The sequence below is a fragment of the Roseivirga echinicomitans genome (genome assembly GCF_001592935.1).
GTDB classification, from domain to species: Bacteria; Bacteroidota; Bacteroidia; order Cytophagales; family Cyclobacteriaceae; genus Roseivirga; species Roseivirga echinicomitans.
Window position 1 is genome coordinate 57,672 of record NZ_LRDB01000001.1, and the last position, 115,343, is coordinate 173,014.

At 40.6% G+C, this 115,343-nt stretch carries 110 protein-coding genes, 2 tRNA genes and 1 riboswitch (2 of these 113 cut by a window edge); of the genes, 49 read left to right on the top strand and 63 right to left on the bottom strand.

Annotated elements, in window-relative coordinates; genetic code table 11:
- The 3 genes from AWN68_RS00280 to AWN68_RS00290 form a co-directional block, all read left to right on the top strand.
- Window positions 1-224, top strand: the final stretch of a protein-coding gene (locus AWN68_RS00280) for a DUF4934 domain-containing protein (protein WP_068409892.1). 1,009 nt of this gene lie to the left of the window's left edge; 224 of the gene's 1,233 nt are visible here — the last part of the coding sequence; its start codon lies off the left edge, out of view; it ends in the stop codon at window positions 222-224.
- A gap of 75 nt (window positions 225-299) precedes the next feature.
- Complete coding sequence (locus AWN68_RS00285) at window positions 300-668, top strand: BlaI/MecI/CopY family transcriptional regulator (protein WP_068409895.1); 369 nt, start codon at window positions 300-302, stop codon at window positions 666-668.
- The gene (locus AWN68_RS00290) at window positions 665-2,461 is read left to right on the top strand and encodes a M56 family metallopeptidase (RefSeq protein WP_084362701.1); all 1,797 of its coding nucleotides are present in this window, start codon (window positions 665-667) and stop codon (window positions 2,459-2,461) included. Before AWN68_RS00285 ends, AWN68_RS00290 begins: the two co-directional genes overlap by 4 nt.
- A gap of 83 nt (window positions 2,462-2,544) precedes the next feature.
- Here AWN68_RS00290 and AWN68_RS00295 read toward each other — a convergent pair whose 3' ends face one another.
- The 4 genes from AWN68_RS00295 to pnuC all read right to left on the bottom strand — a co-directional run bounded on the left by AWN68_RS00295 (window position 2,545) and on the right by pnuC (window position 7,273).
- Window positions 2,545-3,192, bottom strand: coding sequence for a hypothetical protein (locus AWN68_RS00295; protein ID WP_068409900.1), 648 nt, complete (start codon window positions 3,190-3,192; stop codon window positions 2,545-2,547).
- A 237-nt stretch (window positions 3,193-3,429) separates the two neighbouring features.
- Entirely contained in the window at window positions 3,430-5,886 is a 2,457-nt protein-coding gene (locus AWN68_RS00300) for a TonB-dependent receptor (protein ID WP_068409902.1), read from the bottom strand.
- Between the two features lie 53 nt (window positions 5,887-5,939).
- Window positions 5,940-6,036, bottom strand: a riboswitch (TPP riboswitch).
- 21 nt (window positions 6,037-6,057) lie between these two features.
- Window positions 6,058-6,567 (bottom strand): AAA family ATPase, encoded by a 510-nt coding sequence (locus AWN68_RS00305; protein ID WP_068409903.1) that lies wholly within the window; start codon window positions 6,565-6,567, stop codon window positions 6,058-6,060.
- On the bottom strand, window positions 6,560-7,273 hold the full coding sequence (pnuC, locus tag AWN68_RS00310; RefSeq protein WP_084362702.1) for a nicotinamide riboside transporter PnuC: 714 nt from the start codon (window positions 7,271-7,273) through the stop codon (window positions 6,560-6,562). Before pnuC ends, AWN68_RS00305 begins: the two co-directional genes overlap by 8 nt.
- Between pnuC and AWN68_RS00315 the strand changes: the two genes are divergently transcribed.
- The 3 genes from AWN68_RS00315 to guaB all read left to right on the top strand — a co-directional run bounded on the left by AWN68_RS00315 (window position 7,272) and on the right by guaB (window position 10,515).
- Window positions 7,272-7,790, top strand: a complete 519-nt coding sequence (locus tag AWN68_RS00315) for a thioredoxin family protein (RefSeq protein ID WP_157716009.1) — start codon at window positions 7,272-7,274, stop codon at window positions 7,788-7,790. The two genes, pnuC and AWN68_RS00315, sit on opposite strands and share 2 nt — an antisense overlap.
- Before the next feature lie 2 nt (window positions 7,791-7,792).
- On the top strand, window positions 7,793-8,944 hold the full coding sequence (locus AWN68_RS00320; RefSeq protein WP_068409909.1) for an aminotransferase class V-fold PLP-dependent enzyme: 1,152 nt from the start codon (window positions 7,793-7,795) through the stop codon (window positions 8,942-8,944).
- Window positions 8,945-9,045: 101 nt separating this feature from the next.
- Window positions 9,046-10,515, top strand: a complete 1,470-nt coding sequence (guaB, locus tag AWN68_RS00325; protein ID WP_068409911.1) for an IMP dehydrogenase — start codon at window positions 9,046-9,048, stop codon at window positions 10,513-10,515.
- A gap of 123 nt (window positions 10,516-10,638) precedes the next feature.
- On the opposite strand, the gene AWN68_RS00330 is transcribed toward guaB, so the two are convergent.
- The gene (locus tag AWN68_RS00330) at window positions 10,639-11,322 is read right to left on the bottom strand and encodes a hypothetical protein (protein ID WP_068409916.1); all 684 of its coding nucleotides are present in this window, start codon (window positions 11,320-11,322) and stop codon (window positions 10,639-10,641) included.
- Window positions 11,323-11,509: 187 nt separating this feature from the next.
- Here AWN68_RS00330 and AWN68_RS18910 point away from each other — a divergent pair, with 187 nt between their 5' ends.
- Window positions 11,510-11,719: a hypothetical protein gene (locus tag AWN68_RS18910; RefSeq protein WP_157716010.1), complete on the top strand. Its 210-nt coding sequence runs from the start codon at window positions 11,510-11,512 to the stop codon at window positions 11,717-11,719.
- Here the strand turns inward: AWN68_RS18910 and AWN68_RS00335 are convergent.
- Complete coding sequence (locus tag AWN68_RS00335) at window positions 11,716-12,732, bottom strand: DUF4407 domain-containing protein (RefSeq protein ID WP_084362703.1); 1,017 nt, start codon at window positions 12,730-12,732, stop codon at window positions 11,716-11,718. The two genes, AWN68_RS18910 and AWN68_RS00335, sit on opposite strands and share 4 nt — an antisense overlap.
- A gap of 262 nt (window positions 12,733-12,994) precedes the next feature.
- On the opposite strand from AWN68_RS00335, the gene AWN68_RS18915 reads away from it, so the two are divergent.
- Entirely contained in the window at window positions 12,995-13,147 is a 153-nt protein-coding gene (locus tag AWN68_RS18915) for a hypothetical protein (RefSeq protein WP_157716011.1), read from the top strand.
- Between the two features lie 300 nt (window positions 13,148-13,447).
- Here the strand turns inward: AWN68_RS18915 and AWN68_RS00340 are convergent, their stop codons facing one another.
- From AWN68_RS00340 to lepB, 3 genes are read right to left on the bottom strand one after another with little or no spacing between them, the layout of a single operon-like run.
- Window positions 13,448-14,701 carry a M14 family metallopeptidase gene (locus AWN68_RS00340; RefSeq protein ID WP_068409919.1) on the bottom strand — a complete coding sequence of 418 codons (1,254 nt, stop codon included), beginning with the start codon at window positions 14,699-14,701 and terminating at the stop codon, window positions 13,448-13,450.
- Between the two features lie 57 nt (window positions 14,702-14,758).
- Window positions 14,759-15,205, bottom strand: a complete 447-nt coding sequence (locus AWN68_RS00345; RefSeq protein WP_068409922.1) for a hypothetical protein — start codon at window positions 15,203-15,205, stop codon at window positions 14,759-14,761.
- Window positions 15,205-16,398: a signal peptidase I gene (lepB, locus tag AWN68_RS00350; protein WP_068409924.1), complete on the bottom strand. Its 1,194-nt coding sequence runs from the start codon at window positions 16,396-16,398 to the stop codon at window positions 15,205-15,207. Before lepB ends, AWN68_RS00345 begins: the two co-directional genes overlap by 1 nt.
- Before the next feature lie 188 nt (window positions 16,399-16,586).
- Between lepB and AWN68_RS00355 the strand changes: the two genes are divergently transcribed.
- The 4 genes from AWN68_RS00355 (at window position 16,587) to AWN68_RS00370 (ending at window position 19,404) form a co-directional block, all read left to right on the top strand.
- On the top strand, window positions 16,587-17,222 hold the full coding sequence (locus AWN68_RS00355) for an ABC transporter ATP-binding protein (RefSeq protein ID WP_068409926.1): 636 nt from the start codon (window positions 16,587-16,589) through the stop codon (window positions 17,220-17,222).
- Window positions 17,219-18,466 (top strand): ABC transporter permease, encoded by a 1,248-nt coding sequence (locus AWN68_RS00360; RefSeq protein WP_068409927.1) that lies wholly within the window; start codon window positions 17,219-17,221, stop codon window positions 18,464-18,466. Before AWN68_RS00355 ends, AWN68_RS00360 begins: the two co-directional genes overlap by 4 nt.
- A 1-nt stretch (window position 18,467) precedes the next feature.
- On the top strand, window positions 18,468-18,929 hold the full coding sequence (locus AWN68_RS00365) for a hypothetical protein (protein ID WP_068409930.1): 462 nt from the start codon (window positions 18,468-18,470) through the stop codon (window positions 18,927-18,929).
- Between the two features lie 70 nt (window positions 18,930-18,999).
- Window positions 19,000-19,404: a hypothetical protein gene (locus tag AWN68_RS00370; RefSeq protein ID WP_068409933.1), complete on the top strand. Its 405-nt coding sequence runs from the start codon at window positions 19,000-19,002 to the stop codon at window positions 19,402-19,404.
- 3 nt (window positions 19,405-19,407) lie between these two features.
- Here the strand turns inward: AWN68_RS00370 and AWN68_RS00375 are convergent, their stop codons facing one another.
- Genes AWN68_RS00375 through AWN68_RS00385 form a run of 3 tightly spaced genes read right to left on the bottom strand, consistent with a single transcriptional unit; the run spans window position 19,408 to window position 21,055 of the window.
- Window positions 19,408-19,863: a c-type cytochrome gene (locus AWN68_RS00375; RefSeq protein WP_068409934.1), complete on the bottom strand. Its 456-nt coding sequence runs from the start codon at window positions 19,861-19,863 to the stop codon at window positions 19,408-19,410.
- Window positions 19,860-20,504, bottom strand: a complete 645-nt coding sequence (locus AWN68_RS00380; RefSeq protein ID WP_068409935.1) for an SCO family protein — start codon at window positions 20,502-20,504, stop codon at window positions 19,860-19,862. Before AWN68_RS00380 ends, AWN68_RS00375 begins: the two co-directional genes overlap by 4 nt.
- A gap of 5 nt (window positions 20,505-20,509) precedes the next feature.
- A complete protein-coding gene (locus AWN68_RS00385; protein ID WP_068409936.1) occupies window positions 20,510-21,055 on the bottom strand; it encodes a CopD family protein in 546 nt (181 codons plus the stop codon).
- 131 nt (window positions 21,056-21,186) lie between these two features.
- Between AWN68_RS00385 and AWN68_RS00390 the strand changes: the two genes are divergently transcribed.
- Window positions 21,187-21,657, top strand: a complete 471-nt coding sequence (locus tag AWN68_RS00390; protein WP_068409937.1) for a nuclear transport factor 2 family protein — start codon at window positions 21,187-21,189, stop codon at window positions 21,655-21,657.
- Window positions 21,658-21,661: 4 nt separating this feature from the next.
- Here the strand turns inward: AWN68_RS00390 and AWN68_RS18920 are convergent, their stop codons facing one another.
- From AWN68_RS18920 to pgi, 7 genes are all read right to left on the bottom strand, one after another.
- The gene (locus AWN68_RS18920; protein WP_157716012.1) at window positions 21,662-21,823 is read right to left on the bottom strand and encodes a hypothetical protein; all 162 of its coding nucleotides are present in this window, start codon (window positions 21,821-21,823) and stop codon (window positions 21,662-21,664) included.
- A gap of 205 nt (window positions 21,824-22,028) precedes the next feature.
- The gene (locus AWN68_RS00395; protein ID WP_068409942.1) at window positions 22,029-22,427 is read right to left on the bottom strand and encodes a hypothetical protein; all 399 of its coding nucleotides are present in this window, start codon (window positions 22,425-22,427) and stop codon (window positions 22,029-22,031) included.
- Window positions 22,428-22,494: 67 nt separating this feature from the next.
- The gene (locus AWN68_RS00400) at window positions 22,495-23,604 is read right to left on the bottom strand and encodes a glycoside hydrolase family 113 (protein WP_068409944.1); all 1,110 of its coding nucleotides are present in this window, start codon (window positions 23,602-23,604) and stop codon (window positions 22,495-22,497) included.
- Entirely contained in the window at window positions 23,601-24,323 is a 723-nt protein-coding gene (lipB, locus tag AWN68_RS00405; RefSeq protein WP_068409946.1) for a lipoyl(octanoyl) transferase LipB, read from the bottom strand. Before lipB ends, AWN68_RS00400 begins: the two co-directional genes overlap by 4 nt.
- A 34-nt stretch (window positions 24,324-24,357) precedes the next feature.
- Complete coding sequence (locus AWN68_RS00410; protein WP_068409948.1) at window positions 24,358-24,549, bottom strand: hypothetical protein; 192 nt, start codon at window positions 24,547-24,549, stop codon at window positions 24,358-24,360.
- A 13-nt stretch (window positions 24,550-24,562) separates the two neighbouring features.
- Entirely contained in the window at window positions 24,563-25,552 is a 990-nt protein-coding gene (locus AWN68_RS00415) for a type I phosphomannose isomerase catalytic subunit (RefSeq protein ID WP_068409949.1), read from the bottom strand.
- On the bottom strand, window positions 25,545-27,206 hold the full coding sequence (gene pgi, locus AWN68_RS00420; protein WP_068411408.1) for a glucose-6-phosphate isomerase: 1,662 nt from the start codon (window positions 27,204-27,206) through the stop codon (window positions 25,545-25,547). The genes AWN68_RS00415 and pgi overlap by 8 nt, the downstream gene beginning before the upstream one ends.
- A gap of 32 nt (window positions 27,207-27,238) precedes the next feature.
- On the opposite strand from pgi, the gene AWN68_RS00425 reads away from it, so the two are divergent.
- Complete coding sequence (locus AWN68_RS00425) at window positions 27,239-27,616, top strand: YraN family protein (RefSeq protein ID WP_245657909.1); 378 nt, start codon at window positions 27,239-27,241, stop codon at window positions 27,614-27,616.
- Between the two features lie 10 nt (window positions 27,617-27,626).
- Here the strand turns inward: AWN68_RS00425 and AWN68_RS00430 are convergent, their stop codons facing one another.
- From AWN68_RS00430 to AWN68_RS00440, 3 genes are all read right to left on the bottom strand, one after another.
- Window positions 27,627-28,451 (bottom strand): toxin-antitoxin system YwqK family antitoxin, encoded by an 825-nt coding sequence (locus tag AWN68_RS00430; protein ID WP_068409954.1) that lies wholly within the window; start codon window positions 28,449-28,451, stop codon window positions 27,627-27,629.
- Window positions 28,452-28,542: 91 nt separating this feature from the next.
- Window positions 28,543-28,616 (bottom strand) — tRNA-Asn (locus AWN68_RS00435).
- Between the two features lie 95 nt (window positions 28,617-28,711).
- Window positions 28,712-29,962 carry an NRAMP family divalent metal transporter gene (locus AWN68_RS00440; protein WP_068409956.1) on the bottom strand — a complete coding sequence of 417 codons (1,251 nt, stop codon included), beginning with the start codon at window positions 29,960-29,962 and terminating at the stop codon, window positions 28,712-28,714.
- Between the two features lie 204 nt (window positions 29,963-30,166).
- On the opposite strand from AWN68_RS00440, the gene AWN68_RS00445 reads away from it, so the two are divergent.
- From AWN68_RS00445 to AWN68_RS00465, 5 genes are all read left to right on the top strand, one after another.
- Window positions 30,167-30,592 (top strand): Hsp20/alpha crystallin family protein, encoded by a 426-nt coding sequence (locus tag AWN68_RS00445; protein ID WP_068411411.1) that lies wholly within the window; start codon window positions 30,167-30,169, stop codon window positions 30,590-30,592.
- 157 nt (window positions 30,593-30,749) lie between these two features.
- Window positions 30,750-32,240 carry a trypsin-like peptidase domain-containing protein gene (locus tag AWN68_RS00450; protein WP_068409959.1) on the top strand — a complete coding sequence of 497 codons (1,491 nt, stop codon included), beginning with the start codon at window positions 30,750-30,752 and terminating at the stop codon, window positions 32,238-32,240.
- A gap of 139 nt (window positions 32,241-32,379) precedes the next feature.
- Entirely contained in the window at window positions 32,380-33,930 is a 1,551-nt protein-coding gene (gene amaB, locus AWN68_RS00455) for an L-piperidine-6-carboxylate dehydrogenase (RefSeq protein WP_068409960.1), read from the top strand.
- Between the two features lie 168 nt (window positions 33,931-34,098).
- Entirely contained in the window at window positions 34,099-34,749 is a 651-nt protein-coding gene (locus tag AWN68_RS00460; RefSeq protein ID WP_068409961.1) for an FKBP-type peptidyl-prolyl cis-trans isomerase, read from the top strand.
- Window positions 34,750-34,898: 149 nt separating this feature from the next.
- Window positions 34,899-36,182 (top strand): DUF3472 domain-containing protein, encoded by a 1,284-nt coding sequence (locus AWN68_RS00465; RefSeq protein WP_068409962.1) that lies wholly within the window; start codon window positions 34,899-34,901, stop codon window positions 36,180-36,182.
- A 23-nt stretch (window positions 36,183-36,205) separates the two neighbouring features.
- Here the strand turns inward: AWN68_RS00465 and AWN68_RS00470 are convergent, their stop codons facing one another.
- The 12 genes from AWN68_RS00470 to AWN68_RS00525 form a co-directional block, all read right to left on the bottom strand.
- A complete protein-coding gene (locus AWN68_RS00470) occupies window positions 36,206-38,098 on the bottom strand; it encodes an amidophosphoribosyltransferase (protein ID WP_068409964.1) in 1,893 nt (630 codons plus the stop codon).
- Window positions 38,099-38,107: 9 nt separating this feature from the next.
- Window positions 38,108-39,619, bottom strand: coding sequence for an NADH-quinone oxidoreductase subunit N (locus tag AWN68_RS00475; RefSeq protein WP_068409968.1), 1,512 nt, complete (start codon window positions 39,617-39,619; stop codon window positions 38,108-38,110).
- Window positions 39,616-41,331: a complex I subunit 4 family protein gene (locus AWN68_RS00480; RefSeq protein WP_068409971.1), complete on the bottom strand. Its 1,716-nt coding sequence runs from the start codon at window positions 41,329-41,331 to the stop codon at window positions 39,616-39,618. Before AWN68_RS00480 ends, AWN68_RS00475 begins: the two co-directional genes overlap by 4 nt.
- 4 nt (window positions 41,332-41,335) lie before the next feature.
- Window positions 41,336-43,474: an NADH-quinone oxidoreductase subunit L gene (gene nuoL, locus AWN68_RS00485; protein ID WP_068409973.1), complete on the bottom strand. Its 2,139-nt coding sequence runs from the start codon at window positions 43,472-43,474 to the stop codon at window positions 41,336-41,338.
- Window positions 43,471-43,773 (bottom strand): NADH-quinone oxidoreductase subunit NuoK, encoded by a 303-nt coding sequence (nuoK, locus tag AWN68_RS00490; protein ID WP_172796015.1) that lies wholly within the window; start codon window positions 43,771-43,773, stop codon window positions 43,471-43,473. The genes nuoL and nuoK overlap by 4 nt, the downstream gene beginning before the upstream one ends.
- Entirely contained in the window at window positions 43,763-44,290 is a 528-nt protein-coding gene (locus AWN68_RS00495; RefSeq protein WP_084362705.1) for an NADH-quinone oxidoreductase subunit J family protein, read from the bottom strand. Before AWN68_RS00495 ends, nuoK begins: the two co-directional genes overlap by 11 nt.
- Before the next feature lie 3 nt (window positions 44,291-44,293).
- Window positions 44,294-45,325, bottom strand: coding sequence for a 4Fe-4S dicluster domain-containing protein (locus tag AWN68_RS18690; RefSeq protein WP_084362706.1), 1,032 nt, complete (start codon window positions 45,323-45,325; stop codon window positions 44,294-44,296).
- Window positions 45,322-46,419, bottom strand: coding sequence for a complex I subunit 1/NuoH family protein (locus tag AWN68_RS00505; RefSeq protein WP_068409976.1), 1,098 nt, complete (start codon window positions 46,417-46,419; stop codon window positions 45,322-45,324). The genes AWN68_RS18690 and AWN68_RS00505 overlap by 4 nt, the downstream gene beginning before the upstream one ends.
- Window positions 46,420-46,527: 108 nt before the next feature.
- A complete protein-coding gene (locus AWN68_RS00510) occupies window positions 46,528-47,517 on the bottom strand; it encodes a hypothetical protein (protein ID WP_068409977.1) in 990 nt (329 codons plus the stop codon).
- On the bottom strand, window positions 47,498-48,697 hold the full coding sequence (locus AWN68_RS00515) for a DUF4221 family protein (RefSeq protein ID WP_157716013.1): 1,200 nt from the start codon (window positions 48,695-48,697) through the stop codon (window positions 47,498-47,500). The genes AWN68_RS00510 and AWN68_RS00515 overlap by 20 nt, the downstream gene beginning before the upstream one ends.
- A 181-nt stretch (window positions 48,698-48,878) precedes the next feature.
- Window positions 48,879-49,688 carry a glutamate racemase gene (gene murI, locus AWN68_RS00520; protein ID WP_068409979.1) on the bottom strand — a complete coding sequence of 270 codons (810 nt, stop codon included), beginning with the start codon at window positions 49,686-49,688 and terminating at the stop codon, window positions 48,879-48,881.
- 248 nt (window positions 49,689-49,936) lie between these two features.
- Window positions 49,937-50,009 (bottom strand) — tRNA-Lys (locus AWN68_RS00525).
- A 71-nt stretch (window positions 50,010-50,080) separates the two neighbouring features.
- On the opposite strand from AWN68_RS00525, the gene AWN68_RS00530 reads away from it, so the two are divergent.
- On the top strand, window positions 50,081-50,818 hold the full coding sequence (locus AWN68_RS00530) for an SH3 domain-containing protein (protein ID WP_068409980.1): 738 nt from the start codon (window positions 50,081-50,083) through the stop codon (window positions 50,816-50,818).
- Window positions 50,819-50,873: 55 nt separating this feature from the next.
- Here AWN68_RS00530 and AWN68_RS00535 read toward each other — a convergent pair whose 3' ends face one another.
- From AWN68_RS00535 to AWN68_RS00585, 11 genes are all read right to left on the bottom strand, one after another.
- Window positions 50,874-52,091 carry an NADH-quinone oxidoreductase subunit D gene (locus tag AWN68_RS00535; RefSeq protein WP_068409981.1) on the bottom strand — a complete coding sequence of 406 codons (1,218 nt, stop codon included), beginning with the start codon at window positions 52,089-52,091 and terminating at the stop codon, window positions 50,874-50,876.
- Window positions 52,092-52,577, bottom strand: a complete 486-nt coding sequence (locus AWN68_RS00540) for an NADH-quinone oxidoreductase subunit C (RefSeq protein WP_068409982.1) — start codon at window positions 52,575-52,577, stop codon at window positions 52,092-52,094.
- Window positions 52,574-53,101, bottom strand: a complete 528-nt coding sequence (nuoB, locus tag AWN68_RS00545) for an NADH-quinone oxidoreductase subunit NuoB (RefSeq protein ID WP_068409983.1) — start codon at window positions 53,099-53,101, stop codon at window positions 52,574-52,576. Before nuoB ends, AWN68_RS00540 begins: the two co-directional genes overlap by 4 nt.
- Entirely contained in the window at window positions 53,101-53,568 is a 468-nt protein-coding gene (locus AWN68_RS00550; protein ID WP_068409984.1) for an NADH-quinone oxidoreductase subunit A, read from the bottom strand. The genes nuoB and AWN68_RS00550 overlap by 1 nt, the downstream gene beginning before the upstream one ends.
- Before the next feature lie 6 nt (window positions 53,569-53,574).
- Window positions 53,575-54,204 carry an LON peptidase substrate-binding domain-containing protein gene (locus AWN68_RS00555; RefSeq protein WP_157716014.1) on the bottom strand — a complete coding sequence of 210 codons (630 nt, stop codon included), beginning with the start codon at window positions 54,202-54,204 and terminating at the stop codon, window positions 53,575-53,577.
- Between the two features lie 50 nt (window positions 54,205-54,254).
- Window positions 54,255-55,481 (bottom strand): NADP-dependent isocitrate dehydrogenase, encoded by a 1,227-nt coding sequence (gene icd / locus AWN68_RS00560; protein ID WP_068409988.1) that lies wholly within the window; start codon window positions 55,479-55,481, stop codon window positions 54,255-54,257.
- Between the two features lie 123 nt (window positions 55,482-55,604).
- Entirely contained in the window at window positions 55,605-56,423 is an 819-nt protein-coding gene (gene panB, locus AWN68_RS00565; protein WP_068409989.1) for a 3-methyl-2-oxobutanoate hydroxymethyltransferase, read from the bottom strand.
- A 76-nt stretch (window positions 56,424-56,499) separates the two neighbouring features.
- Window positions 56,500-57,333, bottom strand: coding sequence for a mechanosensitive ion channel family protein (locus AWN68_RS00570; protein WP_068409994.1), 834 nt, complete (start codon window positions 57,331-57,333; stop codon window positions 56,500-56,502).
- 57 nt (window positions 57,334-57,390) lie between these two features.
- Window positions 57,391-57,894: a phosphoribosyltransferase family protein gene (locus tag AWN68_RS00575; RefSeq protein ID WP_068410000.1), complete on the bottom strand. Its 504-nt coding sequence runs from the start codon at window positions 57,892-57,894 to the stop codon at window positions 57,391-57,393.
- Between the two features lie 11 nt (window positions 57,895-57,905).
- Window positions 57,906-58,388, bottom strand: a complete 483-nt coding sequence (locus AWN68_RS00580; RefSeq protein WP_068410002.1) for an Lrp/AsnC family transcriptional regulator — start codon at window positions 58,386-58,388, stop codon at window positions 57,906-57,908.
- A gap of 85 nt (window positions 58,389-58,473) precedes the next feature.
- Entirely contained in the window at window positions 58,474-59,676 is a 1,203-nt protein-coding gene (locus AWN68_RS00585) for a tetratricopeptide repeat protein (RefSeq protein WP_157716015.1), read from the bottom strand.
- Window positions 59,677-59,804: 128 nt separating this feature from the next.
- Between AWN68_RS00585 and AWN68_RS00590 the strand changes: the two genes are divergently transcribed.
- A complete protein-coding gene (locus AWN68_RS00590; RefSeq protein WP_068410008.1) occupies window positions 59,805-60,449 on the top strand; it encodes a hypothetical protein in 645 nt (214 codons plus the stop codon).
- Between the two features lie 194 nt (window positions 60,450-60,643).
- Window positions 60,644-63,613 (top strand): glycosyltransferase family 117 protein, encoded by a 2,970-nt coding sequence (locus AWN68_RS00595; protein ID WP_068410010.1) that lies wholly within the window; start codon window positions 60,644-60,646, stop codon window positions 63,611-63,613.
- 31 nt (window positions 63,614-63,644) lie between these two features.
- On the opposite strand, the gene AWN68_RS00600 is transcribed toward AWN68_RS00595, so the two are convergent.
- Complete coding sequence (locus tag AWN68_RS00600) at window positions 63,645-64,418, bottom strand: class I SAM-dependent methyltransferase (RefSeq protein WP_068410013.1); 774 nt, start codon at window positions 64,416-64,418, stop codon at window positions 63,645-63,647.
- Window positions 64,419-64,519: 101 nt separating this feature from the next.
- On the opposite strand from AWN68_RS00600, the gene AWN68_RS00605 reads away from it, so the two are divergent.
- Both AWN68_RS00605 and rlmB read left to right on the top strand, forming a co-directional pair.
- The gene (locus AWN68_RS00605) at window positions 64,520-65,740 is read left to right on the top strand and encodes a GWxTD domain-containing protein (protein ID WP_084362707.1); all 1,221 of its coding nucleotides are present in this window, start codon (window positions 64,520-64,522) and stop codon (window positions 65,738-65,740) included.
- Window positions 65,737-66,483, top strand: a complete 747-nt coding sequence (rlmB, locus tag AWN68_RS00610) for a 23S rRNA (guanosine(2251)-2'-O)-methyltransferase RlmB (RefSeq protein ID WP_394330267.1) — start codon at window positions 65,737-65,739, stop codon at window positions 66,481-66,483. Before AWN68_RS00605 ends, rlmB begins: the two co-directional genes overlap by 4 nt.
- Window positions 66,484-66,559: 76 nt before the next feature.
- On the opposite strand, the gene AWN68_RS00615 is transcribed toward rlmB, so the two are convergent.
- Both AWN68_RS00615 and AWN68_RS00620 read right to left on the bottom strand, forming a co-directional pair.
- On the bottom strand, window positions 66,560-67,630 hold the full coding sequence (locus tag AWN68_RS00615; protein WP_068410021.1) for a mannose-1-phosphate guanylyltransferase: 1,071 nt from the start codon (window positions 67,628-67,630) through the stop codon (window positions 66,560-66,562).
- A gap of 1 nt (window position 67,631) precedes the next feature.
- Entirely contained in the window at window positions 67,632-68,603 is a 972-nt protein-coding gene (locus AWN68_RS00620) for a KpsF/GutQ family sugar-phosphate isomerase (RefSeq protein ID WP_068410023.1), read from the bottom strand.
- 81 nt (window positions 68,604-68,684) lie between these two features.
- Here AWN68_RS00620 and recQ point away from each other — a divergent pair, with 81 nt between their 5' ends.
- From recQ to AWN68_RS00640, 4 genes are read left to right on the top strand one after another with little or no spacing between them, the layout of a single operon-like run.
- Window positions 68,685-70,874, top strand: a complete 2,190-nt coding sequence (gene recQ / locus AWN68_RS00625; protein ID WP_068410026.1) for a DNA helicase RecQ — start codon at window positions 68,685-68,687, stop codon at window positions 70,872-70,874.
- Between the two features lie 33 nt (window positions 70,875-70,907).
- The gene (purD, locus tag AWN68_RS00630; RefSeq protein ID WP_068410029.1) at window positions 70,908-72,197 is read left to right on the top strand and encodes a phosphoribosylamine--glycine ligase; all 1,290 of its coding nucleotides are present in this window, start codon (window positions 70,908-70,910) and stop codon (window positions 72,195-72,197) included.
- A gap of 34 nt (window positions 72,198-72,231) precedes the next feature.
- Complete coding sequence (locus tag AWN68_RS00635) at window positions 72,232-73,425, top strand: PSP1 domain-containing protein (RefSeq protein ID WP_068410031.1); 1,194 nt, start codon at window positions 72,232-72,234, stop codon at window positions 73,423-73,425.
- The gene (locus AWN68_RS00640; RefSeq protein WP_068410034.1) at window positions 73,422-73,892 is read left to right on the top strand and encodes a gliding motility lipoprotein GldH; all 471 of its coding nucleotides are present in this window, start codon (window positions 73,422-73,424) and stop codon (window positions 73,890-73,892) included. Before AWN68_RS00635 ends, AWN68_RS00640 begins: the two co-directional genes overlap by 4 nt.
- On the opposite strand, the gene AWN68_RS00645 is transcribed toward AWN68_RS00640, so the two are convergent.
- From AWN68_RS00645 to AWN68_RS00655, 3 genes are all read right to left on the bottom strand, one after another.
- Window positions 73,889-77,893 (bottom strand): AAA domain-containing protein, encoded by a 4,005-nt coding sequence (locus AWN68_RS00645; protein WP_068410035.1) that lies wholly within the window; start codon window positions 77,891-77,893, stop codon window positions 73,889-73,891. The genes AWN68_RS00640 and AWN68_RS00645 overlap by 4 nt on opposite strands.
- Window positions 77,894-78,004: 111 nt before the next feature.
- Window positions 78,005-79,294 carry an amidohydrolase family protein gene (locus AWN68_RS00650; protein ID WP_068410038.1) on the bottom strand — a complete coding sequence of 430 codons (1,290 nt, stop codon included), beginning with the start codon at window positions 79,292-79,294 and terminating at the stop codon, window positions 78,005-78,007.
- Between the two features lie 65 nt (window positions 79,295-79,359).
- Window positions 79,360-80,151, bottom strand: a complete 792-nt coding sequence (locus AWN68_RS00655) for a class I SAM-dependent methyltransferase (protein WP_221405689.1) — start codon at window positions 80,149-80,151, stop codon at window positions 79,360-79,362.
- 199 nt (window positions 80,152-80,350) lie between these two features.
- On the opposite strand from AWN68_RS00655, the gene AWN68_RS00660 reads away from it, so the two are divergent.
- From AWN68_RS00660 to crcB, 4 genes are read left to right on the top strand one after another with little or no spacing between them, the layout of a single operon-like run.
- Window positions 80,351-82,828 carry a DUF5916 domain-containing protein gene (locus AWN68_RS00660; protein ID WP_068410041.1) on the top strand — a complete coding sequence of 826 codons (2,478 nt, stop codon included), beginning with the start codon at window positions 80,351-80,353 and terminating at the stop codon, window positions 82,826-82,828.
- A gap of 51 nt (window positions 82,829-82,879) precedes the next feature.
- Window positions 82,880-83,473: an ACP phosphodiesterase gene (locus tag AWN68_RS00665; RefSeq protein WP_084362709.1), complete on the top strand. Its 594-nt coding sequence runs from the start codon at window positions 82,880-82,882 to the stop codon at window positions 83,471-83,473.
- Between the two features lie 3 nt (window positions 83,474-83,476).
- Window positions 83,477-83,920, top strand: coding sequence for a hypothetical protein (locus AWN68_RS00670; RefSeq protein ID WP_068410048.1), 444 nt, complete (start codon window positions 83,477-83,479; stop codon window positions 83,918-83,920).
- Window positions 83,917-84,291 carry a fluoride efflux transporter CrcB gene (gene crcB / locus AWN68_RS00675; RefSeq protein ID WP_221405690.1) on the top strand — a complete coding sequence of 125 codons (375 nt, stop codon included), beginning with the start codon at window positions 83,917-83,919 and terminating at the stop codon, window positions 84,289-84,291. The genes AWN68_RS00670 and crcB overlap by 4 nt, the downstream gene beginning before the upstream one ends.
- 177 nt (window positions 84,292-84,468) lie before the next feature.
- Here the strand turns inward: crcB and AWN68_RS00680 are convergent, their stop codons facing one another.
- Both AWN68_RS00680 and AWN68_RS00685 read right to left on the bottom strand, forming a co-directional pair.
- Window positions 84,469-85,521, bottom strand: a complete 1,053-nt coding sequence (locus tag AWN68_RS00680) for a M42 family metallopeptidase (protein ID WP_068410051.1) — start codon at window positions 85,519-85,521, stop codon at window positions 84,469-84,471.
- Window positions 85,522-85,709: 188 nt separating this feature from the next.
- Window positions 85,710-87,077 (bottom strand): Gfo/Idh/MocA family protein, encoded by a 1,368-nt coding sequence (locus AWN68_RS00685; protein WP_068410054.1) that lies wholly within the window; start codon window positions 87,075-87,077, stop codon window positions 85,710-85,712.
- Window positions 87,078-87,270: 193 nt separating this feature from the next.
- Between AWN68_RS00685 and AWN68_RS00690 the strand changes: the two genes are divergently transcribed.
- Together AWN68_RS00690 and AWN68_RS00695 are read left to right on the top strand one after the other, a co-directional pair.
- On the top strand, window positions 87,271-88,623 hold the full coding sequence (locus tag AWN68_RS00690; protein ID WP_068410057.1) for a PhoH family protein: 1,353 nt from the start codon (window positions 87,271-87,273) through the stop codon (window positions 88,621-88,623).
- Window positions 88,624-88,640: 17 nt separating this feature from the next.
- Complete coding sequence (locus tag AWN68_RS00695; RefSeq protein WP_068410060.1) at window positions 88,641-88,931, top strand: hypothetical protein; 291 nt, start codon at window positions 88,641-88,643, stop codon at window positions 88,929-88,931.
- A gap of 59 nt (window positions 88,932-88,990) precedes the next feature.
- Here AWN68_RS00695 and AWN68_RS00700 read toward each other — a convergent pair whose 3' ends face one another.
- Genes AWN68_RS00700 through polX form a run of 3 tightly spaced genes read right to left on the bottom strand, consistent with a single transcriptional unit; the run spans window position 88,991 to window position 91,978 of the window.
- Window positions 88,991-89,260: a hypothetical protein gene (locus tag AWN68_RS00700; protein ID WP_068410063.1), complete on the bottom strand. Its 270-nt coding sequence runs from the start codon at window positions 89,258-89,260 to the stop codon at window positions 88,991-88,993.
- Window positions 89,257-90,273 carry a glycosyltransferase family 9 protein gene (locus AWN68_RS00705; protein WP_068410066.1) on the bottom strand — a complete coding sequence of 339 codons (1,017 nt, stop codon included), beginning with the start codon at window positions 90,271-90,273 and terminating at the stop codon, window positions 89,257-89,259. Before AWN68_RS00705 ends, AWN68_RS00700 begins: the two co-directional genes overlap by 4 nt.
- Window positions 90,266-91,978 (bottom strand): DNA polymerase/3'-5' exonuclease PolX, encoded by a 1,713-nt coding sequence (gene polX / locus AWN68_RS00710; protein ID WP_068410069.1) that lies wholly within the window; start codon window positions 91,976-91,978, stop codon window positions 90,266-90,268. Before polX ends, AWN68_RS00705 begins: the two co-directional genes overlap by 8 nt.
- A gap of 104 nt (window positions 91,979-92,082) precedes the next feature.
- Here polX and AWN68_RS00715 point away from each other — a divergent pair, with 104 nt between their 5' ends.
- Genes AWN68_RS00715 through AWN68_RS00735 form a run of 5 tightly spaced genes read left to right on the top strand, consistent with a single transcriptional unit; the run spans window position 92,083 to window position 96,546 of the window.
- Entirely contained in the window at window positions 92,083-92,490 is a 408-nt protein-coding gene (locus tag AWN68_RS00715; protein WP_068410072.1) for an EVE domain-containing protein, read from the top strand.
- Window positions 92,490-94,037 carry a hypothetical protein gene (locus tag AWN68_RS00720; RefSeq protein ID WP_068410075.1) on the top strand — a complete coding sequence of 516 codons (1,548 nt, stop codon included), beginning with the start codon at window positions 92,490-92,492 and terminating at the stop codon, window positions 94,035-94,037. The genes AWN68_RS00715 and AWN68_RS00720 overlap by 1 nt, the downstream gene beginning before the upstream one ends.
- A gap of 52 nt (window positions 94,038-94,089) precedes the next feature.
- Window positions 94,090-94,638, top strand: coding sequence for a bifunctional pyr operon transcriptional regulator/uracil phosphoribosyltransferase PyrR (gene pyrR / locus AWN68_RS00725; RefSeq protein ID WP_068410077.1), 549 nt, complete (start codon window positions 94,090-94,092; stop codon window positions 94,636-94,638).
- Window positions 94,638-95,570, top strand: a complete 933-nt coding sequence (locus AWN68_RS00730; protein WP_068410080.1) for an aspartate carbamoyltransferase catalytic subunit — start codon at window positions 94,638-94,640, stop codon at window positions 95,568-95,570. The genes pyrR and AWN68_RS00730 overlap by 1 nt, the downstream gene beginning before the upstream one ends.
- 4 nt (window positions 95,571-95,574) lie before the next feature.
- Window positions 95,575-96,546: an alpha/beta hydrolase gene (locus AWN68_RS00735; protein ID WP_068410083.1), complete on the top strand. Its 972-nt coding sequence runs from the start codon at window positions 95,575-95,577 to the stop codon at window positions 96,544-96,546.
- 118 nt (window positions 96,547-96,664) lie between these two features.
- Here AWN68_RS00735 and AWN68_RS00740 read toward each other — a convergent pair whose 3' ends face one another.
- A complete protein-coding gene (locus tag AWN68_RS00740; protein ID WP_068410086.1) occupies window positions 96,665-97,369 on the bottom strand; it encodes an RluA family pseudouridine synthase in 705 nt (234 codons plus the stop codon).
- 187 nt (window positions 97,370-97,556) lie between these two features.
- Here AWN68_RS00740 and AWN68_RS00745 point away from each other — a divergent pair, with 187 nt between their 5' ends.
- The 5 genes from AWN68_RS00745 to AWN68_RS00765 all read left to right on the top strand — a co-directional run bounded on the left by AWN68_RS00745 (window position 97,557) and on the right by AWN68_RS00765 (window position 102,906).
- Window positions 97,557-98,933, top strand: coding sequence for a pyridoxal-phosphate dependent enzyme (locus AWN68_RS00745; protein ID WP_068410089.1), 1,377 nt, complete (start codon window positions 97,557-97,559; stop codon window positions 98,931-98,933).
- 197 nt (window positions 98,934-99,130) lie between these two features.
- On the top strand, window positions 99,131-99,685 hold the full coding sequence (locus AWN68_RS00750) for an RNA polymerase sigma factor (RefSeq protein WP_068411419.1): 555 nt from the start codon (window positions 99,131-99,133) through the stop codon (window positions 99,683-99,685).
- Window positions 99,686-99,689: 4 nt separating this feature from the next.
- The gene (locus tag AWN68_RS00755) at window positions 99,690-100,886 is read left to right on the top strand and encodes an outer membrane beta-barrel protein (protein ID WP_157716016.1); all 1,197 of its coding nucleotides are present in this window, start codon (window positions 99,690-99,692) and stop codon (window positions 100,884-100,886) included.
- 275 nt (window positions 100,887-101,161) lie between these two features.
- Window positions 101,162-102,118 carry a Gfo/Idh/MocA family protein gene (locus tag AWN68_RS00760; RefSeq protein ID WP_068410095.1) on the top strand — a complete coding sequence of 319 codons (957 nt, stop codon included), beginning with the start codon at window positions 101,162-101,164 and terminating at the stop codon, window positions 102,116-102,118.
- 11 nt (window positions 102,119-102,129) lie between these two features.
- On the top strand, window positions 102,130-102,906 hold the full coding sequence (locus tag AWN68_RS00765; RefSeq protein ID WP_068410097.1) for an HAD-IIA family hydrolase: 777 nt from the start codon (window positions 102,130-102,132) through the stop codon (window positions 102,904-102,906).
- A 12-nt stretch (window positions 102,907-102,918) separates the two neighbouring features.
- Here AWN68_RS00765 and AWN68_RS00770 read toward each other — a convergent pair whose 3' ends face one another.
- Window positions 102,919-103,740: a universal stress protein gene (locus AWN68_RS00770; protein WP_068410099.1), complete on the bottom strand. Its 822-nt coding sequence runs from the start codon at window positions 103,738-103,740 to the stop codon at window positions 102,919-102,921.
- A gap of 192 nt (window positions 103,741-103,932) precedes the next feature.
- Between AWN68_RS00770 and AWN68_RS00775 the strand changes: the two genes are divergently transcribed.
- Window positions 103,933-105,030 carry a DegT/DnrJ/EryC1/StrS family aminotransferase gene (locus AWN68_RS00775; protein WP_068410102.1) on the top strand — a complete coding sequence of 366 codons (1,098 nt, stop codon included), beginning with the start codon at window positions 103,933-103,935 and terminating at the stop codon, window positions 105,028-105,030.
- A gap of 37 nt (window positions 105,031-105,067) precedes the next feature.
- On the opposite strand, the gene AWN68_RS00780 is transcribed toward AWN68_RS00775, so the two are convergent.
- The gene (locus AWN68_RS00780) at window positions 105,068-105,778 is read right to left on the bottom strand and encodes a pirin family protein (protein WP_068410105.1); all 711 of its coding nucleotides are present in this window, start codon (window positions 105,776-105,778) and stop codon (window positions 105,068-105,070) included.
- Between the two features lie 168 nt (window positions 105,779-105,946).
- Here AWN68_RS00780 and AWN68_RS00785 point away from each other — a divergent pair, with 168 nt between their 5' ends.
- The 4 genes from AWN68_RS00785 to AWN68_RS00800 are packed head-to-tail and all read left to right on the top strand — an operon-like array spanning window position 105,947 to window position 110,353.
- Window positions 105,947-106,687, top strand: coding sequence for a glycosyltransferase family 2 protein (locus AWN68_RS00785; protein WP_068411420.1), 741 nt, complete (start codon window positions 105,947-105,949; stop codon window positions 106,685-106,687).
- Complete coding sequence (locus AWN68_RS00790; protein ID WP_089082084.1) at window positions 106,688-108,175, top strand: cellulose synthase family protein; 1,488 nt, start codon at window positions 106,688-106,690, stop codon at window positions 108,173-108,175.
- A complete protein-coding gene (locus tag AWN68_RS00795) occupies window positions 108,168-109,475 on the top strand; it encodes a hypothetical protein (protein ID WP_068410107.1) in 1,308 nt (435 codons plus the stop codon). Before AWN68_RS00790 ends, AWN68_RS00795 begins: the two co-directional genes overlap by 8 nt.
- Window positions 109,476-109,501: 26 nt before the next feature.
- On the top strand, window positions 109,502-110,353 hold the full coding sequence (locus tag AWN68_RS00800) for a hypothetical protein (RefSeq protein ID WP_068410110.1): 852 nt from the start codon (window positions 109,502-109,504) through the stop codon (window positions 110,351-110,353).
- A 545-nt stretch (window positions 110,354-110,898) separates the two neighbouring features.
- On the opposite strand, the gene AWN68_RS00805 is transcribed toward AWN68_RS00800, so the two are convergent.
- The 4 genes from AWN68_RS00805 to scpA form a co-directional block, all read right to left on the bottom strand.
- Window positions 110,899-111,816 (bottom strand): helix-turn-helix domain-containing protein, encoded by a 918-nt coding sequence (locus AWN68_RS00805; RefSeq protein ID WP_068410113.1) that lies wholly within the window; start codon window positions 111,814-111,816, stop codon window positions 110,899-110,901.
- A 60-nt stretch (window positions 111,817-111,876) separates the two neighbouring features.
- Window positions 111,877-112,743, bottom strand: a complete 867-nt coding sequence (locus AWN68_RS00810) for an oxidoreductase (protein WP_068410114.1) — start codon at window positions 112,741-112,743, stop codon at window positions 111,877-111,879.
- Between the two features lie 465 nt (window positions 112,744-113,208).
- Window positions 113,209-114,333, bottom strand: a complete 1,125-nt coding sequence (locus AWN68_RS00815; protein WP_068410116.1) for a hypothetical protein — start codon at window positions 114,331-114,333, stop codon at window positions 113,209-113,211.
- An 84-nt stretch (window positions 114,334-114,417) separates the two neighbouring features.
- Window positions 114,418-115,343 carry the end of a methylmalonyl-CoA mutase gene (gene scpA / locus AWN68_RS00820; protein ID WP_068410117.1) on the bottom strand. It continues 1,192 nt past the right edge of the window, so 926 of the gene's 2,118 nt are visible here — the last part of the coding sequence; its start codon lies off the right edge, out of view — the gene reads right to left on this strand; its stop codon occupies window positions 114,418-114,420.

Here is a 115,343-nt window from a genome sequence, read left to right on the forward strand (position 1 = left end):
ATAGCAAAACTGGTTACACAAACGACATTGATAATTTTGTGCCTTTCTACCCTACTTCAATCAATGAAAAGGGTGAGATGTTAGGCCTAATCACGGCCGAAGAAGTCTACGAATGGTTCCAGAACAACCCTGACAAAATCGCTTCTCTTCCTAAAAACCTTCAGGCACTGCAAAATATCGAACCCGAAGACAATCCAGTCATCATGATTGCCAAGCTAAAGTAGAACTCCCAAAAAGTTCTTACTACTATTTTTATAGAAGTATTACTATTTTCTTAGTTTATTTACTATGTTTATAGTATGAAAGTACTTACTAAGGCGGAAGAAAGGATAATGCAGTTGCTTTGGCAGCTAGAAAAGGCCTTTACTCGTGAAATTCTGGATCAATTTGAAGGCACGCCACCAAGCTATACTACCGTGGCTACCGTACTCACCGTGCTCGAACAAAAAGGCTTTGTCGATTTTGAGAAGCTCGGTAACAGCAAACGCTACTATCCCCTAGTCAGTAAAGAGGCCTACAGTGAATTTGCTTTGAGCAATGTGGTAGGGAAATATTTCGAAGGCTCTTTAAGCAAACTCGTTTCCTTCTTTACCGAAAAGAAGGACATCGACCTGAAAGAGCTCGATGAGATCATTGATGTAATTGAGAAAAATAAAGAGCAGAAATGATGTGGAACCCTATTCTTATCTGGAGCCTAAAAGCGGGCTTATTATTAAGCCTCTTGTATGGTGTTTATTTTTTCTTGTTCCGAAATAATACGCAGTTTCATCTGAAACGAGTCTTGCTCTTATCGGTTTTAGCTGCTGCACTACTTTGGCCCGTGATAAAATTCAGTGCAAGCGTAAAGCCTGTCTCCAATACTCAGGTATTCCAAAAGCTTGATGAATCATTGATCTCTCCGGCAGCCGAAGTTGCGCCTAAAACAGCCCAAGTTGGAGAAGTCCAAATGACCGAAACCTCCAAAACGACCAGTGCTCTTGATATTATTTGGTGGGTGTACTTAACAGGCGTGGCCATAAGTCTTTTAGTCTTCTTTAGTGAATTAGTAAAACTCACCTATTGGCGATTAACGGGCACGGAAATGCGAGATTTAGGCAAGAACGTGATCAGCCATCCCTCAGTAAAGTACCCTTTCTCCTTCTGGAAATGGATTTTCATTCCAGAGTCTGTCGATTATTCTGAATCCGAATGGATCGTTATTCAGGAACATGAAAACCTGCATTTAAAACAAAAGCATACGGTTGATATTCTTTGCGCTGCTTTGGCTCAATGTGCCCTTTGGTATCATCCGGCAATTTATCTTTTTCAAAAAGGAATGAAGTCCAACCACGAAGCTTTGGCAGATTCCTCAGTATTGAAATCCACCAATTTTGGACGCTATACAGAAATTCTATTGGCCCTGAGTTTAAGAACCAGCTCGGTTACGCTTGGGCATTCTTTCGCATTGATTTCCTCACTTTCTAAACGACTTAAAGTTATGAAACTCAAAAAAACATCTAAACGAAGCAGCTATACTTCGCTCATTTCCTTTGCTGTATTGGCTTTGGTTATTGCCAGCCAAACGGTGAGTTATGGGCAGAATGAAAAAGCAAATAATAATTTATATGATACGGATCTTGGAGTAACTATCCATAAAGGAAGGGATTATAGCTTAATCCCAATTTTTGAGAAGAGTTTGCTTCAACTAGATGATCTGCAACTCACTAGTTATGGTAGAATTAGCATTCCATTTATTCTATCAGATAAGTACCAAGAAAAGGTGGATAAAATTAAACAAACGTATTATTCGAATGAGGAAGACCGGACGTTTTGGATTGAGCTCGATGATAATAAAGACTCTTACTATTCATCCCTCTTAAAGCCTAAAGGTATTGTAGGAACTGAAATCGAATTTGTTGTGGAACTGGGTAATGATGATCTTAAGGAGTTTTATGAGCTGACAGTTGCATGGTTAAAAGAAAGAAAAATTGGTGATCCTACTCAAATTAGTAATTCCAAGTCGGTAGATTTTAAAATAATAAGTGAGGAAGACTTTTTTCAACATAAATATCTGTCAATTCATTCTTATGTAAAAAGTAACTACGAAAGGCAGTATAATAAGAGTGATGTGTTTTCTACAAGGCAGGTGGATAAAAGCCCAGAGCCAATAGGCGGTCTTAACCAATTTTTAAATAATGTCACACTAAAAACTGTACGAGAAAACGGATTAGATATTAGTGAACTACCCAAAACAATCGAGTTTGAGTTTGTAGTGAGTAATCAAGGGCATGTTACTCGGGTAGACCTGCTTAGTAAAGTAAAAGGCGATGAAGAAACTCAAGTCAAGGTATACCGTCTACTACGCCAGTTGAATGATAATATTCAAAGCGTGTCTAGAATTTATGGCTGGAAGCCCGCTTTGAAGGATAATGAATTTGTTTCGAGTAAGTATAAAATCGAAATACCAAAGTCACTTTTGTAGTTCTAGTTTTACTACACTTCACAAGATTCAGCCGACAACAGTCGGCTGTTTCTATTTGGAGGGTTAGGCAATTCATCAAGCTTCTATTTATAGCTGTCCGTGGAAACGGCCTCTACTAGCCAAAGGGGCTTTTCGTTGGTTTTGAGTTTGATTCTCCCAGTGATCTCGGCAGTAAGCTCAATCGGTTCCAAAAGCATTTCATTCTCCCAATCCCCATAAAATCCTTCGGAAGTAAAAAAGGTATTTTGGGCTATAGGGTGAATCCCAAAATGATGACTGACCATCACCCATTTTTCAAAATGTCCGCTCGAAACATAAGTCCACTTTTGGTGAATGGCAAAAACGATACTGTCGATTTGTTTTGAGAATTCTCTTACCGTATCGAGCACTGTGGATTGGTAAATGTCGGCCATCACATTCACCGCAGGGTATTTATGGTCGAGCAGGAAGATGTAAGCACAGGCCAGTAAATTATCGTCTTCAAAGCCTAATAACTGCACTGGAGATTGTTCGGCCAGCCTTGGCTTGAGTGTCTGTAGGTTGCCGATGTTGGCCACCACCACATCAATTTTAATTCCCCACTTTAGCACTTCGTTGAGTGCCTTTTCGGTAACAATAACGGTTGGACTCCATTCTAAAAGCTGGTCTACATCTTCAATCGTTAAGGCTTGCGGATCGTCAATGAGTAAAGCAGGCTCTTGTTCGTCTCTAACAATATGGTGTGATGACATGCGGCTGGTTTCCTTGGTTAAATACGGTGTTCAAAATTGCAGCATTTTTAAGGAATCAAAAACGATTGGTGAGAGAATTTTGATAAAGAAGTGTAGTGCTAACTATAGATCCTTCCTTCGTCAGGATACAAAACTATAAAACAGTCATTTTATGACATGTGATCAGTTGAGTCCTAAAATAAAAAACCCTCAGCAAATTAATGCCGAGGGCTCTTCGAAATACTAAAAAATCTATCTTTATAACTTCAAACCTAAGGATAACAAGAAGTTAGTGCCTGCTTGAGGATAAAGGTAATTCTCCCTTACCTCGTAATTAGCACCACCAAAATAACCAAATGTGTATCCATTCGATTCGTATTCAACATTGAAGATATTGTTCACCAATAAATTCAGCGTAAGCTCTTTTACGAAACTCGGCTTAATGCTGTAATTCACTCTGAAATCATTGATGAAGAAAGCATCAATCTTACGGTTTTCATTCGAAGTATTATCTAAATACTGATCACCTACATATTTAGAAAGAAGGCTCAACGACAAGCCAGAAGTTGGCTTATAAGTCAATTGACCACCTGCAATCACACTTGGAGAGTATGAAATATCGGCATCAGTATAGTTGTTTCTGACTTCGTTGTATTCGTCAAAGGCTGCACCGTAATCATAAAGCACTTCTTCAAAATTCTTGATCTTATTTTCGCTTAAAGTAAGATTGGCGTTTAGCTCCAAACCTCTGATCAACTCTACCCCAGCCTGAAGTTCAATCCCCATTCTGTAACTATCGGCCACATTCGTTCTAATGCTCGATCCTACATCGTTCACCTCGCCTGTCAATACCAACTGATCTTTGTAATCCATCAAATAGTAATTCGCTTCAAAAGCAAACTTTGACTTGTTCACTCTATAGCCCACTTCAAGGTTGTTCAATTGTTCCGATTTAGGATCAGCTCCAGTCGGTGCATCAATAATGTCTGAACGGTTCGGCTCTTTGTTCGCACGCGCAAAAGAAATGTAGGCGTTTGCATTAGCGTTGAGTTGGTAAGTCAAACCCAATTTTGGGTTGAAGAACGAATATTGGTTATCGAAATCGAAGGCCTTTAAATCGTTATCGTTGCCTCTACTGGCATAGTTTACTGTTCTCACCTGCAAGTCGCCATAAAGGTTAATCTTATCATTGGCTTGATAGTTTACCTTCACAAAATTGTTGAAATCCGTTTTTTCTGAAGTGCTTTCGTAATACCTGTCTCCAATGCGGCTGTTGCTTGCATATTCGGCCCAAATGATTTCACCAAAGTGATCGCCTTTGTACTCATTGTAGGCGCCACCAAAATTGGCTTGTAGGTTTTCGGTTTCATAGTTCAAGCCGTAAGTCACTCCGTAAAAATCATTGTCCAACCAACGTCTTCTGATCAAATCTGTCGACTCTATGGTGGTTGCGCCTACAGTTACATTGTTCAAACCATAGTCTGCAAAATCTTCATTGGCCTTATATTCCTCAAAGAAACCAGCACCCTTGGTGTAGTGTAATGAAGTGTTAAAGCTCAATGGCTCGTTAATCTGATGTGAAAAATGGGCTTGATAATGCGCTTGTTTGTAATCGTCTACTTGATTTCGATAGTCGTAGAAATTATAAGTTCTGCCAGAATTACGAAGGTTAGCGGCCTGCTCGGCTGACAAACCATTGTTGGCAATTACCGCATCAATTCCTGCCGCATCGTTCTTGATTTTTGCTTCTGGCGTTCCGTACCAACTTTGGTAGGTGCGCTCTTTACCCGCAAAGGTGATCAATTTCAGAATTGTTTTTTTTCCATAATAACCGCCAGATAGGTAGTAAGAACTAAGATCAGAAGATGCCCTGTCGATATAACCATCCGATGAAATGTTAGAGAGCCTACCTTCAAAAGCAAAGTTGTTTTCCAACAAACCCGTTTTGAACACTCCGTTGTATTTCTGAGTGTTGAATGAACCTACTGAAGTGTTGATACTCGCTTCCGCATCTTGGCTCAAATTGTTGGTGGCAATGTTAATTGAACCCCCAAAAGCACCTGCACCATTGGTGGATGTTCCAACACCACGCTGCACTTGCACATTGTCTGTGGAAGTGGCCAAATCAGGCATGTTCACCCAAAAAGTACCCTGTGATTCAGAGTCATTAACCGGAATACCGTTGATGGTCACGTTAATTCTGGCGCCATCGCTACCACGAATTCGAATACCTGTGTAACCTACACCAGCTCCCGCATCAGAAGTGACCACTACAGAAGGCGTCCAGTTCAGTAGAAAGGGCAGGTCTTGTCCTAAATTCTGCTGCTCGATTTCTTCCTTTGATACTTCAGAAAAGGTAGTGGGTGTCTTTTCGCTTGCGCGAGTTCCAGTCACCACCACTGATTCTAACTTGGTTAAATCCGATTTCAGCTTGAGGTCAAGGTTCATACTACCAACGACTTCTACTGTTCTGGTTAAGGCAGTATAGCTGATCATACTTACCTTGATATTGTAAGTGCCTGGAGGAATATTGTTCAACTCAAATTTACCTTCTGCATTGGTAGAAGTACCTTTTTGAATCGACTCAATAGTCACATTGGCACCAAAAACTGGTGATCCGGTAGCGTCATCCACAACCGTTCCTTTCAGGGAGTGTTGCGCAAACACACCCGTTGCTGTCAGCACTAAAGCCAACGTCAAAATTAATTTTTGCATTTTGTAATTTTAAATGGTTCACAAACGAAGCGCCAGGGGAAGCACTCCCTTTTTAAATGTTTACCATACCTCCCTTCGGCAGCATTATCTGCATCAGGTTCAATGGGTATAATCTCAGCCCGTTGTTATAGGGCACCCCTTAATTCGCGACAAAGGTAAAATAGTTTTTAACTATAGCAAGGCGCCAATGGCTTTCTTGGCTTGTTTGATACGCGTTTTTAAATCGCCCTGCGCCACAATGAAAGCTTTGTCATTGTCTTTCATCAAGTTGCGATAGATGTCAAAAAAATAAGATCTCATTTCTGGATGTTCACGCAACGGATCATCCTCATAGGGAATGTCAAAGTCAGTAATAATGTACAGATCGTAATATTGAACTTTAAGTTGGTTCAAGATCCATGGATCACAGCTTCCGTATTTGTGTTCGCTCCAAACTTTAATTACGTGAAGGTCTGTATCACAGAAAAGGAGTTCGCGGGCTTCCTTTTTCTTTAGCTTCTGGCTGTCAATCTGCCCTTTGGCTATTTCCAAAAGGTCGGATTGCACATAAGGCCTATCGAGTTCGTTTAAATAGTCTCTCGCATATTCTGGCACCCAAACGGTATTGTATTGACCTGCCAATGCCTTTGTTAAAGTAGTTTTCCCCGTACTCTCTGGGCCAATAATCGCTACTTTAATCATGCTGTTCTTGGGTTTGTTTCATCATGGTTTTTTTCCAAGCCAAGTATCCAGCAATGGCCATACCAATGTATAAGAAGTATAGAAAAGAGTAAAAATAAAGCTCTTTATAGAAGTAAACGCCAGTAGCAATTAGGTCCACCGCAAGCCAGTAATACCAGTTGTCAATTTTTTTTCTGGCCGTTAACCACATTCCAGTTACGCTTAAAATAGATGTGGTACTGTCCCAATAAGGCAATGCTGCTGGTTGCACACCTTCAAACATGGAAGGAATATTGATGAGAAATTGAGCGAAGGTAAAAATCCCAATAATAGTAAGCGATAGAAAGATAACACTCCGTTTTGTGCTAGTATGAGTAATGATTACTGCCGAATCTTCCTCGTCTTTCCCCTTCACCCAATAGTACCAACCATAAATATTAAGCACAAGGAAGAATACATGCAGAATGAAGTCGCCATACAATCGTGCTTCCCAAAAAACAAAAAAGGAAACAATGACATAAGCAATTCCCGAGGGCCAAGTCCAGATACTTTCTTTGATTAAAAAGAGGACAGCCAGAACCCCAAAGACCAGTCCTGAGAGCTCCCATACGCTAATTTCTTGCGCATAAGAAATGATGTCCTGCCAGATGTCGTTGAGTTGCATTACGTCAAAGATATAATTTTGTGGTATATTTCGTTTGTTGATTTTAAACAGAATGGAGATCATGAAAGCGATTATTATGTTAATGGTGATTCTCGTTGCCTTCCCTTTGGTGATGAACGGGCAAGAGACCGAATACAATGTTGAGACGGAAAGTGTATCGACTCGTGTAGATAAAATATTGAATGGGCCAATCACCAAGGAAGGGCTACAACAAATGCCTTATAAGCTCTGGTTCAACACCAATTATAAGACCTATAGGGTTAACACCGAATTACTTAAAGACGCTAAGAAAAAGAAGATCAAAGACCTGAAAATACTTGCCTTTATGGGGACTTGGTGTCATGACAGTAACCGTGAAATACCTCGTTTAATGCGCATTATGGATGATATGGGAATAGCAGACCAGTTAGAATTATATGCACTGGACGTAGATAAGACCAGTTTGAAAGGAAAAGAAAAGGGCTATGATATTAAGAACACGCCCACCATTATTTTTTACCTGAACGGGGAGGAAGTTAAGCGTGTAATTGAAGAGCCAGAAGGTACTTTTGAAGAAGAGTTAGTACGCATTCTAAAATAGCCATGCTCCAAAACCAAAGTCACCTTTTTAATTTACCGCAAGACATTACTTACCTCAACTGCGGTTATATGTCACCTATGCTCAAATCGGTGGCAGAAGTCGGAGTTAGGGCAGTGTACGGAAAGGAAGATCCGACCACAATTAAGCCGGAGGACTTTTTTAAAAATGGCGAACTGCTCAGGGCAGAGTTTGCCAAACTGATCAACGTAAAAAACGAAAACCTTTGTGCCATAACGCCCTCAGCTTCTTACGGCATGGCCAATGTGGCCAAAAACCTTCAGGTAGAAAAAGGCGATAATATTATCATTCCCGAAGGGCAATTTCCCAGCAATGTATATGCTTGGAAGGAACTGGAGAAGGAAAAGGGAGTGAAACTACGCATTGTGAATGCTCCTGAAACTGCTGAAAACCGTGGCAAGCTTTGGAACGAACGCATCCTAGAAGCCATCGACAGTAAAACCAAAATGGTCGCCATTGGCCATATTCACTGGGCGGATGGCACTAAATTCGACCTGAAGAAAATTAGAGAACGCAGCAGGGAAGTAGGCGCGCTTTTGGTAATTGATGGCACACAATCCATTGGTGCTTTGCCCTTTGATGTGCAAGAATTTCAACCCGATGCTGTAGTGGCTTCTGGCTACAAATGGCTGATGGGGCCTTACGCAACAGGCATGGCCTATTTTGGTGAATATTTTCAAAATGGAAAGCCCATTGAAAACAATTGGATGAACCGATTGGATAGTCAGAATTTTGCCAATTTGGTGAACTATCAGGATGAATATCAGCCGGGGGCTATCCGCTATGAAGTAGGCGAAAGTGCCAATTTTATCCTTACCCCAATGCTCACCGAATCGCTTCGCCAAGTAAATGCCTGGGGGCCAGCAAACATTCAGGCTTACTGTAAGTCGATTGCCCATGAAGCACAGCAAGCGTTGGCCAAAATGGGTTTTCAAGTTGAATCTGCTGATTATCGTAGCGAACACCTTTTTGGAATTCGATTGCCAAAAGGGCTAGATTTAGAAATGGTGAAAAACCGTCTGGCAGCCGATAAAGTTTTTGTTTCGGTACGCGGAAATTCCATCCGAGTGTCGCCTCATGTTTATAATACTAAAGAAGATTTTGGGTGTTTACTACATTCACTGAAGCAGGTATAAGCGCACTTAAAAACACGTCAAAATTAAAATTTGCCCATAGTTTTTTTAATCAGTCAATCTCCGTAATTTTGTCCGGCAAATAAACCCTGTTTTTATTTGCCATGCTCGACACAAACAAATTCCTTTTTGAAGCACTGACCTACGATGACGTCCTGCTTCTCCCTGCTTACTCTGATATTTTACCCAGAGATACCAACACAAAAACTTTACTTACCAGAAATATTCAATTGAACATTCCATTGGTTTCGGCCGCAATGGATACCGTTACTGAATATGAATTGGCCATTGCAATGGCGCTGGAAGGTGGCTTGGGCTTCATTCATAAAAACATGAATATCGCTGATCAAGCCCAGCAAGTGCGAAAAGTAAAACGTTCGCAAAGCGGAATGATTTTAGACCCAATTACCCTCGATGTAGAAAGTACGGCAAGGGATGCGGATAAAATCATGCGTGAGAATAAAATTGGTGGGATTCCCGTGGTGGACAAAGATCAAAACTTGGTCGGAATTATCACCAACCGCGACATGCGCTTTATCAAAGACATGACCAAGCCAGTGCGCGATATCATGACCGTTGAAAACCTAATTACCGCAAAAATGGGGATCAGTTTGGGTGAAGCGGAGAGCATTCTTCAGGAATTCAAAATCGAAAAACTTCCGATTATTGATGAGCATGGTAAGCTGAGTGGCTTGATTACTTATAAAGATATTCTAAAAAACAGAGACAGACCTAACGCTTGTAAAGACGAATACGGTCGTTTGAGAGTAGGCGCTGCTGTTGGGGTTACTCCAGATATTATCGAAAGAATTGATGCATTGAAAAATGCAGGCGTAGATGTCATCTCTATCGATACGGCCCATGGTCATTCAAAGGGCGTGATTGATATGGCAAAACGCGTGAAAGCTGCTTATCCTGACATGGAACTCATCATGGGAAATATTGCTACGGCTGCTGCAGCGAAAGCTTTGGTAGATGCCGGTGCCGATGGCATCAAAGTAGGCGTTGGCCCAGGCAGTATCTGTACAACGCGAGTGATTGCGGGTGTGGGCATGCCACAGCTCTCGGCTGTATATGAGTCGGCTAAAGCCATTCAAGGCTCAGGCGTCCCGATCATAGCCGATGGCGGTATCCGTTACTCTGGTGACTTGGTAAAGGCCATTGCTGGTGGTGCGAGTACCATTATGATTGGCTCTTTGCTTGCTGGAACTGAAGAAGCTCCGGGCGAAGTAATTCTTTACGAAGGAAGAAAATTCAAATCGTATAGAGGCATGGGATCTATAGAGGCCATGGAAGATGGATCGAAAGACCGTTACTTCCAAGATGCGGAAGATGACATTAAGAAGTTAGTACCGGAAGGAATTGTAGGCCGTGTACCTTACAAGGGAACGGTTCAGGAAATGCTTTACCAACTAACAGGTGGTTTGAAAGCAGGAATGGGCTACTGTGGTGCTGGTACTATTGAGGATTTGCAAAAAGCGCAATTCGTGAAAATCACCAATGCGGGGATGAGCGAAAGCCATCCGCATGATATTATGATTACCCGCGAAGCGCCTAACTACAGCAGAAGATAAATTTGATTTACTCAGACCGATAATATTAAGGCCGCTCATTTGAGTGGCTTTTTGTTTAAAATGAACCGTCACTCTGAGTGTCTTGTCATTAAGGCAAGGCCGAAAGAGTCTGTTTGATTAACATCAATATGTCTGAGCCAACCTTATTATTACACCAGTCGAGTCTCTCCATTTGACCCAGCCACTCTCTTTTTCTTTCGGGCAGTCATTATACTCTTTATCACATTCAAGGAAAAGCCAATCCCTCTGAAGCTTAGATGGCAGATAGTAAAACTCATCATAACCATCAACGATGGAAGCGGTATCATTTGGCTCACTTCTTAATGGAGTAACTTTACTTAAATCTGGCATTGATGAAAGCACAAAATCTTCTAGGTTTTCGAACTTAGCATACTTGTTTCTCATCGAAATAAGTTTGAAAACACCGTTCATTCTCACTCTATAAAAGTCATCAACTGCTCCCTCGCATTCTAAAATGAATATTTTATACTGTGGGTCAAAAGAATAGCTTGAAACGTGTTTTCTAAGCGTGTCCCTTCTATCCTCCATCAGGTTATACTTATTACCTGCAACTTTCAGCGTGTCCCCTTTTATTCCAGCGTATAATGATTTGTCCAAGTTGAAAATATTAATCGTATCAGAATACAGCATAACCTTATCCAAGTCAACCCTTAAGTAACCAAGGTAATCACTTTGACTTTTCGTATCATTTGAAATTGTTTCGGCTTTCTCCTCTGACTTCTTTGGTTGGGAGCAACTTGAACAAAACAACAATACCAGAAGTATGATATTTAATTTTTTAATCATTTCAGTATCACTTTTTATGTCTTTTCACACCGCAACGAAAAGATACACCCAATGTAAATCCGCAGTTGCTGTGCCTATTTCCAATTCCAATGCTGCCAAACGGTATCCTTTTCTATCAATACCAAACCACCATTTTTAAACTCATATTTCCCTATACTGATACGAAAATACACTTTAAGTAGATAAAATGGATAACTCTAGAGAGTTAAGCGCCAATAGCAGACGGATTCTTCCGAGGCTTCGGAACGGTCAATTCTCTACCGAGAAATATTCTCTCTCCACCTACGCTGAAGCTCCAGCGCAAGTGTACAGAATGACGATAAAACGGACCGTCACTCTGAGTGTCTTGCCATTAAGGCAAGACCGCGAGAGTCTGTTAAATGTACCTCCAAGTTAATTCCCCGGAAATGTAGAATACCCCTTCACTTTTTCATAAGTATTATGGTCCATTTCGGCTAGTTTTTCTATGTTATGGTTTTTGTAGAAGTGCTCTCTGATTTCCAGCATTTCATCGTAAGGCCCACGGCCAGAAATTAGTTTGGCTACAATGGGGGTACACTCTAGTAAAATGAAAAGCAGCATAATAAAAATATTGGCGAAATGAATGGCAGTGTTTTCTTCACCCAAAATTCTTAAGGCTTGTAATTGAGCCGCCATGCCATTCCATGGGTTACGTTTTAGGTTGGTGATTTCAGTTTGCTTGGCTGCGAAAAGGGCATCCCATTCCTGCTGTTTATCTGCAATGAGCGGTAAGTTGGTGGTCTGTAATTCAGCTAACTCCTTTTGTGCCTGATCGGCATCTGCTTTTTTGATTTGGTAAATAGGACCAGCATTTCTTTTTCCAGAACCACCAGTGCCATCAGCTTCTTGCTGAGCTGCTTTGGCTAGCTCATCACGCTTTTCAGTTTTGGCGACTATTTCATTTTTTAGACTACCAATTTGCCCGTCTATTGTAGCTAGTTGGGTGGTGTACCTTCGCTCTAAATCAATAATCTCTTTCTGATAAATTTCTTCTTCGAGCGTAATCAGTTTTCGATCTATTTCTTTCGAGAAAACTCGGAGTTCAAGAGGTTTAGAAATCACGATGGCCAGCATAATGGCCAATAATATTCGGGGAGAAGCAGTGAAGAATTCTCGACCAAAGCCCTTCTTGTTTTTCCGCATAGTGGAAACAATAAAGCGATCGAGGTTGAAAATAATCGTGCCCCAGAGTAGGCCAAAGGCCAGTGCCCACCAAACATTTTCGAAAACGGTATGAAAGGCATAACCGCCCGAAAGCGCGGCTAAAACGCCAGTGAAGAAAACGGCAGCCCCTATTCCGGTATATTTTGAAGCATCGGTCGGGCATCGGTTCAATAATGAGCGGTTGACCCCCGCACAGAACCAGAAAAATTCTTTGAGTTGTTGCATGTTGTTTGTGTTGGTGACCCTTGGGCAGTTTGACCGTCCATTTTTAGGTTGTTGGAAGAACAACGTAATGCCTATTGCATATGTTGTGTTAACCAGTACCTTTTTATACAAGGTAGTGATCTCAAATGTAAATCACTAGAAAACAGGAGTGTGAACTGGCTTAATACTCACTATCGGTAACCACTGTCTCCCTCACCTGAAAAAGATAGATTGGAGTAGCGAATTTTTTTGGAGGGGGTTAGGGGGAGGAATTCGGCCATGAATGAAAAACCAGCTACTCTTAACCCTCTACACTAGTTCACAATGGGCTTTCTCCCTAATAGATAGAAACAATGCGCTACAAGCGCATAAAAAGATAGTACTCGCCACAGGCTTGGAAGCACTAGTTTCGGCAGTGGGAGGGCTAAGATGGTAGAGTTTAAAGGGCATTTAACCACAATTGCGCTGAGTGACTGAACTTATCTATGAGCAAATGACTACGTAAAGCAATCTCAATCTTCTTTTAGGCTACGGTCTGACCTTCGGTACCGACCGACTACACAGGGGGCTATTCTATGGTCGGCACCGAAGGTCAGACCATGTATATCAACCTAAAAACTTACTCTACTATGGTTCTATGAGTCACTCGGCAAAGCCATGATATTATTGGAGGGGATGCTATAAATAGAAATGAAATTAGGCACTCATCGAAGATGGGTGCTAATTGAAGCTGTGGTTACCTTTGATCCTCACCATTGTATTCCTCCAAAAGCAATTTCATCATTTCTTGGGCGCTTACTTTGCCTTTCTCTTTGATCAAATCTCTAGGGGTGTCATCGCCAATTTCGTAAGTAATGCCTTCGGCTTTAAATTGGCTATAGAACCAGTTTTTAGAAACGGCAGATCCTACTGCTGCAGCACTAATTCTGCCTTGGTCTTGAGGCACACGTTCAAAGATGCTTTCAATCCATTCTTTAGCAAAGCCTTGAATTACGGACTCTACGGTATCGTCATATGTGTAATACACATCGGAAAAAGTAGAATGGAAATCGAGGCCGAGTTTTACGTCACCACCAGAGGTGTTTACTTTCTCAACAATATCGGAACAGACTTGTTCTATCTCCGGCTGTCTGTAGAAAGCCCAATCTCGGTTTAAATCTACCCCGCCTGTATTATGTCTCCAATGACCTAAATCTACACCATCGGGGTTAAGCATTGGATAAACGATCAGTCGGTATTGGTCCAAGAATTTATTACTGAGTTCGCTGTCGTTCACGATTTCTTCAAGAAAAGCCATCATGGCCAAGTTACCAGTTACCTCTGGTGGGTGTTGCCTGCTGAGCACCACCACAATGTCTTTGCCTTCTGTGCTACCATTGGTAATGTCCATATTGAGTAAGTCACGACCAAGTTTAGATTTTCCAATGACCTCGTGTTGAGTTTTGGCAGAAGTAAAAGTCTGTGTCCATTCCAGCATATCGGTAGAATTTATGATTTCTTGAGCTGCAATGTACAGCGTGTCTGCACTGAGGTTCACGGTCATGGTGGCACTTTGACGATCTTCTGCCACGGTAAACTTGGTGCTGTCTAAAGCGGTCCAATTTTCTCTATCGGTACTGGTTTTTGGCCAGTAACGATGTCTGCCAAACCCGTATTTCAGTGTAATGTCAACGGTCTTTTCATCTTCGGAATAAATTCTAAAAGCATACCAAGCGCTGGGGTTTATTGGCGTGTTTTCTGGACTAATTTCAACTTGATAATGGTTTTTACCTACAGAACTGAAGTTGTTCATTCGGGCACCGTCAAATAGATTATCGGCTGTTACGCCTTCCCCCATAAGGGTGTAACTGCGCTTTTCCTGTGGGGCTATTTCTTTATCGTTGGTGTCGTTTTTTTGTGCGTAATCAAATTCAGTAAGTACATACTGAGGTTTGCTTTCACAAGAAATGAGGAATAAGGCCAGAACGGCTATCGAAAAAAATGCTTTCATTCTTCAATATGACTATTGAAATGAAAGCATGCAATTAAGTTCGTATAAGTGGTGTGGCTAGTCTTTCGCTTCTTCAACCTCAACATCGTTGAGAATGTACATCAATCGCAAAGGATCGTCTGAATTTAGAGTAAGAACTCCCGTTACTTTAATTTTCTTTTCGGTGTACTTTACCTCCTTTTTACTGAAAACTTCGGCTACCGTCTCTGGGCCTGCGCCCCCACAAAAAAAGCAATTGGCAAATGGCAAAGAAGACAACACAAAGTAGTTCTCACCTCTCAGTTCGTCCAAAGGAATAATCCAGCCTTCTAAACTAATTTTCTTTCCATTAAGTGCTTTCACCTGACTGGCGAAATCGTAATGTTCAACATCAATACTTAAGATTTCATCGAAACTCTTTTCAACGGTTACATTGGAAAGCGTCTTCCACATGTTTTGCTCTTGAGCAATGCTTGCCGATGAAATGCTTAAAACGAATAGTATGAAAATCAGTCCTTTACGCATTATTTTATCAAATCAAATACTCTATTCCAACGAATGTTTTCGAAGAATCCAGCGTCTGGGTTGGTTCTATCCACAGACCAGAAAATGAACAAGGGCTTGCCTACAATATGATCTGCAGGTACAAAGCCCCATGAGCGTGAATCTTCAGAGTTGTGTCTGTTATCGCCCATCATATAGTAATACCCTTGCTTGAAGGTGTATTCAGTAATTTTCTGTCCCTCGATAAAAACTTCACTTCCTCTAATTTCTACATCGTCATTCCCTTCGTAATGCTCAATGGGAGTACGGTACAAATCTACGTTCTCGGGGGTTAACTGTATTGTTTGCCCTTCTTCAGGCATGGTCAAAGGGCCAAAGAAGTCGATTGTCCAATCAAAATCCGTTACTGGGGTGTAGGCAGTGTATTCCGCCCCTAAGTATTGCTGCGCTTCAGGGAAAGCATTGTATCCTTCTCCTTTTCTGTAAACTACTTTTTCAACACTGGTAACGAAATTCAATTTAGCCAACTCGTCCGCTTGTTCTTGGCTGGTGTTCATATAGAAACCTAATTTCCCATTGTACTGATAATTGGGAGAGGCCGTAGTTGCATAAGTGTCCATTGGGTTATCATCAGTATAGTCCGAGATGCCCAACTCCCGCATATATCTCGGGTGAATTCCATTTTGAGTTTCCACGAAATAACTGGTTTGCATGTGTGGAGGATTCTCCATTGGCTCACCATTGATGTATACTTGTTGGTCTCTTACTTCTAAAACATCACCAGGAATGGCTACGCAACGCTTTACATAAAACGTTTTAATGTCAGTTGGGTATTTTAAATCTGGTGGGTAGTTAAATACTACAGGCTCACCTCTTCTTACTTTTCTAAAACCAGGAAGTCTGTATTGTGGAAGTTGGATGCCGTCCCAGTAGGATGGAATGCCTGATCCCCAAAAGTCTTGGTGGGCCAAAGGAAATTTTATAGGTGTTTTAGGCGTTCGAGCGCCATAGTGCAATTTGCTTACAAAAAGGTGGTCGCCAATGAGCATGGAGTTCTCCATGGATCCCGTAGGAATAGCGTAGGCTTCGATAAATAGACCTCGGATAATAGTGACCGCTATTAGCGCGAAAAGCACGTCATTAAAGAGTTCTCTAAAGAAACCCTTCTTCTGTTTTGGTGCCTTGTCTTTTTTCTTTTTAAAGAAATCCAACATATAAATCTTCAATTTTGAGTAAGCTGTAAAGGTATTATTTATTCTTAAAAATTCGAGACATTCAAAAGGGGAATGACTTTCATTAAAACGAAGCAGTGCTATAATGGTTATTCTGGCCAGAAATCCACCATCGGTTACCGTTTTAAGTCACAAGTTGGTTACTTAGCATTTGAATTTTTGAAAGGGATATGATCACCATAGAAAACCTAAATTTCGGATATTCAGAAAAGCGAATTCTGTCCATTTCCCACATGGAAATCAAGGAAAAGCAGCATCTGATGATTCTCGGTAAGTCGGGAAGTGGAAAAACCACCTTGCTCCACATTCTTGGTGGACTCTTAAAACCTGCTCAGGGCAAGGTACTCATTGACGATACCGATTTATATCAGCTTTCGGGAAGTGCAATGGACAAATACAGAGGTCAGAACATTGGTCTCGTTTTTCAGAAGGCACATTTGATTTCGGCACTTACCGTAAAGGATAACCTTTTACTGGCGCAGTATTTTTCCGGAATCCCTCAAGATAAAGGACGCATCAAGGAAGTGTTGGACACCTTGAATTTGGGTGAAAAACTTAATTCTAAAGTACGGCAATTGAGCCAAGGAGAGCAACAACGTGTAACCATTGCTAGGGCTTTGCTGAATAAACCACGGGTGCTTTTGGCCGATGAACCTACTGCAAGTTTAGATGATGACAATGCGAACAGTGTAATTCAGTTGCTGAAAGAGCAGGCTGAAAATAACAATGCCTCATTGATTATCGCCACACATGATCAGCGTGTAAAAGATGCTTTTGATTTACAACTAAACCTGAACGAGCAATGAATCTGTTTTTACTTAGTTGGAAATACATAAAGGACAAACCCCTCAATACATTTCTAAATGTGTTGCTGATGGGCTTAGGGATTGCCATCATTTTGGTATTGTTGATTCTGAACTCTCAGTTGGAAGAAAATCTATCCAAGAACAAAAGAGGAATTGATTTGGTAGTAGGGGCGAAGGGCAGTCCCTTGCAGTTGATTTTGGCGAATGTATATCATATCGATTTCCCTACGGGCAATATAAAATTGGACGAAGCCAAAGCTTTAACTCGAAACCGTCAGGTGAAATCGGCCATTCCTTTGGCTTTGGGAGATAATTACCAAGGTTTTAGAATTGTGGGGACTAACCACGATTATACAAAGCTTTATGAGGCAACTTTATCGGAAGGTGCGCTTTGGAAATACAATTTAGAATGCACCATTGGGTCTAACGTAGCCATGCAATTGGGGCTGAAGGTGGGAGATGTGTTTTTTGGAGCTCATGGGCTAAGCGATACCGATCTTGACCACGATGAGGCCAGCTATAAAGTAGTGGGAATTCTCGAACCTAGTAACACCGCCTTGGACAACCTAATTTTAACCAATATTGAAAGTATTTGGCAGGTGCATGACCATAGTGCAGAAGAAGGAGAGGAGGCAGAACACAGCAACGAACCTGTTTTAGGTTCTGCCTATGAAACGGGTTTGCCGGAAGGTGGCCCCGATGCTGAAATTACCTCGATGCTGATTCAGTTCAGGTCGGCCATGGGGGCGGTTACCATGCCCCGAATGATTAACAGCAACACCAATATGCAAGCGGCTTCACCAGCTTTCGAAACCCAAAGGTTGTTTTCGCTTATGGGGATTGGTGTAAACATGATCAAAAGCTTTGCGTATATTATCATCGTAATCGCGGGATTGAGTATTTTCATTTCCCTTTATAATGCCCTGAAAGACAGGAAGTACGATTTGGCTATTATGCGATCTTTGGGCGCTTCAAAAAGCAAGTTGTTTGTACATGTTATTTTTGAAGGCATCATCATCACCACGATTGGTGGAGTTTTAGGCTTTATTCTCGGCCACGGTTTGGTAGAATTCTTAACTGGGCTTTATGAGAAATCCGATGCCATTGGTATTTCAGGAATGGTTTTGGTGAAGGGTGAATTCTACGTATTGTTAATTAGTGTTGGTGTAGGGGTTTTAGCTTCCATTTTACCAGCCTTTAGCGCGTATAGAACAGATATTTCAAAAGTATTAGCACAAGAGTGATATGAAAAAATTATTGACAGTACTATTAACCGCAGTTGTGTCTGTTGGGCTTAACGCTCAGGAGGTAAAGATCTCAGGAGCAAAATTATGGAAAACCTTAACCGAGGTGACATATGAAATCTCTAAAGATGAATATGGTGATGTGTACCTCCCTGTATTCAGTAAAGAAATTCAGGCAGTAGAAGGCCAAGAAGTGGAGGTTGATGGCTACATTATTCCCTTCGAAGGGATGTTCAAGCCTACTCAATTAATTATTTCATCGCTACCCATTAGTGAATGCTTTTTTTGTGGCTCTGGCGGGCCAGAAACGGTAATGGAAGTGACCATGAAAGAACAGATCAAATACACCACTAAACGGATAAGAATTAGGGGCAAACTGGCATTGAACAAGAAGGATCCAGACAAACTGATGTACATTTTAACCGATGGGGTTTTTGCTGGCCTAGCTTACGATAGTTACTAGTTTATTCTTCATGAAATTCTTTGGGGCTTCGCTTCTCAGAAGTTAGCTTTGCGCCATATCAATGACTGTTATGAAAAGAGCTCTTTCGTTACTCGTAATTATATTATTTGTTTTTGCTTGCGCGAAAAAAGAAGACAAATTCGAAACCCTAAAGACCGAAGTTTTTGCTATTCATGATGAGGTGATGCCAAAACTGGGCGAACTGATGTCGTTGAAAAAGAAGGTGCTTGACAAAGCAAATGCCAGTGAAAATCCAGATGAGCTTAGAGATATCGCTTTGAGCTTAGAGAAAGCGCAAGAAGGCATGATGAAGTGGATGAACGACTGGGGTGCCAACTCTACCCCTCACGTAAACAATGAATCTACAGAAGAGGAGAAAATGGCCTTTATCAATGCTGAGATGGAAAGAGTAAAAAAGGTCAAAGAAGAAATCAATAGTAGTATTGCAGCAGCCAAAGAAGCCCTTAAAAACTAAGTTTCACTGTCCTTCTGAAAGACTACTGATCACCTCTTCAGTAGTAAAGCTTCCAACCTCATTCCCCCAAGTATTCCCTATATAGGTTAGAATTTCGGCTACTTCAATGTCGGTTAATTTAGGATTGGCTGGCATCGGCTGATTAAACTCGATCCCATTTACTATAACAGGGCCATGCAATCCATACTTTATTATGCGAGGCAAATCTGCTCTATGATTTTTTAGGTAATCAGATTTAGCCAAAGGCGGAATTAGTCTACCAAGCCCTTCACCGTTTTCCATGTGGCAGTTTTGGCATATCGTTTTGTAGAGCCTTCGTCCATTGGAGTAGTATTGCGTCTCCTTCTGATCAAAACCGCTCAGTGTACTACTTGGTATTTCGTTATCCGCTACTTTATTACCTGAGCAGCTCGTAGCCAAACCTATAATGAAAGTGAATATGAATAGCTGTTTTTTCATTGGTCTTCGTATTCCTTTAACAACCTGTCGATGTCATTCATAAGAACATCCACCGCTGAGGCCACAGTGCCATCATAAAAACCTCTGACTCGTCTTTCTTTGTCAATCAAAATAAATGCGCCACTGTGGATGAACCCACCGTCTGCCGAAGCATCTTCGCCTACTTGAACCATATACCCAGCCGCAGTGCCCAGTTCATAGATTTCGGATTTGTTACCAGTTACAAAGTGCCAGACTTTATTGTCCATAATGCCAATGCGTTCTGAATAGTCTTTTAAATAAGCAACGGTATCATGGTCTGGGTCGATCGTGTGTGAAATAATGCCGAACTCAGGGTTCGACTCAAATCGATCATAAACACGAAGCATTTGCTGTTTCATTATAGGACAAATCGTTGGGCATGTACCGAAGAAGAAGTCGGCCACATATATTTTATTATCGAAGGTTTTAGGTGTTACCTCAACGCTATCTTGATCAACAAAACTGTAATCAGGAATGGTGTGGTAAACCGTGTCGATTGTACCGTTGGTTTCTACATAATCGGTTCTTCCCAAAATAGGGAGCCTAGCTTTTTGTTGAGAGTTACATGCCGAAAACCCGAACGCGAATACTAAAGTGATAATTGCTAATTGCTTTTTCATAGCTACTACTTTCCTTCTTTTTGATTCCTTATCCTTTTGTAAATTCTTATGCCCAACATTAAAAGTACCGCGACCAGTATAAAACCAATCGTTCCTTTAATCCAGTTGAGTTCGTTCTTTAATACGATTAAAAAGACAACTGAGATTAAGATTATCGTTGCGATCTCATTGAAAATTCGCAGTTGGGTAGAAGTGTATTTTATAATGTCGTTTTGAAGCTGTTTGTAGAGCTTATGACAGGCGAAATGATAGATGTATAAAATTAGTACAAAGCTGAGTTTGATCTGCATAAATGGCAGCGAGAGCATGGCAGGATTACTGATGATCATCCAAGTTCCAAAAAATAGGGTGAGGACTGCCGAAGGCCAAGTAATAATGTACCACAATCGGTTGGACATTAACTTCAATTGAGTACCAAGGATGGATCTGTCTGGCTCTGGTTTCTCAGAAGCTTCAACATGATATATAAAGAGCCTTACAATATAAAACAGCCCTGCAAACCAGGTGACTATAAAAATAATGTGTAACGCTTTAATATAAGGATCAGCCATTTCACTTGTTTGTGCAAAGGTAAACCGAAAACGTTTTCGACCTAAATATTCTGCTAAGAAAGCAGGTGAAATGGTTGATGCTCGCTAATTATTTTAGAACGAATGTTTAACTTGTTTGAAATGTAGAAATTATGAAAACGATTTTGACCCTAGGAATAACCTTGATGATTTTGGTTGTTGCCCAAACTACACCCCTAAAGGCGCAGTCAGATGAAGATATGATCAAAGAAACGATTATGGCCATGTTTAATGGAATGAGAAAAGGAGATAGCACAATGGTGCGTTCCGCTTTTGCAGACAATGCCATTATGCAAGGCATTGACAAAGACAGAGCTGGAAAAACCGTTGTCAGGGATGGTGGAGGCTTGAAGAATTTTTTGAATGCGGTTGGAACCCCACACGATCAAATTTGGGACGAGCAGATTGAATTTGGTAGCATTCTAATCGATGGCGCAATGGCATCCGTTTGGACACCCTATGAATTTCATCTTGGCGGAAAATTTTCACACTGTGGAGTGAACTCTTTTCAACTTTTTAAAGGAGAAGAGGGCTGGAAAATCATTTACCTGGTGGACACCAGAAGAAAAGATGCATGCAAATAGAATACTATCGAGTTCGTTTGTAGTGGTTGTCAATTATATCTCGAACAGATACTCTTTGACGACTGATTACCTCTGTAGATAGAATACTGTTATATTTTTGAGAATTGGTCTTAGATTTCTCTGTGCCAGACTCATTTTGCTTGCGGTTCGGGCTAAATTGTTCCATTAGTTTTTCGTTTAACTACTGCTTAAAATTTAACAAACTGGTTGAGTCTCAATCGAAAGTACACATTTGGGAGTGATAATCAAACTTTATTGACAAGAGTCCTTTACGATCTTCGATCAGTTTACACGGCTTTCGACATTACGGAATTGATACGATTAGCATTCGTCAATACCCTACCAAATGATTGACCCCGTTGATGAATGGTTTATTGGGCGTAAACACCTTTGAGGCCTAACTCCTGAATTTCTTGCAGCTCGAACTCGTTAAAAGGAGTAACTATGAATTTTTTGTCGAACAACTCCCCCACAATGTAATAGCTGATCCAAAACTCATTTTGAAATGAAAATACTTCAGGGCTTATCATTTCAATGGGAGATGTGCATTGGGCTTCAATGGTTCCTAAAGTATGCCTTAGTGTTGATGTCTCCCTTCCTCGGCCATTTGGTTTTTCTTGGCCTTTCGAAACTATAAGTACACCGGTTAATTCAATCAAGTTTTTATTAATAACATAGGCATACCATTCGCTTTCGCCTAAACTATTTGAGCTTTTGGCAATCGCTATTTTAACACCGGTTACTTCAGGGAATTGGATGTCTTTTTTCATTACAAGATCTTGAAGGGCTTTCTTTCTGATAATGCAAAATTAATAATCAGGAACTAAAAGCCTTAGCTTATTTGAATTTCGAGAAGGAATCGATAATCACTTGTTCGGCTTGCTTTTGCTGGGGGGTGAAGTCGATGTTGAATTCGCTAGAATTTCGAGAATTAGTATAGTTTGGATACCATTTCCAAATGTGTACACCCGCAAACCAGGGCTCATCCATTACTTCATCAAAAAGGGCTTGATACGCATTGGCCTGAGTTTCTTCTGAAAATATTTTTTCTCGCTCTTCAGCATTAATTCTCTGCGGCCACTCCCAAGGATCGATGCCCGCATCTTTAGTGCTTTTATAACCTACCTCCGTAAAGAGGATGGGTTTATTGAATTGAATTGAAAATTCCTTTAAATCCTCAAGTGGTTTTGCCCAGCCTTTTCTAAGGTCTTCCACTGTGGGGTTTTCCTTGTCCGTTAACGGAAAGTAGCCTTGAACCCCTATGTAATCCAGCGCATCCCAGAATTTAACATCTTGATATTCGTCCGAAAAGTTAGCCGCATAAGTAAGTGGGCCAGAATAGATTGTTCTTATTTTGGCAATTAGCTTTCTCCAGTCTTCTTCTCTCTCAATACAGGTTTGATGTAGTTCAGTACCGATGCAAAGCATTTCCATTTCAGCATCTTCTGCCACTTGGGCATAGTGGAGCATAAAATCTTCATAATCTGAAAACCATTTTTGCCAATCTTCTTCGGTTTTCATTTTGATTTCACCACGCCACTTCCCTTCTTGGTCACGAAGCCAAATGTGTGGTTTCAGAATGGTTTTAATGCCGTTTTCTTTGGCGTATTGGGTAGTTATTTTGAGCCCTTCATCTCTTTCTCCCCACCAGCCATTTTGCTCTCCTCGACTGTGGTTTCCAGTCACTTCAGGGTTGTCATATCCAGTTTGCCAGCCAAAAGGAGTTTGGGAAATCCAGTTGATGTTTTTTGCAACCAATGCTTTTATTTCTGCTTCGGCAACCTCTCTGGAACTACCAACCCAGCAAACGCCACGGTGTTTTTCGTGGTTAGCTATGTTGATTAATGATTTGGGGGCGAAATAAGAATCTGAGGAAATAAAATAGAAAGCCGCTATCAAAAGGACAGGGATAATGGTAATGCCAAGTTTTTTGTAATGCTTTCTCAAAGAATATCCATTTGGAATACTTCAGCAATATGGTGAATTAATTTTTGCTGAATCTCTGCCATGTCTACGTTATGGCCTAGTTCTTTGTTCAAAGAAGTGACTTGTTTGTCATCTATACCACAAGGAACGATATGTCCAAAGTAGCTTAAATCAGTATTAACATTGAGGGCCAAGCCGTGCATGGTTACCCATCGGCTTGTCTTTACCCCCATTGCACATATCTTACGTGGATTTTGGGCACCTTCTTCAAAGTCTACCCAGACACCTGTAAGCCCATCAATACGGCCAGTATTCAGACCATATTCCCGTAGAGTGAGGATTACTGCTTCTTCTAGATATCTCAAATATTTATGAATATCTGTGAAGAAATTTTCGAGATCAATTATCGGGTAAGCAACTAATTGCCCAGGACCGTGATATGTAATATCACCACCTCTGTTAATCCGATAAAATTTCGCAAAATGCTTTTCTAATCCATGCTCATCTAAGAGCAGGTTTTCCATAGACCCACTTTTGCCAAGAGTATAGACATGAGGATGTTCGCACAGAATAAGATAGTTGTCTGTAAGAGTTTGTAATTCAGCCTTTTCAAGCTTTCTATTTTCAATTTTCCGATCCACCGTTTTCTTAAAAACAGTTTCCTGGTAATCCCATACACGTTGATAATCCTCTGCACCCAGATTGATTACCTCAACAGCCTTATTAGTTAGAATATTCATGTCTTACGCGAAACAGCTTTTATACACACACACTTTATTGAGCTGACACTTCAGTAGCTTCTACTTGGTCAACAGACAAAACACGAACGTTTTTCGTGATCAATCGGTTCGCCTTGCGAAGGGCTGAAGTATGATTTCGCGCTGGAAACTCTTTCTTTACCACAGTCTCATCCTTTAGGTTTAAGAAGGTGGCTTCGAAGTTTTTCATATTCTTTTTTCCAGCCATGCCCAAAAGTAGGTTAAGGGAAGTAGGTTTCCAACATTTTAAAGCTCGAATTTGTCTTAATGTGTACTTCTGGAAACTTTTGTGGCACTAAAACTGCATTTCCCACTCTAATTTTTGCTGTTTGACCCAAAGTTGTAATTTCTGCTTCACCTTCAACGCATACATATATTACGAACGAGTCTTTGTTGTAATGCTCGCGGATAATACCAGTTGAAAAATCCAAAAGGTTGGTTTGAAAATATTCAGATTCTACCAAAGGAACCACCTCGTTAAGACTTTTTTGAACTTGAATTTTGTAGTTGGAATATGCATTGTAATCTAATGCGTCAATGGCTTCTTCTCTGTGTAGTTCGCGTTTGTTTCCTTGCTCATCTGCTCTGTCGAAATCATATATTCGATAGGTAATATCTGAAGATTGCTGTATTTCTGCAATTAGCAATCCTTTGCCAATGGTGTGCACTCGGCCAGCTGGTAGGTAAAATGCGTCTCCAGCCTTAACAGGCTCTTCGTTCAGAATATCTAGTAATCGACCGCTATTCAGGTATTCTAGGTACTCCTCTTTTGAAGTGTCTTTACTGAAGCCACTGATGAGTTTAGCGCCTTTATCGGCTTGCATTACATACCACATTTCGGTTTTGCCCAATGAGTTATGTCTTTCCTTGGCAAGTTTGTCATTTGGGTGAACTTGGATGCTTAAATCCTTAGCTGCATCAATAAACTTGATGAGTAATGGGAAATTGTTACCATACTTCTCGTAGACTTTTTTGCCAACGAATTCTTCTTTAAACAAGGCAGTTATTTCTGGAATAGTCATGCCTTGAAGTGGGCCTTCGCTTACTTTAGAAAGGTTTCCTTCAACCCCTGATATTTCCCAAGTTTCACCACAATTTTTAAGGGGTGAAAAATCTTTGCCTAGTACATCTCTTATTTTTGTTCCTCCCCAGATTTTCTCTTTAAAAATGGTATCGAACTTTAATGGGTAGAGGTATTTTTTATCAGCCATTATCTCGAATCATTATTTTGTACGTATTGATTAAACCATTGGTGGAGCTATCATGACTTTGTACGGGACTTTCATCTTGTAGTTCAGGAAGAATCTTTGTTGCTAAAACCTTACCCAACTCCACACCCCATTGGTCAAAACTAAAGATATTCCAAATAATTCCTTGCGCGAAGATTTTGTGTTCATAAAGGGCGATAAGAGAGCCCAAGGTTTTTGGGTCGAGTTTCTTGACTAGAATTGAATTGGTTGGGATATTTCCTTCAAACACTTTAAATGGTGCTGTTTCTTCAATCTCGGACTCAGATTTTCCAGCTTGGGCCAATTCATCCCTAACTTCATCCCACCCTTTGCCATTCATAAGGGCTTCGGTTTGTGCAAAGAAATTAGAAAGCAAAATAGAATGGTGATTACCTATTGGGTTTTGACTGATGGCCGGAGCAAGGAAATCACAAGGAATTAACTTTGTTCCTTGGTGAATAAGCTGATAGAAGGCGTGCTGTCCATTTGTGCCTGGTTCTCCCCATACAATCGGCCCCGTTTGATAATTGATTTTCTGCCCCGATCGATCAACTGACTTTCCATTACTCTCCATATTCCCCTGCTGAAAATAGGCTGCAAAACGGTGCATATATTGGTCATAAGGAAGTATTGCCTCTGTTTCGGTTCCGAAGAAGTTTGTATACCAAATGCCCAGCAAAGCGAGGATCACAGGAGTGTTTTTTTCGAATGGTGTCTTTCTGAAGTGTTCATCCATTTCGAATGCCCCAATCAATAATTGCTCAAAATTATCGTAGCCAATAGTACAAGCAATTGAAAGTCCAATAGACGACCAAAGCGAGTAGCGGCCACCCACCCAATCCCAAAAAACAAACATGTTATCAGGATCGATTCCAAAATCCACCACCGACTCTTGATTGGTAGAAATGGCAACAAAATGCTTAGCAATGTCTGTTTGATTTCCGCCTTGACTTAAAAACCATGTTTTGGCCGTGTTGGCATTGGTCATGGTTTCTTGAGTAGTGAAAGTCTTTGAGGCAATCATGAACAGGGTTTCCTCTGCTTTAACCTTCTTTAAAACTTCAGAAATGTGGGTTCCATCCACGTTCGACACAAAATGCGCTTCAATCCCAAAGGTGTTATAATTCTTTAATGCTTCGGTGACCATTGCGGGGCCTAAATCGGAACCGCCAATACCGATGTTGACAATGTACTTGACTGGTTTTCCTGTATGCCCGAGCCATTGGCCTCCTGTAACTTTGTCCGCGAAAGCCTTCATTTTAGCCAAAGCACTTCCGACTTCAGGCATCACATCTTTACCATCTACCAATACTGGCTGACTTGATTGGTTTCGGAGTGCGGTATGAAGTACAGGTCGTTCTTCTGTCTGATTGATTGTTTCTCCATTAAACATGGAGTCAATCGCATTTTTCAATTGACATTCTTCTGCCAAGCTGAGCAGCAGTTTTAGTGTTTCATCAGTAATTCTATTTTTAGAATAGTCAATTAAGATGTCGCTAAACCGAATGGAGAATTTCTCAAAACGTTTAGGGTCTTCAGAAAATAGTTGCTTCATGTGTACATCGGCCATCACACTAAAATGTTCAGAGAGCGCTGTCCACGATTTAGTCTGGGTAGGGTTAATGGATTGAAGCATCATTGCGTTTTTTAATTGACAACATCTTTATAATGCCTAAATTAAGGAGGACTTGTTTCGATACAATGCAATCGTTTGGAAAAAAAGGAGAAGATTTAGCGGTAAGCCTTTTACAGAAGAAGGGTTACCAAGTGTTACATCGAAATTTCAGGTATAAGAAGTCTGAGATTGATATTATTTGTTCCAAGGCTGGACTGTTGGTTTTTGTTGAAGTGAAATCTAGGTCGAGTAAAGCTTTTGGCTCCCCAGAAACCTTTGTCTCAAAGAACCAGGAGCAGTCGATTTTAAAGGCCTCTGAGGCTTATGTAATGGATGAAGACTGGCATGGAGATATTCGATTCGACATTATCGCCATTTACAAAAAAGGGGAAATTGAAGAAATTGAGCACTTTGAAGATGCCTTTTATTAGAATGTAGGCTCTATTTTATTCTAGGGGATTCGTAAAGCGGATTTGCAAACCTATCCCATTCTTTTCGAATATAAGTTCTAAAACGCTTTTGATAAGGGTCTGGAGCAAACTGGATTTCACGCTTGGCAATTACCCGGGTAGTATTATAGTATTCTGTCCAAATACCTATTTTCTTATCGAACTCATAATAACCACGCACAGCGACACGCCCATTTTCATAGAAGTAATAATAGGTGCCTTCTTTCTTTCCGTATTGAATAGGGATCACTTCTTTCACTTTCGTCTTCTCAGGATCGTAATAGGTAATTTCAGAATCTCGATACCAGCCTTTTGAATAATGCTCTTTGCTGTTAAGCATTTGGTCTCTTGTCAGGTTCAGCCATCTTTCATGCTTTACCCCGTGAAAGTACATGCCTTCTTCCACCACCTTGTCATTGATGAGTCTTTTGTAAGGGCCATGCAGCACGTTTTCTATCAAGCCGTTTCTCGTTTTTGCATTTGCGATTTGTCTTTTGTCGTGATCATAAACATACACAAAGGGTGCGTAAGCATTAACTTCAACAGCTTCTTTTAGGGTATAAAAATCTTCGATTTGAGTACGTCCTTGCACATCCGTTACTGTCCACCTTCTTTTGGTCTTTTCGCCATAGAAGGTGTTTTTTTTCACTTTCAAGTCTACATCAGCCAGCGTGTCTTCTGGGGTCAAGTCAATAGAAATATTGGGTTTGTCTATTTCTTCGGTTTTCGCCTTTTCATTCTTCTTCTCCTTTTTGCTTTGTGCAACGAGAAGTATCGGAGAGGCAATTAAGAATATGAAAAGAATGAATTTTTGCATTGCTCAAAAATAACGAAAAAAATATGGGAGTATTTCTTTAGGGGCTTAAAACAAAAAAGCCAATTACTATGAAAGTAACTGGCTTTTTAAGCTCCTCCTCTTGGACTCGAACCAAGGACCCTCTGATTAACAGTCAGATGCTCTAACCAGCTGAGCTAAGGAGGAATTTTCTGGTTTGTTTCACTCTTCTTGCGAAACGGAGTGCAATATTAGTGCTTGGTTAAATATATTCCAATACCTTCTTGACTTTTTTTTTAAGATTATAAAAAGAAGTACACAACAATATAAATGATAGCAAAAACTGTGAGGAAGACAATGCCGCTCTTGGCCAGTAAAAGCAGTTTTTTACCAGGTTTATAGTCTTCTGGAATCTGCTTAGACGTAATTACTCTGTAATTAATTATTGCAATAATAGGGGCAATAACAAAAGATAGCGTAGTGGCAAGGTCAACCAAGTCTTTTAAATTGGATGAAAGCAGCAGAATAAATAAAAATGAAACGGCTGAAACGATAATCATCATCCATTTATAAGTGCTTTTAGCATCTGCTTTTTTGAAGAACAACAATCGGGTTGTTTCTCCCATGGCCCTCCCAAATCCGTCCACAACAGTGATGGTAGTACTGAACATCACACTGAAGGCTGCAATAGCAATGATGAAATAAGCCCAGTCGCCTAGTGCCGAAGTGTAAAGTGTCACAACTTGATCGGAGAAAACGGTTGAGTTATCTGATAACTCAACGCCAGTTCCATACATTACTTTTGCCCCTAACGTCAGGAAGCAAATGGCTAAGACTGCCGTAATGATGTAGCCAAAGTTGAAATCGGCAAGGATCTCTTTTAGCTTAGGAACATACCCAGTTTGCTTCATCCTTTCAATCGTCCAAAGGCTGTTCCAAGTAGAAAGGTCAACTGCAGTCGGCATCCATCCCATTAGGGCAATTATGAAAATAATGCTGTCGCGCTCAAAGATATCCTTCGGAACAAAATTGTCAACAGGAGTCACTTGTGCTTTGGAGACTGCTCCGAAAAAAGCAACCAAGGTTGATATCAATAATACAGAACCTATTACTTTAAGTAGTGTATCGAGTATGCTGTATTTCCCCAATGCTAGGATCAGGGTACAGATGACCAAGATAATTCCTGAAACATAGGCAGGATTTAAGGTAATCCCGGTCAAGTTATTGAACATACCTGCGGTAACAAAAGTAACGGCTGCGGTAACGGTGAACATAGAGGCCAAGCTCAAAATAAAATACACCCACAACACCCATTTACCCTCGGCCAGATAACCCTCTAATAAGTTCTTTTTTGTCGCTGCGGCAAAACGCGAACCGAATTCGAAGAATGGATATTTGAAAAGATTGGCCAATAGAATAAAGGCAACCAATTGGAATCCAAAATCGGCCCCTGCTCTTGTTGATTGAACCAAATGTGAAACGCCTATACAGGTGCTGGCAAAAAGTATCCCTGGGCCAAAAGCCTTCAGCTTGTTACTAAGTTCTGATTTCATAAACTCGCAAAAGTTAAAAATAGAGATTCTTTTCGTATCAACATAACCGCTCAAAAAACTACCATTTTAAGACATTATGTCTCGATAATAAAATCAATAGCAGCTAATTCGGACATAGTGGCGTATTTTTGGGGCAAAAATCGATTGGTACAGTTTTGAATTATAGGAGTGAAAATGAAACATAAACTTAAAAATATAAACGATATGAACTTAGTTAAGAGAAATCCAGAATGGTTTGGTCCAGCATCGGTAGATCTTCTTTTTGATCGATTCTTTAATGATTCCTTGCAGAAAAGCCCGAATGCTTTTTCCCCAAAAGTAGACATTGCTGAAACAGCTTCAGCATTTGAGATTCAAGTAGCAGTACCAGGTTTTAGTAAAGGGGATTTCAATATTGATTTGAAAGACGGAAAGTTGAGTATTGCTGGTGAACGCAAGCTAGAGAAGGAAAGCAAAGAGAAGAACTTCATTTCTATTCAAACTGAATATGGAAAGTTCTTTAAGAGCTTCCAGCTTCCAGATAACATTGACGAAAAGGGAATTGAAGCTGCTTACGAGAACGGTATTCTAGCATTGAGAATCCCTAAGGATGAAACAAAGAAAGTAGAGTCTAAAATAGCAGTGAAGTAGTTTGAGTTTGGTTGTGTAGACGGAAGAGCCTCAATTTATTGGGGCTCTTTTTTTGTTAAATGGGGTTAATTCTTACTTTAAATTGAATAAATTAGAACACCTGTACAAAAAAGCGCGTTAGTGATTTTGGAAAGGTAAATCTTAAAGTCATGGTTTTATGAGTAAGAGACAGTTTATTCTGGGCATGTTGGCCTCCTCACTGCTAGGTGGCTTAGTTGTTTTGGTTGGAATTAGTTTTTTGGGCGGTGGAGATAGCGTTAATGGCTCCTTTTCATTGAACCGTTCTAATTCAGTGGCGACTAGTTTTGGCACTATAAGTGATGAGCCTCACGACTATTCAGTGCCAGCAGGGGTGAATTTTATCGATGCGTCAAGAAAAATTGTTCCGGCCGTAGTTCATATTACTAATCGAGAAGAAATTAAAGGGACGTCCAGTCGCTGGAGAAGATTACTTAGAAGTGGGGTGAAATTTAGAGAGTCAACCGGTTCTGGGGTGCTGATTTCAGAAGATGGATACATAACCACTAATTATCATGTAGTAGAAGGAGCTGATGAGCTTGAGGTGAGGTTGGATGATAATAGAAGACTTAAGGCAGAATTAATAGGGGCAGATCCTGATACAGATTTGGCGCTAATTAAGATAAAGGCAGGGGATTTACCTTACATAGATTTTGGCAATTCTGATCAAGTGGAGATTGGCGAATGGGTGCTGGCAGTAGGCAATCCTTTCGACCTAAATAATACAGTGACTGCTGGCATAATCAGTGCCAAGGCAAGAAATATCAACCTAATTTCAGGAGTAGAGAATCAGAATCGTTATGGCATTGAATCGTTTTTACAAACAGATGCTGTCGTGAACCGAGGTAATAGTGGAGGAGCATTGGTGAATTTACAAGGAGAGCTTATTGGTATCAATACGGCAATTGCTACAAATACAGGTACATTTAGTGGTTATTCTTTTGCTGTTCCATCCATTCTGGTGAAAAAGGTAATGGACGATTTACTCGAATTCGGAGAGGTGAAAAGAGGCCTCTTAGGAGTTACTATTCGCGATGCGGATGGTGTGGGTACCGTAGAACTTTCAGGTGTTCGTATTATGGGGACTTCTCCTGGTGGAGCAGCCGATCAGGCTGGTTTAAAGGCCGAGGATGTGATTACTGGGGTAGACGGAAAGGTCGTGAAAACCACAAGTCAGTTGCAAGAGCTAATTGCCAGAAAACGACCAGGAGATGCGGTGTCAATTAGCTTTAAAAGAAAAGGTGATGACAAGGAGACATCTCTAAAACTTCAGAATAGGGAATCTTTAGCCGCCATAGAGCTTGCCGAACCAGAGTTAGTTCTGGAAAGAGAAGGAGATTTTTCAGAAAACACATTAACATATGAAATAGCAGGAGCCGAATTTAAGGACTTGAGCAATGGCTTGAAAAAGAGCTTAAAAATTGAGGCGGGTGTTCAATTATCAAAACTGGAGGAAGGGGCTTGGAAAGCAAGTGGAGTGAAAGAAGGCTTTATCGTAACCAAAGTGGGCGATGATGATATCACTAGCTTAGAGCAGTTTCAGAAAATTATTGACACCAAAACAAAGGATTTCTTTGTGATGGGTAAATACCCTAACGGAGAGAAAGAATATTACAGAATTACTTGGTAAGCGTTAATGCCAAGTATTCAAAAGCCAGGCCTATTCGGGTTTGGCTTTTTTGTTTTATTCTGAATTAGTTGAAGCCTTTTTTGCAGTCCTTTGAAAATTCCCGTAACTATGAATTCTATTAATTGACAGATAAAATATTATGAATATTCAAACTGAATTTGGTATTACTGAGGCCTTAAAAAACCTAGGTGTAGCAGCTAAAAACAACGGAACCTCTACAGGTTTGCAGTCGCATGGCGGAGATAATTTTTTAGAATCCTATTCCCCTGTAGATGGCGCCCTAATAGGTAAGGTGAGTGTGACAACACAAGCTCAGTATGATAAGGTGATTGAAACAGCTCAGGCTGCCTTTAAGGATTGGAGAGATGCTCCGGCACCTTTAAGAGGAGAAATTGTTCGTCAGTTCGGTCAAAAATTAAGAGAGCACAAAGCCGATTTGGGTAAGCTAGTTTCCTATGAAATGGGGAAATCTTATCAAGAAGGTTTAGGCGAAGTACAAGAAATGATCGACATCTGTGATTTTGCAGTGGGTCTTTCTCGTCAGCTTCACGGCCTTACCATTAAGTCAGAACGACCATTACATCACATGCAAGAGCAATATCACCCACTTGGTATTGTTGGAATCATTTCGGCATTCAATTTCCCGGTAGCAGTTTGGGCTTGGAACACCGCCTTGGCTTGGGTTTGTGGTGACGTATGTGTTTGGAAGCCTTCAGAAAAAACACCATTAACAGGTGTGGCTTGCCAAAATATAATTGCTGAAGTATTAAAAGAAAACGATTTACCAGAGGGTATCAGCTGCTTAATTAACGGTGACTACAATGTGGGTTCGTGGATGACGAAAGATGAGCGTGTGCCATTAATTTCGGCAACAGGCTCTACTCGTATGGGTAAAATTGTTGGCCAAACTGTGGCAGCTCGTTTGGGGAAGTCTATCCTTGAGTTGGGAGGTAACAATGCGATTATCGTAACGCCAGATGCCGATATTAAAATGACAGTGATCGGTGCTGTATTTGGTGCTGTAGGAACTGCTGGTCAAAGATGTACTTCAACCCGTAGGTTGATTGTTCACGAAGATATTTATGATAAAGTAAGAGATGCCGTTGTTGGTGCTTACGGTCAGCTGAGAATTGGAAATCCATTGGATGAAAAGAATCACGTTGGGCCTGTTATCGACAAGGATTCAGTAAATAATTATAATAAAGCCATTGAAGCAGCAAAAGCTGAAGGCGGTAAGGTGTTGGTTGAAGGAGGGGTGCTTTCTGGTGAAGGCTTCGAAAGCGGCTGTTACGTGAAGCCGTGTATTATTGAAGCAGAAAACAGCTTCAAGATCGTTCAGTCAGAAACTTTTGCACCTATACTCTACATATTAAAGTATAAAGGTGATGTACATGATGGAATCGCAGTTCAAAACGGAGTAGCGCAAGGATTGTCATCAGCTATTATGACAAACAGCATGCGCGATGCGCATCAATTCCTTTCTGCGGTAGGTTCCGATTGCGGAATTGCCAACGTAAATATTGGTACTTCTGGTGCCGAGATTGGTGGTGCATTTGGTGGAGAAAAAGAAACTGGTGGAGGACGAGAGTCTGGCTCAGATGCTTGGAAAGCCTACATGCGTAGACAAACAAATACATTGAATTACTCTACCGAGCTGCCATTAGCCCAAGGCATTAAGTTCGATTTATAAGGACTTAGTGAAGTTTAAATTTATTAATACTCGAGAAGAGCAGCCTATGGCTGCTCTTTCTTTGTTTAGTAGAGAATACTGAACTCTTCTCTCAAACATTAATTCATAAACTATCTTTTTTGAGACCTTTCTGTAAATTATTCTTACTTTGAAAGAAAGAATTTAAGCATGAAACCATTCCTGTACACCTTCAGTATTTGCCTATTCCTGACATTTCAAACCAACTCTGTCTTTGCTCAAAAAATGGTAGAGAAGTATGAGAATGGCGAGAAGAAGTATCAGGGTAGAATGGCAGATGGAATCAAAATAGGCAAGCATTCATTTTGGTATGAAGACGGTTCGAAAAAGCGCGAGGAGAAATATAACGATCGTGGAATCTTAATTCAGTTAAAGGAATGGAACGAAATCGGGGAAGTTGTAACGGATGAAAACCCAGAAGAAAAATTTGAAAAAATACGAGAAGATCAGTTCAACAGTATGACTTGGGTTATGGTTAAAAACAACTTGGAGCTCTCAAAAGTGAAAGGAGAAATCTACACAGAACCCATTTTGGAACCCAGCGATATGGTTTTACATTATGCCACCTACTTATTGAATGGAAAAGAAATTGACAGCTCATTTAGAACAAAAAAACCCATTGGCATTAACCTAAAAAAGAGTGATTTGATTGATGGTTTTCAGGATGGCCTCAAGTATTTTCAAGAAGGAGACAATGGTTTTATAAAAGTGCCTGCACGAATGGCTTATGGACCAGAAGGCACTAGAGAAGTACCCCCAAATGCCACGCTTATTTTTCAGGTGTACATTTTAAGGCGGTAGGAGGAAAACAGCTGGCTGTTTTTTTATACAATCATTTTAAGAAGTTAAACCCTTGAAAGAAAAATTTAATAACGGGCCCAGCCCACCCGAATGATAATCATTTCCCCTATGCTTTCAATCGTCATTTTAGAATATTAAAATATACCCTGATGTATAAATTAGTCGTACTATTTATCGCTTTTACAGTGTTCGGATGTACTCCAAAAGTGGAGAAATTCACTCTAGAGGAGCTACCCATTACCGTCCCTACCAAAGGAAATACTTGGATTGAGGGATTGAATTCTCAACAAGATCGCAATCTACTCGACAATGGAGTCAAGAATTGGAATCCAAATGGCACATCGGCCAAGACCTATTTTTATATTGCTGAGACTGGGGAAATCAAAATTGGGATGAGGGCAAAGTTAACTAATGCCACAACTTTGAAAGTCAGTTTTGATGGAAAAAATCAAAGCGTAAAACTCTCCAATACTGAACTCGATTTGGTTTCAATTGCTACTTTCAATATTAAAAGACCAGGCTATCATACGCTCGAAATTACAGGAGAGGACAACTCATCACAAATAGATATTTCGGAAATATTAGTTGGTGGAGCAGCAACCCAAGGCAAAGTCTATTTTGCAAAAGAAGACTTTTACTGGGGGCGAAGAGGCCCTTCTGTTCACCTGACATATCAAGTACCTGAAGCAGCAGCAGATGTGCTCTATTTCTATAATGAAATCAATGTGCCCGAAGGCGAAGATGTTTTGGGTAGTTATTTTATGGCCAACGGATTTGCAGAAGGCTATTTCGGGATTCAAGTAAATGGCGCTGATGAAAGAAGAATTCTCTTCTCAGTGTGGAGTCCGTTCAAAACGGATAACCCAAAAGACATTCCTGAAGACCAACAGATTAAAATGTTGAAAAAAGGAGATCGCATTTATACGGGCGAATTTGGCAATGAAGGATCGGGTGGGCAAAGCTACCGCAAATACATGTGGAAAACTGGAACAAGCTATCGTTTCCTTTTGAAGGCGGAGCCTGCTGGAAATAACAGCACTGATTTTACTGCCTATTTCTTTGCTCCCGAAATTGACAAGTGGGAATTGATCGCCTCTTTCAGAAGACCTAAAACCGACACTTATTTAAAAAGACCTCATTCATTCTTAGAGAATTTTCATACAGAGACGGGCAATCAAACGCGCAAAGGGCTCTACTCAAATCAATGGGTGTACGACACCAAAGGTAACTGGTATGAAATGACCACCGCGAAGTTTACAGCTGATGCTACTGCTCGAAAAGAATCCAGAATGGACTATGCTGGTGGCGCTGAAGGCACTTCCTTCTTTATGCAAAACTGTGGCTTCTTCTCCGGCTGGACAACCATTGATAGTATGATTGAACGTGAACCATTAGGCATCGCTCCCAATATTGATTTCAGCCTATTGCCTTAAAAATTCAGACATAAAAAAAGGGCTTAATAAGCCCTTCCTTCTTTTCCTTCGTAGAAATTCATAAACGATTTATTTACGACTCGGTGACCACCCGGAGTGGGGTAGTTACCTGTGAAGTACCAATCACCAGAATTATTAGGACAAGCCTTGTGCAAATTATCAACCGTTTGATAAACCACTTCCAATTCAGCTTTCATTCCTTTAGGCCTTACTATATCCGTGATTTTCGCTGAAATCTCATCATCAGTAAACTGATCGTACAAGCTCTGAATATAGTTCGCCTGTTCTTTGTCATTTATGTGTTGGTTCGCAATATCATATGCCTTTTGAAGTTCTGTGTGGTCTTTACCATATTTCTCTTCTAGTAAAAGAAGCATGGCCCTAAAGGCAACAAACTCCTTCATTTTCGACATATCAATTCCGTAACAATCAGGGTAACGAATTTGAGGAGCAGAAGAAACAATCACAATCTTTTTAGGCTCAAGCAAGTCGAGCATTTTTAGAATACTCTTCTCAAGAGTAGTTCCTCGAACAATCGAATCATCGACCACAACAATCGTATCCACATTCTTCTTAATTACTTCGTAAGTAGTGTCGTAAACACTGGCCACCAACTGATCGCGACTTTCATCACTCGCAATGAAAGTCCTGAGTTTGGCATCTTTGATTACCAATTTCTCAACTCTAGGTTGAAAGCTTAAAAGCTCTTCAACATCATCAATGTGAGGTTTCCCGTCAATAATAATGTCTTTCCTTTTGCGAAGTAGATATTCATCCACTCCCTGCATCATTCCCAAGAAAGAAATTTCAGCTGTATTCGGAATGAAAGAGAAAACCGTATTCTTCAGGTCGAAATTAACCGCCTTCAAAATTTGAGGAATCAAGAGCTTACCAAGTTCCTTTCTTTCACGATAGATATCCGGATCGGTTCCTTTCGAGAAATAAATTCTTTCGAAAGAACAAGCCTTAAGCTCACGCTTCTTCATGATCGGCACTTCATCCCATTCACCGTCCTTGTGCACAATCAGTGCATGGCCTGGCTCTACTTCAGAAATGTCGGAATAGTTTACGTTGAAAGCCGCTTTGATTGCCTGCTTTTCAGAGGCTACTACGATCACTTCATCATCAATATATTTGAAGGCTGGACGAATTCCATTTGGATCGCGCACGACAAAAGAAGCTCCGTGACCCAATAAGCCTACCATGGCATAACCGCCATCAAAATCTTTGAATGAACGTTTCAGCACACGCTGAATATTCAATTCATTTTCTATAATCTCTGTAATTTCAGCGTTGCTCTTTTTCTTCTTATACTTATCGAAAATACGCTGATTTTCCTCGTCCATAAAGTGACCGATTTTTTCCATTACAGTAACGGTATCGGTTTTTTCTTTAGGGTGCTGGCCAAGGCTTACCAATAGATCGAAGAGTTCGTCTACGTTGGTCATGTTGAAGTTGCCCGCCATTACTAGGTTACGGCTTCTCCAGTTATTTTGTCTTAAAAATGGGTGGCAGCTTTCTATACTATTCTTTCCGTGAGTTCCATATCGAAGGTGTCCTAACCAAAGCTCTCCAGTAAAACCCATGTTATTTTTCAGCCACTGGGCATCCTTAGGGTTGTAGCCTTCCTTCTTCTTCGCCTTTTCGAATTTCTTAGAAATTTTCCCAAAAATACTGGTAATTGGCTGTTGCTCAATGGTTCTGTAACGACTTATATATCGAATTCCCGGGTCCACTCCTAGCTTGATGTTCGCCACTCCAACCCCATCTTGACCGCGGTTGGCTTGCTTTTGCATCATGATGTAGAGTTTACTTATGGCGTAGGTGGCTGAGCCATACTTGTCGATGTAGTATTGGAGGGGTTTTCGAAGACGGATTTTTGCAATCCCGCACTCGTGTTTAATCTGTTCGCTCATTTAGTCGATTCAAAGGGCAAAGTTAATACTATTCAAAACGTTCAACAACCAATCTGATTTAAAGAATAACAATAACAGGGGTGCGACTAAAATAGTGCCCAAGATTTTGTCGGTTAAATTACCTACTACTGAGCTAACAGCTTCCTCACTACCCTTAAAAAACATGTAATAAGGTATTTTTAGATAAAAGAAGAGCGAAACAACGGTATTGAACAAACCGAAAATAAAAGCCCAAATTAAAATGCTAGAACCTTCAATTTGCCACGTTTCCCAAAGGCTTGAGAAAATATAAAGTTTGGCATTAAAACCAGCCATAGGCGGAAGCCCCGTCAACGAAATCATGACAATAAGAAGCAACACTCCTAAATAGGGCACTTTCGACCCCATTCCTTTAAAAGCATCAAAAGAAGTTTTGCCTTCATTATCTTCAAATAACTGAACCAAGAAAAAAGCCCCAAAATTCATCAGCAAATAAATACTTCCGTAAAATAATGCGGAAGTCTCCCCACTTTCAGAAAAAGCTAAAACCCCTACCAAAAGGAAACCCGCATGGGCAATGGAAGAGTAGGCCAACATTCGTTTGACATCCTTTTGCCATAAGGCTGAAAAATTACCCACCGTCATGCTGGCAATGGCAATAATACCTAACCACAATTGCCAATCAACTAATGCTAAATCAAGGCTTGCTACAAAGCGGAATAAAATGGCCAAGGCCGCCAATTTTGGTAAAGAAGAAAAAATAGCGACAATAGGTGTTGGGCTGGCCTCGTATACATCGGGTGACCAAATATGAAAAGGAAAAGCGCCTAATTTGAAAACGAAACCTCCAATAGTCATTATTAAGGCCAAGGAAAGCGGAAATACCGCCACTTGAGAAATCCCTTCTGCAAAGGCAGTTGAAGTAAAATCTAATGTCCCCGTAAAGCCATACAACCAGCTCATTCCGTAAATCATTACAGCTGAAGCCACTGCTCCAAACAGCAAATATTTCATGGCTGCTTCAGAATTTCTTTTGCTTTTGAAAAGCCCCGTGAGCACATAAGAGCAAATAGAAACCAGTTCGATAGCCACATACACCATTAAAAAATTAATGACCATTGTCATCAAGAAAGTGCCCAAAACCAAACCGAAGAACAACAATAGCGTTTCGCTTGATTTAAAGAACTTCTCTTTCTGCTTAGAGCGAAGCATCATCACTAAACCGATCAATCCACCAATACTGAAAAATGCTTTTAGGTAAATGGCTACTCCATCCAAACGGATCATTCCGTCCATAAGGATTCTATCCTCTTCAATATTTCCCCAACCAGCGATAAGTAAAGCCAAAGTGAAGGTCATGCCTGCAAAAGCAATGGCTGCCAAACCAACTGATTTATTTTCTTTGAAAATTAGATCGTAAATCAACAAAAGCACTGCTGTGATGACCAAAGTAATCTCTGGCGCTAACCAAGCAATATCAGCTGAAATACCTTGAATTTGCTCCTTCAGCCCGAGTGTCATATTGGATTGCAGCAATATCATTCAACCGAAAGGATTAAAAGTTGCGTGAAACCTTCCACTGAATTATTAATGAGGTTGAGCAGGGTTGCTGGGTAAATACCGAACCAAATGATCAGGATTACCAACGGAACCAGCATTACATATTCTCTGGCGTTCAAATCCACCAAAGTCTCTCTCCAAGCCTTGTCTTTCACCCAAAACTTGCCAAAAAACATACGCTGAAGTGTCCACAAATAATAGCCTGCGCCTAATACCAAGCCTAAAGTGGCCACCACTGGCATCCAATATGGAATGGCGCCAATAACAGTTGAAGATTTGAAAGCTCCGATAAACACCATCAGTTCGGCAATGAAGCCCGAGAAGCCTGGCAAGCCTAATGAGGCAAAGAAAGCGATGGTAATGAGAATGGTGAATTTCGGCATTTTAGAAGCCAAACCTCCATAGTTTTCGATTCCACGGTCATGGGTTCTATCGTACAACACGCCTACCAGAAGGAAGAGCATACTCGATATTAATCCGTGGCTGAACATTTGATAAATTGCTCCAGTGACACCCTCTACCGTCATAGCGGCCAAACCTAGTAGTACGAAGCCCATGTGAGAAACGGAACTGTAAGCGATCAGTCGCTTTAAATCTTTTTGTGCCAAGGCGTTCATGGCGCCATATAATATGGAGAATAAGCCAAAGAATCCGATCAGCCAAGTATAGTGAAATGCACTATCGGGGAAGAAACTAAAGGCCGTTCGAATGATTCCGTAACCGCCAATTTTCAATAGAATTCCTGCCAGCACTACCGAAACTGCGGTTGGTGCTTCTACGTGTGCATCGGGTAGCCAAGTATGGAATGGGAAAACCGGAAGCTTAATCGCAAAACCGATCAACAAGGCTAAAAAAGCCATCCATCGTGCAGATTGGCCGAAGATTTCACCATAACTGTTCTTACCTAAAAATGAATCAGGCAGGTAGTTAGCGTCATCCGCCATTGAAATCATGTTGAATGACTTCACAATATTTTCACTTTCCATTTGCCCCGATTGCACCGCAAATTGGATACTGCTGATCATGTCTGGAGAAGCCTCAGAAACATTTTCGATCACTCCCGCTTCCATACCGGTTTTTACAGGATCGTATACTGAGTTGTAAAGCCCAATCATGACGATCAGGATTAAGATAGAACCGACTAGTGTATAAAGAAAGAATTTAATGGCAGCGTATTCTCTTCTCGGTCCACCCCAAATTCCGATAAGGAAGTACATGGGTAAAAGCATAAACTCGAAAAAGAGGTAGAAAAGGAAGAAATCTAGCGCTACAAAACAACCTAAAACCGAAGTAGAAAGCAGCAAGTACAACCCAAAATAACCCTTCTGTTTTTGCTTAATTCCGAAGGAAGAAATGGCGCCAATAAAGAGCACAATGGCTGCCAAAAGCAATAGTGACAGATTCAGTCCATCAACCCCTACAAAATAATCAACTGAAAATTTACCGAGGGAACCCAGTTGGACTGAAAACCATTCGGCTTTATCCACCAACTGAAGCTGATCTTCAGAATTGGTAAGCCCTTCCACCGAGGCATCGAAACTAGTAACTGCCAATACGGATAGTACAAGCGTAACGCCCAATGCCACAAGGGCAACCCATTTGAAGCTACTGGTTTTCGACTTCGGTAAAAACAAGACCACAAGCGCGCCAAGCAGCGGGGTAAATATGATATAGGTTAAAAGATTTTCTATCATTTCACTAAAATAGAAGCCAGATTAACATGAGTATTAAAAAGGCTAAAGCAGCCATAATATATGCTTGTACATTGCCCGACTGCACCGAACGTGTCAGTTGCCCAACGCGTCCAGTTGTATAAGTCGTCAAATGTACGAATCCATCAATGATATTCCTGTCGAACCAAGCAATGAGGTGCGCAAACACCACCTGAAACTTGGCGATAAAGTTGATGAAACCGTCCAAAATCACGCGGTCGAACCAAGCAATACGCTTCGCACTCCACATTATAAATTTCAATATAACTTTTTCGTAAAGCGCATTCTGATACCAGTGGTAAAATGAAACCTGACCGACTAACCCAATTGGTTCGCGCTTTTCTGCAAATGAAGCTGAGTATTTCGCTCCTGGTTTGAATAAGAAATAGGCAATAACTAGCCCCGACAGAGCCAAACCAATTGAAATGGTTGCTACACGAAAATGCAAATTCTCGAACCATTCATGAGGCAAATCCATAAGGTTGAATGCTGCGTAACTTTCCGGTACCAAGAAAATTGGATCTTGAATTAATTGATAGAACCATGTGTCTTCGGCCTTCATGGTGAAGCCAAAAATCACGCTCAGAGAACCAATCGCCAATAACACCATCGGCAATTTCAAGAAACCGTTTCCTTCCTTTAAAGGCTTTAGTGTAGCGTTCGCTGGGATAAGTTTTGGCAACCTAAAATCACCCGTAAACACCAAGAAGATCATTCTGAAAGTGTAGAATGCAGTAATCAACACTGTAGCAAAAGCAAGCACTTCAATAAAATAGAAGCCTCCACCCTTTTCATCAACCCACACCGCAGTGTTTAGTAAAATGGCATCTTTTGAAAGGAAGCCTGAAAAACCTGGTAAACCCGCCAAGGCCAATGCGCAAATCAAAAAGCAAATGAAGGTCACTGGCATGTACTTCCGAAGCCCACCCATCACACGCATGTCTTGCGGATCGAAATTGATATCCTTGCCCTCAAGCTGATGCAATTGATGAATGATGGTTCCAGCACTTAAGAACAATCCAGCCTTAAACATGGCGTGCGTTACCAGATGAAAAAGCCCTGCTGTGTAAGCACCCACTCCCATGGCCAAAACCATATAACCCAATTGTGAAATGGTGCTATAAGCCAATACTTTTTTAATGTCGAATTGTGAAAAGGCAGCAACGGCCGCCATAAAGGCAGTAATGGCACCTACAACGGCTACAACTTCCAACGCCTGAGCATCTAAAATCACAAAGATCCGTGCGATCATAAACACACCAGCCGCCACCATGGTAGCCGCGTGAATCAATGCCGAAACTGGCGTTGGCCCTTCCATGGCATCGGGAAGCCAGACTTGTAATGGGAATTGAGCCGATTTACCTACAGCCCCACAAAACAGCGCAATACCAGCCGCACTCAGCCATCGACCATCGAGGCTATTTCTGACCAATTCGCCATTTTTAAAGTATTCGGCTACCCAATTTCCATCTTCGATACTGCTGAGCACCGTCAATGATTTTATGCCTTCTAAATCGAAAGTTTGGAACTGAGAATAGAGAATCATCAAACCAGTGATGAAACCTAAATCACCAATGCGGTTCATGATAAAGGCTTTGTTGGCAGCCAGAGAAGCGGATTTCTTTTCGAACCAAAAACCAATAAGCAGGAAAGAAGATAAACCCACCAGTTCCCAAAAAATGAAAATGAAGAGCAAATCGTAAAACAGAATAATGCCCAGCATGGAGAAGGTAAATAGTCCAAGCAAACCAAAATAGCGGGACTTGTTCTCATCATGGCGCATATATTCCATAGAAAAGAAATGCACCAACACCGAAATAAAATTAACCACCACCAGCATAATCAGCGCCAGTTGGTCAATCAGAAAAGAATAAGTGAGTTGCGTATCGCCAATGCTAAACCAATTTCCACGAATTGACACTCCCGTAGTGTCCCAATATTGCGAAGCCAGGTAAATGGAAATCAAAAGGTTAACTCCCAATAACAGTGTGGCCCAAGCAGGCGCTATTTTCTTTATAAAAGTAGTAGTGAAAAACGACAGTAACGGAATGGCCATCAAAGCGATTATCCAATAAATCAAAGGATTAAATTCCGTGGTCGATATGATGTCGTTCAAATCAATCATCCTTTCAGTTCATTGATTTTATCCAGATTGGCCGTTTGGAAATGTTGATACACTTTAATGACGATTGCCAGTGCAACAGCAGCTTCGGCAGCGGCTACGGTAATGACGAAAAGCGCAAAAACCTGGCCTTGCAACTCTACCGCATCAAAACGGCTAAAAGCGACTAAGTTTAAGTTGGTAGCATTCAACATGAGTTCAATGCCAATCAAAACGGCAATGGCATTTTTGCGAGTAACCACAACGGCCAAACCGATACAGAATAAGGCGGCACCCAGCAGCAAAACGGTATTAAGCGGCATCAGTTCCCTCCTCTCTTGTATTACCTGCAATGCGCACTGCGCCAATTAAAGCCAGCAAAAGCAAAATGCCAATCACTTCGAAAACCAGTACATAATCTGTCATGATTTTCATTCCTAAATCACTAACACTTGAAGGTGCTGAAGGCGTATTTTTCATCCAACCCATATTGGCAAAATCAGCCATTTCAATGGCTTTGGCCAAAATATAAAACAGCCCTGCCGAGATTAATATGCCAAAGAATTTATTATACACCTCCGTCTCCACTTTGGCTTGCGACAAGCGATTGGTGAGCATAATGCCAAAAACCATCAATATGAGGACACCACCGACATAGACTAAAATTTGAGTGATGGCCACAAATTCGGCTCCGAGTAAAACGAAAATACCCGCCATTCCAATAAAAGTGGCAATCAGCGCAAATGCCGAATACAGAATATTCTTCGACAAGAGAATAAACAATGCCGACAGACCCGTAAGTCCTAAAAACGCATAGAATATGATGTTCTCTATTGGCATCCGTTAATCGTTTGTCTCATTTTTATCTTCATCATCCTTTTTCTTCGGTTGGATTTTTGGCCGCATTATCGGGCGAGGTTTTGGTTTCGCTTCTTCCGAAGAACCTTCCTCCTCTTTCTTCCGCACATGAATTTTAGGTCGAATGACCACGCGCTGCACAGGCTTTTCTTCCGAAGCCTCAGCTTTTGGTGCAGCAGGAATTTTCGGCTTCATCGGTATTTTCGGCCTTGCAGTGTTCGGAACACCTTCCACTTTAGTTTCTTCCTTTGGCTCCTCTATTTTCTTGGCCTGAATTTTCGGTTTCATCACCACTTTTGGCCTTACTGGCTTAGCTGCATCATCCGATTTTTCTTCAGTAGAAGTAGCTGCCGTCTTCGGCTTCATTGCTTTCGGCCTAAAAACTGGCTTTGCACCTGCAGGTTTTGCAGCAGCTTCTGAGGTAGGTTTGCTTTTGGCAAAGGCCGCCATTTTCTCTTTCTCTTCTTCCTTCTTTTTATTGAACTCTTCTAAAGCCTGTCTTTTCTCAATAATTTCTAGCGGAGTCATTTCGCCAAAAACAAAGTTATGCTCGGCAAAATCGAAAGCACTGAAATCGTATTCCTTGGTCATGGTGAGGCATTCCGTAGGGCAAACGGTAGTGCATAAACCACAGAAGCAGCATTTTGCCATATCGATATCGAACTTGGCGGCATGAATCCGTTTTGGGGTGCCATCTGAAGTCTTCCCGATTTCTTCTACCGCCCTTACTGGCTCAATGTCAATGCAGTCTACAGGGCAAATTTTAGCGCACTTGTCGCAGACAATGCAGTCTTCAATTTCATTGTGAAGCTTATAGCGCCCATTGTCGGGCACCGGAATAATTTCTTTAGGGTATTGTGTGGCGAAAATTCCAATCTGTTTCTCGAAGTAATTTTCATCGTCCACATACAATGGATCGCGCTGAGTAGTCGCATCCTTCATGTGCTCAAAAGTAACCTTGAGCCCTTCTTTCAGGGTTTTTGTAGCAATGGCGATATTTTTCCAGTACTTACTCATATCATCAGCAATCTCCACAAAGCACTCACCAAAACCAAAATTATAGCGCCAGGAGTCAGGTATTTCCAGCTTAAATTCATGAGCTGATCTAGCCTTAACCTAGGGTAAGTCCAACGGATCCAGATTTGCAAACCTACTGTAAGCAAAGCCTTCGATACCAACCAAAATGCACCCCATAAATGTCCCGCAACCGTGCCGGGTTCGCCACTGGTCCAATCGGCCAAGGCCACAGAACCAATATTAGGCAGAGGGGTGTTCCAACCACCCCAAAACAGAATTGCTCCTAAAAATGAAATCAAGAGCATCATACCATACTCTGAAAGCATGATCATGGCCCACCTGAAGCCAGAATATTCTACATGAAAACCAGCGACCAATTCCGATTCTGCAATCGGAATATCGAAGGGAGCACGGTTGGCTTCCGCCAAAGAGGCAATGAAAAAGATAAGGTAGGCCAAGAAGAAAAATGGAATTCTAAAAATGTTCCAAGTCAGGAAACCGCCAATATGAGTGGTTTCAATCCCTAAAGCCTTAATGCCGAAAAGGAAGTTCTGAGCATTCGGGTCGATGGCATTGATAAATATCCCTTGCTGATAAACGATCTCTTGCAAGTTGAGCGACTGAGAAACCATGATGACGCAAACCACAGACAGTCCCAACGGAATTTCATAAGAAATAATTTGAGCCACAGAACGCATGGCGCCCAGCAAAGCATATTTACTGTTGGAACCCCAGCCTGCCATCAAAATACCAATCACATCTAGCGAAACGATGGCCAATAGGTAGAAAATTCCAGTTTCAATTTGAGAACCGCCAAAATCCGAAGTGAGCGGAAGCACTGCAAAACCAGCAAATACCGAAGTAAAAATGATGAGGGGAGCTACTTTGAAGATCCTTTTATCGGCTGCTAAAGGAACAATATCTTCCTTTTGGAGCAATTTGAGCAAATCGGCTACGGTTTGGAGTAAACCATAAGGACCAGTTTCCATTGGCCCATACCTGTCCTGAATGAATGCAGAGATTTTTCTTTCCGCATACACCGCAAAAATGGTATAGATGAGCACAAAATTTAAAAAGAATAAAAATGCGTACACGATCCGATTTTCCCTTGTTCACTGCAAAGAAAGTATATAATTCGTTAAGTCGTAAAGTAAAGTCTACAAGAGGTGTAGGATAAAGTTATAAAAGAGGAAGACCGCATTTTATTTGCTAAAAACCGGCACTAAATAGAAGCAGTTAAACTTCTTCTTCCTATCAAGCGCTATCTCCTTCTTTACTAAAATCTGGTCATTGACAATTGCATCGTAAAAACCCTGTTGTGTACTTACCAAGGCCTTCTTGTTGGTCTTTAAGTCTATGTGGTAAATTGAAAATTGATCATCACCCATATCGCCTACTAGATAGGTCGTACCGGTGACCTTATCAACGGTTAGAAACCAACTATTGGCACCTTCAGTGGGGTAAAGCACCGTTCTCACCTTGCCAGCTTGGGGATTTAAGATATAGCAAGTGCCAATCATAGGGATGTTAAAGTAGATTTCACCTTTATAAGAAGTCACTTCACCCAGAGCAAACGTAGGTTGATCTAAAAACGACTTCCACTGATCTCCAACAACTTCTTCCTTACCCGAGTTGATCCACCGCTTTTCACCATCCTCGTCTAAATAATAGTATCTCGGAATATTTTTTTTCTCCCGTTTTTTTGTTCTGTCCTTAGCTTTTGTTTCGTAGCCTACTTCAAGTCCGTAAAAGTAACCCAAACGATTCTGATTAAAATTTGAAGTAGCAACAAGGTCATTGAAGGCTTCGATATTTGTTGTATTCGAAACTAGTGTGAATTGGTCATTCGCAACCTTGTAAGTAGCCGTTGCAAAGCTTGCCACCAAGGTGAAGGAATTATTTTCTCTAACATTTAAGGAGTTAAGGAAGCCACCTAAGACATACACAGTATCCACAATTAAATGTGATTTATTTAACAGCAAAAGCAATTCTGAAGAAGGCCCACTCTTGGACCTATCCTTCACATTTGCCACAAAGTAGTCCTCACTTAATGGCCAAATAAACTCGATATCAACACTCTCATTACAATAGAATAAATTCTTGTCATCGAAATCGTCTTGTGCAATTAAGTTGTTTGTAGCTAGTAGCAAGCCTAACAGCATCAAGGTATATTTACTTTTTAACCAACTCATAGTAATAATTGTATTTAAAGTAATCGTCTCCATTACCCGTATCGCACTTGCCAGGAAGAAGATAGCCAGAAGAAACCGCCAAGGCTTTACTCCACATGTCTTTATTTCCTAACTCAATCTCATTGATCAAATTTAGATCAGCATTGAAAACCAATAGTGAATATTCATTTTTGCAACTCGACACTTTTGCATCTTCACTGGGTTCATGAAAAACCAACCTAGTAAATAAGTTTAAATCCTTATGAAAATTGACTTGACCATAATATGGACTGCTAATCTGAAAATTAATTTGCTCTTGTAACCCTACAGTTTTCCTCAACGGGTCAGGTAATCTCTTGATATTGGAACTACTTACACAGGATGAGTTAACCAGCTCGCTGGTGTTTAAATCATACTTATAAACCTGATGATCTAAAGGATAAGAAGCGTAGACGTATTCGCCCTCCACAGCTAAATATGGAAATGTGTATTTATCTGGAACTTCAAAATCACCCTGGGTCATAAAATTTTTTCTTTCACCAAAATTGGAAATCACGGTGTTTGAGGTTGGATCATATTCTACAATGAGCTTAATCTTTGTTTGATCTGGGTAGTACCAAAAATCGAATGGGTCATTCACAAAAACCATTCGACTCCCATTATTTCTAATTAATATATTGCCTTGTTGCCTATTGTTATGCAAACCAAAAGGAGACCCTTCCATCATCCAGTCTAATTTTAGATTGCTCATATCAATATTCTCTCTAATAATTCCAGCACTATCGAATCTAATCAGCTTGGAGCGCACTGGCATTTGAAAATAAATAGAGTCGAAGCTTTTAAAGGTTGGCAGCCCCACTGTCACATCTATTGTCTGTAATGAGTCATGGCGAAGAATAGCTCCGTTTTTCATATCGTAGATTGTAAAGCTCAGGCTGCTTTCTGATGTTTCACAGATATACCAATTATCATCCTTTTCCAATACTGAATAAAGGGCACGTTGCTTAAAGTGCTTGGGTAAAATTTCTATTTTTTCTAGCTGTGTTCTTTTCACCCCTACAGTAAAACCGAGATCAACCTCCATGTTTTCACAGGATTCCAAATAGCTATTTCTTCCCCCATCTGAGCAGCCTGTAAAGATCAAAATAGTAAACAACAGATATAAGGGAATATTCTTCATAGGGATTGTAATGCTATGCATGAAACCAAGCTTTGACAATAGAGCCATGACTATGACTGACCTAAAAGTGTCATTTCAATTTAAATATAAACCTAGAAAATAATTATAATCTTAATTATACATTAAATTATATTAATGTAGAGATTAAAATAATGGAAGAGGGATAAGAAGTATTTTTGAAAAAAATATGAAGTAGACCTACTTACTCCCACAAAACGTGTTTCTCTAATTTAATTTCTTCTTGGAAAAAGAGTTCGGCAGCGGCCTGAAAAGAAGGGGTAAAGTCAGAAACCAAGAACCTGTTCTTTCCTGAGCGCTCATTGGCAAGTAAGTCACTTTCCTGAAGCATATTTTGCAATGCCTGAGCTACTATGGTGGAAGAATCAATCACTTCGATTTTATCCTTAAAAAATGCCGACACCTGCTTTTTGATCAAAGGGTAATGTGTACAGCCTAAAATCAATGCTTCAATCCCTTCAAGCTCTTCTCTTCCTAAGTACTGATTGATGATTTGCTCTGAAATATCATTTTTGTAAAAGCCCTCTTCAATCATGGGTACCAAAAGCGGTGTTGCTAAAGCCCCAAAGTTAATTTCTGGGTTTTCACTCTTTAGCTTTAGTTCATAAACGCCAGAACCCACGGTTTGCTTGGTGCCTATCAAACCAATGTTAGCATCATCACTATATTTCTCAGCCACATAAGCCACCACAGGGTCGATAACATTGAGCACTTGAGCCTTGCTGCCCACGTAAGCTTTAACGAGCTCGTAAGCAGCCGCAGAAGCCGAATTACAGGCAATCAAAATCACCTTACATCCTTGCTGCAATAATACATCGCAAATCTTGACAGAATAAGCCTGAATGGTAGCCGCAGATTTATCACCATAAGGTAAATGAGCACTGTCGCCAAAATAGATGAGTTGCTCATTCGGAAGAAGGTTTTTTACGGCATGTGCCACAGTAAGCCCGCCCATTCCGCTGTCAAAAATTCCTATGGGTTGATTTTTGGTCATGTATAACTGCTAAGGTATTTGTTTCGAATAAAAACTTAACGCAGCCCCGCCAAATTATTATTGACTTTCTGAAGGAAGGGAATCCGCGCATTTATTTTTTTACCTGCCGTTAAATAATGTGAAAGGCGAGTAGACTGCCGTTTGACCTTACTATCTTCGTGGATGCTAAATCACGGAAAAAACGCGAGTCCAAAGCAGAAAAGTAGAGGCATAAAAAAAGTCTCAACTTTCGCTGAGACTTTTAGAAGTGATCTGGCTGGGGCTCGAACCCAGGACCCTCTCCTTAAAAGGGAGATGCTCTACCAACTGAGCTACCAAATCAAAATGTTTTCTTGTTGAATTAAGGGCGTTTTCCTTAATTGCGACTGCAAAGGTAAGAGGTAAATAATTAAATGCAAGCACGAAATTTTAAAATTCTCACATTCGTTTTATTGACACTTTTTTGTCTTCAAGAAAACGCTAATTCTCAAGGAGTTACAAACGACTTAAAAATTGCAGATTCTTTATTCCAAAAGAAACTATATACGCAATCACTCACGCTCTACGAAAAAATAGCGCGTGAAGAGAAGGTTGCATCGCCAGCAATGCTCCTAAAAATGGCATTTGTGTACGAAAGTTTGGAGGATTTAGGAAATGCACTTTACACTTTGAACAACTATTACAAACTCACTTCGGATAAAAAAGTGCTCGTCAAAATGAATGAAATGGCGCAGCAAAATAATCTGGAGGGTTACTCTACCAGTGACTTCAATCTATTCTTAAAATTCTTTGATGAAAACCGAAATTACTTTGCGTTGGTATGTCTTGCATTGAGTGTTCTTATTCTAAGTATGATTTTAAAACGGAAGAAAAAGCTAGAAGAGAAATCGGCCGGATTGACCATTGGCTTGGTATTTTCACTTCTACTCACTACCTATTTAATCAATTTTTCGCAATTGGCTACCAAAGGAATTATTACTTCGGCCAATGCTTATTTAATGAGCGGCCCTTCCGCTGGAGCCGATTTAATCGAAATTACTGGTGAAGGCCATAAAGTAGAAATTGTGGGTCAAAAGGACATTTGGGTAGAAATCAAATGGAAAAACAGCCGAGCATATATCAGGGAAAACAACCTTAAAGAATTGCCTTAGGGGAATAAGGCATCCTTGCAAATTTAAAACTGCACTTTAAATTTGCAAGGATCGTCTAGCGATCCACTTCGCCCAAAACAATATCAATAGAGCCAATAACAGCCACCAAATCTGATATTAAACCACCTTTTGCCAGTTCGTTAATAATAGAGAGATTCACGAAACTTGCTCCCCGTGCTTTGCAACGGAACGGCACGTCAGATCTTCCATCGGCACGGAAGAAGAAGCCAGTTTCACCTTTTGGATTTTCGGCTCGAATGTAGAAATCTTGTGCTTTTGGTCTGATTTTCTTTGGTGCTAATGCTCGCGGATCGAAGTCACGGGTCCTCTTGTGCTCAGTGATCAGTTTTTCTAAGCATTGCTCAATAATCTTTATCGACTCGTAGCACTCTTGCACACGCACCCAAGTTCTGTCCCAGCAATCGCCTAAGGTTCCTGCTTCGCCCTTGCCCACTGGTATATCAAAATCTATTTCTGGATAAACTGAATAGCCATCCACTTTCCTTAGGTCATACTTCAAACCAGAACCACGCAGCATCGGGCCAGTGATGCCATAGTTAATCGCTAAATCGACAGGTAAAACACCCACATTGGCAGTTCGGTCAATGAATATTTTATTATCAATAACTACTCTTTCTAGCTCCCTAATTTTAGGTTTTAAGTAGGTAGTAAACTCAAGGCATCTTTCTTCGAAACCTACGGGCAAATCGTAAAACAAGCCACCCACCCAAATGTAATTGTAAAGCATTCGTGCACCAGAAGCCCATTCTAACAAACGAACAATGTGCTCTCTGTCTCGGGTCATCCAGAAAAATGCGGTAACCGCACCAATGTCCATTCCGTAGGAACCGAGTGCAATAAAATGTGAAGCCAATCGATTCAATTCCGCTACCAAAACACGGATATACTCTACCCGCTTTGGAATAATTTTATCGATACCCAACATCCGCTCCACGCCCATGGCGTAAGCGTGTTCGGTATTCATAGCGGCCAAATAATCCATTCGATCTACAAAAGGAATGATCTGATTATAAGGTAGTTTCTCCGCGTGTTTTTCGAAGCAGCGGTGCAAATAACCTAAGTGCGGAACCACTTCAATTACTTCTTCGCCTTTGGCCAAAACCTCTAAACGAAGTACCCCATGGGTAGAGGGGTGTTGCGGACCAATATTGACAATCATCTCCTCTCTTTTCAAATCTTCAGACTTGAATTTTTGAGGAGCCGACTTGCGCAAATTCTCCTTATCGAAGATATATTGTACCTGATTCGCCACTTAATATTCTACTTTAATTCCGCGATAGTATTCTTGTTCTTGGTAGTCTTTTCTGAGAGGGAAACCGTCCCAATCGGCTGGCATTAAAATCCTTCGTAAATCGGGATGATTGTTGAAGTGAATGCCGTACAGATCGTAGACTTCACGTTCTTGCCAATCGGCAGTTCTCCATAAACCACAAAGCGAGTCGATAACTGGTTTTTCCCTTGACAATTCCACCTTCACCATCAAATGATGATTGAAAGGAATGGAGTATAGGTTGTAAATCATCTCCATTGTATTCGCTTCTGGACCGTTGTCTAGGCCAGTAATACAGGAAAGAGAATCGATATAGAGTTGGTCATCTTTCTGAAGGAAATCCATGATCTCCACCAAATTTTCAGCCTTGACAATAATGGCCTTTGGCGAAGCATTTTCGTCTGTCGAAAGAATAAATTCTTCTCCCAAACTGGTTTTAATATGGGCTACGATTTGCTCGAAATTCATGCTACTTTGGCTTTCTTTTCCAACAACTTTTCAATGGACTTTGGCGCCACAATGGTTTCTTGTCTTATTTTTTCTTGAAGCTTCAGCAAACCACCAATCAAAGCTTCTGGCCTTGGTGGGCAACCCGGCACGTAAACGTCTACAGGAATTATTCTATCCACCCCTTTTACCACATGGTAGCCATGCTCCCAATAAGGGCCTCCACAATTAGAACATGAGCCCATGGATACAACATAACGTGGTTCAGCCATTTGCTCATAAAGTCTTCTTACACGGTCGGCCATTTTAAAAGTTACCGTACCCGCTACAATCATTACATCCGCTTGGCGCGGACTGGCGAAAGGCACTATACCGAATCGATCTAAATCATAGGGGGTGGATTGAGCACCCATAAATTCAATGGCGCAACAGGCCGTTCCGAAGGCCATAGGCCACATGGAAGACAGTCTCGCCCAGTTGATGAGGTCATCTAACTTGGAAATAACAATACCGCTCTTCTGTACATTTCGATCTAAAAGCCCCATTAGTCTTTATACTTTTGATATGCTTCTGTAGGGATTGGCGATTTGAAATCGGAAACTCGATTGACAGGTTTTACCCAATCTAAATAACATTTTCGCCAAGCATAAGCCAAGCCCAAGGCCAATATAAAGATGAAAATGAACATCTCTGTAATCGCAAACCAAGCCCAGGCATAATCAGTACCTTGAATCAATTCCTTGTCTCCAAAAATAACTGCCCAGGGAAATAAGTAGATGATTTCGACTTCGAAAAGCAAGAAGATTATGGCGACAATATAAAACTTGATGTTGAACTGTCCCCAAGCATTACCGATGGTTTCTTCCCCTGACTCGTAGGTTGTCAGTTTTTCGTAATTAGGTTTTTTAGGGCGAATAATGCTGGCCGCAATAAGCCCCACCGACACGAAGGTGATGGCGCCTAAAATAAAAATCAATACCGTTCCAAATTCTGTAAGGTTAGGCTCTATCATTCTAATTTAAAACTTCAATGGGTCGATATGCTGGAAATGTCCATTCAATTGAATCCGTTCCTTGGCACGCTCCATCTCTTTCACAAAAGGAATGGCACGTTCCATATGACTGATCAAAAATTCGTATCGCTGCGACTGGTTTTCCATTTGCAACATATCGTATTCTTGCGCTAAAGATAAGCCCAATTTATGAGCTAGTTGATATTCTTCGGTCAAATCCGCAACATTGAGTTTGTGGTCCATCCTGAGAATCTCAACCAATTGGGCGGCCAACTCCTTTAAACGAGACCATTGCGCAGCTTCACCATTTTTATTATTCTCAATAAAAGTAACCTTACCTCCAGCGTAGAGCTTTCCCGCAACCATTTCTTGGAAAGTCACCAATTCAAAAACTCTTGTGCAACGAGCAACAATGTCCATTTCTCCGTTGGGGTAAGCTTTCACTACTTTCTCCACTATCATCTCGGAGCCAAACTCCATAATCCCTGTATCGAACACAGGAACCCCAAAGCTTTTACCTTCGGCTACACATTCGCTCACCAGCTGTTTATAGCGAGGTTCGAAAACATGAAGATTGAGTTTTTCGTCAGGAAAAACGACAAGTTTTAAAGGAAAAAAAGGGAGGAATTCTTCCATTGCTAAATTGGTTGGCATGAAAAACAAAAGCCCCTTTCGGGGCTTATTGTTTACATATTCTTAATGATTTCATCTCCAAATTCAGAGCATTTAAGGAGTGTTGCTCCATCCATCAGTCGCTCGAAATCGTAGGTGACTCGTTTTTTAGCAATTGAAGCTTCCAGGCCTTTATAGATCAAATTAGCCGCTTCTTGCCAGCCCATGTATTCTAACATCATAGCGCCAGAAAGAATTACTGAACCTGGATTCACCTTGTCTTGACCAGCATATTTTGGAGCTGTACCGTGTGTCGCTTCAAAAATTGCAGTTCCAGTTAGGTAGTTAATGTTCGCGCCAGGAGCAATACCAATACCACCAACAATAGCAGCCAAAGCATCAGAAACATAGTCACCATTTAGGTTCAATGTTGCGATCACAGAATACTCCGCTGGTCTTAGAAGGATTTGCTGAAGGAATGCATCGGCAATCACATCTTTAATGATCACTTGATGTCCATCCTTCTCAATGACTTGCCAAGGGCCACCTTGGTAATCTTTGGCTCCGTAGCTATTTTTAGCCAATTCGTAACCCCAAGTTTTGAAAGCACCTTCGGTGTATTTCATGATGTTACCCTTATGTACTAGGGTAACAGAGTCTCTTTTTTGCTCGAAAGCGAAATCGATGGCACTTTTCACCAAACGATGTGTTCCTTCTTCTGAAACTGGCTTTAAACCATAACCTGAAGATTCAGGGAATCTAACTTTTGCGAATTTTTTAGGGAAGTTTGACTTTAAAAAGTCATTCATTTTTTTAGCATCGTCAGTTCCTTGTTCGAACTCGATACCCGCATAAATATCTTCCGTGTTTTCTCTAAAAATCACCATGTCGCAAAGCCCTGGCTCTTTTACTGGAGAAGGTGTTCCTTCAAACCATCTTACTGGACGAACACAAGCGTATAAATCCAATTCTTGGCGAAGGGCAACATTCAATGAACGAATTCCACCTCCTACTGGAGTAGTCAAGGGGCCTTTAATTCCTACCAAATATTCTCTGAAAGCATCTAGCGTAGCGGTAGGCATCCACTCGCCTGTTGCGTTGAAGGCTTTTTCTCCAGCCAAAACTTCTTTCCACGCTAAGCTTTTCGCACCCTTGTAGGCTTTTTCTACAGCGCTGTCCAATACTTTTTGGGCGGCTGGCCAAATATCTACACCAATGCCATCTCCTTCAATAAATGGAACTGTAGGGTTGTTGGGTACATTTAGAACCCCGTTACTAATGGTTATTTTTTGTTCGCTCATTTCGTTAAACGGTTATGTGATTCGTAATTCGAGTTATTGATGCTAAGGTAAGAAATTATCTAGGTTGAAAGTTCCCCAACTTGGACTTTCCCTGTAATTTTAGCCCCTCAGTTTTAAGCCCTTTTAATAGCTTTCTTTGTCGTTAGGGAAGTCTTTCGCTTTTACATCTTTCACATAGTTGGTCACCGCATTTTTAATGGTGGTTCCCAAATCCGCATACTGCCTTAAGAAACGCGGTTTAAACTCCGTAGTAATGCCCAGCATATCGTGAATCACCAAAACCTGACCGTCTACATGTGGGCCAGCCCCGATACCGATGGTTGGGATATTAATTTCTTCCGAAACACGTTTGGCGAGTTCAGCAGGTATTTTTTCTAGTACAATTGCGTAGCAACCGCAAGCCTCTAAAAGCTTAGCATCTTCAATGAGCTTATCGGCTTCGTCTTCTTCCTTCGCCCTTACAGAGTAAGTACCGAATTTATAAATGGACTGAGGGGTTAAACCCAAATGCCCCATTACAGGAACACCAGCACTCAAAATTCTAGTGACTGACTCTTTGATTTCGGCTCCACCTTCCATCTTCACACTATGTGCACCAGATTCCTTCATTATTCTGATGGCAGAACGTAGAGCCTCCGAGCTATTTCCTTGATATGAACCAAAGGGAATATCTACGGCTACAAAAGCACGCTTGACTGCTCGAACCACTGAACTGGCATGGTAGATCATTTGATCGAGTGTGATAGGCAAAGTGGTTTCGTGGCCAGCCATTACATTAGAAGCTGAATCACCCACGAGGATGATATCTATACCCGCTTCATCCACCAAAGAGGCCATTGAATAATCATAAGCCGTAAGCATAGATATTTTCTCACCACGATCTTTCATGGCTTGCAACTGGTGCGTGGTAATTTTCTTTATTTCCGATTTGTGTATTGACATGTCGATAAAATTAAAGGGGTAAATATAAACATTTACCCCTTCTTGTTTTGTAAAGAATAGCGATGGCTATCTACGGTTATTTTTCATTGAAAATGTGAATATCTCTTTGCGGGAAAGGAATTGAAATTCCTTCGGCATCGAATGCTTTTTTCACTTTCTCAATCATATCCCAGTTTACGTTCCAATATTCAGGAGTTTCTACCCAAGCACGCACCGTAATATCTACACTGCTGTCTCCTAAATTTCCTACTCTAACCATTGGTGCTGGATCTTTTAAAAAGCGGCTATCAGTTTCAATTATTTTCAAGATAATGCCTTTTGCTTTTTCAAAATCATCTCCATAACCAATTCCAAAAACTTTGTCCCATCTACGTTTTGGTTCCAAAGAAAAGTTAACAATATTGGCGCCTGCAACCTTCCCGTTAGGCAAAAATATAGTTCTGTTATCAGGTGTTTTCAATACAGTCGTCATAATAGAAACACCATTTACAGCACCTCCAGTACCATCTATTTCCACATAATCTCCCGCTTTAAAAGGCTTCAGTGTTAATATTAATATTCCGCCAGCAAAATTGGCCAAACTGCCCTGAAGGGCTAAACCAATGGCCAAAGCAGCTCCACCAAAAACAGCTAAAAATCCTGAAGTTTCAATTCCTATTTGAGCAATTACAGCAAAAATTAAGGCCGCGTAAAGTGCCACTCTTACCACACCGACCAAGGTTGGAATTAGTATTACGTCAATATCTCTCTTTAAAAGAGTTTTATGAGACAGTTTTACGAGACGCTTTATAACCCAAGAGCCAATAATTAGAGTGACTATTGCCCCTAAAACTTCTAGGCCATAACCTACTACATAGCTCACTATAAGATCCCATGTGCCAGTTACACTTTCTTGTAAATCAGATTCCATTCTTTATATGTTTAAGGTTTTGTAGGTCTAACATGAGGTCAAACCTGATATTAAAAATCAATACAAATGTGCGGAAAAATCAGAGTCCGTCAAATTCACTTGTATGTGTTCTTGAATGGTAGTGGCCAATTCAAGGCCTTTATAGTCTACCGAAATTGGATAGCGTTTGTGACTTCTATTTACCAATACCGCAGTTTGTATTTTTTTTGCCCCCATTTTCAGGAAGGGATCAAGGGCGTAGATCATGGTTCTTCCAGAGTTCATTACATCATCAACAAGCACCATGGTAAACTGTTCGATCTTCGGGAAATCCGAAAATTCTACATGAGGCTGTACTGGAGCATCTTTTTCCACACTTAACTTAGCCACATGTACAGTAATTTTGGAAATAGCCTCTATTTCCTTTTTCAACATTGACGATATCTTGAGTCCATTTTCAGCCACTCCTGCCAAAATAATCTCTTTGAGCTCATGATTCTGCTCATAGATTTCGTAGGCCATTCGTCTGATCTTCTGTTCGATCTGGCTTTTATCTAAAATCTGCTTTTTTCCTTTTAACATATAGTTATGAGCTACTCCCCTCCGGATAGTGGCATTACTTTGCTATCCTTAAAAGTAGAGAGTATGACCATAGACTGCAAGTTATCTACCACAGATATATCACTTACTTTCTCTAACATGAGTTTTTGATAGGCCGCAATGTCAGCGGCAATCACTTTTAGAACGAAATCACCAGATCCTGTAACATGATGACACTCGATGACTTCATCTATTTTATTAATTTCTTCCAAGAAAACATCAATGTTTCCTCTGTTATGCCCTTTGAGTGTAGCATATACAAAAGTGCTCACACCAAGACCAATCTTATCAGTATCAAGCTTGGCATGATAACTCTTGATTATTCCTGAAACTTCTAGTTTTTTCACACGCTCCAAGGTTGGTGCAGGAGATAGCCCTATTTCTTTGGAGAGTTGTGCATTGGTGATTTTTGCATTTGACTGAAGAATCTCTAAGATTTTTCTATCAATTTTATCAAGTTTGATATTTTGACCCATCTTTAAGTATTTGACGAAATAATATTCTGTATACTAAGCATTTATTAAAATAAAAACAATATGAAATTGCTGAAACGGAGTATTTTCAATCTCTATTCTTTTTAATTTCCTTTTCTAATTCTCTGGCCTTTTTATTCGTGTCATCCCTGCGCTTGGTGTTGTCTCTTATCATATCAAGCATAGGAGAGGCCTCATCGTACCGTTTTTCTTGAACATAATATTCTGATAGGTAAAGCAACGAATAGATGTAATACCCAGATTCCTCAAGTTCCAACGCGTTTGAATAGGCAATGGTTTGGAGATAGTACTCCTCGGCATTATCCCAGTCGTTTCTTTTCCTATTTATATCCGCCAAAAAGAAACTGGCATACCTACCGCTCATTTCCTCGTATCCCACAGCCCCTGCCTTAATTCTGTTCATGATTTCTAAAGAGACTTTCTCAGCACCTTGAAATTGCCCAGCATTGTATAGCATTTGAGCATAAAAGCGATGAAAGTATGGGTTTTGTGGGTATTCCTCTTTTATGTATTCCGCCCACCTCAAGGCATCAGAAGTTTCGTTCAGCTCAAATGCCTTAATTCGCATTAAAAAGTAGATGGCTTCTACCCTAGTATAAAATGCGTTAGTCGCTACCGTTTTCATTTGTTCAACGCCTAATTTTTTATCTCCTTTTGGGAAAAAAAATAAGACTGGTCTCAACAAGGGGTATTCTTCCCTAATCCAAACCGAGTAATAATTAAATAGGGCATCCCCAAAGAGGATTTCTGGGCTAAAGCTTTCATTGCCGTGCGTTCTCTCCAAATATTTCAGGGCCAATCTTCCAGCATTGGTTGCTCGCCCCCAGTTCTTTTTTTCAGAATGATATCGGCCTTGAAAACCATAAGAACCCGCTAAGAAGAAATTAGCCTCAATATTATCCTTATCAATGTCTATCATGGCCTCTGCCTTTGTAATGGCGGTATCCATATAGGCCAAAAACTCCTCACCTAACGGAGATTCCTTTTCCAAATTGGGCATCATTTGCCACCATGTACTAATTCCGTACAAAAAATAACCAAGGGGGTGTTCTGGGAAATTATACTTGATCCAATTGAACTCAACTTCCGCTTTACGAAAGTCAAAGTTGTACATATAGTCAACTGCATCTGTAATCTCTTTTTGAAGGTTCATGTTGAGCAAAAGATACTTGGCAGTATCACCCAAAACTTTGTCCTTCTGTACCTGAGCATTCAACACATGAGGTACGAATAAAAATAGCACAAATACCCCTATAATAACCTTCTTCAAACCCTTCAATTGATTTATGTGCAACAGACGTGCAAAAGTACTGCCGCACAGCCGATTCACAATACGCTTAACTAATTTTATTATTGCATTTAGCCATTAATCGTAGATTTGTCCGAAATTGTTTTGCTATGCCAAGAGAATACACCCCGTTAGAAGCTAAAATGAAGGAGTACACGTCCATCAATAAAACGATGGTGTTTATACTCATGTGTATTATCTCTACTCTGCTACTATACATTCAGCAGACTTTTATTTTATATGAGATTACCGCATTTAAATTCATGGACGGGGTAGACCTAATGCTTTTAAAGGCAATTTCCGGACTGAAATACCTTGGCATTCCAATAATGTTTGCCTTGAAGTTCACCGTCACTGGTTTTATTTTATGGACAGGCTGTTTTCTATGGGGCTACAGGGTGACTTATAAACAATGTTGGCAGATTGCCATGTTTGCTGAAATGATCTTTTTTATTCCTGAAATTCTGACGATTCTTTGGTTCTTTTTTATTGATGTCGACCCAACCTACCAAGACTTTCTTGCCTTTGAGCCACTTTCGTATATGAACTTCTTCAACCATGAGCAAGTCGCGGAAAAATACTGGTATGTAAATTCCTCTCTTAATGTTTTTGAGATAGGTTACTGGATACTACTTACCTATGGGATAAATTTTGCTGCTCGGAAAAAGAAGTCCATCGCAAATGCCATTGTCTTCACTTCTTATGTACCTCTTTTCTTACTTTGGCTGTGGTTTTACTTAGGTGTCTACAAATAAAAGACTAAGAAACTCCTTCGCTTTTCTGTCTGTATTTCACATAACAACTCACCTTTCACCGTATTAATAAAATTTAACCCTTCTACAATCTAAATTTTACTAATTTCACGCCCTGCAAATAGGTTTATAATTGCTCATGGTGTCCTGTTCGTTACTGCTTTTTAAGAAATGAACCCACCATTAAAAATACTGAAATGACAGATTTTAAGAAATTCAATAATCTCACCGGATGGGCGGTTTTCATAGCTTCCTTGATTGTCTACATTTTGACTCTCGAAGAAACCGCTAGTTTTTGGGATTCAGGAGAGTTTATCGCCATTGCCTATAAACTGGAAGTATCTCACCCTCCAGGTGCACCTCTATACATGCTTATTGGGCGCATGTTCTCGCTTTTTGCCTTTGGCGATGTAACTCAGGTGGCCTATTGGATCAACATGGTGAGTGCGGTATCGAGTGCTTTTGCCGTACTTTTTCTGTATTGGACCATCGTAATGTTGGGTAGAAAATTAATCAATGCTGAACTAGGTAACGAAACCCATGTTCAAAAAATATTACTTGCTGGAGCGGGTGTGGTGGGGGCAATGAGCTTTGCCTTTACAGACTCTTTCTGGTTCTCTGCTGTTGAAGGCGAAGTATACGGAATGTCTTCATTCTTTACCGCCTTTGTGTTTTGGGCCATGCTCAAATGGGAAATTGTGGAAGATGAAAGTGGAAGAAATAAATGGATCATACTTATTTTTTACATGCTGGGTCTTTCAACAGGAGCCCACCTTTTAGGTTTAGTTACTTTGCCTGCATTGGGCTTAATCTACTATTTTAAGAAATACGAGAACCCAAATTGGAAAGGTGCTTTTGCTGCGATGGGTATATCACTCTTTTTAGTGATGCTGATTAACTCCTTTATTATTCCTGGCTTACCCACCTTGGCCGGAAAGTTCGAGATCACTTTCGTAAACACCCTTGGTTTACCTTTCGGTTCAGGCGCATTATTTATGATTGCCTTGTTGATCGCGGCAATTGTTTTTGGGTTGAAATGGACGCGAAGAAAAGAATTTGTTACCCTAAACACTTTGATGTTAGGAATTACTTTCGTGTTGATAGGCTATTCTTGTTACGCTGTAATTCTAATTCGCTCTAAGGAAAATCCGGCAATAGACCAAAACAACCCAGAGAATGTAATGACATTCATCTCTTACCTTAAAAGAGAGCAATATGGTAGCAGGCCACTTCTTTACGGTCAGTATTATAATGCCCCACAACCAGAGCAGAAACAGGGCGCTCCAATATATTATAAGGATGAAGACGGGTATAAAATCTCTGACTATAAAGTAGAAACTACCTATGATGATGCTTGGTCTACTTTTTTGCCAAGGATGTATAGTTCTTCCCCTGCCCATATTCAAAAATACATGGCCATTACAGGCCTCAGAGAAGGAGAAAAACCAACATTTTTAGACAACATGGCTTTCATGTTCTCTCACCAGATCGGCCATATGTATGTCCGCTACTTTATGTTCAACTTTTCGGGTAGAGAAAGTGACATTCAAGATGCAGACTACTTAACAGCCCTAGATGGCGATAAGGATGTTCCCGACTTTATTAAGAATAATAAATCTAGGAATCAGTATTATATGATTCCATTGATTCTCGGTCTGATTGGATTCTTCTTCCAATTTAACCGTGATCCAAAACGTTTCTCAGCTACACTCCTCTTCTTTATTCTAACAGGCTTGGCATTGGTAATTTATCTGAATTCACCACCAATAGAACCACGAGAACGAGACTATATCTACACTGGCTCCTACTATGCATTTGCCATTTGGATCGGTTTTGCGGTATTGGCCATTGGCAGTGCTGCAATGAAGCGCGGTAAGACCTTGGCGTATGGTGCTTTGGCGCTCTGTCTCGTTTCCCCGATTATTTTGGCTTCTGAAAACTGGGACGATCATGATAGAACTGGGAGATTTTTCTCCGTAGATTCTGCTAGAAACTTCTTGGCTTCATGTGCTCCAAATGCCATACTCTTTACAGGAGGTGACAATGACACTTTCCCACTTTGGTATGTTCAGGAAGTTGAAGGCTTTAGAACCGATGTTCGAGTAATTGTACTCAGTTATTATAATACAGACTGGTATGTGGATCAAACCAAGGTGAAGATGAATGAATCTGATGCCTTCCCTTACACTCTGGGGATTGAGAATTATAGACAAGGAACAAATGACTACTTATATGTAGACGAACGCCCTCAGTACAAAGGCAAAGCCATTGATCTAAAAGATTATATTTCTCTTGTAAAACGTGAGAGCCCAGCAATCCAAAGAACACTTGGTTCGGGTACCATAATCAATACCGTTCCGGCCCGTTCATTATTCCTAAATATCGATTCTACGCAAGTCTCAAAGCTTGGAGTTATCCCTAATAGCCTTAAGAAGTATGAGACCAATCGGATTACTTTCACCTTTAAGCAAGGAGAGAACTTCTTAGAGAAAGCCCATTTGATGATGCTTGATATGATTGCCTCCAACAACTGGGAAAGACCAATCTATTTCAATTACACATCTGTGAGCTCTGTGCCTTTTGATTTGGATGATTACTTGGTCCAAGAAGGAATGGCCTATCGACTTCTTCCAGTTCAAAAACCTGGAAGTATGAGAGAAATAGTCAATACTGATTTGATGTATGACAATGTGATGAACAAGTTCCAGTTCAGGGGGTTAGACAACCCAAAAACTAACCTAAATGGAGATTACAGAGGTTTTGCTCAGAATCACAGGTCTACTTTTACCACGTTAGCCGATGCGTTGATTAGCGAGGGGGATACCGCTAGAGCCAAAACCGTTTTGGACTATGGTATGAGAGTGATGCCGAAAGAGTCACTTCCTTACGATATTGCTTCTGTCAGTTTTGTTCAAGCTTACTTGAATATTGGTGAGGAAGAAAAAGCACTCGCGATGGGCATGGAGATTGCAGAAATGTTCAACGACATGGCTACTTACCAGCAGAAGAAAATGCGCTATGATTATGAGTTTAGAAAGTACTTAAACGGGCTTCAGTACTTACAATCTATATTCTCACAGTATGGCTACCCTGAGCAAGCAGCAAGGCTAAGAGAAATGCTCGATGGACAGAACACAATGCTGACCATCGACCGAAGTAATTTCTAAATAGAGTGTATTGAAATGACCTAGAAATCGGTTATTTCTCTAAAATCAAAAATAAATCTAATGCAGTATCTGCATCATCAGTCAGGAGGTAATCTTCCTGACTGATTTCGTTTACGAGCTTGGTATTCCCATCATTTAGCTTGTTACGGTTTAGTCTGTTGAGAATATCGTAAGGAATTCTGAGTAAAGGCGCAGGCAAATTGTATTGTAAATTGAAAATATCAAAACGAGTGATTCGCTGGACTGATCGCTTATTTTCTTCATAATAAGCCATTACCTTTTCATTGCCTGCTACCCCCTTCATTTCCACTTTAGTGAAAATATCAGAAGCTAAATCAGTCAACTGCTGAGCCGTATATTCCCTCACATGCCAAGGGTTTCTGGTCAGGGTTTTCTTAATATTAGGAGTGGTTAAAATGGCTTTACCTCCAGGCTTTAGAACACGGTAGATTTCTTTCAAAAACTCTTTGTCTTTCTTTACATGTTCAATGACTTGAAAAGAAACAATAGAATCGAAACTGTTATCGGCTAAATCAGAAAAAGGCGGAAACACTGCCTGACGAAAATCCAGATCAGCGTATTTACTTTTCAAGTCATCAATTACAGATTGAATTTTATCTAAGGCCACATAGCTATCTGCCAAAGGCGCTAATAGTTCTACACCACGCCCTTCGCCACAGCCCAGCTCCAATAAATCCCCTTTTATATAGGGTATAGCCAAATAATAAGCCCTCAATAGTCTTTGATGTATGGGGTTATCAGAGGCAATTTTGTCTGATGCGATTTCTGTAGTATAGGTAGCCATTCTTAACTTTTGCCCAAAAATAAACCATTTAGCTTACAATGAGCTAATGAAGACAGCATTCCCCTACAATTTGATTACATTTGTCGTCAGTTTTGCTTCGCATGAAAAGGCTCGTACTTACATTAATTCTTACAATTTGCGCTCAATGGCTGTTTTCACAAAGCAGAATGAGCTCCGCGGATGTTAGTTTTCTTTACAACCAAGACCATGAATTTCTGATTGACCATAGGCTTGCGCAAGATGGTAATCGTGTAAAAGTATACCTTCGTTTTATACTGAACAGTGGTGTGGTTAAAATCAGTGATTACGAAATTCAATATGATATTCGCAATAGCTACATTGATGAAAAGCACGTGAATGCCACCACAAGATTAGATTCCTCCACATTAATTGCCACTGGCTTTCGTGAGTTTATTTATTTATTTGAGTTTGAAAAAACTCTCGACCAAAACCTCATTGTGGTTGAGGTCAATAATGTTTTACGGAATAGAAAATTTTTAATTGACATTCCGATTGAAAAGAATAAAACAACCAAAAACCAGCCTTTTCTTATTTTTGAGGCACAAAGAAATGTGCCTTATTTCTCTCGCTTTATCAACCTAGATCAATCTGTCAGATTAGTAAATGTTTTTGGAAACAATGGTAAATATAAAATTCAAGGAGTTGTCAACAACCAAGCGGTAGCCATTCCTACTTTTGACGATTCGAGAATAAAAGCACCGGCCAAAATAGAAATTGATACGCTCTATAGTCCCGTAGAAAACGAGATTATACAATTTTCAACACCTGGGTATTATGTTATTAATGACTCCACAGAACCATCAAATGGCCTTGGAGTGCTGGTAACAGATCCATTTTACCCCTATTTTGGACAGTTTGAAAAAATGATTGAACCACTGATTTTCATTACCACAAACGATGAGTTTAAAACCATGAAAACAGCTTCTGATTCGCGCATGGGCTTCGAAGGTTTTATAACCACCCGTATTTCGAATGGAGGAAGAGTAGCTCAAGATTTTGTGAAATATTATTATAGAAGAGTCAGGAAATCGGCACATCTCTTCACTTCCAATAAAGATGGATGGAAAACCGACCGTGGAATGGTGTACCAGATTTATGGAAATCCATTACAGGTATTCCGAAATGAAGAACAAGAATTATGGGTGTTCGCTGCTCCAAATGGAGGGAGAATACGCTTTAACTTTGAAATTATTTCAGAGGAAAATAATCTTTTGAATTACAGTTTAATAAGAGAAAGTAAGTACAAAGAATCATGGATGGACGCTGTGACCAGTTGGCGTAGTGGAAAAGTAATTGAATGATGATAAGCCAACCGAAAGAGGACTTCATATACGGAAGCCGAGCAATAATTGAAGCTATAAATTCTGGGAAAGAAATTGATAAGCTGCTTCTACAAAAGGACGTTAAAAACGAACTTACTACTGAACTACTTATAGCAGCGCGCGACTTCAATATTCCAGTTCAAAAAGTACCGATCGAAAAACTCAACCGCATTACCAGAAAAAATCATCAAGGGGTAATTGCTTTTATTTCATCGGTAGAGTATGCTTCTTTAGACAACATTATTTCCGAAGCTTACAGCAAGGGTGAAGTACCCCTTTTAATTGTATTGGACCGCATTACTGATGTTAGAAATTTTGGTGCCATTGCCAGAACTGCCGAATGTGTTGGCGCCCATGGCATCGTAATCCCATCTAGAGGAAGTGCTCAAATAGGTAGTGATGCCATGAAAACCTCTGCTGGTGCTTTAAACTTTATCCCTGTTTGCCGAGCGGATAATTTAAAAACTACCCTAAGAGAAATTAGAGATAACGGAATTACGGTTTTAGCCTGTACCGAAAAAGCTACGGATTTAGTCTATCAACACGACCTTACCGTGCCTATTGCTTTACTTATGGGTTCAGAAGAAGATGGAATTTCGCCTGAGTATCTAAAGCTTTCAGATCAGCTGTGTAAACTTCCAATTAAGGGAAAAATAGAATCACTGAATGTTTCTGTGGCTACTTCAGTTGTCTTATACGAAGTAGTAAGACAACGCAGCTAAAGAATTTATGACTGAGAATAAAAATGGCTAGCCTGATTTAGAGTAGCCATTTTTTGTTTGGCCTTAGTGCTAGAGTCTAGCTAAACTCTTCTCCTTTAGCTTTGGCATCGTGTAAAAATTCACGAAATTTTTTCTCAGCATCCTTCTTACAAATGAGAACTACATTATCGCTTTGCGTAATAAGATACCCATCTAAATCTTGAGCCACTATTAATGTATCGTTCGGGCCCTTTACATAGCAGTTCTTGGAGTTATATAAGAGTGCTTTTCCATCTACTACATTGCCTTGATCGTCCTTAGTCTTAATCTCATGTAAAGAATTCCAACTCCCTAAGTCTGACCAATCGAAAGTACCTTTCACCATAAAGACATTACCCGCTTTTTCCATAATGCCATAGTCAATTGAAATGCTCTTGCACTGAGCATAAGCGCCATTGACAAACTTTTGCTCGTCTTGAGTATAATAGGCATCATTACCCTCCTCAAAAATCACTGCTAAATCAGTGAGATGCTCATGCAAGGCAGCAATAATGGTTTCTACAGACCAAATAAAGATCCCCGCATTCCATACAAAATCTCCGCTTTCAACGAACTTTTGAGCCAGCTCTAATTCAGGTTTTTCAGTAAATGTTTTTACCTTTTTCACCTTTTTTAAAGGGCTAGAATGGTACTGAATATAGCCATACCCCGTCTCTGGTCTAGTAGGAACAATTCCCAGCGTGATCAACTTGTCCGAGCTATCCGCTGCTTTTATAGCCGTTTTCAAATTTTGAGTAAATAAGCCCTCTTTAAAAACAACATGATCAGAAGGAGCCACAATCATTACTCCCTTAGGGTCTTTCTTCCTTATTTTAAAAGCTGGATAGGCCACAGCCGCAGCGGTATTTCTTCCTATTGGCTCCAAAAGAATTTGATCTTCAGAAAGTGTGGGGAGTTGCTCTTTAACTAAATCGTGATATCGCTTATTGGTAACTATATAAAAATTCTCTTCAGGGCAAATGGTCAAAAAACGATCATAGGTCATTTGGAGCAAAGTACGCCCCGTACCCAAAACATCTAAGAATTGTTTTGGCTTGTCCGCACGACTATAAGGCCAGAAACGACTTCCAATGCCGCCAGCCATAATCACTACATAATGATGTTTCATGCTATACTATTCCTTCGTTAATCAAATCCTGGATATGAATAAAGCCAACTATATTCTCAACGCTATCTAAAACTACCAAATGATTGATTGAATATTCTCTCATTTGGTTCATTGCACGTAATGCAAACTCTCCCTTTAGTATTGTCTTAGGGTGCCTAGTCATCACCTCTGCTACGGTTCTGCGCTCAAAGCTCATGTCTTTTTCGATCATTCGCCTAATATCACCGTCCGTAAAAATCCCAGTTAGCTTCCCCGTATCATCCACAACGGCTGTAGCGCCTAAACGGTTTTTCGAAATTTCAAGAATACTTTCTTTTACTAAATCTGATTGCTTAACAATTGGCAAGCCGTTCTTAGGATAAATATCTTCTACTTTCAAGTATAGCTGCTTGCCCAATGAACCTCCAGGATGATATTTTGCAAAGTCCTCGCTGGTAAAACCTCGGGACTCTAGAAGGCAAACAGCCAAAGCATCGCCCAATGCCATATGGACAGTAGTACTTGTAGTGGGCGCTAAATTATTTGGGTCTGCTTCTTTGTCAATTGTTGCGTTCAGTACGTGGTCCGCTTGCTTGGCCAAGTCGGAATCTAGGTTACTCACCAGAGCGATAAGCTTGGCTCCCGTTCTTTTAATCAGCGGAACCAACACTTTAATTTCAGGAGTATTTCCACTTTTCGAAATACAAATAACAACATCATTTGGCTGTACCATTCCCAAATCACCATGAATGGCATCTGCGGCATGCATAAAAAGAGAAGGCGTTCCCGTTGAGTTTAGGGTCGCTACAATCTTATTTGCCACAATTGCACTCTTCCCTACCCCTGTGATAACAACCCGTCCTTTCAATTCTAAGATCAATAAAACAATCGCTTCGAAGCGCTCGTCTATGAATTCTGAAATCTGACGAATTGCATCCGCTTCTTTGAGAAGTGTATTTTTGGCTGTGGTTTGAATATTTTTTGCTAATTTCAACTTAATGGCGTTTGAAGCATACGCGACAAAGATAAGGATTCGCTCAAACGTTTTTGAAAACTGGATATATTTATAGGAAGTGTGGAGGAATTAAGAAAAAAATTAAAGGAAGTATTCGGTTACGATACCTTTAGAGGCAACCAAGAACCAGTCATAAACAATATTCTCGCAGGTAAGAATACCTTCGTGATTATGCCCACTGGGGCAGGTAAATCAATGTGTTATCAGCTACCTGCGATTGTTAGGCCAGGAACGGCCATCGTAATATCGCCTTTGATTGCCCTGATGAAAAACCAGGTCGATCAAATGAATGCTGTGGGCATTAATGCCCGTTTTTTGAATTCGACTTTAACCAAGAGTCAAATCAACAAACTTAAAAAGGCGGTTCTCGCTGGAGAAGTGAAACTACTTTATGTTGCACCAGAGTCCCTCACCAAAGAAGAAAACGTAGATTTTCTAAAGCAGGCCAATATTTCTTTTGCGGCTATTGACGAGGCACATTGCATTTCTGAATGGGGGCATGACTTTAGACCAGAATACCGAAGGATAAAAAGCATAATTGACCAGTTGGGGGATTTACCAATCATTGCTCTGACCGCTACTGCAACTCCAAAAGTACAGTTAGACATTCAGCGCAATTTGCAAATGGAAGAAGCCGACCTTTTCAAGTCGTCTTTTAACCGCGAAAACCTTTATTACGAAGTTAGGCCGAAGAAATCGATCAAAAAACAATTGATCAAGTTCATGCGGGAGAACAAAGGAAAGTCAGGGATCATCTATTGCTTAAGCCGTAAAAAGGTAGAAGAGATTGCCAACTTCCTTCAAGTGAATGGATTCAACGCTAAACCATATCATGCTGGCTTCGACCCCGATGTTAGAGTCAAAAATCAAGACGATTTCCTCAACGAAGAAGTAGATATCATTGTAGCCACCATTGCCTTTGGAATGGGGATTGACAAGCCAGACGTTAGGTTTGTTATTCACTATGATGTGCCAAAATCACTCGAGGGCTATTATCAAGAAACGGGACGTGCTGGCCGAGATGGACAAAAAGGACAGTGCATTATGTTCTACAGCTATTCAGATATCATGAAGCTGGAGAAATTCAACAAAGACAAACCAGTTACCGAAAAGGAAAACTCTAAAATTCTGTTGGATGAAATGAGTTTTTATGCGGAATCTACAGTATGTAGAAGAAAGCAGTTGCTTCACTATTTTGGAGAAGAACATGATGATGCTGTGTGTCGCGAAACGGGCATGTGTGATAACTGCAAATTTGAACGTGAAGAATATGAGGCACAAGACTATATAAAAACAACCATTCAAGCCGTTACTGAAACCGATGAACGATTCGGATTGGGGCATATTGTAAATGTGATTCGTGGATCTCAGAACCAATACATCAAAAGCTACAAACACAATAAACTTCCCGTTTTTGGAACTGGTAAAACGGAAGAGGAAAGCTTTTGGAAATCTGTGGTTCGCCAAACTTTACTCTACGAGTTTCTTACCAAAGACATTGAAAATGTTGGTGTTTTGAAGCTTTCTCAAAAAGGGAAAGATTTTCTGAAAAAACCATACTCCTTCAAACTTACCAAAGATCATGACTTTAGTGACATTGACCTAGGTGAAGATGATGGCAATGAAGTAACCCATCAGTCTACAACAGGTCAGTCCTTCGACAAAGTGTTGTTCGATTTATTGAAAGCGGAACAAAGAAAAGTAGCCAAGGAGCACGATTTACCTCCTTATGCTATTGTCCAAGAGCCATCTCTTCAAGAAATGGCCACCACTTACCCAACCACAGAAGAAGCCCTGAGCAACATCAATGGTATTGGAATGGGCAAGGTTCAAAAATTTGGAGCACCGTTCCTTAAAGTCATCAGTAAATATGTTGAAGACAACGACATTGATATCGAAGATGTGGTAGTGATAAAATCCTCTGGTTCAAAATCCAAAAATAAAATCTACATCATTCAACAAATCGATAGAAAGATTGACTTGGAAGAAGTAGCTGAAATGAAAAGTTGGACGATGGACACTTTATTGGACGAAATGGAAATTATCTGTTTTGCAGGTACCAAGCTCAATCTCGACTACTATTTAGAGGAAATTATGGATGAAGACCGAGAGGAGGACATTCTTGATTACTTCTTAAATGCCGAAAGTGATGACATTCAATTGGCATTAGAAGAATTTGCGAATGAAGATGTTTCAGAAGAAGATCTTCGATTGGTCAGAATAAAATTCCATTCAGAATACGCAAATTAATTACCTTTAGCGCTTCAAAAATTTCAAATATTCATGAATATTCTTGTGTTGGGCAGTGGCGGACGCGAACATGCTTTTGCTTGGAAAATTTCGCAAAGCCCACGATGTAATAAGATGTTTGTTGCCCCTGGAAATGCGGGTACGGCAACCATTGCTGAAAACGTAAATATTAAAGTAACTGATTTTAAAACCATTGGTGAATTTGTAATTACCAACCAGATCAACTTAGTAGTCGTTGGGCCAGAAGACCCCTTGGTAAATGGTATCCGTGATTACTTTGAAAAAAATAGTCAACTTAAGAATGTGCTTTTGGTCGGCCCAGGGGCGGCTGGCGCTCAATTAGAAGGCAGCAAGGATTTCTCGAAAGACTTCATGAATCGTCATGGAATCCCAACGGCAAAATCTAAAACCTTCACGATTGACACGCTGGAAGAAGGGCTCAATTATGTTTCAAGTCACCCAACACCCATCGTACTAAAAGCCGATGGTTTGGCCGCTGGAAAAGGAGTAATTATTTCAGAAACAGCCGAACACGCTCGCGAAACCCTAAAGGAAATGCTGGTAGACGCCAAATTTGGTGAAGCCTCAAGCCGTGTAGTGGTTGAACAGTTCTTAAAAGGAATCGAACTCTCTGTTTTTGTATTGAGTGACGGTACTAACTATAAAATTCTACCTGAAGCCAAAGATTACAAACGTATAGGAGAACAAGATACGGGACTAAATACAGGAGGTATGGGCGCCATTTCTCCAGTGCCTTTCGCTACACCATCGTTTTTAGCCAAGGTGGAAGAGAAAGTAATCAAGCCTTCCATCAATGGCTTGAAAAAAGAAGGGATTGACTATAAAGGTTTCCTTTTCATCGGGCTTATGAACATGGAGGGCGAGCCTTTTGTAATTGAGTATAACGTTCGAATGGGTGACCCAGAAACGCAATCAGTTTTGTCTAGAATTGATTCTGATTTGCTAGAAATTTTGGAAGGTTCTGCCAATGGAACACTCAATGAAAAAACCTTTAGTGTTAGTCCACAAACTGCCACTACTGTGGTGATGGTTGCTGGCGGTTACCCTGAAGCTTATGAAAAGAGCAAAGAAATTACTGGAATTGAGAGCGTAAATGAAGCCTCAGTTTTTCATGCAGGCACTCAATTGAATCCTTTTGGGCAAACACTAACCAATGGCGGTAGAGTATTGGCCGTTACGGGGATGGGGGAATCAGTAGAAAAAGCCCTTGAAAATGCGTATAATGGGGTGAAGAAAATTTCTTGGCAGGATGAATATCATAGAACCGATATTGGCCAAGACATTTTGAAATTATTAAAATAACGATTTAACGGCCAAAAGGTCTTAAATATAATATATGAGCTGTAGTTGTGGAGTAAGTACCGAAGGGGAAGTCTCTGGCTGCAACAATAACGGAGGCTGTTCAACCGGAGGTTGTAACAAAATGAATGTCTTCGACTGGTTGTCCAATATGGACATGCCCGCTGTTGATACTTTCGATATTGTAGAGGTTAGATTCAAAAACGGCAGAAAGGAATTCTTCCGTAATACGGATAACATAGATTTTGTTACTGGCGATGCCGTCATTGTAGACGTGCCAAGTGGTCATCATTTGGGTTATGTTTCTATGCAGGGTGAGCTGGTGAGGCTTCAAATGCAAAAGAAAAAGGTAGCCAATAACGATGAAATCAGGAAAGTATACCGTCAGGCTACAATCAAAGACCTGGAAAAATATGATAGCGTCAGAAAACGCGACATGCCTACCATGTTTCGTACGCGCCAAATCATTCAAGATCAACAATTGAACATGAAACTCACCGATGTTGAGTTTCAATCGGACAATACAAAAGCCACTTTTTACTACTCTGCAGAAGATCGTGTTGACTTTAGAGAACTCATCAAAGTGTTGGCAAGTGAGTTCAAAATCAGGGTAGAAATGAAGCAAATTAGCCTTCGACAAGAAGCTGGCCGTTTGGGCGGAATAGGTTCTTGCGGAAGAGAGCTCTGCTGTTCTACCTGGTTGAACGAGTTCAAAAGTGTAAGCACAAGCGCAGCCCGTTATCAAAACCTAAGTCTAAACCCAGGCAAGCTTTCTGGGCAATGTGGACGACTAAAATGCTGCCTTAACTACGAACTGGAAACCTATATGGATGCCCTAGAGGACATTCCAGAGGTAACCAAATTGAAAACTAAAGTAGGAGATGCTAAACTTCAAAAAACAGACATTTTCAGAAAAATCATGTGGTTTGGCTACGATGGCGAAAACACTTGGCATCCTATTGATGTCGCAAGGGTAGCTGAAATTAAAGCCATGAATGAAGATGGGGTAATTCCCGAAACCCTTACCCTCGATGAACTTGAGATTAAAGACTTGAGTGATGTGGGTATCAACCGTGACCTTGAAAAAATGGACAAGAAGTTCAAGCAAAAAGACAAGGGACAAAATCAAGGTGGACAGAAGGGTAATCTCAATTCCAAAAACAGGAATAGGAGCAACAAGAACAGAAACCGAAATAATCGTAACAATAAAAATAGCAGGCCACAAAAATGAAACGAGTACAATGGCTTTGTCTGCTAGCTTTGGTGATTACACTAAGCGCTTGCGATCGGCACAAAATCTATGAAGATGTTTATGATTTTGAGGCTGCAGTATGGAACATGGATACCATACCTGAATTCGAGTTTAGCATTGAAGACAGCCAACCCAAAAGAGTACTGCTGAACGTTCGTAACTCAATTGATTTTAAATCTCAAAACCTCTACCTCACTTATTATTTACTAAACGAACAAGGCACAGAAATCAAGTCCGAGTTGATCAATATTCAATTGTTTGACCCCATTACAGGCAAGCCATCAGGCAAAGGCAACAGTATTTTTCAACACGAAGTAGAGATCCTTCCTGCCTATACCTTTCCAAAAACGGGAGTATTTAAAATCAAGATAGCCCAATATATGCGCGAAGCAAATTTACAGGAAGTACCATCTGTAGGGGTTCGGGTGGAAGAGGTCTCGAATTAGTTTGTTTCTTGAACAGTTTCAACCAAACGACCGATGTTTTCCTTTACGACTTGAGGGTTTTGCCAGAAATTACGGCTATGGACAAACTTGTATTTCCATTCTTTCGACTCCAATAGAAATGGCTTATAAACGAAGCTGTCCTTAACCGTGGAGCTTTCATAAAACACATTGTCATCCGTCATTAAAACACCCTTGTACTTTCCCCTCCACTTTAAAGAAAGGTCTGCAAAAGGAAGTTCTTCGGTGAGTTTTATACTCAACTCTTTTTCCCAATCCTTCAGTTTATTTTTCAAATACCAATCTTGACCAAAAAATTTTGAGGTATTGACAGTGGGTTCATATTCACCTTCTGACACCTTTCTTGCATACTCTAGATAAGACCTGAGCAACTTAGGCCCCTCATTCTTCAATTGCCCCACCGTCATTTCCTCCGGCAGCAGTGAAGTTACAATCACTACCTTTTCCCTTGCCCGTGTAATGGCTACATTCAACCGATTCTCTCCGCCAGCCATATTTAGGCTACCAAATTGTAGATTAATTTTGCCTTTCGCGTCACGCCCATAAGCCGTAGAAAAAATGATAATGTCACGTTCATCACCTTGAACGTTTTCAATGTTCTTCACAAAAAGCCCTTCCCAATCACCAAGTCCGTTTTCTTCAATTTTATCTTGAATTAAATGTTGCTGGCTTATATTGAAAGTAACCACACCTACCGATTTAGACGTTTCACTCTTCTTGAGCTGAAGTAGTAATTCAATCACTTTTTCAGCTTCGAGTGCATTGGTCCTTTTTTCCCAAAGGCCATCCATTTTGATGAAATCAATGGCGGGTTTTGAATCATTGATTTGATTAAAATGAGGAAGCATCTGAAGCTTCCCCTTATAGAAATGTTGGTTCGAAAAGTCGATCAAAGCCAGTGACTGACTTCTGTAATGACCTTGAAGTTGCACTTGCATTAGGAACTTACTCACCAGCTCTAAAAGTGATTCCACTTCTAGTGCCATCTCTTCCGACCCCTCTTCCCACTTTACCCGATACAGGTCATTTGGCCTCAGTTGTTGGTTATCGCCAGCAATGACTAATTGCTTCCCTCTATAAATGGCAGGTAAGCCTTTCTCTGAAAAGCACTGACTGGCTTCATCAAAAATGACTAAATCGAAAAAGCTTTCCATTGGAAAAATGGCAGAAACTGATTCTGGTGAGGCCATCCAACAAGGCATCAAAGAAAAAATATCTTCCGAAAAATGATTAACTAGCTTTCTCAAAGGCCAAATCTGCCGCTTCTTATTTACCTGATGTTCAAGGTCGCGGTAGGTAGTCATATTATTGAGGCGATTGTATTCCGCAGGCTCGTAGGTTTTTTCTCTGGCCTTTTGAAGCAAAATTTGAGTACTCGTTTCTAGTTTTTGTGCCTCGGCATCCTGAAGGTCGCTGATCATTTGCTCAAACTTCAAGGTAGATACCGACCTCAAGATTGGGTGTTTACTTTCAACATGGTCGATCCAAGCCAAACGTAGACTATTGTCGAAAATGGCTATGTACTCTGAGGTGGTTCTTGCCCCCAATTCCTCTAACCTTTTGAGCCCTGAAAGCCTAGCCTCAGTTAAAGAAGCTTTAATCAGGTCCATCTCGCAAATAGAATCGAAATCGCGTTTCAATGTCCTTTTCAATTGTGAAAGAAAATCCTGAGAAAGTAACAACTGGTCAATCTGTACAGGAAGTATGTATTTATTCCACACTTCCCTCTTTTTAGGTAAGTCCTTTAATGTAGCGCGAACAGCGCTTACTCTTGACTTTATTTCCTTGGCAGTAAGTTTATTGACGGGAAAATACTCTTTGAAATTGGTGAATGAAGCAAAAATCAACTTGGCCTTAAGGGCCATTTCGAGTTGATCAATCCAAACATTTAAATCTTCCTGCTCAAAAGAATTTGGAGCTTCTTTGACCCATATGACGGACTTAACCTTTGTAATCTGATGCTGTAAATTCAAGCGATTATCAATCCTTTGATCCAAAGTTTGAAAATCTTCTTTCGTGTTGGAAAGTCCATTGGCCACAAGAATTCTAGCCAATCGAAGCTTCTCTTTTGAAAAACTCCACTTGATAGACCTGACAAACGATTTGCGAGCATTGGCCCTTTTTTTCAATAGCGTCTGAACTTCTCCAAGTTCTTTGGTTTCCAAACTCTTCTCAATTCCTTCGTCTTCAAAGCATTTATTGATCAAGACCCTACTGTTGGCCAGCCAAAGCAAATCGCCATCCCTATTGGGGATCCCGATCATTGGCTTAAGCAGGGCGTAGATTTTTTCGTTTTTCAGGTACTCATTAAAGTCTTTAAGCTTGTCTAGATTCTCAGCCATTCTTCGGCAGGTATCATAATCCACCATTTCATCCAAAATAGAGGAAACTTCTGTTGCCAAACGGCTTGTCTTTACAGGAATCTCATCCAGGTACTCCAGCATTTTCTTTAGGTCCTGAATCTTGAAAGAAGAAAAATCAACCCTTTCAGACCAGGGGTGTCCCTCTACATTCAACTTCTGCACATACTCAAAGTAGCGCGTCATTTCCTTTTCAAACTGATTGCCCCTAAAGTCAATCTGATGATATTCTTGAACCAAAGGAATGGACTCCATTTCGGGGTCCGAGGTGAGGTATAACTCCTTTACAGAAAGGCCACTTTCGGTATCATCGAACAAAGCCTTTTTATATTCTTCTAGCGTATCGGTTATATCATCAATGGTTCGGCTGGCCTGCTTAAAAGCACGATCGAGTTGAATGGCATCGAGATTGGTATTGTTCCTTTTATATTCATTCAATCGAGAAATTTGGTTAGAAATCTTCGAGTAAATTTCCTTCCTATCATCCTTGAAATCATGTACCAAGCCAACAAAATCAGTGATATCCTTAGATTTCAGGCGTTCATACACCACATCTAAAGCCGCTCGTTTCTGGCTTACTAAAAGCACTTTCTTCCCCCTAGCCATATAGTCGGCCATCAGATTACATATCAGTTGGGATTTACCTGTGCCAGGAGGGCCTTGCACTACAATGGAATTCCCCTTTTTAACCGCCTTAATCGCATTCTCTTGAAAGACATCCTTTCTGAAAGGAGTGAAGGTTTCTTCCTCTTTCACCTTGTCCAGAAAGTATCGGTAAGGGTCAAAGTCAGCCCCAAAGTCATTTTGTTCTGATAGATTTTTATGAGCAAAGAACTCTTCTAGCGAATCCACTTTTAAATTGGCCAGCATGTGATCATAATCTGGCATGAGGTAAGAATCGGCTTGGGGGAAAATGCCCAACACGGCTTCCGAAATCAGGTTGAGTTTGCCAAGATCATTTTCCTTTTCAAATCCGGCCTTTGAGAATTCAGCAAATGGATTCAGTTTATCGGCATAAATGGCACTCCCAAATCGGATACTGATTTTGCTTTCTTCCAATAAATCATACAGACTCGACCTGAATACTGTACTTCCCTTTTCGAAATCATCAAAAGACCTTTCAAGCAAATCTTCATCAAGGCTTACATTATTAAAATGGGCATAAGCCATTAAAAAACTCTTGTTCAATGTTACGTTTACGTCCGTCCTCGGCTTTAGACTCCATTCATTGTCATTCATTTCCAGGTTAACCGGAAAGAAAATGAGAGGTGCACGAACGATAGAACCATCGTTGAACTTGCCCTGCACAAAAGGCCAACCGACATACAGGTCTTTTCCTCCCGTTTCATCAAAAAGGAACTGCTCCCTTCTTTTCACTTGTCTCAATCGGGTAGCCAGCTGATTAGACCGTGCTTCCCTCGCATCTGAATTCGGAATAAGCGGAATGGAGGTTTTCTGCACAATAATATCTTCTATAATCCGAAAAGAGGGCTTTAAGTCCATATGATCGAAATCGTGGAGGTCGATGAACTGATCGGACAAAAGCTTGAGCAACACCAGCGAGCGGTTGTTCGCTGAAAGGTTTGTCAATCGCCTGAGGTAGGATTGCAAAATGTGTTGCATAAGCGAATTTAGGAATTAGTCTTTGGTTCGGGTAAAATCAGTGGTTCTTTATTCTAAAAAAGAATGCTATAAAAAGCATTTTATTCTCTCCAGCATCCATGAAAATTCTATCTAACGAGTGACTTGCTTCTTATAAACCTTCCCGTCTTTCATTACGAACTTAACGTCCGTCATCGTAGAAACATCTTGAATAGGATCACCCTCAACAGCAATAATATCCGCCATTTTCCCCGATTCAATTGAACCGTACTGGCTCTCGATTCTTAACAATTGTGATGCAGTCATGGTAGCCGCTTTGATGACTTCCATAGGTTTCATCCCTGCTTTTACCATGTAAATGAATTCTTTGCCATTATCGCCATGAGGGAAAACACCCGCATCTGTTCCGAAGGCAATTTTCACTCCTCTTTTGTATGCTTTACTAAAGGTGGCACTTATCTGTGGCCCCACTTCCAAAGCTTTGGGCACCACCACATCGGGGAAGAAGCCTGGTATTTTTGCCTTTTCTACCACAAACTCACCAGCAGAGATTGTCGGCACATAGTACGTTCCTTTTTTAATCATCAGGTCCATGGTTTGGTCGCTCATAAAAGTACCATGTTCAATAGAAGTAATTCCAGCCTCTACTGCTCTTCGCATTCCTTCATCACCGTGTGCATGTGCGGCACTTACCATTCCATATTCATTGGCCGTCTCAATAATCCCTTTGAGCTCGTCCATTTTAAACTGAGGGCCTTGACCATCCTTTGCCACAGAGAGCACACCACCCGTAGCAGTAATTTTGATTACATCTGCTCCATTTTTATAGCGTTGACGTACGGCTTTTCTTGCATCTTCTTCGCTGTTTACTACTCCATCCAAAGGGCCTGGGTCGCCCATTAAGTGATTACTCGCTCCGTTTGTTGGGTCGCCATGGCCGCCAGTGGTGGCTATGGTTTTTTCTGCTGTATAAATTCTTGGACCAATTACTTTTCCTGCGTTAATGGCATTGCGCAACGCCACATTAACGCCCGATCCGCCCAAATCTCTTACGGTAGTAAATCCAGCCATTAAAGTTCTGTTGGCATATACTTGTGCATCATAGGCGATGTCGGCCTCGTTCATTATATATCCAGCGAGCTGCGAACTAGGGCTGCTTTGCGACTCAATATGAACATGCATGTCCATCAGTCCAGGCATCACCGTTTTATTCTTCAAATCAATTACCTGATCGTCTTTTCCTCCTTTGGTATATCCGCGGTCTACAGAAACAATTTTATTGCCTTCAATCACAATCGACATGGAGGTCAATACTTGATCGGATTTTCCGTCAATTAATCTACCAGCATGAATGATTGTTTTTTGGGCGTTTAGGCCTAATGAGAGTAGTACTAAAAGTGATAGCGTAAGTATTCTTTTCATTTGATCAGGTTTTTATCTTTGGAAGATACGCAATTCTGTGACTAGAATTCAAACGCTCAAAAGGCTTACTTATACTCCTTCGGAATCATCCTCACCAAATACTGATCGCTATCATCTTTATGGAGGTAATACAAAAACCAACCGCACTCTTCCGCAATATCAGCAAGGGTGTCTTCATCAATATATACCCAATCGAACCACTCTCCTTTTTCGCCTTGATATTCGTATTGAAAACTTACTTCGCCATAGTATTTGTCTGTTGGTAAGTCTTGCCCTTCATATAAATACTTAATGTCTGAAGTGTCAAAAATCAACTGCCCTTCTGGCTTTAAGAGGGTTTTAGCATGATCCAGAAAGGTTTTGACCCGATTGAGTTTGCCCACCATACCAATGCCATTCATGAGTAGAATTATGGTATCATATTTCTTTTGGTTGAATTTAAAGTAGTCGGCTTTAACGGCATTTTTCAATCCATCCTTTTTCATTAAGTCAACGGCATGACTGGAGGTATCAATGGCCGTAATGTTCTTACCCATTTGTTGTAACACCAAGGCATGGCAGCCAGCCCCAGCACCTACATCCAAAATATCCCCATCGGCAATGGACAGCGCCATTTGTTCCATTTCTGGCATTTCCTCATAGCCTCTAAAAAAATACCATACAGGCATTTCTTCAGACCCTCCATATGAGGTGTTTAGCATAAGCGATTGGTCTTCTATTCCAGCATGAAAATCATTGAGTGCTTTTCCGTAAACATCCATGGTGCAAAAGTACATTAAGAAAATGAAAGGGTGGAACCTTCGGAATTTACCTACAATAAAAAATGTGGCCCCTAATTCTTCTTTACCTACTGACATGCACTGCTATAGGTTCATTTTTAAAAGTCATACTTTCAGATATCAATATTTAAAAGCACAATAATTATATAGAATTAAACACAGGAATTAGTGTATCAAAACCATTCACACTAAAAAAGGAGGTACGTAAATAATTTGAATTTATAAGTCTACCAACAATACCCACCTTTGTCTGTTATTACATACAAACAAAAAAGCATTGAACTTCAATAAGTTAACAATCATACTTCTGGCATTAGTTTGGACGATTAGTGCAAACGCTCAAGACGAACGGAAATCGTTTGAAGCAGTAAGAACGAATGAGAAAATCACCATTGACGGTGTAATGGACGAAGACGTATGGTGTCTCGCTCCATTAGTGACTGACTTTGTTCAAAACAGCCCAAATCCAGGCATGCCCGCCACAAGAAAATCAGAGGTTAGAATGCTTTATGATGATGAAGCAGTATACATCGTTGCGCAACTTTATGAAAAAAAGGAAGATGTTTTCAACATCTTAACCAATCGCGATAACATTGGTAATTCAGACTACTTCGGTGTGAGTTTTGACCCTTACAATGCTGGGCTTAACGGTGTGGGGCTTTTTGTAACCGTTGCAGGTGTTCAATATGATACCCGTTATTCAAATGGCGGTAATGAGAGCGTCTACAGAAACGATTCAGGCTGGAATGCAGTATGGTTATCTTCAGCTCAGGTCAAGGATGATTATTGGGTTGTTGAGATGAAAATACCTTATGCTGTTTTAAGGTTTACTTCAAAAGACATTCAAGACTGGGGTATTAACTTTTTTCGTAAAAGTGTGTCTCTCAATGAAGACTCTTACTGGAGCCCTATAGACCCTGAAATTCCAGGGTTTTTAAATCAAGCAGGAGTAGTAAAAAACCTTAGTAACTTAAAGCCACCCACCCGATTATTCTTTTACCCCTATGTGTCTACTGTAATTAATCGTGCCACCGGAATCGGCACCAGTAACCCAAGGCTAAACGGTGGTATGGATATAAAGTACGGAATCAATGATGCCTTTACTTTAGACATGACCCTTATTCCAGATTTTAGTGGAGTAAGATCTGACAGGCAAGTACTCAATCTTAGTCCATTTGAAGTGAAATTTGATGAGAATCGCGCCTTTTTCACTGAAGGTGTTGAGCTCTTTAACAAAGCTGGTTTGTTCTATTCCAGAAGAATTGGAGGAACCTTTGGAAATCGTACTAGAGCATTAAATGATAACGAATCGGTGACCTATTCACCAGATGCAGCACAATTGATTAATGCCAGTAAAATCACAGGCCGAACAAATGGAGGGTTAGGGATTGGATTCTTTAATGCTATTACGAAACCCACTTATTTAGAAGTTGAAAATACGGATACAGGAGCAAAAACCGAGATTGAAGCTGATCCGCTTACTAACTTTAATGTGATAGTTCTAGATCAAAACCTTAAGAATAACTCCAGTGTAACATTAACGAACACCAATGTAACAAGAGCTAAAAATGGAGATGATGCCAATGTAACGGCATTCAATTTCTCACTCAACGATGCCAACAGAAATTGGCGTACTTCGGGCTTTTTTGGTTATAGTAATGTAGCTTCTTACTCTGATGAGATTAAGAACACGAAAGCGGGAATTAAATATAATATTGGAGTCAACAAGAACAGAGGACAATTTCAATACGGTATTAATAGAAATGTGGAGAGCGACACTTACGACATTAATGACTTAGGTTTTCTGCGTCAGTCAAACCAAATTGAGCATGGAGCAAATTTCTCATTTAATCAGTTTAGCCCAGTTGGTCTATTCAACAACTACAGGGTAAGGCTGAATGCAAACCATGAACAACTTTATGAGCCTAAAGAATTTTCCTCTTGGAGGTATAGCGTAAACGCTAGTGGACAGCTTGAGAATTTCTGGAGCTTGAGTGCTGAATTTAACAATAGCCCTGGAGTTAGTAATGACTTTTTTGAATCACGTGTTTCAGGTTACGTATTCAAAAAACCTAGTAGCTATAACACTAGGCTGAACGTGGGAACAGACAGTCGTAAGCAAGTAAGGTTATCAGGAAATCTAAGATTTGGCAGAAGAGCTGACTGGGACCAGACAGATAAATCTATGAATATCTCTGCGAGAGTTAGAATTGGAGAAAGGGCTGAGATTAGCCATAATTTGGAAGCGAGCAGTCGCGACAACGAAAGGGGCTATGCAAGAAGGCTTTATAACAGCACTACAGGTGATTTGGAGTCGGTAATTTTTGGAAGAAGAGAAGTAAGAAACTTCACCAATACCCTAAATGGTAGTTACATCTTTAACAACAGAATGGGTATTACCTTTAGGGCCAGACATTACTGGAGCCGCGTAGACTACAAAGAGTTTTATGAACTTACTGAAGATGATGAGCTGATTGCTACAACTTATGATGGTATAGACTCAGGTGAAATGGTAGATAATAGAAATTACAATGCCTTCAACATCGATATGGAGTACAATTGGCAATTCGCCCCTGGCTCTGAAATTAAGGCCATTTGGAAAAGAAGCATTGGAACAAATGATTACGATACGCAATTGCGTTTTATGGATAACTTCAATAATACTTTTGGAGCGCCAAACGTAGATTCGATCACCATTCGAATGGTTTATTTCATCGACTACCTCAACATTAAAAACATCTTCACCAAAGGCTAATTGTAATTCAAGCATTCAGTCGTTACCTTACTGACCTAATTATAAAAGGTCATCAATTATTTAGCGCATTTATATCTCTCAGGGTCAAACTCAAAAATAGCCATCGGTAATTTTTTGGGTGATTTTGTGAAGGGAAATCAGTACCAAGATTATGAGCCCGATGTTGCCAAGGGTGTACTTCTTCATCGTGAAATTGATCGTTTTACCGATTCACACGAAGTGGTAAACCAAAGTAAAAAACGCCTTTCCGATAAGTATAGACATTATTCTGGAGTCATTGTAGACATGTTCTATGACCACTTTTTGGCCAAGAACTTTAATGAATTTCATTCCGAGGATTTAAGAATATTTTCCGAAAGTCATTTTAAAAGACTGGTTGCTTTTCAAGATCAAATGCCTGTAAGAGCACAGCATATGCTACCCTACATGGTATCAAATAATTGGTTAATGGCCTATGCTGAATTAAAAGGGATTCACAGGGCACTATCTGGATTATCAAGAAGAACCAAGTTCGATTCTAAAATGGATGAGTCCATTCAAGATTTAACTCGCCATTATTCGCTGTTCGAAGAAGAATTCAGACTATTTTTCCCCGACATTCAATCACACATTAGCGAATTCAGAGAAGATTTGATTAATTCGTAGCACATGATTATTTCAAAACCCAAACGTAAGACCATCTTTTCCCTAACGGTTTTCACTCTTGTTTCTGTTATAGGGGCACTCTACTTTATGCGTCAAATTTTAGCAGAACCATCGGGTACTTGGCGGTATATTTTGCTAGGCTTTTTATTGGTGGTTTGCTCCATTATGCTCTACAAACTCATTTTCAATTATAAGGTCTTGAAAATTAGCTACGACCAAATCCATGTTTACTATCCTTTCCGATTTTTCAAATCAGTTCAAGAGATCTCTGAACTAGGTGCTTGGCAAGAAACCATTATTAATACTAATAAGACTGAATACAAACAGTTAAAGTTGGTTTTCATGAACAAGGGTTATGTCAAAATATCAAATCAAGAGAACAGCGAATACGATAAAGTTTACAAGTACATTAAAAAGAAAGCTCCCAAAAAGGAGGTGAAGGAATGATAAAAAATGCGCTCATTGTTGCTTTAGGTGGCGCAGTAGGGAGTGCCTTACGCTATGTAATTCAGCACACCATTCATTCAAAATACCCCAACCTATTCCCCTACGGCACTTTTATAGTCAACATTGCTGGCTGCCTTCTTATCGGGCTTTTGATGGGCTGGGCCACCCAAGAAAAACTATTCTCCCCTCAAATCAATCTATTGCTCATTGCTGGGTTCTGTGGTGGATTCACCACTTTTTCCACCTTAGCTTACGAAGGCAACACCCTTCTGCTTGAAAACAAACCTCTTCAAGCACTATTATATATCGCGGCAAGTGTTGTGGTTGGAATGGTAGCTGCTTACTTAGGCTATAAGCTTACGAGGGGCTAATCAATTGCCAAACAGATGCTCAGGTCAAATATTAATAACCAAGAGAACATAAAAAACATTCGACCCCTCTGGGGTCGTATATCCTAAAATTATTAAATAGCTATAAGTATTCAATCCCGAAGGGATTGATGTTTCAAGCAAAAAGGCATGTGAATCGAAGCCTTGAAAAGAGCCTAATTAATGACTCCAGTCATAAGTATCGAGCTTCATTAGGCAAGCAATCAATAAGTCAATCGAACCCTGAATATCATCTTTATGGGCCATCTCAATCACCTGATGTAAATGTCTTGTGGGGATGGAGACCGCTCCAGAGATAGCTCCATTTTTACCCATGCGCTGAACTCCAGCCGTATCGGTTCCACCAGCCGTGAGAATTTCTGGCTGCCACTTAATGTTCTCGGCATTGGCTGTCTGTTTCATGAACTCCACCATACGGTAATCACAAATGGTTGAAGCATCCATAATTTTGATGGCCGTACCCTTTCCCAATTCTGTGATCATTTCGTGGGGTTGTGCTCCTGGTAAATCAAAAGCAATAGTGGTGTCTAATCCGAAACCAAAGTCTGGATTGATAGTATGAGCAGAAACATTTGCTCCTCTTAAGCCCACCTCTTCTTGCACGGTAAACACACCGTAAACATCATAAGGCTGATCTTTCAAGTTCCGTAAGGCTTCAATCAAAATAAAGACAGACACACGGTTATCAATAGATTTACAGTTGACGCAATCACCCATTTCAATCAATTCCCTTTCTCTAGTAATCGGGTCTCCGATAGAAATCAGCTTTTCTACTTCTTCCTTCGATCTACCCAAATCAATAAAGTAATCGGAAATCTTGGCAATTTTTGTTCGCTCTTCAGCCGACATTACGTGGATAGGTTTGCTACCCATTACACCAATTACATTCTCTTTACCATGAATTATTACCCTTTGAGCAGTGAGAGTTTTGGGGTCGAAACCACCCAAGGTATGGAAACGCACAAAACCATTATCATCAATATGGCTTACGATAAAGCCAATTTCATCCATATGAGCAGCCACCATGGCCTTTTTCCCTTCTGGATTATTCACTCCTCTTTTTACAGTAATTACATTACCCATATTATCTACAGATAACTCATCTACCAAAGGAGTAACTTCTTTAATCACTAAATCACGAACTCTCTTTTCAAAGCCAGGGGCCCCAGCCTCTTCGCAAATTTTCTTTAGAAGGGATACATTAATGCTCATATGACATACAGTTTTATGCACGAATATAAAGCTAAATTAAAAAGAGGTAGCAATATGCTACCTCTTTTACCAATCAACATAAATTGAATTGACTTTTACTATGTCTTTGTGAAATGTAACTTCCTTTTAAAACCGTCTAATAAGATGTAAGTCAGTAGCAAATGCTAAATCAAAAAAAGCCATTACGTCTAATAACTATCGTCAAGGGCGAAAATAGGTTTACGATTGATCCATCTACCACGCGTAAAGTCTGGGAACTGAACTGGTTCACCACCTTGCAAGATTGATTGTTCTGAAAGCGCAGTAACTGCCATCCAAGCAGCACCATCATACACATCAATTGGCATTGGCGCATCTCTTTTTAGCGCTTCAATAAAAGCATGAAATACGAAGAAATCCATACCGCCATGGCCAGCTCCAGAAGCCTTTTCACCATACTTTTTCCAAAGCGGATGATCGTATTTCTCCATCATCTCTTTGTCCGACTGCCACTGATGCGCTCTGCCTTGCCCTTCTACATAAAGTGATTTATTGATATCCATCCATAGCCCTTTGGTGCCCTGGAAACGGAAACCTAAAGAATAAGGTCTTGGAAGGTTAGTATCATGGGTAAGGTTAATGGTTTCACCGTTTACTGTTTTAATCATGGTGGTGACCACATCACCCAATTTAAAATCTACTTTGGCGTTCGGATGGTCTTTCCCACCCTTTGGATGGTTCACAACGTAATCGTGCAAACCTCTACTTTTTGAACTCATCGAGGTAAGGTAAGCCATTCGGTTACCTCTGTTCAGGTTAATGGCAGTAGCTACTGGCCCTAAACCGTGTGTTGGGTAAAGCTCTGCATTTCTATGCACCGAATGCGTTGTTCTCCATTTTGATTCGCTATATCCGTTTTCACCAAACTCAACACCTTGTCCGTAGGCAGATTTACCATCGTTCAATTTTACGGCCCTAAGGTCATGCTGATAACCGCCTTCAAGGTGAACCATTTCACCAAAGAGGTCATCGCGCACCATGTTTAAAACCGCCATTACATCTCTTCTGTAACACACGTTTTCCATAAACATCAAAGGCACGCCAGTTTCTTCTTGCGCGTTCACCAAATCCCAGCACTCCTCAATATCGGTAGCACCGGAAACCTCAAGGGCCACAGCCTTTCCAGCCTTCATAGCAGCAACGGCCATTAGCACGTGCCAAACCCATGGGGTCGCAATATACACCGCGTCTAGATTGTCCATTTCAAGCATCTTGTGATAGGCCTCCCCATCACCACCAAAACGTACAGGCTTTTTACCTCCGCTTTTCGTAATCATGTCTTCGGCTTTTTGCAAAACCGCATTGTCCACATCACAAATAGCGACTACTTCAACATCGTCTCTTAATAAAGCCACGGTCAATTGGCTTCTGCCCCTTTCGCCAGTACCAATAAAGCCCATTCTGATTTTGGCTCTCTTTTGATTTGAAAAAAGCATTGTTGGGGATATGAAAGGCAATGCTGCTCCAACAGTTGCCGTGTTTCTAATAAAGTTTCTTCTGGAAAGTGGAGGTGTCATAGTTGTAAAGATTTGATCTTCAAATTAAGGTATTTTTTTGAATGATGTAGTCAATAAATTTAACTCATTCATTTTCAATAATTTAAACAAAAACCTATGTTAAGTCTATATTAATAAAGCCTGTCAGGCTAGTTTCAACCATTATTTTACTACCTTATATCAACCTTTCTACTTAATTATTGACCAATCCGATATGGCAAGAGCTAAGACGCTGAGTGAGAAGAAAATTTTCGTACTTGATACTTCCGTAATACTTTTTGAACACATCTCCATCATGAATTTCGAGGAACACGATATTGGGATTCCCATTACCGTGTTGGAAGAATTGGACCAGTTCAAAAAAGGAAATGACACCAAGAATTTTGAGGCCCGCGAGTTTACCCGTTTACTCGATAAGCTGGCGCAGGACAAATCTTTACAAGACTGGATTCCCCTCAACGGGAAAACCCGTGGGAGCCTGAAGGTAATCATGGAAGCGGGTTCGGGAAAAGGAGAACTGGATGCCAACGAGGTGTTTGGAGAAACTAAAAATGACCACCGGATTCTGAATGCAGCCCTTCGCATGCGCGATGAAAACAAAGGACGAAAAGTCATTTTGGTCAGCAAGGATATTAACCTTCGGTTGAAAGCAAAGTCGATGGGTTTGGCAGCCGAAGATTACGAGACTGGAAAAATAAAAAATGTTCAGTCGCTGAGGAAAGGAATGATTGAAATCGAAAAGGTAGATTCTGATTTGGTGAATCACCTTTACGAAGACGGCACCATTAGCCCCAAGGAAGTGCTGAAAAGAAAGAAGGCACATCCGAATCAATACTTCATTTTGAAAAGTGATAAAAACTCGGTGCTGGCCCGTTATAATTCACAAGAGGACTGTATCCACAAAGTAGATAAACGACCTGTTTCGGGCATTAAACCACGCAATGCAGAACAAACTTTTGCCATTGATGCCATTATGAATCCCGATGTTAAATTGGTGACCATTCAGGGGGTAGCAGGAACAGGAAAAACCTTGCTGACTTTGGCGGGAGCTTTGGAGCAACGCAGGGAATACAAGCAGATTTATTTGGCCAGACCTATTGTTCCATTGAGCAATAAAGACATTGGTTATTTGCCTGGCGATATTAAATCAAAGCTGAACCCTTACATGGAGCCGCTTTGGGACAACCTGAAATTCATTCAAAACCAATACAAGGAATCGGATAAAGAGTACAAGGCGATTACCGATATGGTAGCCAAAGAAAAGCTGATGATTACGCCTTTGGCTTATATCCGTGGACGTAGTTTATCGAACATTTTCTTTATTGTAGACGAGGCCCAAAACCTAACGCCTCACGAAATCAAAACGATTATTACCCGAGCAGGCGAAAACACCAAAATCGTATTTACGGGCGATATCTATCAAATCGATACGCCTTACCTAGACTCGCAATCCAATGGACTTTCTTATTTGATCGACAGGGTAAAAGATCATCCGCTGTATGCGCATATTACCCTTGAAAAAGGCGAGAGATCTGAGTTGGCTAATTTGGCAAATGAGATGTTGTAATAGTATAACTTAGTTGAATGAAGAGAATTTTTACTGCACCAAAAATCATTGGTACCCTTCTGCTAGTGATTAATATTTATTGGCTCTACTTATTTGCCGACTTATATTACCTATACCACTTCACTAATGCTCGGTTTCCGTATATGATTCCAGACTATGTGCTATTTATCCATATGGCCATTAGTATTATTGGTATCTATTTAGGAACGAAAGTATTTTTGAAAAAATTACCCCCTTTTAGATGGGCCGCCATAGATATTCTATTAATTGTTATGGGGCTCGTTCTTGAAAATATTATCATGAATTGAATAAGTTTTCTAGGCCCGAGAAACCTTACCTTGTCTCCTTCGAAACTTGAGAGAGCCTCTTAACTAGGCAGCACTACATAAATAATAAGGACGTAAATCGCATAGACTAGACCGAGGGCTTGGCTAATGTTCTTTTCGCGCTTTGGGATGCCCATTTTCTTCACAATACTCACATTCATGCCGATAGCAAAAAGGATGAGCCCCAATGAAATACCCATCATTAAAGAATGATCTTCCGAAGTGATTTTATCAGTTCTCATTCCAGCTTCTAAAATAGCGGAAGCCAAAAAGAAGGCCACAGAAGTACGTTGAATATGATGGTGTTTCATGGAATCCAGAAGTCAAAGATGATGTCGTTCATGCACTTAAAATGGCCTTTTGGACATTTATCGAAACCAATTTTGGAACAAGGCCTGCAATCCAGTTTCTTGTTTTCTAAAATGGTGAATTTTGTTTGGTAAGGATACATCCCAAATTCAGGAATGGTATTTCCCCAAATAGAAAAAATGTTCTTTTTAAAGGCCGAAGCAATGTGCATCAAACCCGTATCATGGGTGAAAACATGACTGGCGCCTTTCAAGATGGAAGCCGATTGATTGAGGTTGAATTTTCCGCAAGCATTATAAATATTGGCCTTCTTGCCCAATTCTTCTAAAGGCGAAATCATATCTGCCTTGTCATGTTTTCGGTTGAAGAAGTCTTCGAGCCTCTCCCCAATTTCCACGTCTTCTTTTCCGCCTAAAACTACAATCGGTTTGTTGATTTTATCGCAAAGCTCAATCATCCGATCGATGGGTAGCTTCTTAGTATTGAGCTGGCCACCAATGGCAAAGGCAATGTATCCGTTGCGATGCGTTTCAGGAAGCCAGTCTTTTTCTACTTCATCCTTTTCAGGAATAAAGTAATCAAGGCCGAGCATGTCCTTCTTCACACCCAAAGGTTTTACGGTTTCAAAATAACGGTCTACAATGTGCACGTTCGGGAGTTTGTTCACCTTCAAATTAACGATCAGCCACTTTTCCCAATTCAGCTTATCGAATGCGTTACTCGGTTTGCCCAAACGGGTTTTTATAATGCGGGTGCGCAGGTTATTGTGGAGGTCCACAATGTGATCGAAGTTCTCTTTCTTCAATTCGGCAATCAGAGGGTTTAAATCCTTTTCCAGCAAATGCACTTTATCAATGTAAGGGTTGGCTTCTAAAATTGAAGCGAAATTTGCCTTTGTGCAGAAGTGAATTTCAGCATCATCCAATTGAGTTTTTAGCGCTCGCACAATGGGGGTAGTGAGCACAATATCGCCAATGGACGAAAACCGCAATACGAGAATTTTTTGCTTAGACATTCGCTGCGATTTTTTGTTTGCGCTCTGCGAAGTATTTTCCGATTTCTTCAGCGCTCAAAGCATTGAATGTCATGTCGGCCGTAAGTCCACCTTTGCGTCCGGCCAGCAAGCCATAAACCATATGTTGGTAACCATCCATTTCGTGCGCATCGGGATTTATGGCCAACTTTACGCCTTGTTCCAAAGCATAATGAACCCAGCGCCAGTCCAAATCTAATCGCCAAGGATTAGCATTGATTTCAATCACCACATTATGTTTTGCACAATGATCAATTACCATTTTATGGTCAATCGGATAACCTTCTCTTCTGAGTAATAAGCGCCCTGTTGGGTGACCTAAAATGGTGGTATAAGGGTTTTCAATGGCCGTTAATAGTCTCTGCGTGGCCTTTTCAATGTTCATGTTTAACACTGAATGCACGGAAGCCACAATGAAATCGAAGCTGGCCAAAACATCATCGGTATAGTCGAGCTGGCCGTCATAAAGAATATCAGACTCTATGCCTTTGAAAATTTTAAAGGGCGCTAGTTTTTCGTTGAGCCTGTCAATTTCTTCCTGTTGTTGAATTACACGATCTTCCTTAAGCCCGTTGGCATAAAAAGCAGATTTACTGTGGTCGCAAATACCGAGGTATTCGTAGCCTAAATCTTTACAATGTTGCGCCATTTGTTCAAGACTATGCTTTCCGTCACTGTAAGTAGAGTGGTTGTGCAGAATGCCTTTTAGGTCTTTCATTTCTACCAACTCAGGCAGTTTTCCGTTTTTAGCCGCCTCAATTTCGAAAGTACCCTCGCGCATTTCAGGGACAATTTCACCCAAACCGGCCGCGGCATAAATTTCTTTTTCCGAAGCGAAGTTTTGCTGTCTAACAATGTCTTTTAAGGTCAGTTTGTCTTTCACCTCTAAGCTAAGGTGTAGATTGCTGCCCGTTCTTAAAAACTGCTCTTTTACAAAGTCTTCCTTTTCACAGAAAGAAAGTTGAATCGGAATTCTGAGTTCCTTATAAGTTCCTCGCCAAGTAATTGGCCCCGATTCTTCAATGACCTGCTCAAAGTTTTCCGCATCATCCAAGGCATCTTCAATGGTTTCGATATCATCGGTAGCCACAATCAGGTCGATGACTTCAATCACTTCCATCTTTCTTCGCAAGGCACCGGTAACTTCAATTTTAATGTCTGGGGTAATTTTTAGCATTTCCGCAATTACAATTTCCGCCAGTTTTTCAGCTTCTGCAAAATGGAGTTTATGGGCGTTGGCCTCTTTAAATTCTAGGGCATTTATAATGGTCTGCTGTGTTTTTTCACCAAAGCCTTTCAGCTTGGCCACCAAACCAGAATTAGCAGCTTCTTTCAGTTCATGGCCACTTTCGATGCCCAATTCCTTCCAAAGCACTTTGATTTTTTTTGGGCCAATGCCCTTCATGTCGAGTAATTCGACAATGCCTTCTGGCGTGTTTTTTAGGTATTCTTCTAGAGCCGAAGAAATGCCTCTTTGATTGATTTCATTAATATTGGTGGCAATACTTTTTCCTACGCCATCAATTTTTTCGAGTTCAGCCAAGGATAAACTACCCAAATCGAGGTCGGTTTTATCGAGATTGAACACGGCATTCTGATAGCCTCTGATCTTGAAACTATTTTCATCGTGCAGCTCCATAAGGGCAGCCTGAAGCTTTAATTGTTTAAGGATCGTCTTGTTGTCCAAAGCGGCAATTTTTAGTTCGAAATAAATTGAAGAAAATGTTCTCCTTTTTTAATCATTGAACATTTCCTAAATTCCATCGAAAGCTAATTCAAAAATAAGTCTTTATGAACTATTGGTTGATCAAATCGGAACCGAATACCTACTCTTGGGATGATCTGGTGGCTAAAGGTACCGACCATTGGGATGGCGTAAGAAATTATGCCGCCCGAAATAACATGAAGGAAATGAAAGTGGGCGATTTGGCTTTTTTCTATCACAGCGTAAAGGAAAAGGCGATTGTAGGAATTGCGGAATGCGTAAAAGAACATTATCCTGACCCAACCACTGATGATGACCGATGGGTAGTAGTGGATTTTTCGCCCAAAGAAAAACTAAAAAAACCAGTGACCTTAGAAGACGTAAAAGCAGATGATCGACTTCAGGGTATGGATTTACTGCGTCTGTCTCGCCTTTCGGTTCAGTCAGTTAAAAAAGAAGAATTTGACATCATTTTAGAAAAATCTCAATCCTAGTGCGACATTTCATTCTCATATCGATACTGCTCGTTTTCTCTCAATTCGCGAAAGCGCAAATAGAAAACCATAAAAGATTTGAGTTGGAATATGAATGGCGAGATGAGGACTATCTGTTAATCTCGAATGAAAAGCTTGGCTTGACCTTGGTGCAAGCAGATTATAGAGGACTTATTAAAGACTACACGCTTGCCATTACCCAATTGGATACCGATTTTAACCAGAAATGGGTAAAAGAAGTGGTTATAAAAAGAGGCTTTGAACTGTTGGGCTACCATTCTGTTCATGACAAAACTTACCTGCTGCTTCAAGAGTTTCCAGGCAGGTTTAAAATAAAAATTCTGAGTGTCGATAATCGAACTGGGGACATTCAAGAGTATAACCCTAAAGAAGTACTTGAGTTGGATATTCAAGAGTTTGAAGTAATTCAAAACACCGCCATCATAGGTGGATACTTCGAAAACAGACCAGTAGTTTTTGCCCTTGATTTGGAGAACAATAAAATAAAGACGCTGTCTAATGTTTATCAGAACGAATCAAAACTTCTTGAGATACGGATCAATAGCGACAGTCTAACTTTTAACGTATTGGCATCGGAATTCAATAGGAACCGTGATCAAACCATCATCGTGAATACTTATGATTATTTGGGAAATCCCATTCGGGATTATGCGCTGGAAACGACTAAAGACTACCACCTTACATCGGCAATTTCCTCTTCCATAAACGATATTTCGCAAGTGGTTGTAGGCATATATTCGTACAAAGCTACCAATAGCCCAGCAGGGGTATTTGTTAACCATGTAGATAGAACCGGGCTTCAGACCATGAAATATTATGGCTTTGGTGAGTTAGAAAATTTCTTCTCCTACTTAGGAGAAAAAAAGGCAACACGATATCGTGAAAAAGCAGAAGCTGCCAGAAAAAAAGAAAAAGAGGTTCGATATAGGGTTCAACCTTTGTTTTCAGAAATGATTGAGGATGATGATCAGCTAATCGTCTTTGGGGAGTTTCTAAGAAGCTACAATCACGATACGGGCAACTATCCATGGGCTGGTACGAATTTCCCAACAGGTTTTAGAAGCCAAAATGCAAACAATGATGAGAACTCACAACAAAGAGCATCATTCCAGTTCACCCATGCCTACACACTAGTTTTGGATAAAAAAGGTAACATTCAATGGGATGACTGGGTTGAAGTCCCCAAAGATGGAAAGGGAATTCCTGAACCGTTTGGAGGGTTTATTTGGGATAAAAATCAAGGAGCATATGCCTATTATTTTGAAAAAGAGGTACATGCCAAGATGATGAATAGCGAAGAAGATACTGAAGTGGTTGTAGATAATTTAGAATTGAGTGACCCAGAGGATAGGCTAAGATATGAGAGTGAAAACAGCTCAGGAACGTTACGTTGGTACGAGAATTATTTTATCGTTTATGGCGTTCAAAGTATTCGTTCTGGAGATAATAATGGCGACTTGAGAAAGGTTTTCTTCATTAATAAAATTTCGTTAAACCCAAACATAAAAGGAGATGGGCTCGATTAATTGACATGAATCGTTCCAGTAGCCAATCCTTTTAGTATCTTTGACACTTGAAATGCAACGCAGACTCCTTTTAGGACATCCACAACTGGCCATTACCATCGGCCGCCTCTGTCAGGAACTGATAGAAAATCACGAGAATTTTGATAATACCGTAATATTAGGCCTTCAGCCGAGAGGTATATTCTTTGCCGAGCGTATTAAGGCAAGGCTTCATGAAATCACGGGTGCTGAAGTAGAACTAGGGTACCTAGATTCTACATTTTACCGCGATGACTTCAGAAGAAGAGATTCTCCCAAGCGGGCTAACGAAACTAAAATCGACTTTTTGATTGAAGGCAAGAAAGTAATTCTGATTGACGATGTGTTTTACACAGGTCGTTCCATCAGGGCCGCAATGGATGCCATGATTGCTTACGGCCGCCCAGCCAAAGTAGAACTGCTAGTTTTGGTGGAAAGAAAATACTCCAGACATGTACCTATTAAGCCCGATTATGTGGGTCAACAAGTGAATACGCTTGATTCGCACAAGGTTTTGGTGGAATGGAAAGGGCAAGGCGTTGATGACGACAACATTTGGTTAATCACTAACGAAGAAGAGTAATGCAGGAACAGTTAAGTGTCAAACATCTTTTGGGAATCAAGGATTTAACGCCTGGAGATATTGAACTTATTTTTGAAACTGCCGATGAATTTAAAGACGTCATCAACAGGCCGATCAAGAAAGTGCCCTCCCTACGCGATGTGACAGTCGCCAATGTGTTTTTCGAAAACTCTACACGTACAAAGCTGTCCTTCGAATTGGCAGAAAAAAGACTTTCAGCCGATATCGTTAACTTCTCTTCTAGCAATAGTTCAGTAAAAAAGGGAGAAACCCTGCTGGATACGGTAAACAATATTTTGTCCATGAAAGTGGATATGATTGTGATGCGACACGCCAGCCCAGGCGCACCGCATTTCCTTTCAAAACACATCAGTGCCAACATTGTAAATGCTGGTGACGGCACCCACGAACACCCTACCCAGGCCTTGCTCGACACCTTCTCGATTAGACAAAGGCTAGGAGGTGTGGCAGGGAAGAAAGTAGCCATTATTGGAGATATTCTTCATTCAAGAGTCGCGCTTTCAAACATCTTCGCTTTACAAAAATTAGGAGCCGAAGTAATGGTCTGTGGACCGATAACTTTGCTGCCAAAACACATTGCCTCGCTTGGGGTGAAGGTAGAATTGAACGTTAGAAAAGCACTAGAATGGTGCGATGTAGCCAACGTATTGAGAATTCAGTTAGAGCGCCAACAGATCAAGTACTTTCCTTCGCTGCGCGAATATTCACTCTATTACGGCATCAATAAAAAACTTTTAGATTCATTGAATAAAGAAATTGTAATCATGCACCCTGGACCCATTAACCGAGGGGTAGAACTGAGCAGTGATGTGGCAGATTCTGATCACGCCATTATCTTGGATCAGGTAGAAAATGGTGTAGCCATAAGAATGGCCGTATTGTACTTACTTGCCTCGCTTTCAAAAAATTAAAATCATGAAGAAGTTTTTCAAAATCATGATCATTGGCCTTTTGCTAGTGATTGCGGCATTCTATTTCTTGGTATTGCCTTACACTGTGAAACTGATTACAGATTACGACCGCTACACCTTTGACTATGTGTTGAACGACACGGCCATGGTAACAAAATTCGGTATTGGCGAAAATCGTAACCCTGCCGATTACGGCTTCTCCAACTTTGAAGAGGTGAATTTTAAAACCTTGACGGATGACATCAACCTAAATGGCTGGTATGTTCCGGCTTCAAAAAAAGGAATTACTCAAACCTTAATGATCAATCATGGTCGTACTTCGAACCGACTAAAGACTATGAAGTATTTGGCTTTAATTAAGGAAACTGGGCTTGATTCATTGTACAATGTTTTCATTCCAGACCTGCGAAACTCAGGAAAATCGGATGAAGCGGAAACTGCCTTGGGTTATGAATTTGCCGAAGACATTACTGGCGCGATGAAGATGCTGAAAGACAACTACGGTCAAAATGAATTTGTGCTTTGGGGTTTTTCAATGGGCGCAATGGCCAGCGCCATTACAGTCAATCGACCTGACTTGGTTCAGTTTGCTCAAAGTGAAGGTCTAAAAGTAGATAAGCTAATCCTCGACAGTCCTTTGAGTAATATCTACGCGACCACCAAGGCAGAAAGCGAAAACATGGGCATCCCAGGCTTTATCTTCGATATGTCTTTCGATAAATTCGATCATGTGATCAACGACTGGGGAGACAATATGAAATTCTCTTACCTATTGAATCACAATCCACTTCCAACCTTAATTCTTTACGGCAATGGAGATTCTACCACACCCGCTTCAATTTTGGAAGATGAAATAATGGGACTCAACAACGTTCAGACTGAACTCTTTCAGGGTGCAGACCATGTTCAGCTCTATACCCGACCTGAGTACAGAGACCGATACACCCAAGCGGTGAATGATTTCTTGAGAAAGTAATTTCCTGCTTTAGAAAGTTCATATGAAGATCTGTCGCAGGTTCTCTAAACCTGTGACCAGTTATGATCTGTAGGACTCCGTCCGTGACAATGCTAAGTTGTTAGTGGTTAAGATAACCCTACGACATAACCGCCTTGAATTCATTCGGTAGTCCTGTTTCAAAAGTCATTTCTTTTTTAGAATAGGGGTGAAGGATGGTAAGGCTAGCAGCATGCAATGCCAACCTTCCTCTGACTTTAGGGTCTTTGCCATACACCTTGTCGCCTGCAATTGGGCAGCCTATATCTGACATGTGTACGCGAATCTGATTCTTCCTGCCCGTGAACAATTCTATTTCCAACAAGCTATAGTGAGCGTTACTTTTAACCACTTTATAACCTGTTTTGGCGAATTTCCCTTTGCTCGAATCTTTAGTAGAATACATCCTGTACGCGCTATTTTCCATTAAGTAGGAAGTAACTTCACCTTCCATTTCTGGTGGCTTTCCAAGTACTATGGCATAATATTTTTTATTGAATTGACTCCACTCTTCTTGCAAATAGGCTTTTGCATTCTGGTTTTTAGCAAAAACTAAAACGCCTGAAGTATCTCGATCCAAGCGATGCACAATGAAAACCCGATCACGGCTTTTTGGATTGCCTTTTTGTACGTAGTTATTGAGGAAAAAATGAGCGGTTTTGTCTTTGACCTTATCGTTGCTGATGGTCAAAAGACCTTCCGATTTGTCTACCACAATGATATCCCTGTCCTCGTGAAGGATTTTGAGCCCCGGTGGTTTGTGTTTTCTCGATGGCTTTTTTGACTTGGAATTACCTTCGGACATATGGCGTTGATATTTGAAATCAAAGATATGAAAAGAAGAATGGTGTTCTGCAGTTCAGGCCTCAGAGTTCATCAAAGAACTTCAGTCTAACTGTGATAGACCATCTTGGACTATTGTTAACAAAGGTTTAAAAACATGGCTTAGGATTGAGCGATAGAAATCGTAATTTTGTCAAAACTTTTAAAAAATGAAGTATTACAACTCAATCATTGAAACCATTGGCGATACGCCTCTTGTAAAGTTAAACTCCGTAACCAAGGGTATTCCGGGCACTATTTTGGCCAAAGTGGAATATTTCAACCCAGGCAATTCTATGAAAGATAGAATGGCGGTCAAGATGATTGAAGACGCAGAAAAAGCGGGCATACTTAAGCCAGGAGGTACTATTATTGAAGGTACATCAGGTAACACAGGAATGGGTTTGGCGCTAGCCGGCATTGCAAAAGGGTACAAATGTATTTTCACTTTGGCCGATAAGCAGTCGCAAGAAAAGATGGATATTTTGAGGGCGGTAGGTGCCGAAGTAATTGTTTGCCCTACCAATGTTTCGCCTGACGATCCACGCTCATATTACTCAGTAGCGAAAAAATTAAACGCTGACATTCCGAATTCATACTATCCAAACCAGTATGACAACATGTCGAATACTGCGGCCCATTACGAAACTACTGGCCCAGAAATTTGGAGAGATACCGAAGGGAAAATCACGCATTATGCGGCTGGTGTTGGTACTGGTGGTTCAATGTGCGGTACTTCAAAATTCTTGAAAGAACAAAACACGAATGTGGTTACTGTAGGGATTGACACTTACGGTTCTGTATTCAAAAAATATAAAGAGACTGGTATTTTCGATGAAAAAGAGATTTACTCTTACTTAACCGAAGGTATTGGCGAAGATATTCTTCCGAAGAATGTAGACTTCGACATGATCGATCACTTCGTGAAAGTAACTGACAAAGACGGTGCGATTATGACCCGTAGACTGTCTCGCGAAGAAGGTTTATTCTGCGGTTGGTCTTGTGGTTCGGCAGTAGCTGGAGCATTGGAATGGGCCAAAGAAAACATGAAAGAAGACGATGTGATGGTGATTATCTTGCCTGATCATGGTACTCGCTATTTGGGCAAAGTGTACAATGACGAATGGATGAAAGCCCGTGGTTTTATTGAAAACCGTGCTTTCGAAACTGCTGCCGACATCATGAGCCACCAAGATGGAAATGGTAAACTGACGACCATCGCTCAAACGGCTACCGTAGCCGAAGCCATTAAGTTAATGACCTCTAAAGGGATTTCTCAATTGCCAGTTATGAATGGCAATGAGTTTGTAGGAAGTTTAGTGGATTCTAAGCTTTTAGCGCATATGATTGATGACGCAGACGTAAAGGGCAAGTCGGTTTCTGAAATAATGGACAAGCCTTTCCAGTTTGTTTCACCTGATAATACTTTAGATGTGTTGTCTTCTGTAATTACTAAAGACAATCCAGCGGTGATGATTAGAGATAAAGCCAACGAAGTACATATCATTACAAGGCACGATTTGCTGCAAGCAATGGCAAGCAACTAAGAGTACTTATTTTAGCTGAATCGCAGCAGCACAGAAATAAAAATGGCCTCATCTTCAAAAGTTGAGGTCATTTTTTTTGTCCAACATTCCGCATCAACCATTTACCTAGTCTCTTTTTGTAACTTATAGGGAGTTTTTTTTCGAACACGCAGCCTTTTATCTGTTGTGAAAGTATAGTGATTGAAAAAAGGCTGACATTGGCAAAGATCGAGAAGCTTTTGGAACTGACTATTAACGGCTGTAAAGATAACGACAGGCAAAGCCAGAAGGAGTTGTATCGCAACTTCTATAGCTATGCTATGAGTATTTGCGTGCGTTATACTGGAAGCGAAGCCGATGCTTTGGAAGTGCTGAATGATGGTTTCCTAAAGGTTTTCACCCACATCGAAAAGTTTGATATCAGCAAACCTTTTAAACCTTGGTTGAGGAGAATCATGGTCAACGCAAGTATTGACCACATCAAAAAAAACCTTAAACACGCTCACATGGCAGACATTACTGAAGCCAATGTGCACCAATCAGTCGAGGAAGCACCAGATCACAATCTTAATTATGAAGAGATTCTACACAAGGTTGGGCAACTATCCCCTGCATACCGTGCCGTGTTTAACTTATATGTAATTGACGGGTATAAGCATCAGGAAATTGCTGATCAGTTGGGGATTACGGAAAGTACATCAAAAGCCAATTTAACAAGGGCAAAGGCCATGCTGAGAGCAATGCTAAGAAAGGAGGTTTATCAATATGGATGAGGCGATGAAACCTAAAGATGGATTAGATCAGAAAGTGAAAGAAGCTGCCGACAAAGCTCATTTTGAGTTTAATGACAGCGCTTGGGCAGCCATGGAGAAAAAGCTCGATGGCGTAAAAAGAGCGCCATTCGTTTGGTGGAAAATATGGGGGTCAGCGGGGCTCTTAGTTATACTATTGCTTATATTCTTATGGCCAAATAATGACCAGATTGAAGGTTTAAAAAATCAGGATGTCCCAGAAAAGCAGAACACCGAATTGAATGAAAACACACCTCCCGATAATAAGGCATCGAACCCAGCATTAAAAGAGGCTAATACTGAAAGTACAACACCAAATCAAAGCAATCAAAAAGTGAGGGCAGAGACAAAGCCCAACCAATCGACACAAGAAAACTCAAAGACCATTCTAGTGATTCAAAATGAGAGTGTCTCTGATAGGTTGGGTGCCAGAACTGATCAACGACAAACCATGGGGCAAGAGATTGAAGAATTGAAACTTCCTTTGGAAAGCGCCCTCTTAAGGTGGTATCCCTTGGCGGATTTACCAAGCCTGAATTTACCTCCAATAGAGTTAGCAAGCTTTATACCGGAAGAGCCATTAGACACTACAGATTCCTATAAACGCTGGGTGTTTAGTGCCGTGATTTCTGGCGACATGAGTGCCACTACTTTGAGTGGGTTTAAGAAACCAGGACCACTGGTTGGCTTAATGGTGGAGTACTTCGTTAAAAATGACCTCAGTATTCAAACTGGCTTATCATACGGCTCAAAAAAATACAGCGCCTTAGGTTCTGAGTATGAAACCCCTTATTGGGCGCAGGGTTCGGCCTATTCGGTGGCTAGTGTATATGCGAATTGCAGAGTGATTGACATTCCCTTGAACATCCAGAAATACTTCGATTCAAAAAACGGAAACCGTTTCTTTATTGGCACCGGAATATCAAGCTATCTTATGCTCAGTGAGGATTACGATTATACGTATAAATATAGTCAAGCTGGCTGGCCTGATCATTGGCAAGTAAAAAACCAAAACCAACATTACTTCGGAATTCTAAACTTGACCGCTGGCTTTGAAAGACCCCTAACCGAAAAACTGGGTCTCGGTTTGGCTCCCTATTTAAAAATGCCACTTACTGGAATTGGGGCTGGTAAAGTGAAGTTATTGAGCTTTGGGGTAAATGCCTCCATTAAGTTCCGTTAAATAATTATTTGAATAAAAAGTAGAGTTATACATTAGGAGCCTCATTTGAGGCTCCTCCCGTTTTAGGACTGTCTAAGATCAAAATTAAGTTCATTGACTACCACAATAAAAATCCTACGAAACGGTTTTTCTACTATATGGTATGGCAGATACTGTATGTTTTGGTTGAAGAAAGGGATTGTCCGAAAGGCGATCCCTTTTAATTTTATGACCAGCCAATCCTTAGAACAACAGAAAACAAACTGTTCCTTCTCCAAAATTTTCGTTCTTGAACTATGAATTGGGGATTTATAGGTTTCGGCAGAATTGCCAGAAAATTTTTAAGCAGTTTACAGTCTGTTCAGGGAGAAACCGCCTATGCTTTTGCATCAAGGTCTAATGCATCTGAACTAGAAAAAGAATTTCCTGACGTTAAGGTTCACGATAGTTACGAGGGCCTTTTGGCTGACCCTGATATAGACATCGTTTACATCAGCACTACACACAATTTCCATTGCCAAAACGTAATTGATGCGCTCAATGCAGGCAAGCATGTACTCTGTGAAAAACCAATGGGCATTTCTTCAGAGGAAATTGAAACCATGATTACCGTGGCCAACAAATCAGGTAAATTTCTAATGGAAGCGATGTGGATGCGTTTTCTACCTGCTTACCGAGAGGCCATCCGAAGAGCCAAATCGGGTGAAATTGGCGATATTCAATACATCACCGCGAGTTTTGGTTTCAACTCACCCAACCTGAAACCAGACGGACGATTACTTAATCCAGATTTAGCAGGAGGTGCTTTGTACGATGTGGGAGTTTACCCGCTCACCATAGTCTCAGATATTTTTGGCTGGCAGCCCGACAGCTTCAGTGCACAGGCTGTACTTTCAGAAACGGGTATTGACCAGAGCATCCAAGTTCAACTTTCTCATGAAGGCGGAAAAATGGCACAGGTGTTTGGAAGCATCGCCATGAACACCAATAAAGAAGCCTGTATTTATGGTTCCGAAGGTTTTATCAAGCTTCCACTTTTCTGGAAAGCTGAAAACTTTGAGGTACACAAGGGCGATAGTATCGAAAAAGTAGAACTTCCTTTTAAAAGCACGGGTTATGTTCATGAAATAGAGGAAGTAGCCAAATGCATCAAACAAGGCAAAACAGAGTCTCCCTTATTCAATCTTAACGATAGCTTAATGAGTGCAAATTTGGTAGAACGTATTCTATCATCAATCTTTAACCAACCATAATTCAAATCAACATGCCCCAAGGATTTCTAATAGACCAAGACGGAGTTATATATGTCGAAAACAGAATGATTCCGGGTGCTGACAAGTTCGTGGAATTGCTTCAGAAGGAGAATATTCCCTTCACTTTTATGACCAATAACAGCCAACGAAGTCCTTTGGACGCTGTCCGAAAATTAGAAAAACTGGGAATTCATGTGGAGGAGAAAAACATTTACACCAGTGCCATGGCTACCGCTCATTTTATGGGGCAGCAATTTCCGAATGGAACGGCTTATGTGCTGGGTGAAGGTGGTTTGATTTCCAGTTTACATGAACATGGATTTACCTTGGTTCAAAACGACCCTGACTTTGTGGTGGTGGGTGAAGGCATCAACTTCACTTTGGAAATGGTGAGAAAAGCGATTGATTTTATTCTAGGAGGCTCCAAATTTATTGCCACCAACCTTGATCCTTCTCCTAGAAAAACGGGTTGGAACAACTTAGGCATCGCCAGTATTGTGGCTATGATTGAAGCGGCAACAGGTAAAGTAGCTTTTACCGTGGGCAAGCCTAGCCCAGTAATGATGCGTCAAGCGCGTAAACACATTGGCTTGGCTACAGATGAGGTAACCGTAATTGGAGACACGCTGGCCACCGATATTCAAGGCGGGGTTCAAGTGGGTTATAACACGATTCTTACTTTATCAGGGATGTCAAAAAAAGAGGACTTAAACGATTTCCCGTTTAAGCCCGATATGGTTGTTAATTCGATTGCTGATATAAAACTACCACTTCCTTGGTGGAAATAGGCGTACTGAAACTTATCCAGGCATAATCATTAATGGCATTGGAATGTCCATGACCATGCGTTTGGTCTCACTACCGCGGGCAATTCTGTCAAGGAAGCTATGATGGCGTGAAATCATTACGAGTAAATCGATATGCTCTTCTTTCGCAAAGCTCAATAGACCCTCTTCTACATCGTAGTCTCTTTTGAAGTGAAAAGAGTGATTCACCTTTTTTAAATACTTCTCTAAGCTTTTAGCGATTTCAATCTCATTATGCTCCAAATCTTTATCTTGATCAATATGAATGATAGATAAATGAGCAAAAAATGCCTTCGTTAAAGCAATCACAGGTTCAATAGTCTGTGCCGCAGGTGCGTGCTTATAATCACCCGACATTGCGATTCTTTTCATTTTGGTAATGTCCGCATCTTCTGGCAGCGCAATTACTGGGCAGTCTACATTTTTAATCACGGTATATGCATTGCTTCCCATAAATGCTCTCTTTAAACCAGAAGCACCATGCGTACCCATAATCACATAGGCAGTATCGTGCTTTTCAAGCACATCATTTAAACCACTCAAAAGTAAACCAGCAGTCACTTCTGTGGTATATTCTACTCGATCAAGTTCTGGCATTTTTTTCACAAAACTTGCCATGCTTGATTCAGACGCCTTTTGTAAATCGTCTATCATAGAGCCCACCATTAAAGGGGTTCCATCTGTAGTGGCCATTGGCAGCATAAATGAATGAAGTAAAACAAGCTCCATGTTCATGCGTTCGGCTACGACAATAGCATTGCTTAGTGCATTTTTAGAACAGTCGGAGAAATCTATAGGAACAATAATCTTTTTCATAACAATGTCTTTTTATAGTTAACACGCTTATTATTAAATCGTTTTAAAAATCTAGACCTGCTCACCTGATTTAAAGGCGATAGATAAATTACAAGCCTTCTAGATTTCATATCCAAGGTATGTTGGTATCTTTAACTTTGGCCTGACAGGCATCAGTAATAAATATGATCCTCGTCATCATTTTAGCAACGCATGGAGATTCCCTTCTTAGATCTTAAACGGCAATACCTTTCCATAAAACAGGAAGTTGATGCTGCGATTCAATCTGTGATTGACGAACATCGATTTGTTGGTGGAGAAGTGGTTTCAAGTTTTGAAAAATCCTTTGCCAAAGCCCATAAAGTGAAGCATTGCATTGGGGTGGGAAATGCCACCGATGCCCTTTTTGTTATTCTGAAATCTTTAGGAATAGGGAATGGAGACGAAGTCATTGTTCCTGCCCACGGTTGGCTCTCTGCTGCCGAAATGGTGGCACTCAGCGGTGCTACACCCGTCTTTGCCGATGTTGAATTAAAGCGATTCGGGCTCAACCCTAAAAGTGTTGAAGAGAAAATTACAGCGCGAACGAAAGCCATTATTCCCATTCATCTGTATGGACAAATCTGTGAGATTGAAGCTTTGGCCGAACTTGCAAAAAAGCATCACCTGTACTTGATAGAAGATGCAGCTCAAGCGCACTTTGCAGAGAAGAGTAATAGTATGGTAGGCAGTTGGGGCATTGCTTCAGCAATCAGTTTTTACCCGAGTAAAATCCTCGGGGCCTTTGGCGATGGCGGTGCAATACTCACCAATGATGACATTTTCGCAAAGCAGTGCCGAATGGTTGCCAATCATGGCGGTCTATCCAAGAACGACCATCAGGTAAAAGGCATGAACAGTAGGCTTGATACACTTCAGGCCACTGTGCTCAATGTAAAACTCAATCATGTTGAGAAATGGATTGAAGCCCGAAACCGAATTGCTAAAAGGTATTCAGAGGTATTCGCAGCTATTGAGGGAATTATCACTCCAGAAGTAAATGAAACTGAGACGCACAACTTTCATATTTACTGCATTCGTACTAAAAAAAGAGATGCCCTAAAAGCGCATTTGCAGAATGCCGGAATTTCGACTGAAATCCACTATCCATTGGCCAGCCCATTGACTCCGGCCTTTAATTCGAATGACAGGCCTGAAAATTTTCCTAATAGTTTTCAACTTCAAAACGAAGTGCTTTCATTGCCCATTTACCCAGAATTAACAGAAGCTGAAATAGGCTATGTTATTGAAAAGGTAAAGGAATTCAAATAACAGGAAAGGATGCCCTTTCGGACATCCTCTCTAATTTCTAAAACTCCATCGGTACTTCAATCACCAGCACTTCGGCATAAGATTTTGCCTTAATATCGAAGCTGTTGGTTTCGGTAACCGCCACGGCATCCCGTGTGTCTAGCTTTTCATTGGCGGCAATAAGTTCTCCGTTCAAGACGAAAACATAAACTCCATTTCCTGGATGTTTTACCTCATAAGTTAATTTTGTGCCTGCGTCTAAATTGGCCAAATTGAACTCCGCATCTTGGTTAATCCAAAGCGCATCGCCTCCGTTTGGAGAAACCACCGTTTGAAATTTATTCATGCGGTCTTCCGCCAAATAGGCCTTCTGCTCGTACCTCGGCTCAATGTTTCTTTCCTTCGGGAAAACCCAAATCTGAAGAAAGTGAACCGCCTCGCCTTTATTATGATTGAATTCTGAATGTTGAATTCCTGTTCCAGCCGACATGATTTGGACATCGCCTTGGCGAATTACCTCATTGCGGCCGGTGCTGTCTTTGTGTTCCAAATCACCTTGAAGGGGAATCGAAACAATTTCCATGTTATCGTGAGGATGAGCACCAAAACCCTGGCCTCCATCTACTTCGTCATCATTCAAGACCCTAAGTGCCCCAAAGTGAACGCGCTCAGGATTGTGATAACCCGCAAAACTAAAAGTATGACGGCTTTTTAACCAGCCATGGTTTGCTGAACCTCTTGATTCTGATGTATGTACAACGGTTTTCATAATGAATTTCCTCTCTTGTTTAATTTATATGTATGTACATGAATTAAACTTAATCTAATCTGAATCAGTTCCCAATTTCGTTTTTAAAAATAGAAATTCATGGATTGTATTGGTCGGGTGGAGCACCTTTGGCCAAACGAATTTCAGAATAAAGGAACTAATGTGTCAATGGAAGCTTTCCTCTTATTAATATTTTTAATTTTGTCCGTGAACGAACAGGTGAAGCCGAACATCAAAGTAGTAATACCCGCATACAACGAAGAGCAATCTATCGCGCATGTGATTTCTGATATTCCAAAAGACTGGGTGAAGGAAATTATTGTGGTGAACAACGGTTCTAACGATAAAACAGCTGAAGTGGCTGCAAACGCGGGTGCTACGGTACTTCACCAACCTACATCAGGATATGGAAACGCTTGTTTAATCGGCATCGAATACCTGAAAGACCCAAGCAAAAGCCCCGATATTCTAGTGTTTATGGATGGCGATTATTCCGACTATCCACAACAGTTGCCAGAAGTCGCAGGGCCCATTGTAAAAGGGGAAGCAGATTTCGTAATTGGCTCTAGGGCTTTGGGAAATCGTGAAGGAGGTTCAATGACCTTTCCACAAGTATTTGGGAATTGGCTGGCCACTTCGATGATGAAATGGTTTTATAAAGTTAATTATACCGACCTTGGCCCTTTCCGTGCCATCGCATTTCCTCAATTGGTGGCGCTCGATATGAAGGACAAAACCTACGGTTGGACGGTGGAGATGCAATTGAAGGCCGCAAAACAGAAATTACGAATAACAGAAGTGCCGGTAAACTATAAAAAGCGAATTGGGGTTAGCAAAGTGTCAGGCACGGTGAAAGGCACCGTATTGGCTGGCTACAAGATTATCTTTACCATATTTAAATACCTATAAATGTATTGGCTGGAGCTGATCATATTAACATTATACACTGGAGCGCTATCGTTTATTTTCGTCTATAGCATTTCACAACTAAACCTCGTTTACAAGTACCGCAAGGCGAAAAGAAAGAACCTGCTTCCGCAACTCCCAGATATTCCAGCCGATTATAAGTATCCATTAGTTACCGTCCAATTACCGGTTTACAACGAATTATACGTGGTAGAACGTTTGATCGATGCAGTAGCTTCGATCGATTGGCCAAAAGACAAATTGGAAATTCAAGTACTGGACGATTCGAATGACGAGACCGTTGATTTGATCGCAGCAAAAGTAGCCGAATGGCAAGCCAAAGGAATTGACATTGCCCAAGTGAGAAGACCTGAACGCAAAGGTTTTAAAGCGGGTGCTTTGCAATACGGAATGAAGATCGCGAAAGGGGAATTCATCGCCATTTTTGATGCAGATTTTGTTCCAGAAGAGGATTTTCTGAAAAACACTGTTCCTCATTTTGCACAAGACGAAAAAATTGGAGTAGTCCAAAGTCGTTGGGGGCACATCAATGAGAATTACTCCATGCTCACCAAGCTTCAGGCCTTTGGACTGAACACGCATTTCTTCGTAGAACAAAATGGGCGTTCAAGCGGAGGTCACTTCCTTAACTTTAACGGAACTGCTGGCGTTTGGCGAAAAAGCTGTATCAATGATGCTGGTGGCTGGAAAGCCGATACGCTTACCGAAGATTTAGATTTGAGCTACCGCGCTCAGCTTAAAGGCTGGCGAATTTTTTATGTATCGAACACTGTGGCTCCAGCAGAACTTCCTGCGGCAATGGGCGCCATTAAATCTCAGCAATACCGCTGGACAAAAGGGGCAGCTGAAACCAGTAAAAAGCTTTTACCTCAAGTTTTAAGGTCCAACCTTTCTTTCGGAACGAAATTTCATGCGGCTTTTCATTTATTGAACTCCGCCATTTTCATTTGCATTGTCATTACGGCCATTTTGAGTGTGCCTGTTTTGTTCATTCGTAACCTATCTACAGGCTGGGTAACCCTGCTGAATATTTCGAGTATTTTCTTACTGGGCTATATCTTTCTGATCATCTTCTATTGGAATGGCTTTAAAGAAAAGCGCGAAGGCTTCTGGAAAACGCTGAAGGAATTTGTGCCACAAATGTTTATGCTACTTTCCGTGTTTTTAGGCTTGAGCATTCATAACGCAGTGGCTGTTTTTGAAGGTTGGATTGGGAAGAAAACTCCTTTCGTTCGTACGCCAAAATTCAACATTAAAAGCAAAAAGGAAGGCTGGAAAGGCAACAAATACTTTGTGAAGAAAATCAATCCGCTTACCGTGGTGGAAGGCTTACTTTCGGTTTATTTTATGGCAGGTTTGGGCTTGGCCTTTTACTTTCAGGATTTTGCTTTACTCCCTTTTCATATTTTGCTTAGCTTAGGCTTTCTGTTGGTATTCTATTATACCGTGCAGCATACGCGAAATGCCTGAAAATAATAACCGACTCACATTTGCCTACATTCTATATGCCTTGCTCATTAATGTGGCGGGCTATTACTTAGATCGTGCGCTGACCATTCCCTTGCTATCGTCTTTTGTATTGATGGCCGTAGCCATGATTTACATTATGCGCTGCACGCAAGAACGAGAAGCAGATTTACCCTTTTACTGGGCCATGTTGCTCAGGCTGCTTTTGCTCTTTTCCATTCCTGGTTTGTCCGATGATGTGTACCGCTTTATTTGGGATGGGCGATTGCTGACCCAAATGGTCGATCCATACAAAGAATTGCCTACCACATATTTAGTGCAAGGTATCGAAGGCATTAACATCCAATTATTTTCTCAACTGAATTCGCCTGAGTATTTCTCGGTGTATCCGCCTTTCAATCAGGTATTTTTCTTTCTGTCTGCTTTGCTTAGCCCGGGTTCCGAATTTTGGTCCATTGTCATTTTACGCGTGATTATTCTGGCCTTCGAGTTTGGTAATATTCGTTTGATCAGAAAGCTATTGCGCCATTACGGTTTGCCTGAAAGGTATGGCCTTTTCTATGCGCTCAACCCCATGGTAATTCTGGAGCTGACGGGCAACCTGCATTTCGAAGCCATCATGATTTTCTTCCTGCTTCTAGCCATTTGGAGTTACGAACAGAAGAAACTCCATCAGTCAGCCATTTGGTTTGGGCTCTCGGTAGCTACAAAGTTTTTACCACTCATTTTCCTTCCCCTGCTGATTCGAAAAATCGGTTTTAAGAAGACCATGGTATACGGCCTCATTGTGGCTGGAGTGCTCATCATTTCTTTTCTGCCCTTGATCAATACCGCTCATATTTGGGCGATCAAAGACAGCCTCGAACTCTATTTCCAGAAATTCGAATTCAATGCCAGCATCTATTATTTAGCACGCTGGTATGGTTTTGAAACCGAGGGACACAACATTATTGCGCAATCGGGGAAATGGATGATGGCGGCTACTTTTATTGGCATTGTGTTGTATTCGCTTTTGCCGTCAAAAAAAGAACTGCCTGTGCGAATGCTCTGGGTTTGGACCATCTATTTGCTCTTCGCTACCACAGTTCATCCTTGGTATGCCATTCCATTACTGGCCATTAGTGTGTTTACCGAAAAGCGATTTGCCTTTTTATGGACCTTGCTCATTTTCTTTACCTACGCCAACTACCTTGGCGGTGAATATTTTGAATGGATTGAAATCGTGATTATCGAATACAGCGTGGTGGCAATTTTTGCAATTTACGAAGCCACAGGCCGCTCATTGCAAAGGTGGTTTTTTTGACGCCAAGGATTACTAAATTGGCATCAATGTTCAGGCACCTTTCCCTCATTTTCGTTTTTCTTATGCTTGGTTTCTTGGCCAAAGGTCAAGAAGGTTTCAGGGTGATTCTGTCTTCTGGAAAAAACTACAAAAAGACGGAAAAAGGGTACTTTGAGCTAAAAAACGGAACGCCTCTGAGCAAAAAGGATCAAATCGAAGTGCTCCCCAACGGCTTGGTCATTTTAATGGACAGCGAAGGGCGATTGTTAGAAATTGAACTGGAAGGCCAGTATAATATGGCCACACTTGATCTTAATGAACTCTATCCTCCTTCAGAATTGATTTATACCGAATGGGAAAAATTCTATCACCCAAAACGGAATTTAGAAGCTTGGCCACCCAACCATTACGTAAAAGAACCATCCAGTTTTGTTGACCTCCACCTTAATTTTCCTTCTTCTACGGAAGTTTATGGAAGGTATATCCAACTGGACTGGGCTGATATTCAGGATCAATATCAAGTTAGGTTTTGGAGCGAATACGATCAAATTTTTGAAACGCATAATGTCGATTCCATCCATTTCAGCATTGACCTTTTGAGTGGTAGCTTAGCGTTTAAAGACATATTTGGAGTGGAAGTATTTGCCAAGAATAGCAAAAGGTCTACTGGAGTTTATTTTCTAGATAAACTTTCTCCTCCTGATAAAGAATTGCTCGATCAAGCACTACGCACTTTCCCTAAAGAGGGTACTATGCTTACAGAATTGACCAAAGCCATAATGCTTGAAAATCGAGGCTTATATGCCGATGCCGCTACGGCCTACCAAAGTCTTATTACTCGGTACGGGAATCGATTAGCTCCTTTCTATCAGTCCTATTTAAATAGGTTTGGGTATTAACCTATTTCAGAGTCAGACGGGTTCTTTCGTTAATTTATACAGGTCTGACCTTCGGTGCCGACCTTAGAGTGGCCCTTCTGTAATCGGTCGGTACCGAAGGTCAGACCGTACCCTAAAGAAGATTGAGATTGCTTAACGTATTCTATAATTCATAGATGAAATTCTCCATAAGCTACAACCACCCTTGAAAGCTTCAGGTGCAAAAAAAAGAGTGAAAACTTTCGGCTTCGTCATTGCGAACGCTTACGACTTAGCTTCAGCGTTGGCGCAGAAACCTTTCTTGCGCTAGCAAAGAAAGGTGACGAAGCAATCTATAAGTTAAAAACCGCTATTGTCCTGAACAGACAGACCGAAACATCGGAGCCTTCGGTTGCCTGAAAAGGCATTCCTTCGCTATAGGCTACAGCCAACGTTTAGTATATGAAAAGTAGGTGCTTTCGAAGCATGGAACTTTCGGTTAAATACAAAGTTTGATACGAGCCCGAACGCTTGAGCATAGAACTGTTTCACCTATTTTTTATATACATTGTTGTGCGTTCGTTTTTTTAATTAAATGAGGCTCGAAATTCCAATGGTGTTTGATTAGTCTTCGATTTAAATAATTTGTTGAATGATTGTGAATGTTCAAACCCTAATTCATACGCAATTTCGCTTACCGATAAGTTTGTAGTAGATAACTTAATCTTAGCTTTTTCTATTACTTTATTATGGATAAGCTGTTGTGTTGTTTGTCCTGTTAAACTTTTAAGCATGCTACTTAAATAATCTGTCGTAAGATTTAAGTTTTGCGAAATATATTTAACCGTTGGCAAACCTTTATCAAAAGCACCATCCCTTTTAAAATAATCTTCCAATAGATTTTCAAATCTACCCAATATTTGGTGATTGGATTTTTTACGTGTCAAAAATTGACGCTGGTAAAATCTTTCGGCATAGTTAAGTAATAATTCTAGTTGACTTATGATAATGTGTTGACTGAACTGGTCAAGGTTTGCTTGATATTCGCCTTTTATATTTTGAAGAATTTCAAAGATTGTATTCTCTTCCTTTTCAGATAAAAAAAGTGCCTCACGAACGGAATATCTCAAGAATGAATACTTTTTTATAGTTGTTGCTAAAGAAGTCCCAAATAGAAAATCAGGATGGATTGCTAAAATCCATCCTGAAGGTTTACTATTCAAATCTTCTTCAATCAATTTGACTGAAATTACTTGCTCTGGCGAGAAAAAAGTCATTAACCCTTCATCAAAATCATACAATTCTTGACCATAACGATATTTACCAACAACATTTCGTTTTACTGAAATCGTATAAAATTCTTGCACCCATTTCAATTTATTATTTATAGGTGTTGGTTTTATTTCGCTATAATCTATCAGACTAATCAATGGATGTTTAGGTGAAGATATGTTGTTGAATCGATGAAGTTCGCTTATTGTTTTTAACCTTGTTGGAATAGACATTTATAATAGTATTAGGGTTATTAGCGCTTTTTTATCATACAATTTAGTTGCATAAACTATTTAAAAAGGAAAATCTGCTTTTGTTGTTTCTTTAGCCCAATCCCATAGCTTAGCATTAAAGGTTTCATCTAAAGCTACTGCATCAATTTTTGCTAAAGCTGGTTTCCCTTTTTGTTCATTATGACCATCTGGTCCCCAATATTGTCCTCCTTTTGCATCTTCACGTAAGCAAGCAGCTAATGTAGGTTGAGCGCCTTCTTTGGCAGTCATTAAATCAAGAGAGGCGAGCATTTCTTTATCCATGTGTACTTGCAAGTCTGTTTTACTAAACCCTGGGTGTGCAGCTAAAGATTTGATTTGACTACCATTCAGTTTCAGTCGTTTGTCAAATTCTAGCGCAAAAATAATATCTGCCAATTTGCTTTGTCCGTACTCTCTCCAATTATTATACTCTTTCTCTAATCGGAAATTATCAAAATCAATAACTGCACCTCTATGCGCAATACTACTTAATGTGACAACTCTCGAACCCTTTGTTGATTCTAATAATTTAAAAAGATGACCCGTAAGGGCAAAATGACCAACGAAGTTTACACCGAACTGAGTTTCAAAACCATCTTCAGTTTTTGATTGTGGCGGAATCATAATTCCTGCGTTGTTAATCAACAAATCAAGACTTGATTCAGCTTGTATCACATTCTCCGCAAAAGCTTTCACTGAACTCAAACTTGCCAAATCTAACTGCTGATAAACTAATTCACCTGTACCTCCGTCAGACTTCATTCTTTGGATGGCATTAAGTGCTTTTTCTTGATTACGACAAGCAACATATACTTTTGCTCCTTTTTTGTACAAGTCCAAGGCGGTTTCATATCCAATACCTGTGTTTGAACCTGTTACGATTGCTGTTTTACCTGATAAATTCATATTTTATTTTTTTAATTAAATAATGAGACAAATTTACCCGAGTAATTTGTGGTCGATGTATCCAAATCCTTTATTGTTGTAGCTGAAAATATTTCTTATTTCGTGAGTTCTTTTAAAATGAAGCACAACGTTAGCTATCGATCACAAACGTGGCGTATAGCGATATATAATTGTCACAAAGTGAGCGTTAGCACCCCAATATGGGGTGCTATACGCACCTTTTAACAAGCAATAAGTTTAGTGAAATTAACTGATAGAACAGCAATATTTATTGTCTCTTTAGCATTTAACATGCTGCGTAACTGAAGTTAGGCGGCTTTATAAAAGGCTAGATCCTTTGTGGTTATTCATACGCAAGATTGCTTCAGGTAGGCGGCTTTCGCTCCGATAATCGTGAGCAGGTTCGCAACGCTTGCACCGGAACTTTCACCGGTTGGAGGTACAGTTCGAGCAAAAAAGTAGTAGCTACTTAATCGCAAGTTCGTAAGTGATGTGTTTCTTTCCCGGTACCGCGCCCAAGGCCTTATGAATAGCAATCATTTTATCATTGAAGTCGCCTACCCAAGAGAGTTCGCCTTCTACATAATGACTTTTCATGGCACCTTCAAAGCATTTGTAAACCAAAACGGATTCTAATCCAGTATTCTGGAATTTTGGATGTGTACCCATCGCCCAAACCCGAAGTCTAGTGATGGTCTTTTTCCGCTTCAACATCACAAAACGCAGCTTGTTCCAAAGGTTGATTTTGCCGTTAAAGTGCTTAAGGATTTGATTTACATCGGGCAGCACCAAAACGAAACTGGCAGGTTGCCCATCAACATAAGCGAACCAGATGTAATTAGGGTCGTAAAATGGCTTTACTTTCTTGAAAGTATCTTTTACATACTCTTTTTTAATGGGCGTAAAGTTTTCGTGATGTGCCCAAGCCGCATTATAGATTTCCATGAAATCTTCGGCACATTCATCAAACCTATTGGCATCTAAAGGTTTTAAAGTGAGGTTGGTTTTTTTTGAAATGGCGTATTCCGCAATTTTCACAAAGCGTTCTGGCAAACCATCCGTTATGTTCAGGTGATTCGTCAGTTGTTCCATTTTCTTTTCGAAACCATAGGCTTCAAAAAAATCACGGTAATGAGGAGGGTTGTACACCATACCGTTCGATGGGTGCGTGAACCCTTCTACCAACAGTCCCCAGAAAGAATCGTTTTCGCCAAAATTAATCGGTCCTTGAATGGTATTTACTTTTCTTTCCACCAACCATTTTTTGGCCGTATCAAAAATTTTAAAGGCTACAGATTTATCATTGACGGACTCAAAAAAACCAATACCGCCAATACGTTGAGCACCAAAATTGGCTTTATTCTCATTGATAAAAGCGGCAATTCTACCAATCAGATTTCCTTGATCATCTTTGAAAACCCAACGGATAGCCTCCCCATTTTGAAAGAAGACATTTTCTTTCGGATCAAAAATATTGTTGATTTCTTGATCCAGCGGACATACCCATACAGGATCATTCTTATAAATGACTCTGGCGGTATCCAGAAAATCCTTACTATCCTTTTTGTTCTTAACCTCGATGATTTGCATTGACCTAAGCTTATCCCTGATTGTTACAAAGAAATCTGATATTTAGTTCTGGTTAAAATCTTTAATCCTTTTTTTTCCAACAGTTTATTCTTCCATCAACTTGAGGAGAATTTCCTGGGCGGCTTTGGCGATTACAGTACCCGGGCCAAAAATAGCCGCAGCTCCAGCCTCTCTAAGGAATTCATAATCGGCAGGCGGAATAACTCCGCCAGCAATTACCATAATGTCTTCACGCCCTAGACGCTTTAATTCAGCAATAAGTTGTGGAATTAAGGTTTTATGTCCCGCTGCCAAACTCGAAGCGCCAATCATATGGACATCGTTTTCGGCTGCTTGCAGTGCCGTTTCTTCTGGGGTTTGAAAAAGTGGTCCTATGTCCACATCAAAACCTAAATCGGCAAAACTGGTAGCAATTACTTTGGCACCACGGTCGTGGCCATCTTGTCCCATTTTAGCCACCATAATTCGTGGTCTTCGACCATCCATTTTGGCAAACTTATCCGCCAGCTCTCTGGCCTTTTTAAAGTCTTCGTTGTCTTTCACTTCGTTTGAATATACACCAGAAATAGATCTGATCACAGCTTTGTGTCTTCCAAAAACATTTTCCAATGCTGTAGAAATCTCCCCTAAAGAAGCCCTCAGCCTAGCGGCATCCACCGCCAGTTCGAGCAAATTGCCTTCGCCAGAGCGAGCGGCATCTTCTAATGCCTTTAAGCTTGCTTCCACTTTTTCCGTATCTCTGTTGTCTTTCAAAAAGGCCAATCTTTCTAATTGCGATTTCCTTACTGAAGCATTGTCTACTTCCAGCAAATCGAAATCCAAAGCCTCGTCCACTTTGTATTGGTTTACGCCTACAATAATGTCTTTCCCAGAATCAATTCGGGCTTGTTTACGGGCAGCGGCTTCTTCAATTTTCATTTTTGGAAGGCCTTGCTCAATGGCTTTGGCCATTCCGCCTAACTCCTCCACCTCTTCAATCAGTTCCCAAGCCTTTTTCACCAACTCTTCGG

What these genes read in the sequence shown, in the direction of transcription:
- AWN68_RS00285 (WP_068409895.1), top strand. Translation starts at nt 300, where the DNA reads ATGAAAGTACTTACTAAGGCGGAAGAAAGGATAATGCAGTTGCTTTGG.
- AWN68_RS00290 (WP_084362701.1), top strand. Translation starts at nt 665, where the DNA reads ATGATGTGGAACCCTATTCTTATCTGGAGCCTAAAAGCGGGCTTATTA.
- AWN68_RS00295 (WP_068409900.1), bottom strand. Translation starts at nt 3,192, where the DNA reads ATGTCATCACACCATATTGTTAGAGACGAACAAGAGCCTGCTTTACTC.
- AWN68_RS00300 (WP_068409902.1), bottom strand. Translation starts at nt 5,886, where the DNA reads ATGCAAAAATTAATTTTGACGTTGGCTTTAGTGCTGACAGCAACGGGT.
- AWN68_RS00305 (WP_068409903.1), bottom strand. Translation starts at nt 6,567, where the DNA reads ATGATTAAAGTAGCGATTATTGGCCCAGAGAGTACGGGGAAAACTACT.
- AWN68_RS00315 (WP_157716009.1), top strand. Translation starts at nt 7,272, where the DNA reads ATGAAAGCGATTATTATGTTAATGGTGATTCTCGTTGCCTTCCCTTTG.
- pnuC (WP_084362702.1), bottom strand. Translation starts at nt 7,273, where the DNA reads ATGATCTCCATTCTGTTTAAAATCAACAAACGAAATATACCACAAAAT.
- AWN68_RS00320 (WP_068409909.1), top strand. Translation starts at nt 7,793, where the DNA reads ATGCTCCAAAACCAAAGTCACCTTTTTAATTTACCGCAAGACATTACT.
- guaB (WP_068409911.1), top strand. Translation starts at nt 9,046, where the DNA reads ATGCTCGACACAAACAAATTCCTTTTTGAAGCACTGACCTACGATGAC.
- AWN68_RS00330 (WP_068409916.1), bottom strand. Translation starts at nt 11,322, where the DNA reads ATGATTAAAAAATTAAATATCATACTTCTGGTATTGTTGTTTTGTTCA.
- AWN68_RS18910 (WP_157716010.1), top strand. Translation starts at nt 11,510, where the DNA reads ATGGATAACTCTAGAGAGTTAAGCGCCAATAGCAGACGGATTCTTCCG.
- AWN68_RS00335 (WP_084362703.1), bottom strand. Translation starts at nt 12,732, where the DNA reads ATGCAACAACTCAAAGAATTTTTCTGGTTCTGTGCGGGGGTCAACCGC.
- AWN68_RS18915 (WP_157716011.1), top strand. Translation starts at nt 12,995, where the DNA reads ATGAAAAACCAGCTACTCTTAACCCTCTACACTAGTTCACAATGGGCT.
- AWN68_RS00340 (WP_068409919.1), bottom strand. Translation starts at nt 14,701, where the DNA reads ATGAAAGCATTTTTTTCGATAGCCGTTCTGGCCTTATTCCTCATTTCT.
- AWN68_RS00345 (WP_068409922.1), bottom strand. Translation starts at nt 15,205, where the DNA reads ATGCGTAAAGGACTGATTTTCATACTATTCGTTTTAAGCATTTCATCG.
- lepB (WP_068409924.1), bottom strand. Translation starts at nt 16,398, where the DNA reads ATGTTGGATTTCTTTAAAAAGAAAAAAGACAAGGCACCAAAACAGAAG.
- AWN68_RS00355 (WP_068409926.1), top strand. Translation starts at nt 16,587, where the DNA reads ATGATCACCATAGAAAACCTAAATTTCGGATATTCAGAAAAGCGAATT.
- AWN68_RS00360 (WP_068409927.1), top strand. Translation starts at nt 17,219, where the DNA reads ATGAATCTGTTTTTACTTAGTTGGAAATACATAAAGGACAAACCCCTC.
- AWN68_RS00365 (WP_068409930.1), top strand. Translation starts at nt 18,468, where the DNA reads ATGAAAAAATTATTGACAGTACTATTAACCGCAGTTGTGTCTGTTGGG.
- AWN68_RS00370 (WP_068409933.1), top strand. Translation starts at nt 19,000, where the DNA reads ATGAAAAGAGCTCTTTCGTTACTCGTAATTATATTATTTGTTTTTGCT.
- AWN68_RS00375 (WP_068409934.1), bottom strand. Translation starts at nt 19,863, where the DNA reads ATGAAAAAACAGCTATTCATATTCACTTTCATTATAGGTTTGGCTACG.
- AWN68_RS00380 (WP_068409935.1), bottom strand. Translation starts at nt 20,504, where the DNA reads ATGAAAAAGCAATTAGCAATTATCACTTTAGTATTCGCGTTCGGGTTT.
- AWN68_RS00385 (WP_068409936.1), bottom strand. Translation starts at nt 21,055, where the DNA reads ATGGCTGATCCTTATATTAAAGCGTTACACATTATTTTTATAGTCACC.
- AWN68_RS00390 (WP_068409937.1), top strand. Translation starts at nt 21,187, where the DNA reads ATGAAAACGATTTTGACCCTAGGAATAACCTTGATGATTTTGGTTGTT.
- AWN68_RS18920 (WP_157716012.1), bottom strand. Translation starts at nt 21,823, where the DNA reads ATGGAACAATTTAGCCCGAACCGCAAGCAAAATGAGTCTGGCACAGAG.
- AWN68_RS00395 (WP_068409942.1), bottom strand. Translation starts at nt 22,427, where the DNA reads ATGAAAAAAGACATCCAATTCCCTGAAGTAACCGGTGTTAAAATAGCG.
- lipB (WP_068409946.1), bottom strand. Translation starts at nt 24,323, where the DNA reads ATGAATATTCTAACTAATAAGGCTGTTGAGGTAATCAATCTGGGTGCA.
- AWN68_RS00410 (WP_068409948.1), bottom strand. Translation starts at nt 24,549, where the DNA reads ATGGCTGGAAAAAAGAATATGAAAAACTTCGAAGCCACCTTCTTAAAC.
- AWN68_RS00415 (WP_068409949.1), bottom strand. Translation starts at nt 25,552, where the DNA reads ATGGCTGATAAAAAATACCTCTACCCATTAAAGTTCGATACCATTTTT.
- pgi (WP_068411408.1), bottom strand. Translation starts at nt 27,206, where the DNA reads ATGCTTCAATCCATTAACCCTACCCAGACTAAATCGTGGACAGCGCTC.
- AWN68_RS00425 (WP_245657909.1), top strand. Translation starts at nt 27,239, where the DNA reads ATGCCTAAATTAAGGAGGACTTGTTTCGATACAATGCAATCGTTTGGA.
- AWN68_RS00430 (WP_068409954.1), bottom strand. Translation starts at nt 28,451, where the DNA reads ATGCAAAAATTCATTCTTTTCATATTCTTAATTGCCTCTCCGATACTT.
- AWN68_RS00440 (WP_068409956.1), bottom strand. Translation starts at nt 29,962, where the DNA reads ATGAAATCAGAACTTAGTAACAAGCTGAAGGCTTTTGGCCCAGGGATA.
- AWN68_RS00445 (WP_068411411.1), top strand. Translation starts at nt 30,167, where the DNA reads ATGAACTTAGTTAAGAGAAATCCAGAATGGTTTGGTCCAGCATCGGTA.
- AWN68_RS00450 (WP_068409959.1), top strand. Translation starts at nt 30,750, where the DNA reads ATGAGTAAGAGACAGTTTATTCTGGGCATGTTGGCCTCCTCACTGCTA.
- amaB (WP_068409960.1), top strand. Translation starts at nt 32,380, where the DNA reads ATGAATATTCAAACTGAATTTGGTATTACTGAGGCCTTAAAAAACCTA.
- AWN68_RS00460 (WP_068409961.1), top strand. Translation starts at nt 34,099, where the DNA reads ATGAAACCATTCCTGTACACCTTCAGTATTTGCCTATTCCTGACATTT.
- AWN68_RS00465 (WP_068409962.1), top strand. Translation starts at nt 34,899, where the DNA reads ATGTATAAATTAGTCGTACTATTTATCGCTTTTACAGTGTTCGGATGT.
- AWN68_RS00470 (WP_068409964.1), bottom strand. Translation starts at nt 38,098, where the DNA reads ATGAGCGAACAGATTAAACACGAGTGCGGGATTGCAAAAATCCGTCTT.
- AWN68_RS00475 (WP_068409968.1), bottom strand. Translation starts at nt 39,619, where the DNA reads ATGATATTGCTGCAATCCAATATGACACTCGGGCTGAAGGAGCAAATT.
- AWN68_RS00480 (WP_068409971.1), bottom strand. Translation starts at nt 41,331, where the DNA reads ATGATAGAAAATCTTTTAACCTATATCATATTTACCCCGCTGCTTGGC.
- nuoL (WP_068409973.1), bottom strand. Translation starts at nt 43,474, where the DNA reads ATGATTGATTTGAACGACATCATATCGACCACGGAATTTAATCCTTTG.
- nuoK (WP_172796015.1), bottom strand. Translation starts at nt 43,773, where the DNA reads ATGCCGCTTAATACCGTTTTGCTGCTGGGTGCCGCCTTATTCTGTATC.
- AWN68_RS00495 (WP_084362705.1), bottom strand. Translation starts at nt 44,290, where the DNA reads ATGCCAATAGAGAACATCATATTCTATGCGTTTTTAGGACTTACGGGT.
- AWN68_RS18690 (WP_084362706.1), bottom strand. Translation starts at nt 45,325, where the DNA reads ATGAGTAAGTACTGGAAAAATATCGCCATTGCTACAAAAACCCTGAAA.
- AWN68_RS00510 (WP_068409977.1), bottom strand. Translation starts at nt 47,517, where the DNA reads ATGAGTTGGTTAAAAAGTAAATATACCTTGATGCTGTTAGGCTTGCTA.
- AWN68_RS00515 (WP_157716013.1), bottom strand. Translation starts at nt 48,697, where the DNA reads ATGCATAGCATTACAATCCCTATGAAGAATATTCCCTTATATCTGTTG.
- murI (WP_068409979.1), bottom strand. Translation starts at nt 49,688, where the DNA reads ATGACCAAAAATCAACCCATAGGAATTTTTGACAGCGGAATGGGCGGG.
- AWN68_RS00530 (WP_068409980.1), top strand. Translation starts at nt 50,081, where the DNA reads ATGCAAGCACGAAATTTTAAAATTCTCACATTCGTTTTATTGACACTT.
- AWN68_RS00540 (WP_068409982.1), bottom strand. Translation starts at nt 52,577, where the DNA reads ATGAATTTCGAGCAAATCGTAGCCCATATTAAAACCAGTTTGGGAGAA.
- nuoB (WP_068409983.1), bottom strand. Translation starts at nt 53,101, where the DNA reads ATGGGGCTTTTAGATCGAAATGTACAGAAGAGCGGTATTGTTATTTCC.
- AWN68_RS00550 (WP_068409984.1), bottom strand. Translation starts at nt 53,568, where the DNA reads ATGATAGAGCCTAACCTTACAGAATTTGGAACGGTATTGATTTTTATT.
- AWN68_RS00555 (WP_157716014.1), bottom strand. Translation starts at nt 54,204, where the DNA reads ATGGAAGAATTCCTCCCTTTTTTTCCTTTAAAACTTGTCGTTTTTCCT.
- icd (WP_068409988.1), bottom strand. Translation starts at nt 55,481, where the DNA reads ATGAGCGAACAAAAAATAACCATTAGTAACGGGGTTCTAAATGTACCC.
- panB (WP_068409989.1), bottom strand. Translation starts at nt 56,423, where the DNA reads ATGTCAATACACAAATCGGAAATAAAGAAAATTACCACGCACCAGTTG.
- AWN68_RS00570 (WP_068409994.1), bottom strand. Translation starts at nt 57,333, where the DNA reads ATGGAATCTGATTTACAAGAAAGTGTAACTGGCACATGGGATCTTATA.
- AWN68_RS00575 (WP_068410000.1), bottom strand. Translation starts at nt 57,894, where the DNA reads ATGTTAAAAGGAAAAAAGCAGATTTTAGATAAAAGCCAGATCGAACAG.
- AWN68_RS00580 (WP_068410002.1), bottom strand. Translation starts at nt 58,388, where the DNA reads ATGGGTCAAAATATCAAACTTGATAAAATTGATAGAAAAATCTTAGAG.
- AWN68_RS00590 (WP_068410008.1), top strand. Translation starts at nt 59,805, where the DNA reads ATGCCAAGAGAATACACCCCGTTAGAAGCTAAAATGAAGGAGTACACG.
- AWN68_RS00595 (WP_068410010.1), top strand. Translation starts at nt 60,644, where the DNA reads ATGACAGATTTTAAGAAATTCAATAATCTCACCGGATGGGCGGTTTTC.
- AWN68_RS00600 (WP_068410013.1), bottom strand. Translation starts at nt 64,418, where the DNA reads ATGGCTACCTATACTACAGAAATCGCATCAGACAAAATTGCCTCTGAT.
- AWN68_RS00605 (WP_084362707.1), top strand. Translation starts at nt 64,520, where the DNA reads ATGAAAAGGCTCGTACTTACATTAATTCTTACAATTTGCGCTCAATGG.
- rlmB (WP_394330267.1), top strand. Translation starts at nt 65,737, where the DNA reads ATGATGATAAGCCAACCGAAAGAGGACTTCATATACGGAAGCCGAGCA.
- AWN68_RS00615 (WP_068410021.1), bottom strand. Translation starts at nt 67,630, where the DNA reads ATGAAACATCATTATGTAGTGATTATGGCTGGCGGCATTGGAAGTCGT.
- purD (WP_068410029.1), top strand. Translation starts at nt 70,908, where the DNA reads ATGAATATTCTTGTGTTGGGCAGTGGCGGACGCGAACATGCTTTTGCT.
- AWN68_RS00635 (WP_068410031.1), top strand. Translation starts at nt 72,232, where the DNA reads ATGAGCTGTAGTTGTGGAGTAAGTACCGAAGGGGAAGTCTCTGGCTGC.
- AWN68_RS00640 (WP_068410034.1), top strand. Translation starts at nt 73,422, where the DNA reads ATGAAACGAGTACAATGGCTTTGTCTGCTAGCTTTGGTGATTACACTA.
- AWN68_RS00645 (WP_068410035.1), bottom strand. Translation starts at nt 77,893, where the DNA reads ATGCAACACATTTTGCAATCCTACCTCAGGCGATTGACAAACCTTTCA.
- AWN68_RS00650 (WP_068410038.1), bottom strand. Translation starts at nt 79,294, where the DNA reads ATGAAAAGAATACTTACGCTATCACTTTTAGTACTACTCTCATTAGGC.
- AWN68_RS00655 (WP_221405689.1), bottom strand. Translation starts at nt 80,151, where the DNA reads ATGTCAGTAGGTAAAGAAGAATTAGGGGCCACATTTTTTATTGTAGGT.
- AWN68_RS00670 (WP_068410048.1), top strand. Translation starts at nt 83,477, where the DNA reads ATGATTATTTCAAAACCCAAACGTAAGACCATCTTTTCCCTAACGGTT.
- crcB (WP_221405690.1), top strand. Translation starts at nt 83,917, where the DNA reads ATGATAAAAAATGCGCTCATTGTTGCTTTAGGTGGCGCAGTAGGGAGT.
- AWN68_RS00680 (WP_068410051.1), bottom strand. Translation starts at nt 85,521, where the DNA reads ATGAGCATTAATGTATCCCTTCTAAAGAAAATTTGCGAAGAGGCTGGG.
- AWN68_RS00685 (WP_068410054.1), bottom strand. Translation starts at nt 87,077, where the DNA reads ATGACACCTCCACTTTCCAGAAGAAACTTTATTAGAAACACGGCAACT.
- AWN68_RS00690 (WP_068410057.1), top strand. Translation starts at nt 87,271, where the DNA reads ATGGCAAGAGCTAAGACGCTGAGTGAGAAGAAAATTTTCGTACTTGAT.
- AWN68_RS00695 (WP_068410060.1), top strand. Translation starts at nt 88,641, where the DNA reads ATGAAGAGAATTTTTACTGCACCAAAAATCATTGGTACCCTTCTGCTA.
- AWN68_RS00700 (WP_068410063.1), bottom strand. Translation starts at nt 89,260, where the DNA reads ATGAAACACCATCATATTCAACGTACTTCTGTGGCCTTCTTTTTGGCT.
- AWN68_RS00705 (WP_068410066.1), bottom strand. Translation starts at nt 90,273, where the DNA reads ATGTCTAAGCAAAAAATTCTCGTATTGCGGTTTTCGTCCATTGGCGAT.
- AWN68_RS00715 (WP_068410072.1), top strand. Translation starts at nt 92,083, where the DNA reads ATGAACTATTGGTTGATCAAATCGGAACCGAATACCTACTCTTGGGAT.
- pyrR (WP_068410077.1), top strand. Translation starts at nt 94,090, where the DNA reads ATGCAACGCAGACTCCTTTTAGGACATCCACAACTGGCCATTACCATC.
- AWN68_RS00730 (WP_068410080.1), top strand. Translation starts at nt 94,638, where the DNA reads ATGCAGGAACAGTTAAGTGTCAAACATCTTTTGGGAATCAAGGATTTA.
- AWN68_RS00735 (WP_068410083.1), top strand. Translation starts at nt 95,575, where the DNA reads ATGAAGAAGTTTTTCAAAATCATGATCATTGGCCTTTTGCTAGTGATT.
- AWN68_RS00740 (WP_068410086.1), bottom strand. Translation starts at nt 97,369, where the DNA reads ATGTCCGAAGGTAATTCCAAGTCAAAAAAGCCATCGAGAAAACACAAA.
- AWN68_RS00745 (WP_068410089.1), top strand. Translation starts at nt 97,557, where the DNA reads ATGAAGTATTACAACTCAATCATTGAAACCATTGGCGATACGCCTCTT.
- AWN68_RS00755 (WP_157716016.1), top strand. Translation starts at nt 99,690, where the DNA reads ATGAAACCTAAAGATGGATTAGATCAGAAAGTGAAAGAAGCTGCCGAC.
- AWN68_RS00760 (WP_068410095.1), top strand. Translation starts at nt 101,162, where the DNA reads ATGAATTGGGGATTTATAGGTTTCGGCAGAATTGCCAGAAAATTTTTA.
- AWN68_RS00765 (WP_068410097.1), top strand. Translation starts at nt 102,130, where the DNA reads ATGCCCCAAGGATTTCTAATAGACCAAGACGGAGTTATATATGTCGAA.
- AWN68_RS00770 (WP_068410099.1), bottom strand. Translation starts at nt 103,740, where the DNA reads ATGAAAAAGATTATTGTTCCTATAGATTTCTCCGACTGTTCTAAAAAT.
- AWN68_RS00775 (WP_068410102.1), top strand. Translation starts at nt 103,933, where the DNA reads ATGGAGATTCCCTTCTTAGATCTTAAACGGCAATACCTTTCCATAAAA.
- AWN68_RS00780 (WP_068410105.1), bottom strand. Translation starts at nt 105,778, where the DNA reads ATGAAAACCGTTGTACATACATCAGAATCAAGAGGTTCAGCAAACCAT.
- AWN68_RS00785 (WP_068411420.1), top strand. Translation starts at nt 105,947, where the DNA reads ATGGAAGCTTTCCTCTTATTAATATTTTTAATTTTGTCCGTGAACGAA.
- AWN68_RS00790 (WP_089082084.1), top strand. Translation starts at nt 106,688, where the DNA reads ATGTATTGGCTGGAGCTGATCATATTAACATTATACACTGGAGCGCTA.
- AWN68_RS00795 (WP_068410107.1), top strand. Translation starts at nt 108,168, where the DNA reads ATGCCTGAAAATAATAACCGACTCACATTTGCCTACATTCTATATGCC.
- AWN68_RS00800 (WP_068410110.1), top strand. Translation starts at nt 109,502, where the DNA reads ATGTTCAGGCACCTTTCCCTCATTTTCGTTTTTCTTATGCTTGGTTTC.
- AWN68_RS00805 (WP_068410113.1), bottom strand. Translation starts at nt 111,816, where the DNA reads ATGTCTATTCCAACAAGGTTAAAAACAATAAGCGAACTTCATCGATTC.
- AWN68_RS00810 (WP_068410114.1), bottom strand. Translation starts at nt 112,743, where the DNA reads ATGAATTTATCAGGTAAAACAGCAATCGTAACAGGTTCAAACACAGGT.
- AWN68_RS00815 (WP_068410116.1), bottom strand. Translation starts at nt 114,333, where the DNA reads ATGCAAATCATCGAGGTTAAGAACAAAAAGGATAGTAAGGATTTTCTG.